This window comes from Streptomyces sp. NPDC049879, from assembly GCF_044461265.1.
In the GTDB taxonomy this organism is placed as follows: Bacteria; Actinomycetota; Actinomycetes; order Streptomycetales; family Streptomycetaceae; genus Streptomyces.
In genome coordinates this window covers 728013-836245 of sequence record NZ_JBITKT010000002.1, presented here as the reverse complement: position 1 = coordinate 836245, position 108233 = coordinate 728013, and the positions used below count along the sequence as shown (strand labels likewise).

Here is a 108233-nt window from a genome sequence, read left to right as displayed (position 1 = left end):
GACGACGAGGAACACGACGTCGCCCGGCAGCGGTTCGACGTCCAGCGCGAGCTGGACGAGGCCGACCGCGAAGCAGGCGAGCAGCATGGCCTCGGGCCACCGGCGGCGCAGCGTGCCGAGCACGGCGAGCGCGACCGCCACGGCGACGGCGAGCGCCGAGCAGCGCCACACGTCCTCCCTGGCGGAGGCCGGGAGCAGGAGTGTGGCCACCAGCAGACCGAACGCCCAGCTGCCGTCCACCGCAGTGGGGTGACGGCGCAGGAAGTCGTAGAGCCGGTTCACGTCACCCAGAGTAGGCATGGCGTGCGGCTCGGGAATCAACCGGACGGCCGATACATGCGGTCGTCAACTACTCCTTGGGGTGGAGGGAGCGCGGCGGATGCGGGAGACGGGATGGCGTGCGGCCGCCGAGCGGGCGCTGTACGGGCCGGGCGGCTTCTTCCTGCGGGAGGCGCCGGTGGCGCATTTCCGGACGTCGGCGCATGTCTCGCCGCTGTTCGCGCAGGCGGTGGCACGGCTGCTGACCAGGGTGGACGAGGCGCTGGGGCGCCCGGCGGAGCTGGCGTTCACCGACCTGGGCGCGGGGCGCGGCGAGCTGGTGCGCGGCGTGCTGCGCGCGCTCCCCGAGGGGGTGTGCGCGCGGGTGCGCGCGTACGCGGTGGAGCGCGCCGCGCGCCCCTCGGGTCTCGACGGGCGGATCACCTGGTGCGCGGAGCCGCCGGAGGGGGCGGTGGGGCTGCTGTTCGCGAACGAGTGGCTGGACAACGTGCCGGTGGACGTCGCCGAGGCGGACGACGACGGCGTCGCGCGGCGCGTCCTCGTCACCCCCGGAGGCCGGGAACGGCTGGGCGATCCGGTGGACGGGGCGGACGCGGCGTGGCTGCGCCGCTGGTGGCCGCTCGCGCCCGGCGGGCGGGCGGAGATCGGCAGGCCGCGCGACGCGGCGTGGGCCGGGGCCGTGGCGTCGCTGGCGCGCGGCCTGGCCGTGGCCGTGGACTACGGGCACACGCGGGAGACGCGGCCCCCGCTCGGCACGCTCACCGGCTACCGCGCGGGACGGCAGGTGCCGCCCGTACCCGACGGGTCCTGCGACCTGACGGCGCACGTCGCGTTCGACGCCTGTGCCGCGCCAGGGGACGTGCTGCTGCCGCAGCGGGACGCGCTGCGTGCCCTGGGCGTGGACGGCGGCAGGCCGCCGCTGGCGCTGGCGTCGGCGGACCCGGCGGCGTACGTACGGGCCCTCGCGGCGGCGGGCGAGGCGGCGGAGCTGACGGACGCGGCGGGGCTCGGCGGCTTCACCTGGCTCGCGCGGCCGGTGGGCATCGCGTCCCCACTGTGAGCGGTCCCCCGTCGTCCGTTACTTGTCGATGTCCCCGACGACGAAGAAGAACGACCCCAGGATCGCCACCATGTCCGCCACCAGCGTGCCGGGCAGCAGCGCGCCGAGCGCCTGGATGTTGTTGAACGACGCCGAGCGCAGCTTCAGCCGGTAGGGCGTCCGCTCGCCGCGCGAGACGAGGTAGTACCCGTTGAGCCCGAGCGGGTTCTCCGTCCACGCGTACGTCGCGCCCTCGGGGGCCTTCAGCACCTTCGGCAGCCGCTGGTTGACGGGCCCAGGCGGCAGCTCGGCGAGGCGGTCGAGGCAGGCGTCGGCGAGGTCGAGCGCGTTGCGCGTCTGGTCGAGCAGCACCTCGAAGCGCGCCAGGCAGTCGCCCGCCGTCCGCGTCGCGACGCGCAGCACGCCGCCCAGCTCGCCGTACGCGAGGTACGGCTCGTCGCGCCGCAGGTCGAAGTCCACGCCGCTGGCCCGCGCGATCGGCCCGGAGACGCCGTACGCGTGGACCGCCGCCGCGTCGAGCACGCCGACGCCGCGCGTCCTGGCGCGGAACACCTCGTTCCCCAGCACCAGGCCGTCCAGCCTCGGCATCCCGGCGCGCACCCCGGCGACGGCCTGCCTGGCGCGGTCGGTCCAGCCGGCCGGGAGGTCCTCCTTGAGGCCGCCGACGCGGTTGAACATGTAGTGCATCCGGCCGCCCGAGACCTCCTCCATGACGTGCTGGAGCGTCTCGCGCTCGGTGAAGGCGTAGAAGATCGGGGTCAGGCCGCCCAGTTCGAGCGGGTAGGAGCCGAGGAACATCAGGTGGTTCAGCACCCGGTTCAGCTCGGCGAGCAGCGTGCGCAGCCACACGGCGCGCTCCGGGACCTCCATGCCGAGCATGCGCTCGACGGCCAGGACGACGCCCAGCTCGTTGGAGAACGCCGACAGCCAGTCGTGCCGGTTCGCCAGCACGATGATCTGCCGGTAGTCCCGCGCCTCGAACAGTTTCTCCGCGCCCCGGTGCATGTACCCGACGACGGGCTCGGCCCGCGCGATCCGCTCGCCGTCGAGCACGAGCCGCAGGCGCAGGACGCCATGGGTGGACGGGTGCTGCGGCCCGATGTTCAGCACCATGTCCGTGCTGCCGTCGAACCCCGCGCTCGCCCCGCCGACCCCGACCACGGTCTCCGTCATGCGCGCCAGTCTGTCACCCCGGCCGCCGCGCGGCCCACCGCTCGCGGCGCGGGGACTCTAAGCTCGACGGCATGGACTGGGTGGCGGCGGAGGCGGGACAGCCCCCGCGGGGGGCGGCGTCGGGCGAGACCTGGCGGCCGGTGATGCCGGGGCTGCTGACGATGCGGCGGCTGCTCCTCGTCTGCTGGCTCGCGCCGCCCGCGCTGCTCGCCGCGCTGCTGCCGCCGCTGCTGGGCGGCCCGGTGTGGGCGCTGACGGCGCTGCCGCCGGTCGCCGCCGCCGTGTGGGGCTGGTGGGCGCTGGGGCGGAACTGGCGCTCGTGGTGCTACCAGGAGCGCGACGACGACCTGCTCATCCAGCGCGGCGTGCTGTGGCGGCAGCTGACGGTCGTGCCGTACGGGCGGATGCAGCTCGTCGAGGTGACGTCGGGGCCGCTGGAGCGGCGCTTCGGGCTGGCGCGGCTCCAGCTGCACACGGCGGCCGCCGCGACGGACGCGACCGTTCCGGGCCTGGCCCCGGCGGAGGCGGAACGGCTGCGCGACCGGCTCACGGAGCTGGGCGAGGCCCGTTCGGCGGGGCTGTGAGCGGCGAGGCCGTGCGCGGCGCGGCGGCCGTGCCGGGGGGTGAGATCCCCGCCGGACAGGGGCGCCGCCTGCACCCGCTGACCCCCTGGCGCCGCGCATGGGCGCCGCTCGCCGGGCTCTTCGCCGTGATGGCGCAGAACGTGGAGGAGCTGCGCCGCTGGACGTCGTCCGTCGCGGTGGGGTGGCTGCTGCTGTCGCTGGCGCTGCTGCTCGCGTGCGCGGGGCTCTACGGCTTCCTGTCGTGGCGCGTGACGCGCTTCCTCGTCACCGACACGGAACTGCGCATCCGCACCGGCCTGCTGTTCCGCCGTTCCGCCCATCTGCGGCTGGACCGCATCCAGTCGATCGACGTGAGCCGCCCGCTGCTGGCCCGGCTGCTGGGGGTGGCGAAACTACGCATGGAGGTCGTCGGCTCCAAGTCGGCCGACGAACTGGCGTTCCTGGGCGAGGCCGAGGCCCGCGACCTGCGCGCCGAACTGCTCGCGCGCGCTGCGGGCATCGCACCCGAGGCCGCGCCCAGCGCGGGCGAGGCCCCGGCGCTGACGCTGCACGAGGTGGACCCGAAGATGCTCGCGTGGTCGCTCGTACTGCGCGGCGGGACGTGGGCGTTCCTGCTGACGGGCGCGGGCGTGCTGCCGCTGTTGTGGGTGACGACGAACAGCGTCCTCGCTTCCCTGCTCGTCCTGCTGCCGCTGGTCACGGTGTACTGGCGGGCGAGCGTCGGCAGCTACCTGACGCTGTACGGCTGGACCGTCAGCGAATCACCCGACGGCCTGCGCCTCGACCACGGCCTCCTCCAGCGGGACCACGCGACCGTTCCCCCGGGGCGGGTGCAGTGCGTACGGCTCGTGGAGCCGCTGCTGTGGCGGCGGCGCGGCTGGGTCCGGGTCGAGCTGGACGTCGCGGGCACGGGGACGGGCAACCGCAAGGGCCTCCTCCTGCCCGTCGCCCCGCGCGCCGAGGCCGCCGCGCTGCTCGGCCGCGTGCTGCCGCAGGTGGACGTGGGGGCGGCGCTCGACGCGGTGCGCCCGGCGCCCGACCGCGCGCGCTGGGCGGTGCCGGTGTGGCGGACGGGGTACGGGTACGCGGCGACGCCGACGCTGTTCGTCGCCCGGCGCGGGCGGCTGCGGCGGACGCACGAGCTGGTGCCGCACGCGAAGGTGCAGAGCGTACGGCTCACGCAGGGGCCGCGCGCCCGCCTGCTGCGGCTGGCGAACGTCCACGTCGACCACGGGGCGAACGGCACGGCGACGGCGCGCCTGCTCGACGCGCGTCACGCGGCGGCCGAGGTCGCCGCCCAGGCGGACCGCTCCCGCCTCGGCCGCCGCACGGCCACCCCCGACCGCTGGCTGACGGGCCCCTGACGCGGCGCACGGCGGCAGGACGCAGGACATTGGCGACGGGCCACGCGGGCCCGGGCCCGTCCGCCAAGGGGGCGTCGGGCCACTGGTGGCTCCCCGGGTGCGTGCGAGCCCGGAGCGCCGGATCGTCCGTGTACCGGGCGTACCGGGCGTACCGGGCGTACCGGGCCGATGCGGCAACACGGCGAGCATGCGTGCCCGGGGTCCGCCCAGCCGCCAGGCCAGAGAATCACCGCGCGCTGGACGCCCTCTGCTGGGCGCCGTGAACGGTCGCCAGGGCGAGGCACACGGCCCCCACAACGAGCCGCGCCCGCCCTCCGGCGCGGCACGTCACCTTCCAGCTGCTCGAACCACCCCGCAGGACAAGGCCGCTGCCCAACAGCCCGTCGCGGCGTCCGCCCATGCCGGGATCTCCGCCGCACCCCGGCGGACTGCTTCCTCCGCGCTGCGGGTGAGCTTCCCTCAGGCCCAGCCACCTCTGATGCACCGCCCGGTCCCACGAGCGCATCCTGCACCGGTCCGTCGGCCCCTGCGACCGCGACGGCGACAAGCCTGGGGGGGCGGCTGTCCCCACCCGGGCCCAGGGCCCCGCCGTCCACCGCCTCACCGCCGTGTCTCCGGTGTCCAGCAGCAGTCCACCAGCGCTTAGGCAACCACGGGACCAGCAGCGAAGGCAGCCGGGGCCGCCTCCGGGCCACTCGTCACATCCGGCACGCCCAAGCGGTTCCCCACCCCACGAGAACCGCCGCCGACCCGCGCGCGGGTCAGGAGAAGCGTGTCGGGCCCAGGCCGTCGTCCGGGGGCGTGTCGTCCGCGTCGTCCGGGGTGCCGTCCCCGTCCTCGTCGCCGTCGTCGCCCTCGATCAGCACCGGCGACCCGTGGTGGCTCCACAGCCGCCAGCCGCCGTCCTGGCCGCGCCGGAAGACGTTGGTCGCCACGACGAGGCCGCCGACCAGCGGCCCGGCCGAGCCGTCCGCCTCGGCGGGTCCGCCGCTGAGGATGTTCTCGGTGCAGGTGACGAGCGCGGTGTCGGCGATGACGGAGACCTGGACGTCCGTCAGGAAGAACTGGATGTACTCGGTGTTCGCCATGATCAGCGCGTACGACCGCAGCACCTCGCCGCGTCCGCTGATGACCGGCCAGCCGGGGTGGACGACGCTGATGCCCTCGTGGTCGAGCCAGCGGGCGCCGAGCGCGTCGAGGTCGGCGCTCTCCAGCGCCTCGTACAGCGCGGTGTTGGCGGCGGTGACCGCCTCGACGTCCGTGTCGGCGCCGCCGCTCATCCGGCGGCCCCGTCCCCGTCCCCCGCCGCCCGGACCGCGGCGACGACCCGTACGGCGTCCGCGCTGGCCCGCACCTCGTGGACCCGCACCGCCCACGCCCCCGCCGACGCGGCGAGCGCGCTGACGGCGGCGGTGGCGGCGTCGCGTTCCCGCGCCCGGGGCGGGGTGCCGCCGGGCCCGGCCAGGACGTGTCCGAGGAACCGTTTGCGCGACGCGGCGACCAGCAGCGGCCTGCCCAGTCCGGCGCGCAGCCGCGCGGTGGCGGCGACGAGCGCGAGGTCGTGCTCGGCCCTCTTGGCGAAGCCGAGGCCGGGGTCGGCGATCAGCCGGTCCTCGGCGATGCCGCCCGCGGCGGCGGCGTCGAGCGCGCGGCGCAGTTCGTCCAGCACCTCGCCGACGACGTCGCCGTACACCGCGCGGTCGTTCATGTCGGCGCTCTGGCCGCGCCAGTGCATGACGACGAACGGGACGCCCGTCTCGGCGACCGCCGGGATCATCGCGGGGTCGGCGCGGCCGCCGCTCACGTCGTTCACGAGCACGGCACCGGCGGCGACGGCGCGCCCCGCCACGGAGGCGCGCATCGTGTCCACGCTGACCCGTACCCCCTCGGCGGCCAGCGCCCCGACCACCGGCACCACGCGGCGCAGCTCCTCCGCCTCGTCCACCCGGCTGGCGCCCGGTCGGGTCGATTCCCCGCCGACGTCCACGAGGTCCGCGCCCTGCGCGACCAGGTCGAGCCCCCGCTTGACCGCGAGGTCCGTGTCGAACCAGCGCCCGCCGTCCGAGAACGAGTCGGGCGTGACGTTGACCACCCCCATCACCGCGCAGCGGTCCCACCCGGGGAGTCCTGCCACCTGGCCGTGCGAGATGCTCATGGCACCAGGGTAGGGGCAGGCACGGCGCTCCCGGCGCCGCCGGACGGGAACATCCGGGGGCGGTGCGGCGCTGAACCGGGCTGTCCGCACCTCGCAGGTAGATTCGATTACCCCCGCCCGCCGCACCGGGCAGGGCAGGGGGTCAGGACGACCGTGCACGACTGGTGAGAGGGAGTGAGCGCCGTGGACCGTATAGCCCTGCGCGGAGTGAGCGGCAGAGGATTCCACGGGGTGCACCCGAGGGAACGTCAGGAGGGACAGACGTTCGTCGTCGATGTCGTCCTCGGCCTCGACACCCGCCCTGCCGCCGACAGCGACGACCTCGCGCGCACGGTGGACTACGGGGTGGTGGCGGAGCAGATCCACGCGGTCGTCACCGGTGAACCGTGCGATCTGGTCGAGACGCTGGCCCAGCGCATCGCCGACCGGTGCCTCGCGCACGAGGCCGTACAGGAGGCGGAGGTCACGGTGCACAAACCCCAGGCGCCGATCACCGTCCCCTTCGACGACGTGACCATCACCATCAAGCGGAGCCGAACATGACACCCTCGCACGCGTCCTCCCCCGACCCGACCGTCCAGCCGGTGCCCGCTTCCGTCGTCCGCCAGGTGGACGCCGCCGACGCCACGCTGCACAATCCGCGCCGCGCCGTCCTCTCCCTCGGCAGCAATCTCGGCAACCGCCTCGAAACCCTCCAGGGCGCCGTGGACGCGCTGGAGGACACGCCGGGCGTCCGCGTCAAAGCGGTGTCGCCGGTCTACGAGACGGAGCCCTGGGGCGTCGATCCGGGCAGCCAGCCGACGTACTTCAACGCGGTGGTGCTCGTGAAGACCACGCTGCCCCCGGCGTCGCTGCTGGAGCGGGCGCACGCGATCGAGGAGGCGTACCGGCGCGTGCGCGACACCCGGTGGGGGCCGCGCACGCTGGACGTGGACATCCTCAGCTACCAGGGCGTGACGTCGGGCGACCCGGCGCTGACGCTTCCCCATCCCCGTGCGCACGAGCGGGCGTTCGTCCTCGTACCGTGGCACGATGTCGATCCGGACGCGGAGGTGCCGGGCCACGGCACGGTCGCGTCGCTGCTCGCGGAGATCGCCGAGCGGGGGGTGACGGCCAGGCCCGACCTGGCGCTCGTCCTGCCGGACTGACCCGCACCCGCGTCACTCCCACCCGCCCCCGACCACGACGGACTCCGACTGCTGTGAACCAACTGCGGATCAGGACGCTGGCCGTACTGTTCGCCGGTGCCTTCGCCCTGTGCTGGGCGGCCTCCGGGCTGTGGGAGTCGCTGGACAACACGCTCCCGGCCGTCCCGCTGCTCGCCCCGGTCATCCTGGCGCTGATCGCGGGCGTGCTGCTGGCCACGGCGCTGTCGCTGCGCGGCAGGCTGCGCGCCGAGCGGGAGGGCCGCCCGCGCGCCAGGCCGCTCGACCGCATGATGGTGGCGCGGGCCGTCGTCTTCGGGCAGGCGAGCGCGCTGGTGTCGGCGCTGGTCGGGGGCGCGTACGGCGGGCTCGGGCTGTACTTCGTGCTGTACCGGCTGGACGTGCCGAACCGCCGTGACCAGGCGCTGTACGCGGGTCTCGCGGTCGTCGCGGCGGTGGCCGTGATCGCGGCGGCGCTGCTGCTGGAACGGGTCTGCCGCCTGCCGGACGGCGACGAGGACGACGACCGCGGCGGCGGCCCGCTGCGCCACCCCGCCTGATCGCCCCGCCCGATCACTTGCCGACGACGCTCCACGCGTCGCCGCCGCCGTCCGCGAGGGCGGCCCACGGCGCGCTGTCGAGCCCGAAGACGTCGAGGAGGTACGCGGCGACCGCGTCCGCGACGAGGGCGACCCTGGCGGGGTCCTCGTCGGTGGTCTCGGCGACCGCCTCCCCGGCGACGCCGCCCAGCGTGTGCTCGCCCTCGGGGATGGTGAGCAGCCTCTTCGGGGACGGGCTGAGGTGGTAGGCGTCGGTGATCCAGTCGGGCCCGCGGGTGGAGAGCGGGGAGTCGTCCCTGCCGCCCGCGACGACCAGGGCGGGGGTGGTCATGGCCGAGAAGTCCGGCCGGCTGAACGGGAGGTGCTCGGCGGCGAACGGGGTGAGGCTGTCGCCGGTCCCCGCGGGGGCCACCAGCGCACCGGCCGTGACGGCGGGGTGGGAGAAGTCCTCGCCTGGTGCGCCGTCGGCGTCGAGCACGCGCGCGCCGAGGAGCGTCCCGGCGGTCTGGGCGCCCCAGGAGTGGCCGGCGACGGCGACGCGCGCGCGGTCGGCGCGGGTCTCCAGGCCGGCGTCGGCGAGGATGCCGCCGAGGTGGTCGAGGACCGCGTGGAGGTCGGCGATGCGGACGCGCCAGATGGTGGGGAAACGGGGGTCGTCCCAGCCGATGCCGTTGCGGCGTGAGTCGAGGTGGGTGGGCTGCACGACGACGAATCCGGCGGCGGCCCACCGGTCGGCGAGCGGCCCGTACCCGTCGAGGGACCACGCGTTGCCGTGGGAGAAGACGATGACGGGCAGGTCGTGGCCGGTCAGCGGGGCGGTGACCTTCACGAGCAGGTCGGTGCCGCGGCCCGGGGCGGGGACGGTGATCGGCTTGACCGCGGCGATCCGCCGGGCGGGGGTGGCTGAAGACATGGGGGACCTGTGCTTTCTGCGGGGGAGCGTTCTGCCACACTTTGACGGAACGCCGTTCCGCCAACTTAGCGGAACAATGTTCCGCGAGCAAAGGAGAACCCTGTGCCCGAACCGGTCGGAGCACGCCAGGCCCAGGCGCGGCGCACCCGCGGCGAGGTACTGGCCGCCGCGGCGGACGCCTTCGTGTGCCAGGGCGTCCAAGCCCCCGTACGCGACATCGCCGAACGCGCCGGGGTCGGCCTCGGCACGGTCTACCGGCACTTCCCGACGCGCGCCGACCTCGTCACCGCCGTCTACCGGCACCAGATCGACACGTGCGCCGCGCTCGCGCCGCGACTCCTGGAGGAGTCGCCCTCCCCGTTCACCGCGCTGACCCGCTGGGCGGACGCGTTCGCGGACTTCCTGGTGACCAAGCACGGCCTCGGCGCGGCGCTGGGGTCGGGCGACGCGGGTCTGGAGAACCTCCACGCCCTCATGCTCGACACCCTGGTCCCCGCCTGCGCGACCCTGCTCGACGCCTGCGCCGCGGCCGGGGAGACCGACCCCGGCCTCGCCGCCTACACGCTCATGCGCGCCATCGGGAACCTCTGCATCACCGGCCCCGACTACGACCAGGCGGACGCCAAGCGCATGGTCGCCACCCTCCTCACCGGCTGCCGCAGCACCGCGTAGCGACCGCGCGCACCGCCGGTCAGGGCCTGCGCGGATTCAACGGCGCGGCAGGCCGCCGTACGGGCAACGGGCGCGGGCCTCTCACTCCCGCCCGCCCCCGCCCCGGTAGCCGGGGTGCACTCCCGGGGTCAGGCCCTCGGCGGCGGCGAGCGCGCCGAGGAGCCGCCCCAGCGTCTCGCGCTGCTCCGGCGTGAGCGGTTCCAGCAGCGCGTCCTCGTGGGCGGCGGCGACCGTCCCCACCCTGCCCAGCAGCTCCTCGCCCCGCGCGGACAGGCGCAGTTCGTGGTGGCGCCGGTCGCGGGCGCTGCGGTGGCGTTCGACCAGGCCGAGGCCGTCGAGCCGGTCCACGAGGGCGACCACCCTGCTCGGGACGACGCCGAGCGTCTCCGCCAGGTCGCGCTGGCTCAGCCCGGCGCGGGTCCCGATGAGCCGCAGCAGGCCCACGTCGGCGGGCCGCACGCCCAACTCCCCGACCCGTTCGGCGAAACGCTCGGCGGCCCGCGCGCCGACCTGCGCGAGCAGGAACGCGGTTCCCCGCGGCACGGGCGGTCCGGCAGGGCGTTGCGGTGTCTCGGCCATGGGGTTACGGTAGCCCGACTGAATGATTCATAGCCATGAATCATTCTTCCTCAAGAATCAAACCGCCCACCGAGGGGACCCCATGCCCACACCACCCATCACCTCCCCACCCCCCTGGCCGCCGCTGCCCGGCCTCGCGGGGCGCACGGCGCTCGTCACCGGCGGTTCACGCGGCCCAGGCGCCGCCACCTGCCGCGCGCTCGCCGCCAGCGGGGCGCGCGTCGCGGTGACCGGCCGCGACCGCGCCGCCCTCGACGCGGTCGTCGCCGCGATCAGGGCCGAGGGCGGTGACGCCCACGCCTTCCCGGCCGACGTCACGGAACCCCTCGGCGATCTGCGCGCCGCCGTCGCCGAGAGGTACGGATCCGTGGACGTGCTCTGCCCGTTCGCCGGGGGCCAGGGGCGGCCCGAGCCGAGCGCGGCGCTCGGCCTCGACCGCTGGCGCGAGGTCCTGGAGACCGATCTGACCTCCGTCTTCGCCACGGTCACCGCGTTCCTGCCGGACATGGTGGAACGCGGCGCGGGCAGCGTCGTCCTGATGTCCTCGGCCGCCGCCCGGCAGCCCGGCGGGGCGAACGCCGCCTACGCCGCGGCCAAGGCGGGCGTCGTGATGCTCGGCAAGCACCTGGCCAGGGAACTCGGCCCCGCCGGGATCCGCGTCAACTGCCTCGCGCCCTCCGCCGTCGAGAACGAGCGGCTGCGCGCCGCGCTCGACGAGCGGCAACGGGCCGGGCTCGCGGCCGCGTTCCCCCTCGGCCGGCTCGGCCGGGACGAGGACGTGGCGCAGGCGGCCCTCTGGCTCGCCTCGGACGCCGCCTCCTGGGTGACCGGGGTGACGCTCGACCTCAGCGGCGGGCGGGTGATCGTATGAGCGCCCCCGCAGCGCCCCCGGCACCGGCCCGCACACCGCACGAGCCGCAGCACGGCCCGCACCCCGGCATCCTGGCGGTCGTCGCCACCGGGCTCTTCCTCGCCGGGCTGCTCGTGCCCCTCGCGCTGTCCGGCGGCTCGGCCTTCCCCTCGCCGTTCGGCGACACCGCGGCGAGCCTCGCGCACTTCCGGGAGCACGCGGCGCCGACCAGGACCGGCGGGGCGCTGCACTTCGCCGCCTCCGTACCGCTGGCGATCTACGCGGCGACGGTCTCCGCCCGGCTGCACCGCCTGGGCATACGCGCCCCGGGCGCCACGATCGCGCTCGCGGGCGGGCTGCTCGCGTCGGCCGCCCTGGCCGCCTCAGGCCTGCTGGCCTGGGTGCTCGGCCAGTCCGACGTTGTGGAGCACCCGGGCGTGGTCCCCGCCCTGCACCTCCTGGCGTTCGCCACCGGCGGGGCCGGGCACGTCGTCCCGCTCGGGCTGCTGGTCGCCGGGATCGCGGTGCCGGGGCTGCTGGCCGGGCTGCTGCCGCGCCGCCTCGCCTGGGCGGGCCTGGTGCTCGCCGCCCTCGCCGAGCTGTCCGTGTTCTCGCTCCTCGCGGAGGCGCTGTCGCCGCTGCTGCCGGTGGCGCGCTTCGGCGGCCTCGCCTGGCTGATCGCGGCGGGCTTCCTGCTGCCGCGCACACGCCCGCGCACGCGCCGGGCGTGAACGCCGTACGCGCTGGTCACGGCTGCGGCGGCGCGCCGAAGCAGGCGACGTGGTGCCAGACCTTCTTCAGCGCCTGCGGGTCGTGGCGGCCCGTCGCGGCGGCCCGGCCGATGATCCACGGGTCGAGGCGGCCGTCCACCGCGATCGCGCGGCCGAGCGCGACGTACTCGGGCCCCCGGAAGCCGGGGTGCGCCGCCAGTTCCTCCACCGTGAGCCGGAATCCGGCGTGCCACTCCACCGGGCACGGCAGCAGCCGCGCGTCCGCCTCCACGGGCGTTCCCCGGTAGGACGGGTCGAGGACGAGCGCGGCCACGTCGCGGTCGAAGCGGACGGGCCCGTGGACCTGCGCCTCCACGTGGCCGTCGAGCGCGTCGAGGCCGCCCGCCTCGGCGAGCGGGACCAGCGCGCAGCGGTCGGCGGTGCCGAAGTCGGTGGGCCCGGTGGAGCTGTCGGGGTAGCAGAACGTGGCGCGGGCCAGGACGTGCGGGCGCAGCACGAAGTAGGACGAGCCGAAGCGCGGCGCGCCGCCCGCCGGGTCGCGGCGGTGGTTGAGGGCGCCGTAGACGGGGCGTTCGTGGGCGGGCGCGGCGTCGTAGGCGCCACCGAAGATGCGGCTCTCCCACAGCCACCGGTCGCCGCCGGGGCGGGCGGTGAGGCCGCCGTTGCCGGTGCCGGTGACGAACTGGGAGAGGTAGCGGCCGTCGTCGGCCATCGAGCGCAGGAGGGAACGGCCGGGCGCCGCGTCCCGGTCGGGGTGGAAGCTGACCGTGAGCGGGGTCGCCGGGGCCAGCGGGCCGCCGGCCGAACGGGCCGCGACGTACCGCAGCGCCCGTTCGGCCGGTGTGTCCGTGCCCGTGCCTCCGTCAACCCGCCGCGGTGACGATGTCCAGCTCGACATCGGCGCGCTCGATGGCGTTGGCGTCCGCGTCGATGGAGCGGCGCAGGGCCTCGTGCAGGCTGGAGGGGGTCAGCACGCCGAGGAAGCGGTCGTTGTCCGCCGGGTCGAGGACGGCGATCCAGCCCGCGTCGTACTGGAGCATGGTGCTGAACGCCGTCTTCAGCGAGGCGCCGAGCGGCAGCCACGCCTCCATGCGGCGGGCGTGCGCGGAGACCGGCCCCTCGGCCGACGCGGCGCCGTCCTGGCCACCGGGTATCGGCACCCAGCCGTGCAGCGTGTCGTCGCCGTCGAGGACGACGGCCCAGCGCGCGCCGGACTCGCGCATCCCGGCGACGGCGGCGCTCATCGGGTCGGCGAGGTGGACGACGGGCGGCTGTTCGAGGTCGCCGCGCTCCACCGGGGTGACCGACAGCCGCTTCAGGCCGCGGTCGCTGCCGACGAACGACGCGACGTAGTCGGTGGCGGGCGCGCCGAGCACGGCGGCCGGGGAGTCGAACTGCTCGATGCGGCCCTGCCCGTAGACGGCCATCCGGTCGCCGAGCCGGACGGCCTCCTCGATGTCGTGCGTGACGAAGAGCACGGTCTTGCGCATCTCCGCCTGGAGGCGGAGGAATTCGTTCTGCAAACGTTCGCGGACGACCGGGTCGACGGCGCCGAAGGGCTCGTCCATCAGCAGGACGGGCGGGTCGGCGGCGAGGGCGCGGGCGACGCCGACGCGCTGGCGCTGGCCGCCGGAGAGCTGGTCGGGGTAGCGGTCGCCGTGCACGGCCGGGTCGAGACCGACCAGTTCGAGCAGTTCCGCGGCCCGGCGGCGTGCGGTGGCGCGGCGCTCGCCGAGGAGGACGGGGACGGTCGCCGTGTTGTCGAGGACGGTGCGGTGGGGGAAGAGGCCGACCTGCTGGATGACGTACCCGATCCGGCGGCGCAGCTTCACCGGGTCGTAGTCGGCGACGTCCTTGCCGTCGAACAGGACGCGGCCCGAGGTGGGCTCCTCCAGCCGGTTGACCATCCGCATCGTGGTGGTCTTCCCACAACCCGAGGGCCCGACGAGGGTCACGATCTCACCCTCGGCCACCTCCAGGTTCAGGTCATCGACGGCAACCGTGCCGTCCTGATAACGCTTGGTGACATTCTCGAACCGCAACATGTTCATCATTCTGTCAGGTTTAACGACTAGGGTCGTTGTACATGAGTGCGGTGAGCAGCGTGAGCTGCCTACAGGCGAACGAGTGGATCTGCGGCGAGTACGTCCGCGACCGCGCCGACGAGCTCACCGATGCCACGGTGGAACACCTCGTCATCACAGCGACCGCGATCGGCATCGCCATCGTCGTCGCCTTCCCGCTGGCGCTGCTCGCGCGGCGCTGGCGCCTCGCCGCGGGCGGCATCCTGGGGGTGACGACGATCCTCTACACCGTGCCGACCCTCGCCATGTACGCGCTGCTGCTGCCGGTGTTCGGCATCTCCATGTCGGTGGTGGTCTGCGGCCTTGTCCTCTACTCCCTCACGATTCTCGTCCGCAACACCCTGGAGGGTTTGCGCGCGGTCCCCGACGAGGCACGCGAGGCAGCCCGCGGCCTCGGCTACGGGCGGCTCCGGCTGCTGCTCACCGTCGAACTGCCCCTCGCCCTCCCCGCCCTGCTGGCGGGCGTCAGGATCGCGACCGTCTCGGCCGTCTCGCTGACGACGGTCGGCGCCATCGTCGGCTACGGCGGGCTCGGCAACCTCATCTACTCGGGCATGGACAGCTACTTCAAGGCCCAGGTCCTCACCGCGTCCGTCCTCTGCGTCGCCCTCGCCGTCGCGTCCGACCTGCTGCTGCTCCTCGCGCAGCGCCTGCTGACGCCCTGGGAACGCTCCGGCGGACGGCGACGGTGGCGGCGGCGCTCCGCCGTACGCCAGGACGCGGCGCTCGCGACCCCGGAGGCGGTGTGACATGGGAAGTGTCGAGGAAGCCTGGAACTGGCTCGCCGACGGCGCCAACTGGTCGGGATCGGCGGGCGTCTGGCACCGCCTGAACGAGCACCTCCAGCTCACCGGCCTGTGCCTGCTGATCTCCTGCGCCATCGCCCTGCCGCTCGCCCTGTGGCTCGGCCACAACGGCGGCCGCCGCGTCGGCGGCGCCGTCGCCATCAACATCTCGAACGCGGGACGCGCCGTCCCCACCTTCGCCGTCCTCGTCCTGCTCACCCTCAGCCCGCTCGGCCGCCAGGGCGAACTGCCGACGATCATCGCGCTCGTCCTGTTCGCCGTGCCGCCGCTGCTGACCAACGCGTACGTCGGCGTCTCCACGGCCGACCGCGACGTCGTGCAGGCCGCGCGCGGCATGGGCATGTCCCGGTGGCAGCTGCTCGGCCGCGTCGAGGTGCCCCTCGCGTTCCCGCTGATCATGACCGGCGTGCGCACCGCCGCCGTGCAGATCGTCGCCACCGCGACCCTGGCCGCGCTGCCGGGCGGCGGCGGCCTCGGCCGCCTGATCACGGCAGGTTTCGCCACCTACCGGACGGGTCAGGTGGTGGCGGGCGCCGCGCTCGTCGCCCTGCTGGCCCTCGCCATCGAGGGGCTGCTCGTGCTCGCACAGCGCCTGCTCGACCCGAACCCCCGCCGTACCGCGCCCCGTCGCCGTACGCCAAGAACCACCCAGTCAGAACCTGTTGGACGGAGAATCTCGTGACCTCGACACCCAAGCGCCGTCACCGCACCGCGCTGCTCGCCGCCGGCGGCATCGCCGCGCTGTCCATGACGCTCAGCGCCTGCGGCGGCGGCGACAGCCTGGAGGAGGAGGGCAGCGGCGGCGGTGGCGGCAGCACCGAGCCCGGTGAGGGCGGTGAGGGCGGCGGCGGCTCGCTGACCATCGGCGGCGCCAACTTCACCGAGGCCACCATCATGGCCGAGCTGTACTCCCAGGTCCTGGCCGACGCCGGGTTCGACACGGACATCGCCACCGTCGAGGGCCGCGAGCTGTACGAGCCGGAGCTGGAGAGCGGCGGCATCGACATCGTGCCCGAGTACGCCGCGACGATGGCCGAGTTCCTCAACGCGCAGGTCAACGGCCCCGACGCCGAGCCCGTCGCCACCTCCGACGCGGACGAGACGGTCGCCGCCCTGCGCGAGCTGGCCGAGCCGCGCGGCCTGACCGTGCTGGACGCCGGCGACGCGGTGGACCAGAACGCGTTCGCCGTCAGCCAGGAGTTCGCCGAGGAGCACGACCTCCAGACGCTCACCGACCTGGGCGAGTCGGGCCTGCCCATCGTCCTCGCCGCGGGCGACGAGTGCCCGGAGCGCTACTTCTGCGAGCCGGGCCTCGAAGAGGTCTACGGCATCGACATCACGGAGATCGACCCGCGCGGCGTCGGCACCGTCCAGTCGAAGCAGGCCGTCGCGGACGGCGACGACCAGCTCGCGCTCGTCACCACGACCGACGCGACGCTGGAGCAGTTCGGCCTGGTCCTGCTGGAGGACGACAAGCAGCTGCAGCTCGCCGACAACCTGCTGCCCGTCCTCAACACGGAGAGCGCCAGCGACCCGGCCATCGCCGAGGCGCTGAACGAGCTGACCGCGACCCTCACGACCGAGGACCTCAGCCAGCTCAACCTGCAGGTCGACGGCGAGCGCCGCCAGGCCGAGGACGTCGCCCGCGAGTACCTGGAGGAGAAGGGCCTCATCGGCTCCTGACCGGCCGCCGGAACCCCGGAGGGACCGCCCCGCACGGCTGTTGATAACCAGCAGGGCACAACCCTCCGGGGCCACTCCCCCGGGCTTGCGCGACCACGGTAAGTTCGCCCCATGGCCCGTGGACGTCACCGCACATCGGCACTGCACCGTGTGCTGATCCCGGCCGCGCTCGGCAGCGTCGCGCTGCTGTGCGCGGCCGTCGCATGGCTGGTCGGCGGCGAACCCGCCGACCGCGATGCCCTCGTCCTCCGCGTCCTCGTCGCGGCGGCAGCCTTCGCCGCCGTCGCCGGCGCCGCGCTGCTGCGCCGCTGGGACGCCGAGGCGAGCCGCCAGGTCGCCCGCGAACGGGCCGACAAGGCCGGTCTCAGCTGGCGCGCCGAGGAGCGCGAGTCCCAGCTGGAGGAGGCGCGGGAGCTGGTCGCCGCGCTGGAGGACAAGGTCCGCGACAAACGCGCCGAGCTGGGACGCCTGCGCTCCGAGCACGCCGACCTGCTGCGCCGTTACGCGACCGCCGAGAGCGAACGCGCCCGCGCCCTGGAGGGCCGCCGCCGCCTCGCGCTCGAAGCGGCGGAACCCCCGCGCGCCCTGACCGCCGGACCCGCCGACCACCGTACGCACACCGGGGCCCCGACCCCGCTGACGTACCGGCTGGCCCACGACGCGCTCACCCGCCTCGCCCGCCCGGCGCCCGCCCCCGAACCGGCCGCCCCGGAGCCGGACCCGGCCGCACGCCGCCAACTCCCCCCGTCACCCCGCAAGCCCGCGTCGATCCAGCGCACGGGCGGCGGCTTCGACTTCTTCGGCACCGGAACCGGAACCGGCACGCGCTGACGCCCGCCTCACCCACCGAACGGGCGTGGCACACCGCCCGTTCGGCAGGCGTCGGCGATGGCCCGCGTGTCCCAGTAGAACGGGTAGACCTCGGCGATCCGCCCGTCCTCGACCCGGATCGTCTGGAGGATCGGGAAGCCGAGTTCGCGGCCGGTGGCCCGCGCGCGGGCGCGGATCTGCGTGAGCACCACCACCGTTTCCCCGGTGGCGAGGAACTCCTGCTCCACCATCTCGAACGACTCCCACGCCTCCGCCATCGCGAGGAAGAACCGCGCCATGCCGTCGTGCCCGCGCCAGGTGCCGCCGTAGGGCAGGGCGTCCGCCTGGTGCAGCACGACGTCGGGTGCGAAGAAGGGCGCGAGCAGGTCGAACGAGGCCCGGCCGGGGCCCCCCGCCGCCAGATACTCCGCCTCGGCCGCGTACATACCGGTGAGGACCGTCACTGAGTCCGTAGCTGATGACATCGCCATACCGCCAGCCTGGCCGCCGCACGGAACTCCCGCTGGCGGCGATCGGACACCGCTGTCCGGGGCGCTACTCCCGGGCGTCCCGGTCGAGTGCGTCGAGCAGGTCGACGGCGGCGGTCATGTAGCCGCTGATCCAGCGGTCGTGGATGCGCTTGATGGGCAGGGGCGCGAGCGACAGGTGGCGCTCGCGCCCCAGCCGCCGGCCGGTGACGAGCCCGGCCTGCTCCAGCACGCGGAGGTGCTGGAGCACGGTGGTGCGGTCGAGTTCGGGCAGCAGGGCGCACAGTTCCCCGGTGGTGCGGGTGGCGGCCTTGAGCGCGTCGAGCATGCGCCGCCGCACCGGCGAGGCGAGGGCCTTGAACACGCGGTCGTCGTCCGCGTCCTCGTCAGTCGAGCCAGTCATGTTGTAACTTTACAACATGACATCGAACGCACCCCTCACCGAACTGTCCTTCACCGTCTCGGGACGCGTCGCACGGCCCGTCGAGCAGGTCTACGAAGCCGTCGCCGACCCGGACCAGCTGTCCCGCTACTTCACCACCGGCGGCGCCAAGGGCCGCCTCGAACCGGGCGGGGAGGTGACATGGGACTTCGCCGACTTCCCCGGCGCGTTCCCCGTCACCGTGACCGAGGCGGACCCGCCGCGACGGCTGGCCATCGAGTGGGACGGCAGCGCGACCACCGGCGAGAAGGGCACCACGCGCACGGTCTTCGAGTTCGAGCCGATCGACGCGGGCCGGCGCACGCTGGTGACGATCACCGAGACCTCATGGCAGCCCACCCCCGACGGCGCCAAGGCGGCCTTCGGCAACTGCGAGGGCTGGACGGGCATGCTCACCGCACTCAAGGCATGGCTCGAACACGGCATCAACCTCCGCGACGGCTTCTACCGCTGACCCCACGACCCCGGGGCCGCCCCAGTCAGCCACGGGCGGCCCCAGCGGGGCCCGGCTGCCCGGAGCCGGGACAGCGCGGCTGACGACTCTCATTGCGGCAGGGAGTACAGCACGTTCGTGGCAAAGGCGCGATTGTCCGGTGCGGGATCACAGTCGGCTATGCGCTGGACGCCCGGACGGAACTGTCTCCATCCCAGGTGCCCCGCGGCTGATGTGGCCGCGCACCGCACTTCGACCGAATCGCCGTCCAGGCCCTGGACGACAGCCCCGAACACCGCATCGTCGTACGAGCGTGGTGCTGTCACCCCGAGGAGTTCCAGGGCGCGTTCGCGTTCGCTGCCCGAGATGACGGGCTGTGCCAGTGTGGCGAGGAAGTCCGTGTAGGCGGCTGTGTCGAAGGCCGCCATGAAACGGGCCACGGTGCGGTCCACGTCGTCCCCGCGTATGCGCACGTACAGCGCCTCGATCACCAGGTCATCGACGAACCGGACCGTTCCTGTCCCGTCGACGCTCCAGTCGAACACGTAGGCATCCGCCTCCGTGACGAGGTCGGAGGGCACGGGGACACTCGAAGCCGTTTCCGGGTGCCATCCCTCACGCGCCGCGTGATCCCGCAGATCCTCGAAGCGGCACGAGGTGACAGCAAGTCTCACCTCGCGCATCACGGCACCGCGCAGACCGTGGACGTGGCAATCGCTGTGACGTCTGTCAATCGTCTGCCCTCTCGAAAGCGGCTCCGCCGGTACGGAGACAGCACCGGGACGCCATCATCGCGGATGGCGGCGGGTCGCCCGGCAGATGCCGTGATCCAGGGCGAAGCCGTAGGGCGCGAGACCCTCGGGAGGGTTTCGGGCGAGAACGACGGGACGCCCCACGGGGAGTACGTCGCCGGGCTCGGGGCGTAGTGGCTTCCCGGAGCCATGACTCGCCCGGCCACCGAGGGGTCAGCCGGACAGTCCCTCCGCCGGCCCGCGTTCCTCGCACGCGCCTGCCACGAACATGGGCTGGACGGGCATGCTCGCAGCACTCAAGGCATGGCTCGAACACGGCATCAACCTCGGCGACGGCTTCTACCGCTGACCCGACGGCCCTCGAAGACAACGCCCTTGGACCATCCCGGCCACACTCGGGGGTGTCCCCAAGGGCGGTACTCCCCCTCTCGCGTGGAGTCCACGAGGGAGCAGCCGTTCCCTGTGGTGTGGGGAGGGCGATGCCCGGCGTTCGCGCTCTCAGGCGGGCGGTAGGGAGAGTCGGGGCATCTTGGGGTGCTGGAGGTGTTGGCCGTCTTGGGTCACGGTGAGTGTGAAGTCCGCCGCCCCTGGGGCCCCGGCGGCGTCGTAGGCGTCGAGTACGTCTTCGATGCGGCTCCACAGGTGAACGGGCCCGCTCTCCCCGACGCGCCAGGCCGCGCCGTCCGGCGTGAGGCTCGCCGCCGAGCCGGTCATGACGTCGATGAGGTGGACGGTCTCCCCGATCGTCGTCAACTGTGCGGACGGTACGGCCGATTGCGCGAGGAAGCGGAGGAGGAACGCCTCCTCCGTCGGGTCGTTGATCCGGGCCGGGCTGTGCCGCGCGTCCCTGCGGGCCGGGGGGACGGCTGCCGCCCAGTGGGCGGGGTTGCCGAAGGCGGGCGCGGCGTGGACGCGGGCCGGCATGAACGAGACCGTTCCCGGGAGCAGCGGCCCCGCCGCACTGCCGTCCTCGGCGACGGTGAGCAGCACCCGCGCGTAGCCGTACAGCCAACCGCCCAGTGTCAGCAGGATCTTGCCCCCCGGCCGGGTCTGGGCGACGAGCGCGGGCGGCACGGTGCGGAAGGAGCATGCGGCGACCACCCGGTCGAAAGGCGCTTCCGGCCAGTACCCGTAGAGCCCGTCCGCCACGGCGAGCGTGGGGGAGTAACCGCAGGCGAAGAGGGCGTCGGCCGCCTGGGCGAGGCGGTGGTCGTCCACGTCGATGCTGGTCAGGTCGGTGGAACCGAAGCGTTCGCAGGCGAGCGCGGTGGAGTAGCCGGTGCCGGTGCCGATCTCCAGGACCGTGTGCCCGTCTTCGATGTCGGCGTCTCCCCACATGCGCAGCACGAGCGAGGGGAGCGTGGCCGAGGAGGTCGGTACGCCACCGTGCCGCGTCGCGGGCGCCGCCCAGTCGGGCTCCTCGCCGTCGAACTGCGTGAGGAGCGTGGTGTCCTCGTACGCGGCTGTCAGCCAGTGCGTGCGGTCGAGCGCGGCGGTGACCGGCTCCCAGACGGGCAGACCATCACTGTCGGCCTGCCCGGACGGAAGGTAGAACCCAGGCGTGAACCGCTCCCGGGGCACCACACGCACCGCATCCCCCCACCCCGCATCAGGCAGCACACCGGCTGCGCCAAGCGAGACCGCCAGGGCCGCACGCAGCTCCCCGGCCTCCACCTCGTCAACGGGGTGACGGCTCACCGCTCGTCTCCTCTTCCAGCGCCCGATGGACGCATCGATGCGGGCCTCGAACTCGAACACGGCATCAACCTCCCCGACGGCTTCTACCGTTGACCCAACGCCCCTGGGGCCACTCGCCCCGAGCCCGACGTCGCGCGCTTCGGCGACTGCGGCAGCTGTCCCGCCGCATCGCCGACTTGAACTGCGCACTCATCTCCCCTCCGCACACGCGGGGGGACCCCAAGGACGGTGCCCCTGCCCCAGCGGTGGGTGTTTCCTCCCCGCGCACGCGGGGGTGGTCCCGGCAAGGGACACTTCTTATTGGCCCGGCGCAGTTCCTCCCCGTACATGCGGGGATGCTTCTAGCCGCTGCACCCTGTCCTCATGCCGCTCCGTCTTCCCCCCGCCCACGCGGGGGTGTTCCGCAGATCGTCGTTGCGAAGGATGCGGTGTGTCGCTGCTCCCGTGGTTGAGGTGGTGGAGCAGGAGGAGGGCGGCTGCGGTGTTGGCGGCGGGGATGTGGCCTTGGGTGATGAGGTCGGGGATGGCCTTGAGGGGAAGCCAGGCGCGGCGGGTGGACTCGAAGTCGTCCTGGGGATGGCCGAGGTGCTCGGCGCCTCGGGCCCAGTAGATGTGGTGGCGGGCATCGCTGAGGCCGTTGGAGGGCTCGACAGTGAGGAGGTGGTGGAGCGGGCCGGTGGGGCGCCAGCCGGTCTCTTCGAGCATTTCGCGGGCGGCGGCGTCCTCGATGCTCTCGCCGTCCTCGACCACGCCCGCGGGGATCTCCCAGCCCCAGGTGTCGGTGATGAACCGGTGCCGCCACAACAGCAGGACCTCACCGGCCTCGTTGACGGCGGTGGCCAGGGCGACAGGCCGCTGCCGGATCACATAGTGGTCGAGATGCCGCCCGTCCGGCAGCTCCACATCGGCAAGATTCACCCGCAGCCACGGATTCTCGTACACGGTGTGCTCGCCGAGGTTCTTCCAGATCATCGTTCGCCCTTCCGCTTCGCTCTCACTGATCCCAGCACACCACTGCCTAGTCGATCGGGACCCGCAGCGTGTCGTCGATCAGTGCCACGGCGTCAGCACTCGCCTTGGCGCGGTGTTGAGCGAGTACCGTCCGCACGGAGACCAGTCTGTCGCGCAGTCTGTGCGACTCCATCCCCTTCGCCATCTGGACCATTTCCATTGCCGTGGCAGCCGCCCGCTCGGTGTCACCGCCCACCGCTTCGGCACGGGCCAGGGTCGCGAGTCGGTGTACTCGACCACGAGCGTGCGCCTGCGTATCCACGGCTTCCTGGGCGTAAGTTTGCGCGCTTTTGGTGTCCCCCATGCTCAAGAACGCCTCGGCGAAATGTGCCTCTACAAGCCCGGCCTGGACGTATCCGGTCTCCGCTGGTTCCTCGTCTCTGCGAATTCGCCACAAGGCCTTTTCTGCGTCACGCATGCCACGGTGAGCGGAGTTACGGTCTCCTATGCGGGCGAAAGCCTTGGCCTGCATGGCGTGGAGATCCGCTGCCAACGCTGGCGAGATGTGCGTCCCGGCCGTGCGGAGCGCGGCTTCGGCGAATGCGACAGCCTGACGGTAATCTCGCATGTAAACAGCCTGGTTGACCAAGAGCACCATCACGTACCCGCCGAAGCGGCGGTCACCTGACGCTTTGGCCAGCCTGAGCGCCTGATAGAAGTAGCGCTGGGCGAGTCCTTGTTGATCGGCGTCATACGAGCAGATCCCCGCTACCGCGACCAAGCCCCCGATGGCGCGATGAAGCTCCCGGCCAGTCGCGTCCGAGTAGGAACCGCGAACCAGCGGGGTGGCCTCCGTGTTGAGGAAACTGACGATCCTGCCACGCGTTGCCACGCCGCCGACCCGCCGATACATCTGCTCGTAGTGTGACCTCACTGTCCGTACGACGGCAACGTCATCAAGGCTTACCGACAGGGAGCCGCGACGCGAGACGTCGATGTCCTCGGGCGGGTTCTCCCACTCCCAGACCGGCGCCACGGCTTCCATTCCGTCCATGACGCGGATGCTCCTCACACGACGCTGTTCGTCCGAACGCCACATCGCAGTCGCGCGATCCAAGAACCCGTTCAATGACCCCGCTGGCATCCGTGCCCCTACGAGCCCCATTCCCGCGTCATCGAGTGTGACTGGACGTCCCAGCTTGGCGGAGAGAACGGCGCAGATGAGCCCAGGCACTCGGCCACGTGGGCGTTGGCCACGCAACCACCGGATGACGGCCGTGTTGTCGTAGCGCAGGTTGAGCCCCTGCTTCCTGCCTTCTTCATTGATGCGAACCGCGAGCCCCATATGGGACATACCCGCTTCTTCAAGAAGCGCATCGAGCAGGATGTTCGGTTCCACGCGTCCTCCCTGTGGACTGAGCATCCAACTCTAGTGACTGGACATTCACACAGTGTGTGAAACCACTACTCAAGGACGTAGGCGGCACATACTTCCGCAGCCCAGTAACCAGGCGAAAGGCTGCTTCTCCTCAGCTACATGGGTCTCAGGAGAGTGTGCGTGTTGTCTGCCAACTTGTTGTCCCAACCATGGTTGCCGCCCCCCGGCCAGGTGCGTATTCGCCCTCTGGGGGAGGCATTCGATGCGGTGCGGGTGCCGTCCTTTCAGGGGCTGTATGCCGTTCACCGTCTGCGTCTCTCCGAGCTGGGTGGGCCGGTGATCGAGGATCCGGCGCATGGGGTCATGTACTGGCTCGTCCCGCCGGGGGCGGCGAACGACCGTGAGTGGCCGCCGGGGGTCATCGCGCTCGGGCGGGGGTACTGCCTCGCTGTCCCGGCCGCCGATCGGATCGGGGGCCCGTGGATCGGGGACGGCGAGGTCCGGTGGCTTGTGGTCCAGCCCACCGGGGACTGCCTGACCGACCCGGAGGTGCTGTACCTCGCGCTGGGTCGGGTGTTCGGGGGTCGTTGTGGATGAGATGCCGCGTCCCCGCCCGAGGTTCCTGACGGTGGCGCCGGTGCGGGAGGAGAACCCCCACATCACCGTCATCACCGGCCTGGAAGGGCCTGTCCTCCCCCGCCCGGAACCCGAGGCCGAGGGCGACGAGCCTGAGGGTGGTGAGGAGCAGTGAGTCTGCTGCCGCGTTGTATGTACTGCGAGGCCACCACGGGTGAGCTGGTGGCGGTTGCTCTGGTCGCGTCGGGTTCGGGGCCGGGGTGGACGTATCAGGCGTGTCGCACGTGCCGGGTCTCGGAGAGGCTGGTGCCGCTGGTTGCGCACCCGTCCGACTCGTGGGGTGGGATGCACTACTGGCCCGACGTCGTTCCCCACGAACTGGTGGTGCGGCTGGCCGGGTTGGGGAGTGCGTCCGAGCTGCGGCCGGTCGTGGACCGGCTGTTCCCGGCCGTGGCTGCGGTGTTCCGGCGGGAGGTGGCCCAGTCGGCCGTCGAGGATGCCGTCGCCGACCTGTGGGCCGCCGTACCGGTGGAGGAGTCGTGACGGCGTTCGTCTCGCGGCTCTTCACCGGCGGTGAGACCGGCGAGGCCCGGGAGTGGGCCCGCGATGTCCTGGCCGGCTGGGGGTGGGGCGACGCTGCGCCCGTCGTGGGCACCCTGGTCACCGTCGCCCAGGGGCGGCGGCCCTGGTGGCTCAGCCTCCGCGACCACGGCGAGGCCGTCCACGCGCAGGTCCTGCGGGCGCGAGCGGCCCGGATACCGGAGCTGCCGCAACGGATCGCCGGTGCCGACGGCCTCGCCTGGACCTATGGCGCCGCCCGCACCCCGGACGGCCTCTGCCTCTGGGTGAGCGTCAGCGTCAGCGCGCCAGGATGAGGCTCATCGCCTCCGCCCGCGTCGCCGGGTCGCGCAGCTGACCGCGCACCGCCGACGTCGTCGTCTTCGCGCCCGGCTTCCGCACCCCGCGCATCGTCATGCACATGTGCTCGCACTCCACGACCACGATCACGCCGCGCGGCTCCAGGATGCGCATCAGCGAGTCCGCGATCTGCGTCGTCAGCCGCTCCTGCACCTGCGGGCGGCGCGCGAAGACGTCCACCAGGCGCGCAAGCTTCGACAGCCCGGTGATCTTGCCGTTGGCGGACGGGATGTACCCGATGTGCGCCTGCCCGACGAACGGCACCAGGTGGTGCTCGCACGACGACATCACCTCGATGTCCTTCACGAGCACCATCTCGTCGTGCCCCAGGTCGAACGTCGTCGTCAGCACGTCCTCGGGCCGCTGCCACAGCCCGGCGAATATCTCCCGGTACGCCCGCGCCACCCGCGCCGGGGTGTCGCGCAGCCCCTCGCGGTCCGGGTCCTCACCCACCGCGAGCAGCAGCTCACGTACGGCGTTCTCGGCACGCTTCTCGTCGAACTCGCCGACGGGACCCCCCGGGGGCCCCGGGGTCGAGACGGTCACCGGGTCGGTCATGACGTTCCTCGTTCCTTGTGTGCCTCGTGCGGCGCGGTGGCCGGCGGGAGGGAGCCGGACATGGCCGCGCCCCCCACGGTAGAACGTGGGGGGCACGGGAGACATTCCGTACAGGCGTACCCGAACGGGTGCCGGTCAGTCCTCGCGGCGGTCGTCACCGGCCGACGCCGGGGCCGTGCCCTTGTCCAGGGTGCCGTTCGCGAGGTTGATCTCCTTCGTGGGGAAGGTGACCGGCGGACGGGTGGACGGGGTGCGGCGGGCGGAGCCGGTCCACGCGGGGCGCGGGGGACGCCGGACGATCGGCGCGAAGACCTCCGCCAGCTCCTCCTTGTTCAGCGTCTCCTTCTCCAGCAGGGCGAGCACGAGGTTGTCGAGCACATCCCGGTTCTCGACCAGGATCTCCCACGCCTCGTTGTGCGCGCCCTCGATGAGCTTCTTGACCTCCTCGTCCACCAGCCCGGCGACCTCCTCGGAGTAGTCGCGCTGGTGGGCCATCTCCTTGCCGAGGAACGGCTCGGAGTTGTCCTGGCCGAACTTGATCGCGCCGAGCCGCTCGGTCATGCCGTACTGGGTGACCATCGCGCGGGCCGTGGACGTGGCCTTCTCGATGTCGTCGCCCGCGCCCGTCGTCGGGTCGTGGAACACCAGCTCCTCGGCGGCGCGGCCGCCCATCATGTACGCGAGCCGGTCGAGCATCTCGTTGCGCGTCGTGGAGTACTTGTCCTCCTCCGGCAGCACCATCGTGTAGCCGAGGGCACGGCCGCGCGAGAGGATCGTCACCTTGTGCACCGGGTCGCTGTTCGGAGACGCCGCCGCGACCAGGGCGTGTCCGCCCTCGTGGTACGCGGTGATCATCTTCTCCTTCTGGCTCATGATCCGGGTGCGCTTCTGCGGACCGGCCACGACGCGGTCGATCGCCTCGTCCAGGAACGAGTTGTCGATCAGCTTGGCGTCACCGCGCGCGGCGAGGAGCGCCGCCTCGTTCAGCACGTTGTTCAGGTCCGCGCCGGTGAAGCCGGGCGTGCGCCGGGCGACCGCCGCGAGGTCCACGTCGGGGGCGACGGGCTTGCCCTTCTGGTGGACCTTGAGGATCTCCAGACGGCCCTGCATGTCGGGCCGGTCCACCGCGATCTGCCGGTCGAAGCGGCCGGGACGCAGCAGCGCCGGGTCGAGGATGTCGGGCCGGTTGGTGGCGGCGATCAGGATGACGCCGCCCTTCACGTCGAAGCCGTCCATCTCCACCAGGAGCTGGTTCAGCGTCTGCTCGCGCTCGTCGTGCCCGCCGCCCATGCCGGCGCCGCGGTGGCGGCCGACCGCGTCGATCTCGTCCACGAAGACGATGGCCGGGGCGTTCGCCTTGGCCTGCTCGAACAGGTCGCGGACACGGGAGGCGCCGACACCGACGAACATCTCGACGAAGTCCGAGCCGGAGATGGAGTAGAACGGCACCCCGGCCTCCCCCGCGACGGCGCGGGCGAGCAGGGTCTTGCCGGTGCCGGGCGGGCCGTACAGCAGCACGCCCTTCGGGATCTTGGCGCCGACCGCCTGGAACTTCGCGGGCTCCTGCAGGAACTCCTTGATCTCCTGGAGCTCCTCCACGGCCTCGTCCGAGCCGGCGACGTCGGCGAACGTGGTCTTCGGCGTGTCCTTGGTGATCAGCTTGGCCTTGGACTTCCCGAAGTTCATGACCCGGGAGCCGCCGCCCTGCATCTGGTTCATCAGGAACAGGAAGACGATGATGATCAGCAGGAAGGGCAGGATCGACAGCAGCATCCCGACGAACGGGTTCTGCGACTTCGGCGAGACGGTGTACCCGTCCGGGATCTGGTCGTCCTGGAACTTCTGCTGGAGGGAGTGGGCGACGTCCTCGCCCTGGCCGTCGATGTAATTGGCCTGGACCCGGCTGCTGCCCTCGATCTCCTGACCGTCCTTGAGCTCGACCCTGACGGTCTGCTCGTCACCCGTCGTCAGCTCGGCCGACCGGACGTGGTTCTGGCTGATGGCGGCGAGGACCTTGCCGGTGTCCACCTTCTTGTAGCCCTCGGAAGAGCTGAACACCTGCATCAGCAGAATCACGGCGAGGACGGCCAGCACAATCCACATCACTGGCCCGCGGAAATAGCGCTTCACGTCTATCCATACGGGGCGGCGGGGCCCCGTCCCTCCTGCCACATCTAGGCACAGCCCCCGGCAGGGATCTGCTGTGCGCGGGTGTCCTTGTCATCTCCAACGGTAGGGGATCGGCCGCAGTTCCCGGCTATCCGCTGTAGACATGCTGCGCGAGCGTACCGACAAAGGGGAGGTTCCGGTACTTCTCGGCGTAATCGAGTCCGTACCCGACGACGAACTCGTTCGGGATGTCGAATCCGACCCATTCCACTTCGAGATCGACCTTCGCCGCGTCCGGTTTGCGCAGGAGCGTGCAGATGCGCAGCGACGCCGGTTCCCGCGAGCCCAGGTTGGACAGCAGCCAGGACAGCGTGAGCCCCGAGTCGATGATGTCCTCGACGATCAGGACGTGCCGCCCCTTGATGTCGGTGTCCAGGTCCTTGAGGATCCGCACCACGCCGGACGACTGGGTGCCCGCGCCGTACGAGGACACCGCCATCCAGTCCATGGTGACCGGGGTGGACAGGGCGCGGGCGAGGTCGGCCATGACCATCACCGCGCCCTTGAGGACCCCCACGAGAAGGAGGTCCTTGCCCGCGTACTCCTCGTCGATCACGGTGGCCAGCTCACGGAGCCTGGCGTCGATCTCTTCCTTGGTGATGAGCACCGACTCCAGGTCGGCTCCCAGGTCCGTCTCGTGCACCCGTGACACTGCTCTCTACTGGGCTTGCTGCTGGCTTGGCGCGGGCCGGGACACTCCCTGGTGGTCGGCTAGTGGTCGGCCTGCTGGAGGACCAGTCTGCCACCCTGCCTGCTCGCCTCGACGCGGCCCGGCAGATTGAGGGGCCGCTGCCCCCGCCAGGCCGTGATGAGGCGGTCGGTCTCCTCGATGTGCCGGGCGAACAGCGACCCGGCCGGTGCGCCCGCCGCGATCGCCGCGCGCCGCAGGACGCGGCGGCGTACGGCGGGCGGCAGTTCGTGCAGCGCGGCGACGTCCAGGGTGCCGTCGGGGCGGGTCGCGGCGGCCTCCGCCTGGCGGGCCCAGGCGTCGAGGGCGTCCGCGTCGTCGCGGGAGAGCTGGGCGGTGCGGGCCAGCGCCTCGACGACGCCGCGGCCGAGCGCCTTCTCCAGCACGGGCAGCGCCTCGTGGCGCACCCGGGAGCGGGTGAAGGAGGGATCGGTGTTGTGGGGGTCGTCCCAGACGGGGATGGCCTGGACGAGGCACGCCTTGCGCGTGGTCTGGCGGTCGATGGCCAGGAACGGGCGGCGGTAGCGCCCGGCGGCGGCCCGGTCGCCCGACAGGCCGCCGGAGACGGCCGCCATGCCGGACAGGGAGCGGGTGCCGGAGCCGCGGGCGAGGCCGAGGAGGACGGTCTCGGCCTGGTCGTCGCGGGTGTGGCCGAGGAGGACGGCGGCGGCGCCGTACCGGTCGGCGGCGGCGTCGAGCGCGGCGTACCTGGCGGTGCGGGCGGCGGCCTCCGGGCCCCCGTCGCGGCCGACGTCCACGGCGGCGGTCTCCACCGGTTCGAGGCCGAGGGCGGCGAGGCGCTCGGCGACCTCGCGGGCCCGTTCGTCCGAGCCGTCCTGGAGGCCGTGGTCGACGGTGACGCCACCGGCGCGTACGCCGCAGCGGGGGGCCTCGAAGGCGAGCGCGGAGGCGAGGGCCATGGAGTCGGCGCCGCCCGAGCAGGCGACGAGGACGAGCGGCGCGGAGGGGGCGACCGAGGTGGTCGCGGGGAGGCCGGGGCGGTGCGCGCGGTGGCCGGCCCGGCGGGCGGGGCGGCCGGCGGGGGTCTGGGGTGCGGCGGAGGCGGGGGCGGCGGCGTGGGCTAGCGCCCGGTCGGCCGGGCGGGCCTGGTCGACGATCTCGTGCAGAACGCGGCGGACCGCCAGGCGTATCGCAGCGACCGCGGGGTGGGGACCCATATCCGAATCACTTCTTTCTCCGGGAGCGATGTCACGCTGGGTGCGTAAATGGTGACAGAGAAGGCCTGTTACCTGAGCATCGCACGCCAGGCATGCGGTGAAGGTCCCTCGTACGAGTGATTTTGGGGGTGTTTCGCCACCTTGTGGAGGGCCTACGCGTTGCCGGGATGCGTCCGCTCGACCCAGCGTTCGGGGTGGCTGATCTCCTCGGTGGTGGGCAGCGTGTTGGGCGAGGTCCAGACGCGGTTGAAGCCGTCCATGCCGACGCGCTCCACGGCCGTGCGGACGAAGCGCTCGCCGTCGCGGTACTGCCGCAGCTTCGCGTCCATGCCGAGGGCGCGGCGCAGCAGGCGGTCGACGCGGCCCGCGCCCGTCCTGCGGCGCTGCGTGAACTTCTCGCGGATCTCGGCGACCGACGGCACGACCTCGGGGCCCACGCCGTCCATCACGTAGTCGGCGTGGCCTTCGAGCAGCGACATGACGGCGGTGACGCGGTCGAGGATCGCGCGCTGCGTGGGGGTCTGGACGAGGTCGATCACGCCGTTGCCGCCTCCGTCGCCGTTCTCGCCGTCGCGGGGGCGGCCGGACAGGGACTGGGCAGCCTGCCGGACGCGTTCGACCAGGGTGGCCGGGTCCATGTCGGCCTCGGCGACGAAGGACCTGATCTCGCCTTCGAGGTGGTCGCGCAGCCAGGGGACGGCGGTGAACTGCGTCCGGTGCGTCTCCTCGTGGAGGCAGACCCAGAGCCTGAAGTCGTGCGGGTGGACGTCGAGTTCACGCTCGACCTGGACGATGTTGGGCGCGACGAGCAGCAGCCGCCCGGGAGGCGCGCCGGTGTCGCCCCCGTCCCCGGCGGGCAGGTCGGGGCTCGGCGGCGCGAACGTCTCGTACTGGCCGAGGACGCGGGAGGACAGGAACGCGAGCAGCATCCCGACCTCGACGCCGGTGACCTTGCTGCCCACGGCCGTCAGGGCGCCGCCGCCCGGGACGGACGCGCGGCGCTCGCGCATGCGGTCCGTCAGCGGCGTGAGGACGGCGCGGAAGCCCGCGACGTTCGCCCGCGCCCAGCCGGGGCGGTCCACGACCAGGACGGGGGTGTCGGCGCCGCCCGAGTCGAGACCGGTGAAGGCGCGTACGTGCCGCTCGGACGCGGCGGCGTGCCGCCGCAGCTCGGCGACGACGGCGCGGGCCTCGGCCCGGCTCACCTCGGGGCCGGGCCGTGCGACGCGGGCCGCCGTGGCGACGGCGAGATTCCAGTCGACCAGGTCGTTACCGCCGGGACTCGTCATGACGTCAACGGTACGGCGCCCGCGGGGAAAGCGGATAGCCGCGCGGTGACGCGCTCAGGCGCAGCCGCAGGCCGCCAGCGCACCGGCCGCGCGGTCGAGCGCCGCCTCGGCCGCGTCGGCGTCGGTGGTGTCGGCGGCGAGGAAGGCGAAGGCGAGGACTCGGCCGTCCGGTGTGCCCGCCGTGCCCGCGAGGGTGTTCACGCCGGTCAGCGTGCCGGTCTTGGCACGGACGAGGCCCGAGCCGCCGTCGCCGCCGTCCCCGTCGTAACGGCCGGCGAGGGTGCCGGTGAAGCCGGCGACGGGCAGGCCGGTCAGGGCGCTGCGCAGCTCGGGCCTGCCCGGGTCGGCGGCGGTGGCGAGCGCCTGGGTGAGCAGCTCGGCGGTGAGGCGCCCGTCGCGGTCGAGGCCGCTGCCGTCCACGACGCGCACCCCGTCGTGGGCGAGGCCGAGGTCGTCGAGCTGGGCGGCCATGGCGCGGCCGAGCCCTTCGGAGTCGGCGCGTTCGCCGGTGGCGAGGGCGGTGTGCCGGGCGAGGGCCTCGGCCAGGTCGTTGTCGCTGTCGGTCAGCATGCGCTCGACCAGCGAGGACAGCGGCGCGGAACGGGCGACGGCGAGCCGTTCGGCGTCGTCCGGCGCCTTGCGGTCGGCGGGGTCGCCGGAGACGCGGACGCCCGCGGCGGCGAGGGCCTCGGTGAACGCGTCGGCGGCGTCGGCCGCCGGGTCGTCGGCGCGGGGCGCGGGGCCGTGCGTGCTGCCGTCCAGGCGCCCCTCGTTGACCTGGAGCGGCGTGATGGCGGCGATGTTGTCGTTCACGCCGATGGGGTGCCGCTCGCCGCCGCCGGGGTAGAGCGAGGTGTCGTACGCGACGCGCACCCGGTCCGCGCCGCGGTCGGCGAGCGCGGCGGCGGTCCGTTCGGCCAGGGCGGTGAGGTCGTCGGCGGAGAGCGTCGGGTCGCCGCCGCCGACGAGGACGACGCGTTCGCCGTCCTCGTCCCAGACGGCGGTGGTGGCGAGGCGGTGGTCGGGGCCGAGGGCGTTCAGGGCGGTCACGGCGGTGATGATCTTGACCGTGGAGGCGGGGGCCCTGCCGGTGCCCGCGTGGTCCGCGTAGAGGGTCTCGCCGGTGGCGAGGTCCACGACGGCGGCGGTCGTGCCGTCGCCGAGCGCGGCGTCGGACAGGGCCGGTTCGAGCAGGCGGCGTACGGCGTCGGGCGCGTACTCGGGCGCGGAGCCGTCGAGCGGGTCGAGGACGGTCACCGCGCCTGGCACGGTGACGCCGCCGCTGTCCGGGGCGCCCGGTCCGGCCTCGGCGGCCTGGGCGCGCTCCGCCGCGCGGCGTCCCGAGTCCCAGGGGCCGGTGAGCGCCACCGCGACGGCGGCGAGGACGAGACCGGCGGTGGCCGAGCCGATGACGAGGCGCCAGGTGGCGCGGTGGCGGCGCAGGCTCTCCAGCACTTCCGCTGCTCTTCGCACGGTACGGACCAGCCCCTTTCGCGAGCAGACACTGCCGTGAGGGACACTTAACCACCACTCGCGCGCATTGATCGCTTAAGGAGAGCCTCCGTGGAGTTCGACGTCACCATCGAGATCCCGAAGGGTTCGCGGAACAAGTACGAGGTCGACCACGAGACCGGCCGGGTGCGGCTCGACCGCCACCTGTTCACGTCGATGGCCTACCCCGCGGACTACGGATTCGTCGAGGGCACGCTGGGCGAGGACGGCGACCCGCTGGACGCGCTGGTGCTGCTGGACGCCCCCACGTTCCCCGGCTGTCTGATCGAGTGCCGGGCGATCGGCATGTTCAAGATGACCGACGAGGCGGGCGGCGACGACAAGCTGCTGTGCGTCCCGGCGGGCGACCCGCGTTTCGAGCAGCTGCGGGACATCGAGGACGTCAGCGCGTTCGTCCGCGGCGAGATCAAGCACTTCTTCGAGCGCTACAAGGACCTGGAGCCCAACAAGCACGTCACCGGCGCGGACTGGGTGGGCCGCGCGGAGGCCGAGGCCGAGATCGAGAAGTCGGTCAAGCGGGCGCAGGAGTCGGGCGCCGCGCACTGACCTGGCGGCCGTCCCCGCTGGTGGGCGCGCGCCGGGCGGGCGCGCGCCCCGTGTGAGAGCCTGGGCCGCAGAGCCCTGACCGGCTCCTGGACGAGGTGCGCCGTACCCAGCCATGACAAGACGGCGCGTGGGAGTCCGTGATGGCGTGGATCGTGCTGGTGATCTCCGGTCTGATGGAGGCCGTCTGGGCGACGGCGCTGGGGAGGTCGGCGGGTTTCAGCCGACCGGGACCGACCGTCGTCTTCGTGATCGGCCTGGTGCTGAGCATGGCCGGTCTTGCGTACGCGCTGCGGAGCCTGCCCGTGGGGACCGGCTACGCCGTGTGGGTGGGCATCGGGGCGGTCTGCACGACCGCGTACGCGATGCTGAGCGGCGACGAGACGGTGACGGCGCTGAAGGTGCTGCTGCTGGCGGGCATCGTGGGCTGCGTGGTCGGCCTGAAGCTGGCGCACTGACCGTCGCGGGGACGGACGTGGCGCGCGGAAGGCCGTGCGCGCACCGACAGGCGGGCGCGTTCGCCCTGGCGGGACCCCGGGTCGTACCGCACCCGTCGTGCGTCGCGACTCCGCCAGGGGGCGTGCCCGGGCTGACCGCCCCGGGATGGGTCCTGCTGACCGGCTTCCTCTCCCCCGCGCCGAGGACATGCCGTCGTGCGTGGGGACGTTGCCGAGGGATGTACCGGCCGGGCGCCACCGGGCGCCGTGCGACCGTGCAGCGCCGTGGCGGGGAGACGACCGGCCGCCCGGAGGCGGAACGGGCGGCGGGGCCCGTGCGGCTCCCGCCCGGCCGGAAGCGCCGTACAACCCCGGCGTTGCCGAGCGGTGCTGACGAGCGGACGGGTCCGAGCGCCGGGCGTCCGGAGGCGGGGCGGCCCCACCGTCCCGGGGCGAGCGCGGCACGGCTTTCCACAGCCGCCGGAGGGGCGCCCGTGGAGGGCGCGGTGCCGACGAGCGGACGGGCCGCCTCGGGCGGTGCGGCTGCCCGGAGTGCCGGGCGTCCGGAGACGGGGTGGGCCACCGTCCTGGGGCGAGAGGCCGGACGCCGCCGCGCGTGAGCCACGGAGGCCGTTCGCCCCCGTGCGTGTGCCCGGGGGGAGGCGTCAGAAGCCGCGGGTGCGCTTCGCGCCGCGGCGGCCGGTGGGGGTCGGGGCGCCGCCGGGGGTGCGCATGAACAGGCGGGCCATCTCGCCGCCCAGGTTCACGCCGATGGCGATCGCCAGGGCCAGCGTCACGGCCGTCAGCAGGTTGTGGACGCCGCCGGTGACGTCGCCCTGCGCGAACGCCAGCAGCCCCAGGTACACCGCGCTGCCCGGCAGCAGCGGGCCGATCGCCGCCGTGACGTACGGCAGCGACGACGTGAAGCGGTAGCGCGACGCCAGCTGCCCGAACAGGCCGACCATGCCCGCCCCGACCGCCGTCGCCGCGAACGGCGAGAGGTGGCCCGTGTCGTGCATCGCGCCGTAGACCAGCCAGGCGACGCCGCCGTTCAGCGTGGCCGGGAGGAGGGTGCTCGGCGCCTGCTGGAGCAGCACGCAGAACGTGAGCGACAGCAGCAGCGCCGCCGCGAGCTGGATGCCGGGCCTGGTGGCGCGGTCGAGGACGTCCGGGTCGAGGCTGACGCCCGACACCTCGCCCAGGTACAGCACCGCGAGGACGCCGCAGACGATGCCGACGCTGAGGTAGATCACCTCCAGCAGGCGCGCCGAGGCCGTCAGGTAGTAGCCGGTCAGGCCGTCCTGCACGCCCGCGACGAGGGCGCGTCCCGGGATCAGCGCGAACAGGCCGCCGGTGATCATCGCCGCCGCCTGCCGTTCACCCGCGCCCGCGTCGTGCCCGGCCGCCCAGCAGATGCCGACGACGGCGGGCGCCATCGCCGCCGCCACGAACTGGTAGAACTCCGGCAGCCCGCGCCCCGCCGCCAGCCAGGCCAGCCGGTCGCCGACCATCGCGCCGAGCGCGGCCAGCGCGAACACCGCCCAGCCGCCGCCGACGAGGGTGCTGGCCGCCCCGGCGAGCAGGCCGCTCGCGACGGTGAGCTGCCACTTGGTGAACGGGTGCCGGTTGCGCCGCATGGTCGCCAGCCGCCCGTACGCCTCCTCCAGCGTGACCTCGCCCGACGAGATGTCGTCCACGAGCCGGAAGACGGCGGCGAGCCGCGTGTAGTCCGTGCCGCGCCGCCTGACGGTGCGGTCGAGGGAGACCGGCGCGTCCACCAGCGACGGCTGGTGCGAGACCGACAGCAGGGTGAACGTGACGGTCACCTCGCAGCGGTCGAGCCCGTACGCGTGGGTGACGGCGAACATGGCCGTCTCCACGTCCTCCGCGCCCTCTCCCCCGGCCAGCAGCAGCTCGCCGATGCGCAGCGTCAGGTCGAGGACGCGCGGCACGGCCGGGGGCGCCTCGTCCTCGCCGCGCGGCACGTACTCGGGCGCGGGCCGTTCGGTGAGGGGCAGCCGGACCATGCTGCGCATCCGGTCCTGCCAGGGCGCGCCGCGTGTGAGGTGGACGACCGCCGGTATGCCCTCGGCCGGGGTGAACTCGCTGTGCGGCTGCGGGCGCGGCGGGACGGTCACCCCCTCGGGGACGGCGAAGCCGGACGAGGTGGGGTGGTCGGCCTCGGCGGGCGGGGCCGGTTCGAGTCCTTCGGGGACGGCGAATCCCGAGGTGGTCTCCGGGTCCCACGACTCCTCGCCGCCCGGCCGCGCGCTGTCCCCGGCCACTACGCTCCGCTCCCTGCTGCCTCACGAGTCCCCGTCGTCTCTACCCGGGCAGCATAGGGTCATTCCGGGCGCACGGCCTGATCAGGGCCGGTCAGGGCGGTGGCAGGTCCGGTCATGAGTGGTCACGTAGCTCGGCGAGGCGGGCCAGGTCGTCGCGCACCTCCTCCCGTTCCTCAGGGGTGAGGGGCACGGCGGCGGCGCGGGTGAGCGCGGCGTCGGCCCCGGCGTCGTCGCCGAGGCGGACGGCGGTGTCGGCGCGCAGGACGAGCAGGCGCAGGAGCTGTACGGGCGTGGGCGCGTCGCCGGTGCGGGCGAGCGCGCGGTCCAGGACGCGGGCGGCGGCGGCCTGGTCGTCCTTGCTGTGGGCGAACAGCGCGGCCTGGTGGAGGGCGCGGGCGTACGGTTCGCGGGGCGCGGGGCGGTGGCTGGGGTCGTCGCTGGTCGGCTGGACGATGCGCAGGCAGTTGCCCGCCGGGTCGGTGACGAGGAACTGCCGTGCGCCGTAGCTGGTGTCGCGCAGCGGGCCGACGCGGGGCAGGCCGGTGGTGGGGACGCGGCCGAGCGCCGCCTTCAGCCCGGCGCGGAAGGCGGCGTGCAGGGCGTCGACGTCGTCGGTGCCGATGAGGCAGGTGCTGTGGGCGGTGGCGGGGTCGTAGCCCTTCATGCCGTAGAAGTGCAGGGCGACGCCGCCGCGTTCGACGACGGCGTACGGGTTGGGGCTGCGCTGCTCGTAGGTGGTGGTGAAGCCGAGGGCGGTGTAGAAGTCGACAACCGGCGCGATGGCGTGGCAGGGCAGCATGGGGGTCGTGGTCTCGGGCATGTGCGGGTTCCCTCCCGGGGTCAGCGTTCGGACAGCGCGGCCCAGCGGCGCAGCGCGAGGGGGATGAACGCGGCGAGGATCGCCAGGGGCCAGGCGGCGGCCAGCAGGAGCGCGTGGTCGGCGGCCCAGCTGTCGGAGGACCAGGTGGGGTTGCCGAACAGGTCGCGCACGGCGGTGGCGGTCGCGGACATCGGGTTCCACTCGGCGACGGCGCCGAGCCAGCCGGGCATGGTCGCGGGCGACGTGAAGGCGCTGGAGAGGAACGCGACGGGCCACACGAGGATCTGCACGGTCTGCACCATCTCGGGGCGGCCCGCGACCAGGCCGAGCCATATCCCGGTCCACAGCATCGCGAAGCGCAGCAGCAGGAGCAGGCCGACGGCGGCGAGCGCGGACGCGGCGCCGTCGTGCCAGCGCCAGCCGACGAGGAGCCCGGCGGCCAGCATGACCAGCAGGGAGACCGTGGAGCTGACCATGTCGAGGACGCTGCGGGCGACGAGGAAGGACGCGGAGACGATGGGCAGGGAGCGGAAGCGGTCGAGCAGGCCGCGCTGGATGTCCCGGGTCAGCGCGACGACCGTGCCCTCCAGGCCGAACGCCATGGTGAGCGCGAGGACGCCGGGGACGACGAACTCCTCGTAGCCGCCGCCCCCCTCGACGGCCATGCCGCCGCCGAGGAAGTAGACGAACATCACGAGCATCAGGACGGGGAAGGCCAGCTCGGCGACGAGCGCGCCCGGTCGGCGCGCCCAGTGGGCGAAGCCGCGGCGGGTCATGGTGAGGGTGTCGGGCAGCACGGTCATGCGGCGTCCCTTTCCTGGGTGGTGAGGTGGAGGAAGACCTCGTCGAGCGTGGGGCGGCGCAGGGCGATGTCGTCGGCGGCGATCCCGGCGGCCTCCAGGGCGCGCAGGGTGTCGGCGAGGGCGGCGATCCGGTCGGTGACGGGGGCGCTGACGAGCCGCCGGTCCCGGTCGGTGACCGGCTCGGCCGCGCGTACGGCGGCGCCGACGACGGCCGCGGCGGCCGTGAGCCGCGCGGCGTCCCGTACGACGACGTCGATGCGGTCGGCGCCGGTGCGGGACTTCAGCGCGTCGGGCGTGCCCTCGGCGACGCGGCGGCCGCCGTCGACGACGGAGACGCGGCCGGCGAGCTGGTCGGCCTCCTCCAGGTACTGGGTGGTGAGGAGGACGGTGGTGCCCTCGTCGGTGGCGGACCGCACGGCGTCCCACACCTCGGCGCGCCCGCGCGGGTCGAGCCCGGTGGTCGGCTCGTCGAGGAAGAGCACGTCGGGGCGGGTGAGGAGGCCGGCGGCCAGGTCGAGACGGCGGCGCATGCCGCCGCTGTAGCGGCCGACGGGGGTGCGGCCGGTGTCGGCGAGGCCGAAGCGTTCGAGCAGTTCGGCGGCGCGGTGGGCGGCGGCGCGGGCGCCGAGGTGGTGGAGGCGGCCGAAGAGGTCGAGGTTCTGGCGGCCGTCGAGGTCCTCGTCGAGCGCGGCGTGCTGGCCGACGAGGCCGATGCGGCGGCGGACGGCGGCCGGGTCGCGCGCCACGTCGTGCCCGGCGACGACGGCGGTGCCGCCGTCGGGGCGCAGCAGGGTCGTCAGGACGCGGACGGCGGTGGTCTTGCCCGCGCCGTTGGGCCCCAGGACGCCGTGGACGGTGCCGCGCGCCACGGTCAGGTCGAGGCCGTCGAGCGCCTGCCGGGTGCCGAAGGCCTTGCGCAGGCCGGTGACGGTGATCGCGTCCGTCGGGCCGGTCGTGCCGGTCATGCCCCACCTCATCTCGTGGTCCCCCTTCTCGTGCTGTTCAAATTTGACTAGCAGCGGAGCGGAACCGTACGGGACGCCAGCGCGCTAGTCAAGTTTGAACAGCGAGCCGCGGGTGAGAGACTTGCCCCCGGCACGCACGTCAGCGGAAGGGAGGCGGCAGCGCATGTCGGTCATCCGGCTCCTCGTCCTCGGCGCCGTCCGCCAGCACGGCAGGACCCACGGCTACCAGGTGCGCAACGACCTGGAGTTCTGGGGCGCGCACGAGTGGTCGAACGCCAAGCCCGGGTCGATCTACCACGCCCTCAAGCAGATGGCGAAGGAAGGCCTGCTCCGCGCGCACGACACCGCCCCGAGCCCGGCCGGCGGCCCGCCCCGCACCGAGTACGAGCTGACGCCCGAGGGCGACGCCGCGTACCTCGGCCTGCTGCGCGCCGCGCTGCGCGCGCACGACGAGCGGATCGACGTGCTCACCGGCGCCGTCGGCTTCATCGTGGACCTGCCGCGCGCCGAGGCCGTCGCCCTGCTGCGCGAGCGCGTCGCGGCGCTGGAGGGCTGGAGCGCCGAGGTGCACGCGCACTGGACGCCGCAGAGCACACCGGCCGAGTGGGGGCACATCGGCGAGATCATGCGGCTGTGGCTGCACAACGCCGAGAGCGACGCGGCGTGGACCCGGGGCCTGATCGAACGGCTGGAGGGCGGCGCCTACGTGATGGCGGGCGAGGGGGAGCGGACGGTGGAGGTGCTGCCCGAGGGCATGGCCAATCCTTTTGGTTCAGCACAGCCGTTTGGTTGAGCACAGCCCTTCGGTCAAGCACAGCCGTTCGGCCAGGGAGCACGGCCCGGCGCGCCTGCCGGGCGGGACGCGCCCGGCAGGCACCGGGCGTCAGAGCCGTCCGCGCAGCCACTCCAGGTGCTCGCGGGTGGCGTTCTCGCTCAGCGCGGAGTTGCGCAGGCGGCCGAGCACGCCCTGGTAGGCGGCGACCTCCTCCTGCTTGTCGAGGTAGAGCGCGCCGGTGAGCTGCTCCAGGTAGACGAGGTCGGAGAGTTCGGCCTCCGCGAAGCGCAGCAGCGTGAACGCGCCGGACTCCGCGACGTGGCCGCCCTGCGCGAACGCCACCACCTGCAGCGTGACGTTGGGGTACTCGGAGAACTCGATGAGCGTCCGCAGCTGTTCGTCCATCACCTTGTGCCCGCCGTACGGGCGGCGCAGGGCCGCCTCGTCGAGCACGCAGTGCAGGTGCGGGGCGTTCTCCGAGACGAGCAGCTTCTGCCGGGCGAGCCGCAGCGCGATGCGCCGGTCCACCTCGCCGACGGGCAGCCGCCCCTTGTGGCCGCTGACCATGACGGCGTGCGCGTACGCCTCGGTCTGGAGCAGTCCGTGGACGAACTGCAGCTCGTAGGTCGCGATGTGCTCGGCCGCCGCTTCGAGGCCGATGTAGGTCTGGAACCAGCTGGGGAGCACGTCGCTGTAGCTGTGCCACCAGCCCGCCTGGCCGGACGACCGCGCCAGGCCGAGGAGCGGCTCGCGGTCGGCGTCGTCGGTGACGCCGTACAGCGTCAGCAGGTCGGCGACGTCGCGCGGCTTCACGCTGACGCGGCCCAGCTCCATCCTGCTGATCTTGGACTCGGACGCCCGGATCGAGTAGCCCGCCTCCTCGCGGGACACACCGCACGCCTCGCGCAGCCGCCGCAGCTGCGAGCCGAGCAGGATACGGCGGACCATGGAGCCGCCGGTCGCCTCCGGGACACCGGCCGCACCCGTGACCCCGGTGATGTTGGTATCCCCCACTATCCCCTGAGTACTCATGTGCTCACTGCCCTCCACTTCGCACCGTGCGAAGTCTGCCATCTCCACGTGTCATTCGGTGCCCGCGCGATTACGGTCCATCAAAAATTTTCGTGCACGTGCATCTGCCCTTGCATTTGCCGTGAGCGTTGGGAAGCATGAGACCTGCGCGCTGCGACCCGGTGCGTCAGCACGGCCCTGCCCGCGAACGCCCGTCGCGTCCTGGGCAGTTCACGGGGGACCGCCGCGTCCGGGCACGTTCACGGGGAACCTCCGTCTTCAGCGATGCCGCCGCTATGCCAGGAGTGCCGCGCCATGGGGACCAACGGAACGTCCGCCGCGCAGACGTTAGGGGACCCGCTGCCGCCCGTCGATCCGCTGACCCTGTCCGGCACGGCGTCGCTCGGCCTCACCGCGCGGCCCGAATCGGTGCGCCGCGCGCGGGACTTCACGCGGGACACGCTGCGGGCGTGGGCGCTGTCCGATCAGGTGGACGCGGTCGGGCTCGTCGTCTCCGAGCTGGTCACCAACGCGCTGCGGCACGGCCTGCGCGCGCTGCCGCCCGTACCGCGCGCCGTGCCCGCGCCGCTGCCGGGCGCCCGCGTGCGGACGGTCGAGCTTGAACTGATGCGCTGCGCACGCCGGTTGGTCTGCGCGGTCCAGGACCCGAGCGGGAACGCACCGCGCGTCGGCGAGCTGGACGGCGCCATGGAGTCGGGGCGCGGGCTGCACCTCGTGGAGTGTTTCAGCGACGGCTGGGGCTGGCGCCCGCTGTCGGGCGGGCGGCAGGGCAAGGTCGTCTGGGCGGTCTTCGGCACCGCCTGACCGGGACCGGCGCGCCGGCCGGGGGCCGTCTCAGGCGATGAGGTGGTCGAACTCGCCGTCCTTCACGCCGCGCAGCAGCGCCTCGACCTCGGCCGGCGTGTAGACGAGCGCGGGCCCGTCGGGGAAGCGCGAGTTGCGCAGGGCGACGTCGCCGCTGGGCAGCCGGGCGAACTCGGCGCAGGTTCCCTGCGAGTTGCTGTGACTGCTCTTCAGCCACTCCACGCCCCTGAGTTCGTGTGCGGCTATGCCGTTGTACGCGTCGGCCACCGGTGTCTCCAGGGTCGTGCGAGTGGTGCGATCGTGCGCCGCACGGATGTGCCGCGCACCCAACTAGCCTGGATCATAACGTTGTTCACGTGCATCTGCACGTGCTTATGCACGTGCACGCGGTGTCACGGGACGGCGCGCCGACACGGCCCCCCGTTCTGGAGACGCGCGCCGGGGCATTTCGGTTCCACCCCGCCGCGGCTCCCCGCCCCGGGCGGATGCCCCCGTTCCGCCTCCGCACGCCCCCTCAGACGCGGTCGAGCAGGTCGTCGAACGCCGACGCGAGCCGCCGCCACGCCGGGCGCCCCGCCGCGTACTCCTTGTCCGTCAGCACGCACGCGCCCAGCCGCTCGCGCAGCGCCACCACGTCGAGCCCCGGGCCCGTGAAGACCAGGTGCTGGCCGCGGTCGCCCAGCTCGTCGTCCCAGTCCAGCGCCGCCGCGACCCGGCGGCCGGGCGGGACCAGGTCCCACGCCGCGTCCGGCAGCGCCGCCAGCCACGGGCCGGCCGCCTGGACGCTCAGCGAGCCGCCCGCCGCGTCCCAGGACAGCAGCGTGTCCGGGCGGTCCGCCAGCCAGAAGCGGCCCCTGCTCCGGGGCGCCGCGCACGTCAGCTCCTCCAGCGCCGCGTACAGCCGCTCCGGGTGGAACGGGCGGCGGTGGCGCCAGACGGTCGTCACCACGCCGTCCTGCGTCGCCTCCTGCGGCAGCAGCGCCGTCGCGGGGTGCTGGCGCGCCGCCGCGGCGGCGGTGTCGAAGTCGCCGCCGAGCACGGTCGCCGCGAAGTGCGCGCCGGTCACGTCCGCCGCGACCGCCGTCGGGTGCAGCTGGGCGAGCAGCGCGCGGTCCGTCGCCCCAGGACGCCCGCCGGGGCCGGGCGCGAGGGCGAGCGTCGGCGCGTACTCCAGCTGGCGCGCCCAGGTGTCGGCGACGGTGCGCCGGTCGGCGGACGCCGCCGCGAGGCCGGTCTCGGCCAGCTCGTCGCCGCAGGCCAGGTACGCCATGACCTGCGCCGGGTCCACGGCCGTGACGACCGCCGCGAGCCGCAGCCCGGCCGACCCGTGCGCGGCGATGACCTCGGCCATCGACCGCGGCTCGACCGAGTCCCACAGCTCGACGACGGCGAGCCGCGTCGTACGGTCCGCGGCCAGGCCCGCCAGCTCGGGCACGAGGTCGGCGCGCAGGGCGCAGCAGGCGCAGTCGTTGACCAGCGCCGTCTCGGCGCCGCCGATGACGCCGCCCGCGTGCCTGGCGGTGCGGACGACGCGGCCGTCGGCGGCGGCGCCGGTCAGGTCGTGGTGCAGGGCCACGCTGCCCGGCACCTGGCGCAGCAGCGCCCGCACGGCGTCCCGGCGGGCGTCCGCGTGGAGCCCGCCGACCAGGACGACGGGCAGCATCAGCTTTCCCCGCGCTTGCCGTACCGGCGCTCGAAGCGCTCGACGCGCCCGGCCGTGTCGAGGACGCGGGCGGTGCCCGTGTAGAACGGGTGGCTGGCCGACGAGGTCTCGACGTCGATCACCGGGTAGGTGTTGCCGTCCTCCCACTCGATGGTCCGGTCGCTGGTCGCGGTGGAGCGGGTGAGGAACGCGTACCCGGCGGCGCGGTCGCGGAAGACGACGGGACGGTAGGCGGGGTGGATTCCGGACTTCATGCTCGTGCTCCTCGGGCTCGTCTGGCTCGTCTGGCTCGTCGGCGGGGGGTCAGCGCTCTTCGCGGAAGACGACGTGGCGGCGGGCGACCGGGTCGTGTTTCCGCAGCTCAAGGCGGTCGGGGTCGTGTCTTCTGGTCGTGCGGGCCGCGTACGAGTACCCGGTCCCGGCGGTGCTTCCCCTCCGGACGACCGGTCGCGTGCCGTGTCGGTTCATGCGGGCCAGTATACGGAGACGGGAATCATTTTCATCTGGCGATCGGAGGGAGGGCCGGAGCCTCACGCCGGTTCTGTCCCGTTATGTGGTGCACTGGGGGGCCGTGAACGGCAGGAGGGACGTCCCGTGCGCACACAGATCCGTATGACAGCGGTGCTCGTCCTGCTCGCGCTGCCCGCCTGCGGCGGGGGCGGGGGCGGCGGCGGGCGGACGTCCCCGTTCACCGGCGAGCGCGGCGGCGACCCGGGGCCCGTCCTCGCCGTCAAGATCGACAACGCGCCCGGTGCCCGCCCGCAGACCGGCCTCGGCAGCGCCGACCTCGTCTGGGCGGAGGAGGTCGAGGGCGGGATGAGCCGCCTCGTGGGCGTCTGGTCGGGCACGCTGCCCGACCGCGTCGGCCCGGTGCGCAGCGCCCGGGAGTCGGACCTCGAACTGCTCGCGCAGCTCGGCGAACCGGTCTTCGCCTACTCGGGCGCCCACGAGGCGGTGGCCACGCGCATCCGGCGCGCGGGCGTCATCGCCGCGCCCCCCGGCGCCGCGCCCGGCGCGTACGAGCGGGACGGGCGCCGCGCGTCGCCGCACAACCTCTACCTGCGGCCCGACCGGCTGCTGGCGGCCGTCGGGGACACGGCGGACGCCGCCGACACCGGGCTCGGCTTCGGGGACGCCCCTGAGCGCGGCGGCGAGCGGACGCGTACGTACGAGGTGGCGTACCCGCAAGCGCGCTTCACGTTCCGCTGGTCGGCCGACGAGGGGCGGTGGCGCGTCGCCCTCGACGGCGACGCCGTGGACGCGCGGCCGGCGACCGTCGTCGTGCAGCGCGTGACCGTGCGCGAGTCGGCGCTGCGCGACGGGAACGGCAACCCGACGCCCTACACCGAGACCGTCGGCTCGGGCGACGCCGTGGTGCTGCGGGACGGCAGGGCGTACGAGGGGCGGTGGGCGCGGCCGGAGAAGGGCGCGGGCACGGAGTTCACGACCCCCGGCGGCGAGCCCCTGCGCTTCGCGCGCGGCCCGGTGTGGATCGTGCTCGACGCCGCCGACGGCGCGGACTGAGCCCCGTCACCGCCCCGGCCACCACCAGCGCCTCCGCCGCCGCCCCGCCTTCCGCTCCTCGCCGGTCCACCCGCGCAGGATGTCCACCGCGAGCCGCGTCTCGGCGGCGTCCGGCCCGAGGACCCGTTCCCGGTCGGCGACGATGGCGCGCATCAGGGCCAGCGCGTCGGCGAGGCGCCCCGCGTCCCGGTACGAGATGGCGAGGTTGTGCCGGGCGATGAAGGTCTCGGCGTGGTCGGGGCCGAGGACCCGCGTGCGGTCGGCCACCACCCGCTCCTCCATGACGATCGCCTCGGCCGCGCGGCCCGCCGCCCAGTGGGTGTGCGCGAGGCTGCTGCGGGCGCCCAGCGTGTCGGGGTGGTCGGGGCCGAGGACGCGCTCGTGGTCGGCCGCCACGTCGGCGAGCACGCGGACGGACTCGTCGAACCACCCGGCCCTGCGGTAGGCGATCCCCAGGCTGCCGCGGCTGGCGAGGGTGTCGCGGTGGTCGGGGCCGAGGATCCGCGCGCGGTCGGCCACCACCTGCTCGGCGAGGGCCACGGCCTCCGGCAGACGGCCCGCGTCGCGGTAGGAGATCGCCAGGTTGTGGCGCGTGGTGACGGTGTGGGGGTGGTCGGGGCCGATGATCCGCGCGCGGTCGGCCGCGACCCGTTCCTCCAGGGCGATCGCCTCGTCGAAGCGGCCCGCGGCCCAGTAGGTGAACGCCAGGGTGCCGCGCATCCCGAGGGTGTCCGGGTGGTCGGGGCCGAGGACGCGCTCGCCCGCCGCCGCCACCTCCTCGTGCAGCCGGACCGCCTCGTCGTGCCGCCCGGCGCGGCGGTACGTGACGGCCAGGCTGCTGCGGACGTCCAGCGTCTCGGGGTGGTCGTCGCCGAGGACGCGGGCGGAGTCGGCGACGACCTGCTCCATCAGGCGCAGGGCCTCCTCCTGGCGGCCCGCGTCGCGGTAGGAGATCGCCAGGTTGCTGCGGATGGTCAGGGTGTTGGGGTCGTCGGGGCCGAGGAGGCGCTCGCGGTCGGCGGCCACCTGCTCCTCGATGGCGATGGCCTCGTCCAGCAGGCCCATGTCCCAGTAGGTGTACCCGAGGCTGACGCGGCTGCCGAGCGTGTCGGGGTGGTCGGGGCCGAGGACGCGCTCCCGGCCGGCCACGACCTCCGTGTGCAGCCGGATGGCGTCCTCGTGGCGCCCGGCCCTGCGGTAGCAGATGGCGAGCACCGAGCGTGACGTGAAGACCTGCGGGGAGTCGGGGCCGAAGAGACGTTCGCGGTCGGCCGTCACCTGCTCCGCCAGGGCGATGGCCTCCGCCTGGCGGCCCGCGTCGCGGGAGGAGATCGCCAGGTTGCTGCGGATCGTGAGCGTGTCGGGGTGGTCGGGGCCGAGGAGGCGTACGGCGGTGGCGGCGAGCGGCGTCCAGTACCTGACGGCGGCGGCGTGGAGCCCGGCGTCGTGCAGGCTGTTGCCCGACTGGAAGAGCACGAGGTGGCCGCCGCCCGCCTCGCTCCACAGCGTCTCGCCCGCGTGCTGGTGGAGGACGTCCGTGTTGGAGCGCAGCACGGCGGAGAGCGCCGGGTCGAGGTGGTGTTCGCGGGGCCAGATCGCGCACAGGGCCTCGGCGAGTGCCTCCGCCGTGTCGGCGAGGACGTCGGGCGGGGTCGTCTCGCGGACGGCGCGGGCGGTGAGGGCGTGGATGCGGATGGCGCGGGGGCCGTCGGTGGGCTGGTCGGTGAGCATCCCGTAGCGGTGCAGGACCCGTACGGCGGCCAGCGCCTCGGCGGGGGTGACGGGGGCGCCGCCGCGGTACGCGGTGAGGTGGCGGGTGACCGGCTCGCTCCCCCAGACGCCGCGCGGGTGCCCGGCGGGGTCGAGGTGGGCGGCGAGCCGCAGGACGGGGACGGCGAGCCCGGCCGGTTCCTCGCGGTCCGCCGCGTCCAGGGACAGGAGCAGGCCGGAGGCGACCTGCCGGTGGTAGCCGTCGCCGCCCGGGGCCATGAGGCCGTCGATCCTGCGGCGGCTGTCGGCGAGCAGCGCGCGGTACTGACGGCTGGTCGTGCCCTGGTTGACCATGTAGGCGGCGGCGTGCGCCAGCGCGAGGGGGAGGCGGCCGAGGTCCTCGGCCAGGGCGGCGGCCGCGTCGTCGAGCAGGTGCGGCTCACCGGCCTGGGCGAGGCGGTCGCGCAGGTAGGCGACGGCCTCGTCGGGGGTGTAGGTGTCGATGTCGATCAGGGTGCGTCCGCCGCCGGAGAGGATCGCGTCGCGGCGGCGGGTCGTCGCGACGACGCGGCCGTTGCCGGTGGACGGGGTGGGCGGCCACCAGCCGGACATGCTCTCGGGGTCGGTGACGTCGTCCAGGACGACCAGCCACGACTGCCGTGTCCCGGCGAGCCAGTCGAGGAAGACGCGGGCGTCGGTCTCCGCGTCCTGGCCGTCCTCGCGGGGCAGGCCGAGGCGGTGGGTGGCCCGCGCGTACGCGTTGACGACCTGCGCCGTCTCGGAGGCGTCGATCCAGACGACGAGGTCGGTCCCGTTGCGCTGGGCCTCGTGCGCGTGCCGGGCGGCGAGCTGCGTCTTGCCGACACCGCCGCCGCCGGACAGCACCTGTGTGAGGACGACGGTCCCGCCGCCGGCGTGCGCCCGGCCGATCCGTTCGCGGACGCCCGTGCGGTCCTGGAACGCGGTGGCCGGGGGCGGCACGGTGCCGAGGCGCACGGGCCAGGCCAGCCGGGAGCCGGTGTCCTCCGGCGCGCCGTCGCCGACGTACTGGTTGCCGAGGACGTAGGTGAAGCGCTGGTCCCCGGCGGCCTGGTTGAGCTGGGCGTCGCCGCTGGCCCTGCCGTCCTGCCTCGTGTGGTCCCCCTGGCCGGGCGGGGGCGCCCCGCGGCCGGTCACGCGCCGGTCCCCGGCGTGCCGGGGTCCTGGTCGGCGCCCTGGTCGGCGCCCGACTGGTGGAGCCGGGCGTGGCCGCGTGCGGTGGCGCGCTGGTCGACGTCGGCGGCGGGGCCGGCGGTCTGGGTGAGCTTCGCGCGGCCCCTGGCGGTCGCGCGCTGGCGCACGCGCCGTCCGGTGGCGGGCGGGGGTGTCTCGCGCCCCGCCCACCAGGCGAGCGGTACGGCGACGGCCGCCGAGGCCGCGCCGCTCGCGGCCGTGGCGACGCCGAGCCTGTTGCCCGCGTCCTCGGGCAGGACGCCGAGCGGGTCGGCCCAGCAGACGGCGAGGCCGAGGCAGAAGACACCGACCGTGCCGCCGACCATCACGAGCCACCGCATCGCGCGCGACATCCGCACCAGCCCCCAACCACCCGTCCGGCAGCGCAACTTCGATGAAGGTCCACCGATATCAGGGACTCCGCCGCGCTGCCACCAGTTCCCGCGGATCCGCCCCGGATGCGGGCGTCCCGCGGTCAGCGCTGCCTGGCCGCCGGGCGGCCGTGGCGGCGGCCCAGGTGGAGGACGAACGCGCCCCAGGTGGCGGGGGCGAACGCCAGCGCGGGGCCGTACGGCAGCTTGCTGTCGCGCACCGGCACCGCCCCCGGGCAGCCGGCGCGGCGGAGTGCGGCGACCTCGACGCAGTTGCCCCCGTCCGCGTTGCTGTAGCTCGACCTGAGCCAGCCCGTCCGGCCGGCGCCGTGCGTCCCCCGCATGGGCAGCAGTCCCCCTCGCCGCTTCGCCCGGGCCGCGCCGTGGCATGGGCGGCCGAGCACATGCCTCGCCGCCGATCCTATGAGCAGACCATGTGCCGGACGAGGAGGATGGCGGGCGTGTCCTTGTCAATTCAACAGTCATCCAACGGGGGCGGGCGGGCGCGACGGCGACGGAGCGTCACGTTCTCGCGTTGGCTTTCCCCTTGGCCTGACGGGGAGTTGACGCCTGATGGCGGGCCGGCGGGCCGTCTCCTCCGGTCGGCGCAGCACAGCGGGCGTACCGCGACGCGGTCACACAGCATGACCGTATGACCCTCAGCCATGATCATCTGCGGCGCTGCTCGGTGGCCGCGGATCTCGGTGCCGCCCGTACCCGCATCTACCTGAAGAACTCCGGTCTGGTCGTCGACGAGCCCTCCATCGTCGCCGTCAACACGAAGACCGGCGCCCTGATCGCCGTCGGCACCCCCGCCGAGCGGATGGCGGGCCGCACCCCGGCCACGATCCGCGTCGTCAAGCCGATCATCGGCGGCACCGTCGTGGACATCGACATGGCCCAGCGGATGCTGCGCGCCATGGTCGGCACCAAGCTGCGCCGCGCCTGGCGGCGCAACCCGCTGCTGCGAGCCGCCGTCTGCATCCCGCACGACGCCGACCCGCTGGCGCGCCGGGCCGCCCTGGAGACGCTGGTCGGGGTCGGGGCGCGGCGCGTGGAGCTGGTGGACAGCCTGATCACGGCCGGGATCGGCTGCGGCCTGCCGGTGGAGGAGCCCGAGGCGACGATGATCGTCCAGGTCGGGGCGGCGACGACCGAGATCGCGGTGCTGTCGCTCGGCTCGATCGTGGCGGCGGACAAGGTCCCGATGGGCGGCGAGACGGTCGACCGCGCGCTGCTCCAGCACCTGCGCAACGAGCACGAGCTGATGCTGCCCTCGCTGGCCGTCCGCCCGCTGCACGAGGCGCTCGGCGACCCGGCGCAGGGCCTGGCGGAGGTGGCGGGGCGCGATGTCGCGACCGGCCTCGCGCGGACCGTGCGCGTCGATCCGCGCAGCCTGCGGGCCGCCGTGATGCCGCCGCTGACGGCGCTGCTCGACACGATCAGGGCCGTACTGCACCGCTGCCCGCCCGACCTGGTGGCCGACCTGGCCGAACGCGGCGTCATGCTCACGGGCGGCGCGGCGGGCCTCCCCGGGCTCGACGCGATCATCCGCGACAACACCGGCATGCCCGTCCAGGTCGCGGACGAGCCGGGGCTGTGCGCGGTCCAGGGGCTCGGGGCGCTGCTGGAGGGGCGGGTGCGGCCCCGGCTGGTGCCGCTGCCCGAGCCCACGCAGGGGTCGCGCCGCCGCGGCCGGCACTCCGGGCGCGTACCGGCGGCGTCGCGGACGTCGGGCGCGGCGGCGGCCGAGGCGGGCGCGGACGAGCAGGCGGACCGGGAGCAGCACGAGGCCTCGGCGACGGTCTGACGCACCGGCCCGACGCACACTGCCGCCGCCGCCCGTCCCCCCGTGGGACGGGCGGCGGCGCTGTGTGCGCCCGGCGTCCCGGGCACGACGCAGGTCCAGGCCGGACGCGCGCGGAACGCGCGTCCGCTGCCCCACCTGCCCGTACGAGCCCCGGAGAGCGGCGCACACGCGGTGCCCCAAGCGCACGCGCCCACCCCGGCGCACTCGACGCGCCGCACCAGCGGGTCCCCAGCCGGAACGATGCGCCTCGCCGCAGTGACAAAGGGGAAAGGACCGCCGTTCCCCGGAAGCGCTCCCCCAGGCAGCCCCGCACACCCGGGAGGTACCCAGGGGAAAGCGGTGCCCCCGACGGGGTGAGCGGCAAGTGCGTCCTCCGGATTTCCCCGCCCCGGATCGCAGGGGCGGGAACGGTGCGTTCCCGCCCCTGCGCGCGTTGCCCCCATGCCCCGCTTCCCCAGAACGCCGCACACGCCCGGACATACCCGGCCGTGTGCGCTGCTCGGTTCTGCCCATCGGGCAAGCCGTGGCCGGGCGCCTCCGGCACGAACTCGCCGGACCGCGCGGCCGGGACCCGCCGGGAGACCGGCGGGTCCTGGCCGTCCCGCGCCAGGGGCCCGGGTCAGTGCACGGGTGCCGGGCTGGGGGCCGGGGCCGTGGCCGGTGTCCTTGCCGGGCGGCGGGCCACCGCCGCGACCAGGACGGCCGCGACCAGGGCCGCGAGCCCCGCCGTCAGGTACACGCGCTCCAGCGCCGACGCGTACGCCTCCTGCACCAGCCCAGGATCGCTCCCGAACGGCGCGCCGCCGCTGATCGCGTTCGCCGCCGACGGCGAAAGACCCGCGCCGGTGAGGACGTCGCGGACACGCCCGCTGAAGATCGTGCCGAGCACCGCGACGCCGAGCGCGAAGCCCAGCTGGCGGAACGTGTTCACCGCGCCGCTCGCCATACCCGCGCGCTCCGGGGGCGCCGCGGCCAGCGCCGCCGCGACCAGCACCGGGATCGCCACGCCCACGCCCAGGCCCGTGACGATCAGTCCCGGCAGCAGGACCTTCCAGTCCGAGCCCGCGTCGATCGCCGTCTGCGTCAGCAGGCCCACGCCGATCAGCGCGAGTCCGCTGCTCACCGCCACCCAGGCGGGCAGCCTGTGCAGGAAACGCCCGCCCGCGCCCGCGAAGACGAACGACGTCAGCGCCATCGGCGCGACCGCGAGGCCCGCCTCTATCGGGCTGAGCCCCTGCACCGACTGGAGCCACAGCATCGTGTACGTGTAGTGCGCGAACGCCGCGCCCGTCAGCACCACGGCCGCGCCCATCAGCGCGGCGAACGACGGCCTGCGCAGCAGCCGCAGGTCGAGCAGCGGCTCGCCCGTGCGGCGTTCCACCAGCAGGAACAGGACCAGCGCGACGGCGGACACGGCGAACGCGGTGACGGCCCCGCCGTCGCCCCAGCCGTCCTCGCCGCCCACAATCAGGCCGTACGTCAGGGCGGCGGCGGAGAGGGTGAACGTGACGGTGCCCGGCCAGTCGATACGGGACGCGGAGCCGCGGGACTCGGTGACCGTGCGCAGGGTGATCAGCAGGGCGACCGCGCAGACCGGCAGGTTGACGTAGAAGATCCAGCGCCAGTCCAGGTAGTCGGTGAGGACGCCGCCGAGCAGGACGCCCAGCGCGCTGGCGGCGCCGCTGACCGCCCCCCAGATGCCGAACGCGAACGCCCGGTCCCGGCCCGCGTAGGCGGCGGCGAGCAGCGGGGTGTTGGTGGCCAGCATCGCCGCGGCGGCGGCGCCCTGGACGGCGCGGGCCGCGATCAGCACGCCGACGTTCGGCGCGAGGCCGCTGATGAGCGAGGCGAGGGCGAAGGCGGCGAGCCCCAGCACGTACACGCGGCGGCGGCCCAGCAGGTCGCCGGCCGTGCCCGCGACCATCACCAGGGCGGCGAGGGCGAGGGCGTACAGGTCCATGACCCACTGGAGGTCGGAGAATCCCGCGTCGAGGTCGCGAGCCATGGAGGGCAGGGCGGTGACGACGATGGTGACGTCTATCAGGAGCATGAAGTTGCCCAGGCAGATCGCGGCCAGGGGCCACCACTTGCCGGGGCGTGCGCCGGGCTGTGCTTCCGGCGCTGTTGGTGCGGACGGTGCAGACATGCCGCCAAGAGTGCGGGGCGGTGTCCCCCGCGTCCCAGCCAGGCGGGGGGAAACGGCGCAGTCCGACACGTCGTAGGCTCGGCGTGGTGGAATACGACGACATCGACCGCCAGGTGGTGCACGCCCTCCAGCTGGACGGGCGGGCGCCGTTCTCCCGTATCGCCCGGGTCCTGGGGGTGTCGGACCAGACGGTGGCGCGCCGGTACACGCGGCTGCGTACGGCGGGGCTGCTGCGCGTCGTGGGCCTGTGGCGGGTGGGCGCGCGCGGTGACAGCGGCTGGATCGTGCGGCTGCGGTGCGCGCCGGGAGCGGCGGACGACCTGGGGCGGGTGCTGGCGCGGCGACCGGACACGATGTGGGTGCACGCGCTGTCCGGGGGCACCGAGATCAACTTCGCGGCGCTCATACCGGCGGAGGGTCCGGAAGGGTCGCGGGCGCCGACGCTGCTGGAGCAGCTGCCCAGGACGCGGCAGGTGACGGACGTGACAGTGCTCAGCACGCTGCACACGTTCTTCGGCGGCCCGATGAGCCTGGTCAACAAGTCGGGGGCACTGAACGCCGCGCAGGCCGCCGAGCTGAGTGGGACGCCCACAGGGCGGCGGCGGGGCGCGGGGCCCGTACGGGCGGATGACGGGGATCTGCGGTTGGTCGCCGCCCTCGGGGAAGACGGGCGCGCGCCGCTCGCGGACCTGGCGTCGGTCACCGGGTGGTCGCAGAGCACGGTGCGGCGCCGTCTGGGGGAGCTGATGGCGGGGGGATCGGTGTACACGGACGTGGAGTACGACCACCGCATGTTCGGCATCAGGTCGCACGTGCTGATGATGCTGTCCGTGCCGCCCGCGCGCCTGGAGGAGACCGGCCGGGCACTGGCGGCGCACCCGGAGGTGGCGTACGCGGCGGCGACGACGGGGCCGACGAACCTGTTCGCGTCCGTGCTGTGCCCGGACATGGCCGCGCTGTACCGGTACCTGACGACACGGGTGGCCGCGCTGTCGGGGGTGGAGCGCGTGGAGACGCTGCCGCTGGTGCGGACGTTCAAGGGCATCACGCCCAACGGCGGGGGCCCCGCGACCCGTGCCTGAGGGGCCTGTTGCCGCAGGGCCGCGCCGTACGGTCCGCGCGGCGCGTGGTGTCATGGAGGTGGGCAGGAGATCGGTGAGCCCGGGATCCGGCCCAGTCCACCGCAAGAGCGTGAGAGAAGGCGTGAGAGTTTCATGGCCACGCACTACGACGTCGTCGTCCTGGGCGCCGGCCCCGGCGGCTACACCGCGGCCGTCCGTGCCACCCAGCTGGGGCTGCGGACCGCTGTCATCGAGGAGAAGTACTGGGGCGGTGTGTGCCTGAACGTCGGGTGCATCCCTTCCAAGGCGCTGCTGCGCAACGCCGAGCTGGCCCACATCGTGCAGCACGAGGCCAAGACGTTCGGCATGCGCGTCGAGGGGACGGTCAGCTTCGACTACGGCGAGGCGTACAAGCGCAGCCGCAAGGTCGCGGAGGGCCGGGTCGCGGGCGTCCACTACCTGATGAAGAAGAACAGCATCACGGAGTACGACGGGCGGGGCACGTTCACCGACCCGAACACGCTGCAGGTCGCGCTGAGCGGCGGCGGCAGCGAGACCGTGACGTTCGACCACTGCATCATCGCGGCGGGTGCGACGACGCGGCTGCTGCCGGGCACGTCCCTGAGCGACCGCGTGGTGACGTACGAGGAGCAGATCCTCACCGAGGACCTGCCGGGCAGCATCATCATCGCGGGCGCGGGCGCGATCGGCGTCGAGTTCGCGTACGTGCTGCACAACTACGGCGTGAAGGTCACGATCGTCGAGTTCCTCGACCGGATGGTGCCGCTGGAGGACGCCGAGGTCTCGAAGGAGCTGGCGCGCCAGTACCGCAAGCTCGGCATCGAGGTGCTGACCTCGACGCGGGTGGACGGCATCGACGACGCGGACCCGAACGCGCCGGTGCGCGTCACGGTCACCAACGCCAAGGGCGAGCAGCAGGTCCTGGAGGCCGACAAGGTGCTCCAGGCGATCGGTTTCGCCCCGCGCGTGACCGGTTACGGGCTGGAAGCGACCGGTGTGGAGCTGACCGAGCGCGGCGCGATCGCGGTGGACGACTGGATGCGCACGAACGTGCCGCACATCTTCGCCATCGGCGACGTCACGGCGAAGCTGATGCTGGCGCACGCGGCCGAGTCGATGGGCATCGTCGCGGCCGAGACGATCGCGGGCGCGGAGACCATGCCGCTCAACTACCCGATGATCCCGCGCGCCACCTACTGCCAGCCGCAGATCGCCAGCTTCGGCTTCACCGAGGAGCAGGCGCGCGAGCGCGGCTACAACGTGAAGACCGTCAAGTTCCCCTTCACCGCGAACGGCAAGGCGCACGGCCTCGGCCAGGCGACCGGCTTCGTGAAGGTGATCAGCGACGACACGTACGGCGAGCTGCTCGGCGCGCACCTGATCGGCCCCGAGGTCACCGAGCTGCTGCCGGAGCTGACGCTGGCGCAGCAGTGGGACCTGACGGTGCACGAGATCGCGCGCAACGTCCACGCGCACCCGACGCTGGGCGAGGCCGTGAAGGAGGCCGTTCACGGCCTCTCGGGCCACATGATCAACATGTGACCACCGCCTGACACACTTCGGACGGCCCGCCACCGACCAGCGTCGGAGCGGGCCGTTCCGGTTGTCACCGGCCGCTGCCGGTCGCCCGGGGCCGCCGTCGCACGGCCCGGAGACGGCCCCGGCCTCCCGCATTCCGTCCGCGAGTTCTTCGGCACGGGGGAGGCAGGCGACGGTGAAGCGTCCGCTGCGGACGGCCCGCTTCCGCTTCGAGTCGGGGGCGGGTCGTTCCGGTGCGGCTTCCGCCGTGGGGGGTGCGGGGGTTAGGGTCGTCGGCGGCCGGTGACTTCGCCTGGCCCGATCCGATCTCGTACTCGACATCTCTGCCGGCGCTGGAGCCGCCGCCGACGAGGGCCGCGTGAGCCGTCCCGTCCGCGTCACCTGGACGACTCCTGGCGGCCGGGGCACCGCCCGTGACGGGCGGGGCGCCCCCGGGCCGTCCCACCGCGCAGTGGAAGGTTCCACCGTGACCACGCGTCACAGGTTCCGCAGTTCCCCACGCGTCCCCCGGGCGGGGACCGTCTCCTACCGTTCGGCCCTGCGGACGCCAGGGGCCATGGCCTTCTTCCTGGCGGCCGCGCCCGGCCGGGTCGGGGTGGCCATGTCCGGCCTCGGCATCGTCTGGCTGGTGCACGGGGAGACCGGGTCGTTCGGCGCCGCCGGGCTCGTCACCGGCGCGTTCGCCGTGGCGGAGACCGTGGTGGGCCCGCAGACGGCCCGCCTCCTCGACCGGTACGGCCAGCCGCGGGTCCTCGTGCCCCTGCTGTGCGCGCACGCCGGGGCGCTCGCCGCGCTGGTCGCGCTCGTCCTGGCGGGCGCGCCGGGGGCGGCGCTGGTGGCGGCGGGGCTCGCCGCCGGGGCGACCGTCCCGCAGTTCGGGGCGCTCAGCGCGGCCCGCTGGTCGGCCCTGCTGCACGGCAGGCCGGAGCTGACCCCGGCGTTCGCGCTGGAGACGCTGGCCAACGAGGTCGCGTTCCTCGTCGGCCCGGCGCTCGCCGTGCTCGCGGCGACGCGGGTCCACCCGGCGGCGGGCACGGCGGCGGCGGGGGCGCTCGTCGTCGGCGCGGGGCTGGTCCTCGCGGCGCTGCGGCGTACGGCCCCGGTGCCCGCCGCGCGCCCCGCGGGTGACCGTACGGCTGGCGCCGCCCATGGCGCGGGGGGCCTGTGGACCCGGGACTTCGCCGTCCTGCTGGCGGTCAACCTGGCCCTCGGCGTCTTCTTCGGCTCGACACAGGTCTCGGTGAGCGCCTTCGCCGACGCCCACGGCGCCGCGTCGGCCGCCGGGCTCCTGTACGGCGTGATGAGCGCGGCGAGCCTGCTGGCCGGTCTGGCGTACGGGCGGTGGCAGCGGGACGCCGTGCCCGCCGCGCGGCTGCCGCTGATCCTCACCCTCCTGGCCTGCACGTCGCTGCTGCCGCTGCTGGCCGGGAGCCCGTGGCAGCTCTGTCTGGCGCTGCTGCTGCCCGGCGCGTGCGTCGCGCCGTGCGTGATCGTCTCCTCGACGCTGGTGGCGAGGACCGTGGACCGGTCGGTGCTGACCCAGGCCTTCACCTGGACGAACTCCGCGAGCGCGGCGGGGATCGCCGTCGCCGCGGCGGCGGTCGGGCGGCTCGTCGACGGGGCGGGGGGCGCGCGGGGCGGCTTCGCCGTGCCGCTCGTCGTGGTGGCCGTGACGGCCGGACTGGCCTGGGCGGGCCGTCGCGCGGCGGAGCCGAAGCGGCTGCCGGTGGAGGCTCGGCTGTGAATTGTCAGACCCCCTCGATACGGTCGGGGGCATGGAAGCGATCGGAACGTTCACAGTGACCGCCTTCGTCCCGGCGGAGCCGCCGGAGCCGGTGGGCGAGGCTGTCGCCACCGGGGTGCCGGTGGGGCTGGCGACGATGGAGAAGCTGTTCGAGGGCGAGGTCGCGGGCCGTTCGACCACCCTGTTCACGTCCGCCTTCGACGAGGCGGCGGGGAACGGGACGTACCTCGCCATGGAGTCCTTCGACGGCACGCTGCACGACCGGCGGGGCACCTTCTGCTTCGTCCACTCGAAGTCGATGGCGGACGGCGCGGGCCGGACGGACTTCTTCACCGTCGTGCCCGGCAGCGGCACCGGGGAGCTGGCCGGGATGTCCGGCGGGGGCTCGCTCGACGTCGACGCGGACGGGACGCACCGCGTCCGGTTCGACTACGAGCTGGCCTGAGCGCCGCGGCTGACGGCCGCGCGGACGATCCGCGGTGTACGGGGCGCCGGCGGGCACGGCCGCCCGACGCCGGTGAGTCCGCGCCGGGCACGCTCCGCGCGACATGGACGTGACGCTGCCGTGAGGTGTGCACGTGGGTCGGCACCACCGGCCGACCCACGTGCACATCGCCCGCCCGGCGTCACTTGCCGCTGTAGACGGGGAACGCGCTGTGTTCCCCGTAGTCCACATCGCGCAGATCCCGCAGGGCCTCCATGTCGTCGCCGGAGATCTCGAAGTCCACCTCTGCGTTGGCGCGCATGTGCTCGGGGTTCGCCGTCTTGGGCAGCGGCACCATCCCCAGCTGGAGGGTGTAGCGGATGCACAGCTGCGCGACGGACACGCCGTACTTCTCCGCCATCGACCTGACCTCGGCGTTCCGCAGGATCGCTCCGTGTGCGATCGGGGAGTACGCCTCGACGAGGATCTGCTTGTCCGCGCAGTAGTCCAGGAGTGCCGAGGGGGTGTTGCCGGCGTGGACCAGCAGCTGGTTCACCTGCGGCACGACGGTCGCGCCCTGGAGGATGTTGTCCAGGTCCCGCTGCCGGAAGTTGGAGACGCCGATGGAGCGGATCCTGCCGGCCTGATGCGCCTCTTCGAGCGCGCGCCATGCCGCGCGGTTGCCCTCGGCGTAGTCGCCGCCGCGGAAGTCGTCCCAGGGCTGCGGGCTGTGGATGAGCATCAGGTCGATGTGGCCGATCCCGAGTTGCTCCAGTGACCCGTCGATCGCCTCGGCCGCCTTGTCGTAGTCCTTGATCTCCGCGGCGAGTTTGGTCGAGACGAACAGGTCGTCGCGAGGCACGCCGGCGGTGCGTACGCCCTCGCCGACGCCGCGCTCGTTGCCGTACGCCTGGGCGGTGTCGATGTTGCGGTAGCCGATCCCCACGGCTGCACGGACCGCGTCGGCCACCTGGTCGTCGTCGATGAACCAGGTGCCGAGTCCCAGCTTGGGGATCTCGACGCCGTTGGACAGCGTGAAGGTCTCGTCCAGCGTGGTCATGCGTGCGCTCCGTTCCTCGGCGGTTCGCCCTATGCCTCGTCGGTGACTGCTGCACTCGGCGTTCTCCTCCGGCCGGCCCAGCGGCAGGGGGCGACGAGCGTGCCGGAGGACGTCGTCGAGCAGCAGGGCCGAGCACTCCGCGACCGGCCGCCGACCGGCGTCCTCAGGCGCCGGCTGGTCCGCTCGGTCACGGCCGCGGTGCCTTGTCCCGCCCGTTCGGAGCGGGGTGTTCCGGCGCGTCGGCTGCGTCGGTGGCGTCGGCCGTGTCGGCCGTGTCGGCTGTGTCTGCCTCGATCTCGTCGTGCAGCCGCTCGCAGATGCGGCTCAGCAGCCGTGAGACGTGCATCTGGGAGATGCCGAGCCGGTCGGCGATCTCGCTCTGCGTGCGCTCCTCGAAGAAGCGCAGGTAGAGGATCCGCCGGTCGCGCTCGGACAGGCCGCTGAGGCGCGGGCGGACCATCTCCCGGTAGAGGACCTGCTCGTAGCCCGGGTCGGCGTCGCCGAGGGTGTCGCCCAGCGCGTAGCCCTCGCCGTCGCGCGTGATGTCCGCGTCGAGCGACAGCGGGCTGAAGCCGCCGAGCGCGGCGAGCCCGTCCCGCACCTCGTCCTCGGTGAGGTCGCAGTGCTCGGCCAGTTCGCGGACGGCCGGGGCGTGGTCGTCCACGCGGCAGTCCAGCTCCTGGCGGGCGGCCCGCACCTGGTTGCGCAGTTCCTGGGTGCGGCGGGGCACGTGCACGCCCCACAGGTGGTCGCGGAAGTGGCGCTTGACCTCGCCGACGATCGTCGGGACGGCGTAGCTCTCGAACGCCTTGCCGCGGTGGGGGTCGTACCGGTCGACGGCCTTGACCAGGCCGAGGGCCGCGACCTGCTCCAGGTCCTCCAGGCTCTCGCCGCGGTCCCTGAACCGGCGGGCGAGGCGGTCGGCCATCGGCATCCAGGCGCACACCACTTCCTGGCGGAGCCTGCTGCGCTCCGCGCCGTCCGGAAGAGTGGCGAGCCGTTCGAAGCGGCCGGTGGTGTCGGGGGCGTCATCGTGCGGGTGGCGCCTGGGGCGTGTCGGCGTGACTGCCGTTGTTCCCATGACTTCTCTCCGCTGTGGACTGCTGGGGGTGGGTGTGCTGTCGGTGTGCAGCCGCCGCGAGGGCCGGTCACCGCGGGAGGCCGGTGGGGAGGAGCACCCGGTCAGCGGGCGTCCGGCCTCCGGTGGCCCCGGCGAGCGCGGGGGATTGTCGCCTTTGACACACCTTGTCCTGTCACCCCCTCCGCGTGCCCGCCGCGCCCGGGGTGAAACTCCGATGGAGGTGTCCAAGTTGCCCGGTTTTGGGGGTGGCGGCACACTCGGTGAAGAACCGTCGCCACTGCGAAGCGGCCCGGGTGCGGCCCGGGTGGTGCCGCATTCCGCCGGAGGTCCGCGCATGGACGTGCTGGTACTGATCGGGCGGATCGTCTTCGCCCTCCTCTTCCTCCTCTCCGCGTTCAACCACCTGACGCGCAGCGGGCCCCTGGCCGCCTACGCGGCGGGCAAGGGCCTCCCCTCGCCGCGGCTCGCCGTCCTCGGCTCGGGCGTGCTGCTGCTCGTCGGCTCGCTGAGCCTGCTGCTGGGGGTCTGGCCCGACCTGGGCGCCCTGCTGCTGGTGGTCTTCCTGGTGCCGACCGCGCTGGTGATGCACAACTTCTGGACGGTCTCCGACCCGGGTGCGCGGGCGAACGACATGCTGCACTTTCAGAAAGACATGGCGCTGGCGGGCGCGGCGCTGGCGATGGCGGGGCTGTTCGCCGTCGCGGGCGACGACGTGGGGCTGACCTGGACCAAGCCGCTCTTCGGCTGAGCCGCACGGGACGCGCGTTCGTCCGTCGTTCTTTCATCCGAACGGGTGACGGCGGGCGGGGAACCACGGTCGGCGGCCCCCCGTTGCCTGGACGAGGGCGGCTCCGCCGGGTGGGAGAGGCGGAGGTCGCCAGCGGGTAGAGGGGGAGACGAGGAGGCCGGGAGACCGGCGCGGACGGCGGGAAGAAGGGGGGTGAGCGCGGTGAACGTGCTCGACGTGGTGCTGATCCTGGGTGCGGTGCTCGCCGGGGTGTCGGGGTACCAGCGGGGCTTCGTCGCGGGGGTGATCTCGCTGGCGGGGTTCGTCGGCGGCGCGGTGATCGGCGTGTGGCTGCTGCCGTTCGCGATCGAGCCGCTGACGCCCGGGTCGGTCGGGGCGACGACGGTGGCACTGCTCGTCGTCCTCATACCCGCGGCCATCGGCCAGGCCGTCACCTGGCCGCTGGCCCTGCGGCTGCGGCAGGGCGTGCGCCGGGCGCCGACGCGGTGGCTCGACGGGGTCGGCGGCGCGGTGTTCAACGCGGTGGCGCTGCTGCTCGTCGCCTGGATCGCCGCCAGCGCGCTGCTGCCCACGCCCTCGGCCGGGCTGAACCGCGAGGTGCAGGGCTCACGCGTCCTCGGCGCCGTGCAGGACCGCATGCCGGACCGGGCGCCGACCTGGTTCAGCCGCGCGACCGGCGCGCTGACGGACGCCGGGTTCCCCCAGGTCTTCGACCCGTTCGCCAACGCGCCGACCGCCCAGGTGCCCGAGCCGTCGGGCGACAACGTGACGGACGCCGCCGTCGCCGCCGCGCGCGACTCGACCGTGAAGATCACCGCCGCGTCCGGGCTCGGCTCGGGCCAGGAGGGCAGCGGCTTCGTCTTCGCGGACGGCCGGGTGATGACCAACGCGCACGTGGTCGACGGCGCGGACGCCGTCGTCGTCCAGGTCGGCGGGGTCGGGGAGCGGCTGGACGCGAGCGTGGTCCTGGCGGACGACGACGTGGACGTCGCGGTGCTCGACGTGCCGGGGCTCGGCGCGCCGACCGTGGCGCTGGCCGGGGACGCCGACCGGGGCGACCCCGCCGTGGTCGCCGGCTACCCGCAGAACGGCGGGCTCGACCTGCGGGCCGCGACCGTCGCCGGGCGGACCAGCGCCCGTGGCCAGGACATCCACGGCGACAGCATGGTCACCCGGGACATCTACACGATCCGCTCCCTCGTCCGGCCCGGGAACTCGGGCGGCCCCCTCCTCACCACCGAGGGCGAGGTGTACGGGATGGTGTTCGCCCGTTCGGTGACGGACAGCGACACCGGCTATGTCCTCACGGCGGACCAGATACGCGGCTACATGTGAGTCGATGCGAGCCGTCCGGTTCGTCCCGGTGGGGGCGGGGTACCCGGTCAGGCCGTACGGCCACCGTCGTGTGGCGCGCGCGCACGACGTGCCATGGGAGAGGAGCCCCGGGATGAAACTGCCAGCGGCACGCGGGGAGCTGTCGGCCACGCTGATCGGGGCACTCGGCCAGGACCCGGAGCGCGACACGGTGGTGCTGCCCGGGGACGCGGGCGACGCCGACCCGTTCGGCGACGACGTCCAGCTGGCGCTGTTCGTCGCCTACGAGCTGCACTACCGGGGCTTCGACGGCGTCGCCGACGCCTGGGAGTGGCACCCCGAGGTGCTGCGGCTGCGCGGCGCGCTGGAGCGGTGCTTCCTCGCGGGCCTGCGCGCGGAGGTCCCCGGCCACACGGACCTGCGGGCCACGCTGGACGACCTGCTGGTCGAGCCCGTCGAGAGCAGCGGCGTCAGCGGCTTCCTGAAGGACGAGGGCGAGCTGTGGCACCTGCGGGAGTACGCGGCGCTGCGGTCGCTCTACCACCTGAAGGAGGGCGACCCGCACGCGTACGGCATTCCGCACCTGACCGGGCGCGCGAAGGCCGGTCTCGTGGCCGTCGAGTACGACGAGTACGGCGCCGGGCGCGCCGACCGGATGCACCAGCGGCTCTGGGCCGGCCTGATGGCCGACCTCGGGCTCGACCCGGCGTACGGGCACTACGTGGAGGAGGGCACGGCCGAACTGCTGGCGACGGTCAACCTCATGTCGCTGTTCGGGCTGCACCGCGCGCTGCGCGGCGCCCTCGTGGGCCACTACGCGACGGTCGAGATCACCTCGTCGCCCGCGTCGCGCCGCATGACGCAGGCCATGGAGCGGATGGGCGCCGGCCCGGCGGCGATCCACTTCTACGCCGAGCACGTGGAGGCGGACGCGGTGCACGAGCAGGTGATGCGCCACGAGGTGGTCGGCGGGCTGCTGGAGGACGAGCCGGAGCTGACGGACGACGTCGTGTTCGGCGTCGAGGCGACGGGGCTGCTGGAGGACCGGCTCGCGGCCTCCCTGGTCACCCCCTGGCGCGCGGGACGCACCGCGCTGCGCACGCCCTGACCCAGAGCCGGGTCACCGCTTGCGGCGGCGGGGTGCGAGGAGGCCGTGGTCGGCGAGGCTCGTGGCGGTGTCGGCGAGCGTGTCCCCGCTCGGGCGCGGCTCCCAGCCGAGGACCCGCCGCGCCTTGCCCGCGTCCAGCCTGCGGACCTTCCCCAGGTTGGCGGTCGTCTCCCGCAGCTCGGGCCTGACCAGCGCCAGGGCCCGGACAAGCCAGTCGGGCAGGACCCGCGTCGGCACCCGGTCGGCGGCGGGACCGAGCCGTTCCCGCAGGACGAGGGCGATGCCGTGCAGCGACTGGGCGTCGCCCGACGCGGCGAGGAAGCGCTCCCCCGCCGCCTCGGGGCGCGTCATGGCCCTGAGGTGGAGGTCGGCGGCGTCCCGGCTGTCCACGACGGCGAAGGCGATCCGCGGGGTCCCCGGCAGCGCGCCGTCCAGCAGCGACTTCACCAGGCCGACCGAGGCCGACAGCCAGGGGCCGAGGACGGGCCCGAAGATTCCCACCGGGTTGACGGCGCTCAGCGTCATCCCGCCGCCCTCGCGGTCCACGAAGTCCCAGGCGGCGCGCTCGGCCAGCGTCTTCGACTTGATGTACGCGCCGACGGGCGCCGACGTGTCGGTCCAGTCCTCCTCCGTGAAGCGCCGGCCGGTCGGCGGATGCCCGTACCCGACGGCGGCGAACGAGGAGGTGACCACCGTCCGCTCCACCCCGGCGTCGCGCGCCGCCCGCAGGACCCGCAGGGTGCCCTCGCGGGCCGGGACGATCACGTCGTCCTCGTGGTCGGGGCGCCCGGCCGGGAGGGGCGAGGCGACGTGCAGGACGTACGCGCAGCCCGCGGTGGCGGCGGCCCAGCCGTCGTCGCGGGTGAGGTCGGCGACGGCCACGGTCAGCGGCGCGTCCTCCGGCACACCGGCGGCGGTCACCGCGGCGCGCACCCGCCGTTCCTTCCCCGGGTCGCGGACCGTGGTGCGCACGCGGTACCCGGCCTGGAGTGCCTGGGCGACGCAGCGGGTGGCGAGGAAGCCGGTCCCGCCGGTGACGAGGACGGTCTCACCGCTCATGGGCGGATTCCCTTCTGTTGCCGTGTGCGGGGCGGGGCCGCGGGGCGCGGGGGCCGGGGAGGCCCGCGAGCAGGAGCAGCCGTTCGTACGAGGTGCTGCCGGGGTCGGCGTGGTAGGTGACGAGCGTCTGGCCGCCGGTCCCGGGCAGGGAGAACTTCTGGAAGCGCAGGTCGAGGTCGCCGACGAGCGGGTGCCGCATGAGGCTGACGCCCCGGGTCGCGCGGCGGACGTCCTTGCGCGCCCAGAGGGTCCTGAAGCGCTCGCTGTGCAGGCTGAGTTCGCCGATGAGGGCGACGAGCGCCGGGTCGTGGTGCGACTCGGGCCCGGTGAGCGACCGCAGGTAGGCGACGGCCTTGGCGGTGACGGCGTCCCAGTCGCGGTAGAAGCGGCGCATCCCCGGCTCGGTGAAGACGGCCTTCAGGGAGTTCCCGCCGGGCTTGAAGCAGGGGTTCAGGGCGACCGCCGCCGGGTTGGCGGCGAGGGTCTCCATGGACGGGCCCTGGACGAGCGCGGGGGTGGTGGTCCACTGGTCGATCAGCGCGGCGGTCCCGGGGGCCGCCCCGCCCTGGCCCTCCGGCCGGTGGCGCGGGCCGGGGCGCGGTGCGGCGAGGCGGCGCAGGTGGCGTTCCTCGTCCTCGGTGAGCAGCAGCGCGCGGGCGAGGCTGTCGACGACCTGCGCGGACGGGCGACGGTCGCGGCCCCGTTCGAGGCGCAGGTAGTACTCGGTGCTGATCCCGGCGAGGTGGGCGACCTCCTCGCGGCGCAGGCCGGGCACGCGGCGCCGCTCCCCCGGCGTCAGGCCCACGTCGGCGGGGCGCAGGCGCTCGCGGAGGGTGCGGAGCCAGTCGCCGAGTTCGCTGCCGGGGCGGGGGCCGGGACGGGAGCCGTGGTGCATGCCGTCCACACAACCACGGGCCGCCGCGCCCGTCCTGTCCCCGCCGCTACCCCTCTCCCCGCGTGGCACCGCCGCGGCTGCGGCGGCGGTGGCTCGTGTCGCAGAAGGGGAACATCCTGCTGCGGCGGCAGGCGCACAGCGCCACCACGGGCCGGTCCGAGCGGACCACCGAGCCGTCCTCGGCGACGTACTCGACCGGCCCTTCCACCAGGACGGGACCGCCGGGTTCGAGGGAGACGCGGCGCGCGGGGCGCGGCGGCACGGCGGGCTCGGGCGACGGCGGCTCAGGCGACGCGTTCGGCGCGGACAACGGCCAGCTCCTCCCGGTCCTCGCCCGGCAGCAGCAGGCCCTGCGCGCGCAGCCACGCCGCGCGTTCCCGCATGACCGGGCCGAACGGCACGCGCCGCCGCTCCGTGATCTCGGCCCGCAGGCCCGACGACTCCAGCACCCCGGCCGTACGCTCCGGGTCGGACAGCCCCGAGTGCACGATCAGCACCACGCCGCCGGGACGCAGCAGCGGCGGCACGGAGTGGCAGATCCGGTCGAGGATCGCGCGCCCGTCCCGGCCCGCGTCCCAGGCGCGCGCCGGGCCGCTCCGCGGCAGCCGGGGGTGCGGCGAGGGGACGTACGGCGGGTTGGCGAGCACGAGGTCGAACGTGCGGCCGGTCACCGGCGCGAACAGGTCGCCCCGGTGCACGCGTACGCGCCGGCGCGCCAGCAGCGCGTTGAGCCGGGCGGTGAGGACCGCGCGGCGCGAGGCGTCGACGGCGGTGACCCGCGCCGAGCCGAGGCGCGCGGCGGCCAGCGCGAGGGCGCCCGACCCCGTGCCCACGTCGAGGACGTGCGCGCCGGTCGCCAGGGGCTCCCTGACCAGCGCTTCGAGCAGCAGGGACGTGTCGTCCTGCGGGCGGTAGACCCCGGGGGGTTTGACGAAGAGCACGTCGCGCCGGGTACCCGGGGCCGGAGGTCCGAAGCATGCCGCCGCCCCTCACCGGGCGGGGCGCGGACGGCCATCTCCCGTTCACCGCGCCGGATGTAATGTCACGCCATGACGACGAGATTCACTCTTTCGGACGGTATCGAGCTGGCGTGGGAAGCGGTCGGCGAGGGCCCGCTGATCCTCCAGGCGCACGGCATGCTGATGAGCCGCGCCGTCGACGACGCGATGGATCTCTTCAGCTGGGACCCCGTGCGGCGGCTGCCGGGACACCGCTTCGTCCGCTACGACGCGCGCGGCCACGGCGCGTCCGCCGGGCGGCCCGAGGCGTCCGACTACACCTACCAGACCGTCGCGCAGGACCTGCTGGAGCTGGCGGGCCACCTCAGCCCGGGGCGGCAGTTCACCGCCGTCGGCGCCTCGCTCGGCTGCGCCGCCGTGCTGACGGCCGCCGTGAAAGCGCCGGGGCGGTTCGACCGGCTGGTGCTGCTCGTCCCGCCGACCGCCTGGGGCACGCGCCCGGCGCGCGCGGACGTGTACCGGACGGCGGCGCAGCTCGTGGACGAGCGGGGGGCGGCGGCGTTCGACACGGCGTTCGCGGCGGCGCCCGTACCGGCGTCGCTCGCCGGGGCGCCCGGCTACCCGCCCGCGGCGCTCGGCGTCCAGCCGGACGTGCTGCCCGCCCTGCTGCGCGGCGCCGCGCGCTCCGACCTGCCGCCGCACGAGGCGCTGGCCGCCGTGGGGGTGCCGACGCTGGTCCTGGCCTGGACCGACGACCCGGTGCACCCGGTGTCCACCGCCGAGCAGCTCGCCGAGCTGCTGCCCGACGCGCGGCTGCACATATCGGCGGACGCCGGTGACATCCGCACGTGGGGCGAGCGGATCGCCGCGTTCGCCGCCGGGTCCGAGGCCGGGGGCTGAACGGGGGCGCGGCGGCGGTGGACACCGGGTGACGGCGCGGAGAACGTTCGGCCGGGCCCCTCGTCACGCCGGACGGGCGCCCCGATACTCACGGATGGCCGCACCCGTCCATGCCGTCCCTGGAGGCACCGTGGCGTACGTCCCCCCGACCCTCACTTCCCCGCTGTCCCGCCTGTCCCGCCGCCGGGCGCTCGGCGCCGTGGCGGCCACCGCCGCCGCGGGCGCGCTCGCCGCCGGTACGGCGCAGCCGGCCGCCGCGCACGGCCGCCCCCGGCCCCCGGCGCCGCTCCCGCAGGCCCACGCCCACAACGACTACGAGCACCCGCGGCCCCTCCTCGACGCACTCGACCACGGCTTCGGCAGCGTCGAGGCGGACATCTGGCTGGTGGACGGGCAGCTCCTCGTCGCCCACGACGCCGTGGACCTCGACCCGGCGCGCACCCTCGAAGCGCTCTACCTCGACCCGCTGCTCGCCCGCGTCCGCGCCAACCGGGGCGCGGTGCACCGGGGCTTCGGCCAGGACTTCCAGCTGCTGGTCGACATCAAGACGCCGGGCGACGCGACGTACCGCGAGCTGTCGCGGCGGCTGCGCCCGTACCGGTCGGTGTTCAGCTCGGCGACGCCCGGCCGGGTGCACACGCGCGCCGTCACCGCCGTGATCTCCGGTGACCGGGCGGCGCGGGCGCCGATGGAGGCGGAACGGGTGCGGTACGCGTTCTACGACGGGCGGCCCGAGGACCTGGGCAGCGGCGCGCCCGCGTCGTTCGTCCCGCTGATCAGCGCGAACTGGACGAGCCTGTTCACCTGGCTCGGCACCGGCCCGTTCCCGGCCGCCCAGCGCGACGTGCTCCACCGGTACGTGGGCGCCGCGCACGCGGCCGGGCAGCGCGTCCGCTTCTGGGCGACGCCCGACGTGCCGGGCCCGGCGCGCGACGCGGTGTGGTCCGAGCTGCTCGCGGCCGGGGTGGACCACCTCAACACGGACGACCTGCCCGGCCTCGCCGCGTTCCTCCGCGCGCGGGGCGGCGGCGCCTGAGCCAGGCCGGGGGCGGCGGGCGGGGCGGTGCCACTCGTCCGCCGCGCGCTACCGTTCGGTCGCATGATCGTATGGCTGAACGGCACGCACGGCGCGGGCAAGACGACGACCAGTGCGCTCGTGCAGCGGCTGATCCCCGATGCACGGGTGTTCGACGCCGAGAAGGTCGGCGAGACGCTGATGGACATCACGCCGGGGCTGCCCGCGACGGACAACTTCCAGCACTGGCCGCCGTGGCGGCCGCTCGTGGTCGAGACCGCCCGGCGCGTCCTCGACTACACCGGCGGCACCCTGGTGGTGCCCATGACGGTCCTGGTCGAGGAGTACTGGCGTGAGATCAGCGCGGGGCTCGCCCAGCACGCCATCCCCGTCCGGCACTTCGTCCTGCACGCCGACCAGGACACCCTGCGCGGGCGCATCGCGGGCGACACCGTGATCGGCCCCGACTCCCCGTTCCGCCTCCAGTACCTCGCGCCCTACGCCGAGGCCGCCCGCACGTGGCTGCACGCGGCGGCCGAGGTCGTCGACACCACGCACCTCACACCCGCCGAGGCCGCCCAGCGGATCGCGGAGGCCGTCAAGGGCTGACGGGCGGCCGGTCGGGCAGGTCAGTCGGGGCGGTCAGTCGAGGCAGAACTCGTTGCCCTCGGGGTCGGTCATCACGAGGTGGCCGGTGCCGAGCGGCGGGTCGGGCTCGTGGCGCTCCACGCGGGTGGCGCCGCGGGCCACGAGCCGTTCGGCCTCCGCCTCCAGGGCCGCCATGCGCTCGTCGCCGGTCAGGCCGGGGGCGGCCCGTACGTCGAGGTGCACGCGGTTCTTGGCCCGCTTGCCCTCGGGGACCCGCTGGAAGAACAGGCGGGGGCCGTTGCCGTCGGGGTCGGAGAGGGCGGAGGCGTCGTTGCGGCGTTCGGGGGGCACGCCCATCGCCTCCAGCGCCGCGTCCCACGTCGGGAAGTTCCCGGGCGGGGACTGGAGGCGGTAGCCGAGCGCGTCGGCCCAGAAGTCCGCGAGGGCGGCCGGGTCGGCGCAGTCGAAGGTGATCTGGATGTCGCGTGCCATGTCGCTCGTTCTCCTGTCGCGGTGCGGGTCATCCCACGGTGGACGCGGGGGCCGGGCGCCGCCAGTCGGTGCGCGGCTGCCGGGTCCCGCCGGTCATGGGCACAGCCTGCCGTGGATAGCGGACAGCTCCGGTCCGTGATCCGGTGGGAGGATGGGCGGCGTGACGACCGTGGAGACGACGACCGAACGCGTGCTGCGGCTGCTGGGGCTGCTCCAGCGCAGGACCGCGTGGACCGCCGCCGAGATCGCCGCCGAGCTGGGCGTCACCGACCGCTCGGTGCGCCGCGACGTCGAACGGCTCCGCGCGCTCGGCTATCCCGTGCACGCCACGGCGGGTGTCGGTGGCGGCTACCGCCTCGGCGCGGGCACCCGGCTGCCGCCCCTGCTGCTGGACGACGGGGAGGCCGTCGCCACGGCGGTGTCCCTGCGGCTGGCGGCCGGGGGCACCGTCACGGGTGCGGGCGAGGCCGCGCTGCGGGCGCTGGCGAAGCTCGACCAGGTGCTGCCGCCCAGGCTGCGCGCGGAGGTGCGGGCGGTGCACGACGCGACGGAGACGCTGGTCGGGCCCGGGCTGGAGATCGACGGGGAACTGCTGGTCACGCTGGCGCGTGCATGCCGCGACACCGTACGGGTGCGGTTCGGGTACGCGGGGCGGGACGGGGCGGAGCAGGAGCGCACGGTGGAGCCGGTGCGGATGGTCACCACGGGCAGGCGCTGGTATCTGATGGCGTACGACGTGGACCGGGACGCGTGGCGCACGTTCCGGCTGGACAGGATGCGCGACGTAGCGGCGACGACATGGCGTTTCACGCCGCGGGAACACCCGGACCCGGTGGCGTACGTGGGGCGGGCGGTCGCGGAGGCGCCGTACCGGTACGTGGCGCGGGTACGGGTGCGGGCCGACGCGCGGCGGGTGCGGGACCTGGTGCCGCCGCAGGTGGGGCGCGTGGAGGAGGAGGGCGACGCGTCGTGCGTGCTCGTCGTGGGGACCGGCGATCTGGACTGGCTGGCCGCACGGGTGGCGGGCCTGGGTTTCGCGGCGGAGGTGCTGGAGCCGCCGGAGCTGCGGGAGGCCGCCGCGCGGCTGGCGCGGCGGGTGGCGGCGATGGCGGGGGAAGCCGAGGAGTCCGGGGAGGCCGTGGATCAGGGGTGACGGCCCATGCCCACGCCCGTCGCGGAGACCGTCTCCCTGGCGGGCGGCCGCGCGGGGGTGCGGACGGGCAGTTCGTCGATCCAGGTGTAACGGGTGCCGCCGCCGCGGGTGGCGCGCAGTTCGTACAGGCCGGGCGCGTGGCGTCCGTCGGGCTCGGCTCTCGCGGCCAGCATCAGCGGCGCGCGGTCGGTGATGACCAGGTCGATCGTCCGGCCGTCGCGGGGACCGCCCTCGAAACGGACGCGGATCACAGGAGGCGTCGCCATGGCCGCCAACCTACCGGCGGCCCCGTGCGCCGGCGGGCGCCCCGGGCCCGCCGGCCGCCCCGCGCGGCGGGCCACCCGGGACGCCGATCACCCGTACGAGTTACGGCGCGGCGCGCAGCACGCACTGCTGCCTGCCGATGCCCTCGATCTCCGTCTCCATGACGTCACCCGCCGCCAGGTAGGGGAAGCGCCCGGAGAGCGCGACACCCTCGGGCGTACCGGTGTTCACGATGTCGCCCGGCTCCAGCACGAGGTACTGCGACAGCTCGTGCACCAGCTGCGCGACGCCGAAGATCATGTCCGCGGTGGACGAGTCCTGCCGCGCCTCGCCGTTCACCCACGAGCGCAGCCGCAGCGCCTGCGGGTCGGGCACCTCGTCGGCCGTCACGAGGACGGGCCCGAGCGGGTTGAACGTCTCGCAGCACTTGCCCTTCGACCACTGCCCGCCGGACTCCTCCAGCTGGAACGCGCGCTCCGACACGTCGTTGCTGATCGTGTAGCCCGCGATGTGCGCCCGCGCGTCGGCGGGCGACTCCAGGTAGCGGGCGCGGCGGCCGATGACGACGGCCAGTTCCACCTCCCAGTCGGTCTTGCGGGAGCCGCGCGGTATGAGGACGTCGTCGTAGGGGCCGACGACGGTGTTGGGCGACTTGTGGAAGAGGATCGGGCGCTCGGGCGGCTCGGCGCCGGACTCGCGGGCGTGCGCCACGTAGTTCTGCCCGATGCACAGGACGGCGGACGGGCGGGTGACGGGCGGGCCGACGCGCAGCCCGGCGATGTCGGTCCCGGGCAGCGCCGACGCGGGGTCGGCGGGCAGGAGGGCCGGGTCCTCGGCGAGGGCGGCCAGGAAGCGGCCGTCGATGTCGGCGGTGACGGGCCGCAGGTCGTACCAGGGGCCGATGGCCGAGGCGGCGATGACCGGCCGCTCGTCACCGGGTTCGCCGACGCGCATGAGGCGCATGCTGTGACTCCCCGCTCAGGTGATCGTCCGCGATCACCTGTCGATTGCTTGCCGACCGGTGGGCGGCGTTCCGCGCTCCGCCGCCGGTCGGATGGTCATGTCGTACGGCAGCACTCTTTCCCACCCGCGGGGACCGGCTCAAGTGTCCGCCCGCGCGGCCGGGCGCACATCCGTACGATCGGTGGGTGACCGACGAGTGAACGGAGGGCGCTGTGACGAGAGTTGAACTGCCGTCAGGTGAACGAGGAGGCCGCCGTCCCGCGTCCGGGCGCGGCGCCCTCGCGCTGGCCGTGGCGCTGGGGGCGTGCCTGGCGCCGCTCCTCACCGCCGCCCCCGCGTCCGCCGCCGCCCCGGCGGCGCACGACGACTTCAACGGCGACGGCTACCCGGACGTCGTCGTCTCCCACCCGCTGGCCACGGTGAACGGGCAGGCGGGCGCGGGCGCCGTCGTCGTGCTCTACGGCTCGGCGAACGGGCTGTCCGCCGCGCGTTCCACCGTCGTCTCGCAGGCGAGCGCGGGGATCCCGGGCGCGGCGGAGACGGCCGACCGCTTCGGCGCGGCGACGGCGAGCGCCGACCTGGACCGCGACGGGTACGCCGACCTCGTCGTCGGCTCGCCCACCGAGGCGGTCGGCGGCGTCGCCGAACGGGGCGGCGTCACCGTCGTGTGGGGCGGGCGCGGCGGGCTGAGCGGGGGCACGGTGCTGGCGGAGAGCACCGTCCCGGCCGGGAGCTGCGCGTTCGGCGAGACCCTCGGCACCGGCGACGTGAACGGCGACGGCGCGCCGGACGTCACCGTCGGCTCGCGCTGCTCGACGCACCACTTCCGCGGCCCGTTCACCCGCGCGGGGAGCGCGGCGGCGCACGCCGTGGACAGCGCGCTCGGCGCGACCGGCGCGGGCGTGGCCGTCGTCAGCGGCGACCTCGACGGCGACGGCGCCGACGAACGCGTGCTGCTGCCGGGGCCCACCGCCGCCGACCCCGGGGGTCCCGTCCTCGTGGACGACTGGCGGGGCGGCGCGGCCGTCCGGACGACCCTCGCCGCCGCCGACGGCGTCACCGGCGTCATCGGCGACGTGAACGGCGACGGCTATGGCGACCTCGTCCTCGGCGACCCGGCCGACCCGCTCGACGGCAAGACCACCGGGCAGATCGGCGGCGAGGTCACCGTCTGGTACGGCGCGCGCGGCGGCATCGACCCGGCGCGCGCCCCGGCGCGGCTGCGGCAGGGCTCCGGCGGCATCCCGGGCTCGGGCGAGCTGGGCGACGCGTTCGGCACGTCGCTCGGCGTGGGTGACACCGACGGTGACGGGCGGGACGACGTGGTGGTGGGCGTGCCCGGCGAGGACATCGGCGCGGCCGAGGAGGCGGGCGGCGTGGTGCTGCTGCGCGGGTCGGCGTCCGGGCTGACGGGCGCCGGGGCGCGCGCCGTGCACCAGAACACGGCGGGTGTCAGCGGCGCCGCCGAGTACTGGGACCTCTTCGGGCAGCGCGTCCGCCTCGCCGACCACGACGGGGACGGCCGCGCGGACCTGACCGTCGGCGTGCCGGGCGAGAACGCGGAGGGCTGCTCCTGGCACGCCGCGGGCAGCGCGTCCGGCATCACGGTGACCGGGGCGTTCGGCGTGTGCGCGGGCGCGCTGACCGGCTTCACGGCGGACGGGCCGGGGCTCGGCGAGGTCATCGCGCCCTGACGCGCGCCCTCACTCCCCCTTGCGCATCAGTGCGACCAGGGACGAGAAGCTGTCGTCCGCGTGCCCGGCCGCCATGCCGCGCCGGAAGAGGTCGGCGACCGCCCGCGGCAGGGCCGTGTCCACGCCCGCGTCGGCGTGGGTGTGGAGGACGTGCTCGACGCTGGCCGTGCCCATGGCGAGGCGGTCCACGTCGCCCTGGTGCTCCCCCTTGTCGATGCGCGCGGCGTAGAAGGGGAGGAAGCCGGAGAGGGACGCGGCCGTGTCGGTGGCGTGGTCCAGGATGTCGGCGGCGGTGAGGCCGTTGGCCTGCGCGAGGGCGACGGCCTGCCAGTAGCCGAGCATGACGGTCCAGAACATGGTCATGCCGAGCTGGTAGTACAGCGCGGCGAGGCCGGGGTCCTCGCCGCGGTGGTCGGCCACGCCGGTGACGACCTCGAGGAGCGGCCGGTGCCGGTCGAACGCGGCGCGCGGGCCGCTGTAGAAGGTGGACGATTCGGGCTGCCCTATCCCGGACGGCGGCACGGTGACGCCGCCGGTCAGCCGCGCGGCGCCCTGTTCGGCCGCCCAGCGCGCGGTGGCGCGGGCCTCCTCGGGGGTGGCGGAGGTGAGGTCGACCAGGACGCGCCCGGCGAGGGCGTCGGCGGCGGGCGCGAGGACGTCCCGTACGGCCGCCTGGTCGGTGAGGCTGAGGATCACCACCTCGTTCGCCGCCAGGGCCTCCGCGACGCCGGGGGCGAGGCGAGCGCCCCGTGCGACCAGGTCGTCGGCGCGGGAGGGGGTGCGGTTCCAGACGGTGACGGGGTGGCCGCGGTCGAGGAAGGCCGCGGCCATGGCGCGGCCCATGGGCCCGAGGCCGATGACGGTGACGGGTGCGGGGGCGGGGGTGCTCATGGAGTGGTCGCCTCTCTCTAAAACGAGCGTTCTATCCAGCGCTGGGGCGACCGTAGCACGGCTCTGGAACGAACGCTCTAACCAGAGGCGTAGGCTGCCCCCATGGAGACGACGACCACCACCCGCGAGCGCATCGTCGTGGCCGCCGCCCGCCTCCTCCAGCGGCAGGGCTACGTCGGCACGGGCATCAAGCAGATCGCCGGGGAGGCACGGGCCACCCTCGGCTCCGTGTACCACTTCTTCCCGGGCGGCAAGGAGGCCGTCGCCGTCGCCGCCATCCGCCACGGCGCCGCCGACTTCGCCGCCCTGCTGCGCGCCGGACTCGACGGCCACGACGACCCGGCGGACGCGGTGGCGGCCTGCGCCCGGCGGCTCGCGGCCGAGCTGCGCGCGTCCGGCTGGACGGACGGCTGCCCGGTGACCGCCGCCGCCCTGGAGACGCTCGGCACCGACTCGGAGATCCAGCGCGCGTGCGCCGACGCCCTGCGCGGCTGGGAGGACCTGGTCGCGGACAGGCTGCTGCGCTCCGGCTTCGCGGCGGACGACGCGCGGGACCTCGCGACCACCGTCGTCGGCACCCTGGAGGGCGCCGAGGTCACGGCCCAGGTCCGCCGCAGCGAGGAACCGCTGCTCACGGCGGGCCGCCACCTGGCCCGTCTGCTGCGCGCGTACGCGGCGTAGGCCCGTCGCCCGGCTCCCGCACGCGCCGGTAGCGGCCCGGCGCGACGCCGTACGCGCGCTTGAACGCCTTGGCGAAGGCGAACTCCGAGACGTAGCCGACCCGTTCGGCCACCCGCTGGACAGGTCGGTCGTCGGCGCGCAGCAGGCCCGCCGCCGTCGTCATGCGCCACCAGGTGAGGTAGGCCAGCGGCGGGCTCCCGACGAGCGCCGTGAAGCGGCGGGCGAACGGCGAGCGCGACAGGCCCGCGGCGGCGGCCAGGGACCGCACGGTCCAGGCGCGGCCCGGGTCCTGGTGCATGGCGCGGAGGGCGGCGCCGACGGCCGGGTCGTGCAGCGCGGCGGCCCAGCCCCCGGGACCCGGGTGTTCGAGGCGCAGTTCGTCGTGCCAGGCGCGCAGCGCGTACAGCAGCAGCGCGTCCAGGAGCGCGGGGACGACGGCGCCGCTGCCCTCGCGGGGGCGGTTCAGCTCGGCGCCCAGGAGGTCGATGACGGCGCGCAGTTCGGGGTGGGCCCCCACGCGGGAGGAGAGGTGCACGGTCTCGGGGAGTTCGGCGAGCAGCGGGTGCCGCCGGTCCTGGTCGAGCAGGTAGGCGCCGCACAGGAGGACGGTGGCGCCGGGAGCGCCGTCGGGGGGCGGGGCCGGTGGGAGGGAACCGGGGTTGCCGGCCTCGCGCAGCGGCGTCGCGGGGTCGTCGGCGAGTCCGTGGCCGGTGCCGTGCGGGAGCAGCGCGATGTCGCCGACGCGCAGCAGGACGGGTTCGCCGCGCTGCGGGAGCACCCAGCAGGAGCCCTGGAGGACGACGTGGAATCCGGCGCCCGCGAAGGGGGCGAAGCGGACGCCCCAGGGCGCGTTCCAGCGGGTGCGGGAGGAGTGGGGCCGTCCGGTGCGCATGGCGGTGACGGCGTCGCTCAGCACGTCCATGCGCCGACTGTAGTCCCGCGTTCGGCCCTGGTGCGGGACGGACGGGCATGATGCGGGGACGGTGAGGCATTCAGCGTCCTCGTGTGCCGCTCATAGCGTGGCGGGCATGGAGAAGATTGCTGTGTACGGAGCGAGCGGTTTCACGGGGAGCCTGGTGGTCGCGGAACTGGCGCGCCGGGGTGTCCCGGTCGTCCTGGTGGGCCGCGACGAGCAGCGGCTGCGCGGGGCCGCCGAAGGGGTGCCGGGCGCCGAGGTGCGGCGTGCCGGCGTGGAGGACCAGGCGGCGCTTGCGGCGGCGTTCGACGACTGCGCCGCGGTGGTCAACTGCGTGGCGCCGTTCGAGCTGTTCGGCGAACCGGTGGTGCGGGCCGCCGTCGCCGCACGCGCCCACTACGTCGACACGAACGGCGAACAGTCCTATCTCAAGCGGGTCTTCGACACCTTCGGCGAACCGGCGCGCCGGGCGGGCGTCACCGTCGTCCCCGCCCTCGCCGACGACGGCGGGCCCGGCGACCTGATCGCCCACCTCACCGCCGAGGCACTCGGGCCCGGCGCCTGCCTGGCGGAGCTGACGGTCGCGGACCTGCGGGAACCGGGCGCCGTCTCGCGCGGCACCGCGAGGACGGCGCTGGCCAACCGGGGCCTGTGGGGCGGCGGGCACGGGCTCGTGTGGGCGGACGGCGCCTGGCGCGACGGCGCGGGACACGCGGGCGCCGACCGCGCGACGGTGCCGGTGCCGGTGCCCGAGATGGCGGACGGGCGGGGGACGGGCGACCTGGCGGTGGCGCCGTTCGCGCTGCCAGGCGTCGTCACCGTCCCGCGGCACGTCACGGCGGACCGGATCGACGCCGTGATGCGCGCGGAGGTGGTCCCGCTGTTCGGGGCGGTCACCGAGGAGGCGGTCGCCGCCCTGCCCGAGGGCCCTGACCCAGCGGCGCGGCGCGCGTCGCGCTGGCTGATGGCCGCGTACGCCGTCGGCCGGGACGGGCGGCGCGCGCAGGGCTCGGTGACGGGCCCGGACGGCTACGGCCTGACGGCGGTGATCGCCGTCGAGGGGGCGCTGCGCCTGGTGGCGGGCGCGGCGGCGGCCGGGGTGCTCGCGCCGTCGCAGGCCTTCGACCCGGCGGACTTCCTGGCGGCGCTGGAGCCGCACGGCGTGCGGTGGAGCGTGCGCGCCGGCGACGCCCGCTGAGCGCACGCCCCGGCCGTCACGCCGCCGTGGTCGTCTCCAGGTCGATGACCATGAAGTTCGCGCCCTGCGAGTCGGCGACGGCGGCGTAGCGCCCGTACGGGCTGTCCATCGGCCCGTCGATCAGCCGCCCGCCGAGGCCGCGCGCCGTCGCCACCGCCGCGTCGCAGTCGCCGACCGCGAAGAAGACCTCGACGTGCGGCGCGATGTCCCCCGGCGCGTCCGGCGGGAAGCGGTAGCGGCCCAGGCAGGGGCCGCCGTCGAGCTGCCAGAGCGCGTAGTCCACGGCGGGCGGGCCCTCGACGGCGACCGTCTCGTAGGGGAAGACGGACGAGAAGAACGCGTCCGCCGCCGCCCCGTCCCGCGTGTACACCTCGGCCCACGCGTACGTGCCGGGCTCGCCGCGCGCGCCGAAGCCCCGGTGCGTGCCGGGCTCCCAGACGCCGAAGACGACGCCCCCGGGGTCGCGGCCGACGCACATGCTGCCGAAGTCCCCGATCAGCATGGGCTCGACGAGGACGTCGCCGCCCGCCGCGCGGACGCGGTCGGCGGTGGCGGGGACGTCCTCGGAGGCGAGGTAGAGGTTCCAGGCGGGGGGCGCGACCGCGCCCTGCCCCGGCAGCTGCGGCGCCAGCGCCGCCGCGGCGGCGCCGCCCGCCCACGCCTGCGCGTAGCCGCCGTACTCGTCGGCGGCGCGGTCGAAGGTCCAGCCGAAGAGCTGGCCGTAGAAGCGTTTCCCCTCCTCCACGTCCGGCAGCGTCACATCGGCCCAGCAGGGCAGCCCCTCGCGGATGTCGGCCATGCGGAACGCCTCCTCGTGTGCGCCCCCCTCCTCGCCTCCACGCTAGCCACGCGCGCCGGATCACGCAGCGCGGGCGGTGTCACGGGGGGGTGTCACGGGGGGTGTCACGGGGGGTGTCACCTGGTGCGTCCACCGAGGAAGCAGCCGTGCGAGCAGACCCACAGGACGAACGCGTGCCCCCACCGGTCGCGCACGCGCCCCGCCCGCCGCCCGGACGCGCCGAGCCGCCGTCCGCAGCGTGCGCAGGAGATGCCCATCTGCTGGGTCGGGGATAACCGGGTCATGTCCGGGACGTCGCGCGTCCCGGCGCCTGCGCCTTCTGGATACACGGAGACTGCCCCCTCCGGCCGGCCGGGGCCGCCGCGCCGGGAAGCACGGCGACTGAGGAGACAGATACCCCGTCACACCCCCGTTCCACCGCGCCCCCGCCGCAAGCCCACGACACCGACGGCGCACACGCAGCACACCACGGCGCTCACCGCGCCCGCCGGTCCGAGGGACGCGCTCAGGGCGGGTCCGGCGAGTCCGCCGCCGATCGCCGCCAGGGCGTCGGCGGCCAGGAAGAGCGCGAGGACGCGGGCGAGCATGGCGGGCGGGGCCGTGCGCTGCACGTGGGTGTCGACCGCGATCAGCAGCACGCTGCCCGGTATGCCGATCAGGAAAGTCGCCGCGACGCCCTGGGGGAGGTTGTGGGCAGCGGCGAGGGCGACGTACGCCGGGCACAGGCCCAGCCGTGCCACCGCGATCGCCCGCGCGGTGCCGAGGCGGGCGATCAGGGGGCGGCTGAGGGCCGCGCCCAGGAGGAAACCGGCGCCGAGTCCGGAGAGGAGGTGGCCGAGCGCGTGCCCGGGGGCGCCCAGACGGGTGACGGTGAAGGGGACGAGGAGGGCGGTGAGGGCGGCGTTGGCGGTGAGGAACGCGGTGGTGAGGGCGAGCGGTCCGCGCAGCGCCGGGTTGCGGGCCACCTCGCGCAGTCCCGCGCGGAGTCCGCCGGACGGGCCGGGCGCGGGCGGCGTACGGGCGGCGCGGGGCAGGCGTACGGCGGCGAGCGCGGCCGCCGACAGCGCGTATCCGCCGAGGGCGAGGGCGGCGACGGCGGGGAGTCCTGGCCCGGCGAGGAGGAGTGCGCCGAACGGGGGAGCCGCCAGCCGGAGGAGGCCCGCGGTGCCGGCGAGCAGGGAGTTCGCGGCGGCGAGGGCGTCGGCGTCGCGGCCGGTGACGGCGGGGACGAGGGCGCGGCCCGCCGGGCGCAGCACCGTCGCGGCGAGGCTCTCCCCCAGGACGGCCGCGTAGAGCAGCCACAGGCGTTCCGGCCCGTCGGCCAGGAACAGCAGGGCGACGGACGCCATGGCCGCCAGGTCGGCGGCGGCCATGGCGCGGGCCAGGTCGGCGCGGTCGAGGAGGGAGCCGATCCAGGGCCCGGCGACGAGGGCGGGGAGGGATTCGACGACGAGGGCGAGGCCGGTCGCGGTCGCCGAGCCGGTCAGCTCGTACGCCTGGAAGGGGACGGCGACCACGAGGAGCCAGGCCCCGGCGCCGGAGGCCGTGTTGGCGGTCCAGAGGAGGCGGAAGGCAGGATGGCGCAGCGGGGAGTGCTTCACCCGGGCGAGAGTATTCCTACAGAAAACTTCGCCGCAAGAGTGTTTTAGCAGAATAATCATCGACGTCATGGAGCTGATCACCCTGGACGGGAACGGGGCGCGCCTCGGGCGTGTGCTGCGGGCGCGGCGGAAGGAGATGGGGCGGACCATCGCGGCCGTCGCCGTGGACGCCGGTCTCTCCGTGCCGTACATCGCCAACCTGGAGAACGGGCGCGGGAACCCCACCCTCGCCGCGCTCGACCGGCTGGCCACGGCGCTCGACACACGGCTGACGGTCGAACTGGCCCCCGCGGCGGCGGACACGGCGGAGCCAGGACCGGCGGACGACGACGCGGCCGCCGCGCTCGCCCGTTCGGCGCGGGCCCGCGAGGTCGCCGCGCTGCTGGCGGCGGACGGCCGTACGTCCGCGGCGGAGGTGACGGACGGGCTGGCGGCGGCGCTGCGCGGGCTGAGCGCCCTCACCGGCGCGGACGCCACCGCGCGCGACCTCGACCGGCTCCTCGACCTGCTGCTCCTCGCCCGCCGCCCGGCGCCCTGACGGCCGGGAGGTGTACCCAGCGCCACCTCCGCCGGGTGTCCGGCCCACCGCGCGTCCGGGCCGTGGGGCCAATGTGCCGCGCCGCGCCCGTGCCTAGGTTCGTGGGTGAGGCGCCACGGGGGTGCCGGAGGAGGGTGGACCCGATGTTCCGACACAGGAGCGTCCCCGGCGCCGACCCGGCGCGCGAGGCGCTGCGGCTGGTCAAGGTGACGAAGACGTACGGCGCGGACGACAACGCGGTGACGGCCCTGGACGACGTGACGCTGAGCCTGCCCGCCGGGAGCTTCACCGCCGTGATGGGCCCCTCCGGCTCCGGCAAGTCCACGCTGCTGCAGTGCGCGGCCGGGCTCGACCGGCCGGACCGGGGGATCGTCGCCGTGGACGGCACGGAGGTGACGGCCGGGGGCGAGGCGGCGCTGACGAGGTTCCGGCGGGCGCGCATCGGGTTCGTCTTCCAGCAGTACAACCTGCTGCCGACGCTGACGGTGCTGGAGAACGCCGTGCTGCCGTTCAAGCTCGCCGGGCGCCGCCCCGACCGCGCCGGGGCGCGCGAGATCCTGGCGCGCGTCGGCCTCGGCGACCGGCTCGGGCACTACCCGGAGGAGCTGTCGGGCGGTCAGCGGCAGCGCGCCGCCATCGCGCGGGCCCTGGTGACGCGGCCCAGCGTCGTCTTCGCGGACGAGCCGACGGGCGCGCTCGACCTGCGCAGCGCCCGCGAGGTGCTGGGGCTGCTGCGGGACGCGGTGCGGACGCACGGGCGGACGGTGGTGATGGTGACGCACGACCCGGTGGCGGCGGCGTACGCGGACTCCGTGGTGTTCCTGGCGGACGGGCGCCTGGCGGGGCGGATGGACGCGCCGCGGGCGGACGCGGTGGCGGAGCGCCTCGCGCACCTGGGCGACTCCGTGGCTGTGGGGGTCTGAGCGATGTTCACGCTGGCCATGCGTTCGGTGCGCAAGCGCCCGGGTCGTTTCGCGGGGACGCTGCTGTCGGCGTTCCTCGGTGCGGTGATCACGATGGCGTTCAACTCGATGCACGACACGGCGGGCGCGCCGGGTGTGGACGACACCAGCGCGGAGACGCTGGGCCTGGCGGGTGGGGTGGTCGGCGGGTACAGCACGCTGCTGGTCTTCTTCGCCGTGGCGTCCACGCTGACGGTGAACGTGCGGCAGCGCGCCGAGGAGATAGCGCTGCTGCGCAGTACGGGAGCCACACCGGCGCAGATCAAGCGCATGGTGACGGGTGAGGCGGTCGTCATCGGGCTGGTCGCGGCGCTGCTGGCGATCGGTCCGGCGATGCTGGCGGGGAATCTGCTGCTGGACATGTTCAAGGACACGGGCCAGGTGGCGGCCGGGGTGGACTATGCGTTCGGCCCCATAGGGCTCGGCGCGGGATTCGGCATCACACTGCTGGCGTCGGCGGGGGCGGCGTTCCTCGCGGTGCGCAGGGCGACCCGGGCGGCGGCGGGCGGGCGTGCGCCACGCACCCGGCTGCGTACGGTCGGCGGGGTCCTGGCGCTGGTGTCGGGTGCCGGGGGTGTGGCGAGCACGTTCGCCATGGACGCGGACGAGCCGTCGCTGATGGCGGGCCCGGCGTACGGGGCGATCTTCCTGGCGATCGGCTTCGCGGTCTTCTCGACGGGTCTGCTGCGCGCACTGCTGGCCCTGCTGGAACGGCCCCTGGGCGTGCTGGCCGGGGGGAGCGGCTACCTGGCGGTGCGGTCGCTGCGGCGCCGCGCGGAGCACCAGGCGGGGATGCTGATGCCGCTGATCCTCTTCACGGGCATCGGCACCGCGACGCTGTGCATCCAGGCGGCCGAGTCGGCGGCGATCGACGCGTCCGGGCTGGTGAAGTCGGTCGAGGACAAGAACCTGGAGACGCTCAACACGGTCGTCGTCGGCATCATCGTGGTCTTCTGCTGCGTGATGCTGGTCAACAGCCTGTACGCCGCGACCTCCTACCGCGTGCGGGAGTTCGGCGGGCAGCGGCTCGCCGGGGCGACGCCGCGGCAGGTGCTGGGCGCGGTCGGCGTCGAGGCGGGGCTGCTGACGGTGACGGGGGTCCTCTTCGGGACCGTCGCGGGGCTCGCCGGGCTGGTGCCGTTCGTGCTGGTGCGCCGGGGTGCGGAGATGCCGGCGGACGCGCCGCTGATCTGGGCGGGGATCGTGGCGGTCGGCGCGGCGGCGACCGTGCTGACGACGCTGGCGACGGCGCGGCGTTCCCTGCGCGTCCCGGCCGTGGCGGCGGTCGCCTGACCTGGCCGCGCGGCGCCCCGCCCTCTCCGATAAGTACGATGCCCGTCGAAGTTTGACAGGCATCGTACTTTCGGCTGTGATGGCCCCATGACCAGAACGGTGCGTTTCCACGCCTACGGCGGACCCGAAGTCCTGCGGATCGACGACATCGAACTCCCCGCCCCCGGTCCAGGCGAGGCACGGATCAGGGTGGACGCGATCGGGCTCAACAGGGCCGAGTCCCTCTTCCGCCAGGGACGGTACGGACGGCCCGTCCGCGCCTTCCCCGCCGGGCTCGGCTACGAGGCGGCGGGCGCCGTCGAGGAGACGGGTCCCGGCGTCACCGGATTCGCGCCGGGCGACCCCGTCAGCGTCCTGCCCGCGTTCAGCATGACCGACTACGGCGTCTACGGTGAGGCCGCCGTCGTGCCCGCGGCGGCCCTCGCGCACCGCCCGGCCGGGGTGGACGCGGTGACGGGCGCCGCCGTGTGGATGACGCACCTGACCGCGTTCGGCGGCCTGTTGGAGGACGGCACGCTGCGACCGGGCGAGACGCTCGTCGTCACCGCCGCGTCCAGCGGGGTGGGGATCGCGGCCGTACAGCTCGCCCGCCGCGTCGGCGCCGTGCCGGTCGCCACCACGCGGACGGACGCCAAACGCGAACGGCTCCTCGCGGCGGGCGCGGCCGAGGTCGTGGTGACGGGCGGCCTGGACGCGGCGGGTGTGGCGAACGCGCTGCGCGCCGCGACGGGCGGGCGGGGCGCCGACGTGGTGTTCGACGCGGTCGGCGGCGCCCAGGCGGCCGGACCGCTCGGGGCGCTGGTGCCGTACGGCCGGTACGTGCTCTACGGCGCGCTCGGCGGCCCGACCCTCGAACTGCCCGCGCTCGACCTGCTCCGCTCGGGCGTGACGGTGCGGCCGTACAGCATCTCGCTGGGGACGACGACCACGGGCGACACGCTGCGCCGGGCGAGCGCGTTCGTCACCTCGGGCCTGCTGTCCGGCGCGTTCACGCCCGTGGTGGACCGGGTCTTCGACCTCTCCGAGGTGGCGGAGGCCCACCGCCACCTGGAGTCCGGCACCCAGGTCGGCAAGATCGTCCTCGCCGTCCCGCACCGACACCCCCGGCTCCGGGCGCCCAGGGGCTCCCGGTGAGACCATCGGAACGCCCGGTGGCCGCGGCGTGACCCGCCGCCACGGGCGTGACCGATGTGGCCCGACGAGAGGACTCCGCCATGACCGACGAGCCGGGACGCGTCTTCAGGGACGCCTGGATCGCCGGGGTCAGGGAGCGTTTCCCGGGGGAGCCCGAGGCGGGGTGCGTGGCGCCGTGGGAGGAGACGCCGGAGTGGGAGCGGCACGCGGCGACCGCCGTGGCCGCGCAGGTCCGCGACTTCGTGGAGATCAGCGGAGGGAACGCGGTGAGGCTCACGCGGGAGCAGAAGGGCCGGTTCGTGGCGACCTGCTGGATCGCGCAGGTCCACAAGCACGTCGCGTCGCCCGAGCCGTCGCATGTCGCCGACTGGGCGGAACTGCCCGCGTGGCGGCGGGAGACCGACGCCGACATCTTCGAGGCGCTGCAGGGGTAGTCGTCACCACGCGTACCGGAACCGGTGGAGTCACGTGGAGGGAAGCGCTGTGGCCCGTTCGTACACGCCGCTCGGTGAGGACGAGTTGGCCGAGGCCCTGGCCGGACTGCCCGGCTGGGGCGTCGAGTCGGGGCAGCTGACGGCGCGGTGGACCGTGCCGCGCGCCGGACTGCCCGCCGTCTACCGGGAGATCAACGAGGCCGAGGACGCGGCCGACCACCACGCCACCGTGACCGTGCTCCACACGACGCTCACCGTCGCGACGAACACGCACGCGGCCGGGGGCGCGATCACCGCGCACGACATCGCCCTCGCCCGCGCCGTCAGCGGCATCGCCGGCTCCCACGGGGCGACGGCGGCCTGATCCCCGGCCCGCCGTCCGGGCCCGTTGTCCGGGCCCGTTGTCCGGGCCCGTTGTCAGTGGCGGGAGCTATCGTCACTCTCTGTGATGGGAAACGGGCGGTGGGGCGGCGGCAGCGGCGGTCAGGGGGCCAGGCCGCTGTCCCAGACATGGGCGGCGATGCCGACGCGGTTGCGGGTCCCCAGCTTGCGCTGGATGTGGGCGACATGGGTCTTCACCGTGCCGGGCGAGACGAAGAGCGCGGCGGCGATCTCGGCGTTGGTCATACCCGACGCGACGAGGCGGGCGACGGCGGTCTCGCGTTCCGTGAGCGGCTCCTGCGGCGGGGCGGGGCCCGGCGGGCGCGGCTCGGCGGGGGGCCGCAGGTGGCGCAGGAGACGTACCGTCACGGACGGGCTGATCAGCGCCTCGCCCGACACGGCCGCCCGGACGGCCTCGGCCAGCAGGGCGGGACCCGAGCGTTTCAGCAGGAAGCCGCAGGCGCCGTTGCGCAGCGCCGTGTACACGTACGCGTCGAGGTCGTACGTCGTCACGACGATCACGCGCGTCGTGGGGGCGAGCAGGCGGGTCACCTCCAGACCGTCCGGGCCCGGCATGCGGATGTCGGCGAGGACGACGTCCGGCTTCAGCGCCGCCGCGCGTTCGAGCGTCCGGCGGCCGTCGGCGGCCTCGCCGACGACCTCCATGTCCGGCTGCGCGCCGAGCACGAGCCGGAAGCCGGTGCGGACGGCTTCCTGGTCGTCGGCGAGGAGGATGCGGATCACCACGCGGAGGACGGTAGCGCGCGGCGGGCCGCGGGAGATCTCCCGTTCGGCGGATGTGTCCGCGCGCGGCGGTGACGAGGGTGGGGCGGGATTGGAGGTCGCCACCATGACGACATCACCGACCCGTTCCCCTCTGGCGTACGCCGCGTGCGCCGCGCTGCTGCTGTACGGGCTCGCGCAGACCTGGTGGGCGCTGGGCGGGGCCGGTTTCCCGTTCGGCGCGGACGACGCGAACCCGGAGTACTCGGCGTTCGAGCATGTCGGGCGCGCCCGGCTCGCGCCCTGGCTGGCGGCCGGTTTCCTGTCCGCGAGCGCCGTCGCCGCACTGCTGGCGAGGCCAGGACGGGGACTGCCGCGCGGAGCGGCGCGCGTGCTGTACGGGGCGGCGGGGGTGTACGTCGCGGCCGTGATGTGCCTGCTCGCCGACTTCCGGATACTCGGCCACCTGGCGTACGCCCTGATGCTCCGCTTCGGCGCCGTCGACTGGTCCGTGGTGAACCAGCTGTTCGCCGTCACCGCCGCCGGTCTGCTCGCGGCCGCCGCCGTGGCGCACCACCGGCGCAGGACGGGGGCGTGCGGCCGGTGCGGGCGGCGGGACGGCGGCGGGGGGTGGGCCGCGCCTGAGGCGGCGGCCCGCTGGGGACGGCGCGCGGCGTACACGGCGGTCGTCGTGCCCCTGTTCTACGCGTCGACGCGCTGGGCCTGGTTCTTCGGGTGGCCGCTCGGCATATCCGACGAGCTGTGGGAGGAGGGCCAGGAGGACCATCTGTGGGTCTACGGGGCGGCGCTGGCGACGCTGGGCGCGCTGGGTTCCCTGCTGACGCTGGGGCTGGTGCAGCGGTGGGGCGAGACGTTCCCGCGCTGGATGGTGGGGCTGCGGGGCAGGCGGGTGCCGCTCACGCTCGCGGTCGTCCCCGCGTCGGTGGTGTCCGTGCTGGTGACGATCGCGGGGGTGATGTACATACGGCTGCACCTGACGGGCGCGTTCGACCACCCGCGGCGGGACTGGGGCGCCAGTGTGCCCGAGACGGTGTGGCCGGTGTGGGGCGTGGCGCTCGCGCTCGCCACGCTCGCGTACTACCTGCGGCGGCGCGGGGCGTGCGGGCGCTGCGGCCGGAAGTGACCGTGCTCAGGCATACGGGAGGCGGGCGGTGACCCGCCAGCCGCCGGACGGGTCACGGCCGGAGTCGAAGGTGCCGCCGAGGGCGCGGGTCCGTTCGGCGAGGGCGACCAGGCCCGTACCGCCGCGCCTGGCCCGTACGGTCCGCTCGCCCGGCTGCTGCGCGGGGGTGTTGGTCACCGTGACGACGAGTGCCGCGGGTGCCCGCCCGGGCGCGTCCGCCGCCAGGGAGACGGCGACGCGCGGGGAGGCGGGCGCGTGGCGGCGGACGTTCGTCAGCGCCTCGACCACGATCCGGTGGGCCGTGGCGGCGATCTCCCGGGGCATGCCGTCCTGGTGGGCGCGGGACAGGGCGGTGTGGTGCACCACTTCCGCCGGGGTGGTGGCGCGGAAGCTCTCGACGGCGTCGGCGATGTCGTCGAGGCCGTGCGCCGGGCCGGTGGCGTCGAGCAGGTGGACGGTGCGGTCGGTGGTCGCGAGGGCCTGGAGGCCGAGGCTCTCGATGGTGCCGAGCAGCGGGAGCGTCTCGGCGGGCCGTTCGGCGCCGACGAGCCGGGCCGCCTGGGCGAGGGCGACGATGCCGGAGAGGTCGTGGGCGACGAAGTCGTGCAGATCGCGCGCCAGCCGGAGCCGTTCCTCCTGGCGGGTGTGCTCGACGGCGCGGTGCCTGCGTTCCTCCACGATCCGCAGGTAGCGGCCCGCGCCGGACGCGAGGACGGCGCCGAGCGCGAAGAACGAGCACTGCTCGGCGACTTCGGCGGGGGACGCCGGTATCCGGACGCGCAGCGTCACGCAGGCCGCGAGAGCGCACAGCAGCAGGCACAGCGCGACGGCCGGGCGTGCGGGGGCGTGCCTGGCCGTGAGGAAGGCGAGCCCGAGCACGGCCGCCGCCTCCGCCAGCATCGCCGCTCCGGCGTACCCGCCGGTGGAAGGGCCGAACGGGAGGGTGACCGCCGAGACGACCAGCACCGCCACCACCGCCGGCACGGCCCGGTGCCGCGCCCCGGGCAGCGCGGCGACCGGCACCGCGAGCACGGCGGCGACCGCCGGGACGACGGCCGGAACGGCGGTGAGCACAGGGTCCATGCGAGGACCCTAGTGACGAGGCTGGTCCGGGCGCATCGGACGCTCGCGCCCGCGCGGGGGCCCGGTGCCGTTCACCCGTGCCGCTTGCGCTCCTGGGTGTAGGTCCACCAGGGGCGGGGCTCGCCGCCGCCCGCCTGGTCGACCACGGACAGGAACGTGTCCAGGAGGCACGGATCGTGCCTGCGGCCGTCCAGGGCGCACAGCCGCTCGTACATCTCGTACGGGTCGCGCCCCCGCAGATCGGCGGGCGCGGTCACGCCCACCCGGGCCAGGCGACGGACCACGGCCGGGCCCACGTTGGCCATGCGCAGCAGTTCCTCGGTGCCGTCCGCCATACCGCGTCGTCCTCTCGTCGTGCCGGGGGGTCCGCCGGTCCCCGGGCGTGCCACCGCCTGCCATGTTCGGGCTTCCCCGGCCACCGGTCTTGAACGATCCGGACGCGTTCGCCGGACGGGCGCGCGGCGCGCCGCCGGTCAGGGCAGGTCGCTGTCGCCGCCGAGGTTGCCGACGATGCGGCGCAGCGTGTCGATCATGGCGGCGTACGCGGCGTCCGGTATGCCGTCGCGCAGCGCCGCGTGGGCACGGCCCACACGTTCCCTGGCGCGGGACAGGCCCGCCTCGCCGTCCGGCGTGAGGGCGAGGAGGCCGTCCCGTTCCGTGAGCCAGCGGCGGGCCACCAGGTCGTCGAGCATGGCCGGGAAGTCGGAGTCCTGCTGGTCGAAGGGGGCGAGCCGTTCGGTGAGGGCGGCGCGGGTCCAGGTGCCGGGGGCGCCGGAGACGTGGTTGAGCGTCCACCAGTGCGGCTGGGTGAGGTCCTCGGCGGCGAGTTCGGCGCGGATCGCGGCGAGGACGAGGCGCGACGCCTCGGTGGCCCAGTACCCGACGGGCTGGGCGGCGAGTTCGGCTTCGGTGTACTGCGTGACGGGCATGGCAGGATCTTCCCTTCGCGGTGCGCGAGGACATCGGCAAGGACAGGAGTCACGCTCGTGGTTCAAGCACGCTTGAGGTCAAGTCCCGTCGCCTGTGGGCCGGTGCGGCGGTGAGCGCGGCGGACGCCGAACGGGAGCGGCTGCGCGTGACGTTCGACGGGGTCGCGGAGCTGTACGACCGGGCGCGGCCCGTCTATCCGGAGCGGCTCTTCGCCGACCTGGCGGAGGTGGCGGGGCTCGGGCGCGGCGCCAGGGTGCTGGAGATCGGCTGCGGTACGGGCCGGGCGACGGTCCCGCTGGCGCGGCGGGGGTGCGCGGTGACGGCCGTCGAACTGGGCGCGGACATGGCGGCCGTGGCGCGGCGGAACCTGGCGCCGTGGCCGGAGGCGCGGGTGGCGGTGGCGGCGTTCGAGGACTGGCCGCTGCCGGCCGAGCCGTTCGACGCGGTGGTGTCGGCGACGGCGTTCGCGTGGGTCGATCCGGCGGTGCGGGTGGTGAAGTCGGCCGCGGCGCTGCGGCCGGGCGGGGTGCTGGCGACGGTGGCGACGCACCATGTGAAGGGCGGCACCGAGGAGTTCTTCCGCGCGTCGCAGGAGTTCTACGAGCGCTTCATCCCGGCGACGCCCCGCGGGCTGCGTCTGGAACCGGCCGACGCCATCCCCCGGGACCGCGCGGAGATCGACGCGTCGGGGCTGTTCGGGGAGGTGGAGTTCCGCCGCTACCCGTGCGACGTCACGTACACGACGGCGGAGTACCTGGACGTGCTGTCCACGTACTCGAACCACATCGCCCTCGCCCCGGAGGTGCGGGCGGAGCTGCTGGCGTGCCTCGCCGGGCTGATCGACGACCGGCACGGGGGACGGATCACGAAGCGGTACCTCTTCGAGCTGCGGACCGCCCGCCGGGCGGGCTGAGCGCCGGTCCGGCGGCTGGATTCACTCGCACGAGCGATACCGCTCCGACTACGCTGCGTCTACGGTGAACCCGTGAATGAATACGTTGAGTCACTTCAGGGGTCGTCCGGACAGGTCCGCGGCATGCCGTCGGGCCCGCCCCCGGGTGGTGGGGGCGGGCCCGGTCGGCCGGCCGGCTCAGGCGGCGCCGCGGCGCGGCAGGGACAGGCGCGCGGGGATGGAGGTCGCGGCCAGGGCCAGGACGGTCACCGCGCCCGCGATCAGCAGGTACGGGCCGAAGGCCATCGCGGGTGCGGCCTCACCGGTCATCCCGGTGCTGAAGGACGTCAGCACCGCCAGCGCGATCCCGGTGCCGAGCAGGACCGCCGTGACCGCCACCGTCAGCGACTCCAGCCCGAGCATGCGCAGGATCTGCCGCCGCGTCGTGCCGATCCGGCGCAGCAGGGCGAACTCCTTGCGGCGGTCGGCCGTGGCCATCGCCAGGGTGTTGACGGCGGCGATGGTGGTGAAGGCCAGGACGAGTCCCATGCCGAGGAACGCGACCGCCGCGCTCGTCTCGCGCTGCTCGGCCATGACGTCGGCGACGTGGCCGCCGTCCCGCACCGCGAGGCCGGGGAAGCCGGCCAGGGCGTCGCCGAGCTGGGCGTCGGTCAGGTCGGTGGCGACCAGCACGGCGTCCGCCAGCGGGTTGTCGATGTGGGCGGCCAGCAGCTCGTGCGGGAGCGTCAGTTCGCCGAAGCCGAGTCCCCGGTCGTAGACGCCGGTGACGGTGGTGGTGACGGGCGTGCCGTCGCCCAGGACCAGGTCAAGGGAGTCCCCCGGGTGGAGGCCCCGGCTCTCGGCGACGACGTCGCTGACGGCCACCCCGTCGTCGGCCAGCCCGTCGAGCGAGCCCTCGGTCATGCCCAGGTCGAGCGTCTCCTCGTACCCGGAGCCCGCGGTGACGCCCTGTGCCGTGTACTTGTCGAGGCCCGGCGTGCGGACCGTCGTGTGCACGATCTCGGTGACGGCGGTGACGCCGTCCGTCCCGCGCAGCGCCTCCGCGGCGGCGTGCGGGACGCCAGGCCCGGCCGCGACGACCACGCGGTCGGCGACGACCCCGTCCCTGGCCTGCCGTTCGGCCGCGCCGCCGATCGTCGTCTGCGTGAACACGACGGTGCACGCCATGGCGACCAGCAGCGTCAGCGGCGTGATGACGGCGGCGAGGCGCCGCGCCCCGGCCGCCGCGTTGTGCGCGGCCAGGTGTCCCGGGACGGCCGACAGGCGCAGCGGGGCGCCGATGACGGTGAACGCGACGCGCGACAGCGCCGGTCCGAGCAGGGCGACCGCGACGGACAGCAGGAGCACCGTCAGATACGTGACCGGGGTGGAGGCGGGCTCGGTGTGCAGCGCGGACAGGACGGCCAGCAGCACGATGCCGCCGACCAGGGTCAGCAGGCCCGCGATCAGGCGTACGACCGGGGTGCGGCGGGGTTCCACGGCGGCCTCGGTCAGCGCCTCGGCCGGGCGGATGCGGGCCGTGCGGCGGGCGGAGATGCGGGCGGCGAGCCAGGCGGCCAGCAGCGTCGCGGCGACCGCGGCGGCCATCGGGAAGAAGCTGCGGACCTGGCTCAGCGTGCTGGGGACGGTGCCGAGGCTGACGAGGCGGCGGTAGAGCCACCCGGCCAGCGGCAGACCGGCGACGGCGCCGAGCGGCCCGGCCACCAGGCCGACCAGCAGGGCCTCCCGGCCGATCAGCCGCCGCGTCTGGCGGGGCGTGGCGGCGATGGCGCGCAGCAGGGCGAGTTCGCGGTGCCGGGCGCGGGCGGTGAGCCCGAAGGTGCCGACGACGACCAGCACGGCGACCAGCAGGCCCGTGCCTCCGATCGCGCCGCCCATGCTGACCAGCTGGATGCGTGCCTGCGCCGCGTCGGGGAACTCCGCGGGCCCCCGGTCGCCGCCGGTGTGGACGCGCGCGGTGGTCCCGTCCAGTGCGTCGCGGACCTGCGCCGCCAGCTCGTCGGTGCCGGTGCCGGGCTCGGGGAAGACGCCCAGCATCGCGTCCTGCCCCTCGTGCCCGGCGAGGCGGCGCGCCTCGGTGTCGGTGAAGAAGACGGCGGCCTGCTCGGCGATCTCCCCGTCCGCGATGCCCGCGACGGTGTAGGTCGCGGGGACGTCGGTGGACTGGACGGTGACCTCGTCGCCGACGCCGAGCCCGGCGCGTTCCGCCAGTCCGCGGTCGAGGACGATCTCGGTGTCGGCCTCGGGCGCGTGGCCCTCGCCGACGGTGAAGGGGGTGAGGGCCGCCGAGGACCAGGCGTGGCCGTGGACGTCCGGGCCCTCCCAGGGGAGGCCGGACGCGTCGAGCGGTTCGGCGGGGAAGGTGAGTTCCGGCACGACGGAGGCGACGCCGGGGACGGCGGCGATCCGGTCCGCCGTGTCCGCGGGCAGCCACACGTGCTCGTTGACGGGCTTCGCCTTGTGCTTGGTCTTGTCGCCCTTCTGCGTGGTGTGGTGGACGTTCTGGTCGGCCGTCACCACGAGGGGCGTGGCGGCGTAGCGCTCGGTGCCGATGTCGCCGCGCAGACCGGTCTCCAGGAGGGAGCCGCACGCGGTGATCAGGGCGGCCGCGCAGAAGAGCGCGAGGAACGCGCCGGCGAATCCGGCCTTGCGGGCGCGCAGGGTGGCGAGTGCGTAGCGGAGCATCAGGCCCACGCCCCCAGGTGCGTCATACGGTCGGCGACGCGGTCGGCGGTCGGGGCCGTCATCTCGTCCACCAGGGTGCCGTCCGCCAGGAACAGCACGGTGTCCGCGTGCGCGGCGGCGACCGGGTCGTGCGTGACCATGACGACGGTCTGGCCCGAGGCGTCCACGCTGGCGCGCAGCAGGTTCAGGATCTCCTTGGCCGTCACGGTGTCGAGGGCGCCGGTGGGCTCGTCGCCGAAGACGACGTCGGGGGACGTGATCAGCGCGCGGGCGATGGCGACGCGCTGCTGCTGGCCGCCGGAGAGTTCGGCCGGGCGGGCGTCGGCCTTCCCGGCGAGGCCGACACGCTCCAGGATCGCCGCGATGGCGTGCCGGTCGGGGCGGCGTCCCGCCAGCCGCAGCGGCAGGGCGACGTTGTGCCGGACGGTGAGGGCGGGCACGAGGTTGAACGACTGGAAGACGAAGCCGACGCGCTCGCGCCGCAGGCGCGTCAGGCGGGTCTCGTTCATCCCGCTGAGGTCGGTGCCGCCGATGGAGGCGGTCCCCGACGTCACCCGGTCGAGACCGGCGGCGCAGTGGAGGAAGGTGCTCTTGCCGGAACCGGAGGGCCCCATCACGGCGGTGAAGGAGCCGCTGGGTATCGCGACGGACACGCCGTCCAGGGCCCGGACGGCGGAGGCGCCGCGGCCGTAGACCTTGGTGACGGAGTCGAGCCGGACGGCGCTGGTCCCGACGGCGGTTGCGGTGGTCATGCGGGGTTCTCTCCCTGCGGTGTCTGAACGGGGGACTGCGGTGTCTGAGCGGGGGATCGGGGGGTGTCGGCGGGCGGGTCGGCCGCGTCCGGCGGGGCTTCGGGGGCCGGGAAGGCGAAGAAGCGGGTGAGGACCGTGCGGGCGTCCGGCGGCGTCTCGCCGTCGGGCCGCTTGTAGCGGTTCAGGAGGGCGATGTACTCCTCGAACAGCTCGCGCATCTCGTCCGGCGTGAGGCGGACGGTGCCGCGCGAGTAGGGCAGGGCGTCCTCCCACTCGCCCGTGGCGCCCTCGCGCTGCACCTGGTCTAAGAGCCGCAGGTCGGAGGCGAAGGCGAGGCGGTTCATCTCGTCCACGACCGCGCGGGTGCCCGCGTCCCTGCGGCTGGGCGGCGGGAGCCGCAGGTCCTGCGCCACCGCCCGCCACCAGCGGCGGCGCCCGCCCGCGGGATCGCCCGGCGGCGGGTCGGCCGGTTCCACGAAACCGTGGCGCGCCAGCTCGCGCAGGTGGTAGCTGGTCGCCCCCGTGTTGAGGCCGAGGGCGCGGGCGAGCGTGCTGGAGTTGGCGGGCCCGTGCATCGTCAGGTGCTCCAGCATCTGGAGGCGGCGGGGCTGGGCCAGTGCCTTGAGGGCGGCGAGCGAGGGTTCGAAGGGCATGTGCACATTCTGCTGTGCACAGAGATCTGTGCACAGCAGTGCCACACACCCGGCCCATGGTGGTGCTAGCACCACCCCCGCACGGCCCAGCCGTCGGGCGCGACGCGCGCCCGGACGCCGGGAGAGATCCGGCACCCCTGTGACCTGGGCGCACTTCTTCCCCGGCAGCCGACAGTGTTGGATGGCCTCATGCACGACATACCGGAACGCGCCCCGAGCCCCGCCCCCCACTCCGCGCACGGCTCCGGAGCCGCGAAGCCCTCCGCACGGCCCACGGCGGCGCTCGCGATGAGCCGCTTCGGCGCCGAACGTCTGCTGACCGACACGACCCTCGCCGCCCTGCGGTCCGTGACCGACCTGCGCTACCCGCCGCTGCTCGAAGACTTCGGCACCCCCGAGGCACGCGCCGTCCTGGCCGACGCCGAGATCCTGGTGACGGGCTGGGGCTGCCCGCCCCTCGACGAGGAGGCGCTCGCCCACGCGCCCAGGCTGCGCGCGATCGTCCACGCGGCGGGCACGATCCGCCACCACGTCACCGAGGCGTGCTGGGAACGCGGCATCCGCGTCTCGTCCGCCGCCGCCGCCAACGCCCTGCCGGTCGCCGAGTACACCCTCGCGATGATCCTGCTGGCCAACAAGCACCTGCTGGAGATCTCCGCCGAGTACAAGCGCACCCGCGCCCGGCGCGCCTGGGACGAGGAGACACCGGGCCTCGGCAACTACGGCCGCACCGTCGGCATCCTCGGCGCGTCCCTGATCGGCCGCCGCGTCCTGGAACTGCTGCGCCCCTTCGAGCTGACGCCGCTGCTGCACGACCCGTACGTCTCCGACGACGAGGCGCGGGCGCTCGGCGCACGGCCGGTCGGCCTGGAGGAGCTGTTCCGGGAGAGCGACGTGGTGAGCCTCCACGTGCCGCTGCTGCCCGCGACGACGGGCATGGTCAACCGCGCGCTGCTGTCCTCGATGCGCCCCGGCGCCACCCTGATCAACACCGCGCGCGGCGCCGTGCTCGACCAGGACGCGCTGGCGGAGCTGGCCGCCGCGGGGCGCATCAACGCGATCCTCGACGTGACGGAGCCCGAAGTCCTCTCCCCCGACCACCCGCTGTGGGACTGCGAGAACGTGCTGATCAGCCCGCACTTCGCCGGGTCGGTCGGCAACGAGATCCACCGGCTCGGCCGCCTCGCCGCCGAGGAGGCGGCGCGGTACGCGGCGGGCGAGGACTTCGCCCACCCCGTCCTGCGCGAGCGCCTGGGCGTCACCGCCTGACGCACCGGCGGACGGGCAGGCAGAGCGCAGGCAAAGGGCGAAGCGGACGCGGGCGGGTCCGGGGGAGACCGCCCCCCGCACCCGCCCGCGCCCACGCGTCACACCGGCGTCGCGACCCGCTCCGCCCCGGCGGGCGCCTCCGCCGGCACCTCCGCCGGAGCCGCCGCCCCCCTGGCCCGGCGCGGCAGCAGGAACCCGAGGGCGAACGCCACCACGACCAGCCCCGTCGCGAGCAGCGTCACCTCGCGCTGCGCCGCCACGAACTCGTCGGCCACCGCCCGCATCCTGCCGTCCGCACCGGCACCGGCACCGGCACCCGCGCCGAGCCCCGAGAAGAACACCGTGCCGAGCACCGCGACCCCCAGGCTCGCCCCGGCCTGCTGGAACGACTCCAGCAGCCCCGACGCCGACCCGACCTCGTGGTCCCGCACATCCCCCAGCACCACGTCGAACAGCGGCACGAAGATCTGCCCCATCCCGAAGCCGTAGACCAGCAGCGGCAGCGCCAGGTCCCACCGGTCCACGCCGCTCCCGGCCTCCCCGAGCACCACCCACACGGCCAGCTGCCCGGCCACCATCAGCGCGAGCCCCAGGTGCAGGATCCGCCGCCCGAGCCGCCCCCTCAGCGCCGCCGCGAACCACGAGCCGAAGAACGCGCCCACCGCCAGCGGCGCCATCGCCGTGCTCGCCCGCAGCGGCCCGTACCCGAGCCCGAGCTGGAGGAAAAGCCCCAGCGTCAGCGAGAAGCCGACCACCGCCCCGAAGAACACGACGGTGAACCCGACCCCGGACGTGTACGACCGCAGCCGCAGCACGCTCAGCTCGACCAGCGGCGTACGCCCCGCCCTCGCGCGCCTCAGCTGCCGCACCACGAACCCGGCCAGCGCCACCACCGCGCCCGCCGCCACCGCCCACAGCCACCCCGGCCAGCCCAGCTCACGCCCCTGCACCAGCGGGAAGACCGCGAGGAACATCCCGGCCCCCGCGAGCAGCGCCCCGAGACCGTCGAGCCGCAGCCCCGGCCGCCCCGCGCCGCGCGGCAGCGCCCGCGACCCGGCGAGCAGCGAGAACGCGCCGATCGGCAGGTTGATCAGGAACACCATCCGCCACCCCGTGCCCAGCACGTCGGCGTCCACCAGCACGCCCGCGACGACCGGCCCGAGGATCGTGGCGAGCCCGATGACGGGCCCGAGCGCGCCGAACGCCTTCCCGAGCTCCCGCGGCGGGAACAGGTCCCTGATCAGGCCGAACGACTGCGGGATCAGCACCGCGCCCGCCAGCCCCTGCACGACCCGCGCGGCGATCAGCGACTCGGGCGACCAGGCCAGCGCGCACAGGACCGACGCCGCCAGGAAGCCGCCGATCCCCAGCAGCATGACCCGCCGCCGCCCGTACATGTCGCCGAGCCGCCCGCCGGTCAGCAGCCCCACGGCGAGCGCCAGCGTGTACGCGGCGGCCGTCCACTGGAGGTCGGCCGCCGAGCCGCCCAGGTCGGTCTGGATGGCGGGGCCCGCGACGGTGACGACCGTGCTGTCGAGCAGGTTCATGATCATCGCGGCGAGCACCGCGAACAGGCCGAGCCAGCGGCGGTCCTTGGTCCCCTCGGGGGACGGCTTCGTGTTCATGTGGACCACTCTCCCGACCATTCAGGAAAGTTCCGTTCCGCTATTGCGTCCGACAATGAACGCATGCTGGAAACCTCCGCACGCCTGCTGCGCCTGCTGTCCCTCCTCCAGACCCCCCGCGACTGGACGGGCGACGACCTCGCCACCCGCCTCGACGTCACGCCCCGCACCATCCGCAACGACGTCGAGCGCCTCCGCCGCCTCGGCTACCCCGTCCACGCCACCCGCGGCCCGGCCGGGGGCTACCGCCTCGGCGCCGGTTCGTCCCTGCCGCCGCTGCTGCTGGACGACGAGGAGGCCGTCGCCGTCACGGTCGGCCTGCGGACGGCGGCGGGCGGCTCCCTCGCCGGGGTGGAGGAGTCGTCCCTGTCCGCCCTCGCCAAGCTGGAGCAGGTCCTCCCCCCGCGGCTGCGCCGCCGCGTCGCCGCGCTCGGCGAGTACACCGTCACCTCGGCCGCCCTGCCCGGACCGCGCGTCGCCCCCGACCTGCTGACGCTGCTGGCGGGCGTCTGCCGCGACCGCGAGCGGCTGCGCTTCGACTACCGGACGCACGGCGACGACGCCAGCCGCCGCGACGTCGAGCCGTACCGCCTGGTCAACAGGGGCCGCCGCTGGTACCTGATCGCCTGGGACACGGACCGGGAGGACTGGCGCACGTTCCGCGTGGACCGGATGACGCCCCGCGTGCCGACCGGCCCGCGCTTCACCCCGCGCCCGCTGCCCGAGGAGGACCTCGCGGCGTACGTCGGCCGGGGCGTGCGGGAGGCGCGCGAGCCGTTCACCGCGCGCGTGACGGTGTACGCGCCGGCCGAGACCGTCGTCCGGCGGCTCGGGTCCTGGGGGCGCCCCGAGACGGTGGAGCCGCTGGACGGGGAGTCGTGCCGCGTGACGTTCGGCGCGGACTCGCCGGGGTCCATGGCGCGCTGGCTCGCCGTCCTGGACGCCGACTTCGACGCCTCCGGCAGCCCCGAACTGGCGGCGGCCGTCCGCGAGCAGGCCGCCAGGTACACCCGCGCGGCGAATCCCGGCGGCGCCTGACGCACGCCGCGCCTACGCTGACCCGTATGCATCTTTTCGTCGCGGGCGCCGGCGGCGCCGTCGGCCGCTCCCTCGTCCCGCGGCTCCTCGCGGCCGGGCACCGGGTCACCGGCACGTCGCGCAGCGAGGCCGGGGCCGCGCGGCTGCGGGCCGGTGGCGCCGAGGCGGTCCAGGTGGACGTCCTGGACGCCGACGCCCTGCGGGACGCGGTCGTCGCGGCGGCGCCCGACGCCGTGCTGCACATGCTCACCGACCTGTCCGGCGCGGACGGCGCCGCCAACAGCAGGCTCCGCCACGAGGGCACCCGCCACCTCGTGGACGCCGCGCGCGCGGCGGGCGTCGGCCGCATCGTCGCGCAGTCGATCGCCTGGGCCTACGCGCCCGGCGCCGACCCGGCCGACGAGTCCGTCCCGCTCGACCTCGGCGCCCCCGAGCCGCGCGGCGCGACCGTCGCCGCCGTGGACGCGCTGGAGCGGATGTCGGCCGAACTGCCCGAGGCCGTCGTGCTGCGCTTCGGCCTGCTCTACGGGCCCGGCACCTGGTACGCCCCGGACGGCGCGGCCGCGGCGGCGCTGCGGGGCGAGCCGGGGCCGCCGTTCCTCGGCAGCGTGGCGCCGGACGCGGCGGTCAGCTCCTTCGTGCACGTGGACGACGCGGCGTCCGCCGCCGTCGCCGCGCTGGACTGGCCCTCCGGCCCGGTCAACGTCGTGGACGACGAGCCGGCCCCGGCCCGCCTGTGGGTGCCGGTCCTCGCCGCCGCCGTGGGCGCGCCGCCGCCGGAGCCCGTGGCGTCGGACGAACGCCCCGGCTGGGCCCGCGGCGCCCGCGCCGACCTCGCCCGCTCCCGGGGCTGGCACCCCAGCCGTCCCACATGGCGGACAGGATTCCCCGCGATGTGAAACGTTAGCTGGCCCTTACACGCACTCGTTCCGTATCCTGTGCCCATGCAGAACCGCGCAGACGTCCCCGCCCTGGCGGCACGCGCCACCGGGGCGCCGGCCTCGCCCATACGTGCACTGCTCGCCCTGACCGCCCGCCCGGAGGTCATCTCCTTCGCCGGCGGACTGCCCGCGCCCGAGCTGTTCGACGCCGAGGGCCTGCGCGCCGCGTACGACCGCGTGTTGACCGAGACGCCGCAGCGCGCCCTCCAGTACTCCACCACCGAGGGCGACCCCGCCCTGCGCCGCGCCGTCGCCGACCGCCTCACCGGTCGCGGCCTGCCCACGGAAGCGGACGACCTGCTGATCACGGCCGGTTCGCAGCAGGCGCTGACGCTGCTGGCCACGACGCTGCTCGAACCGGGCGACACCGTGCTGGTCGAGGACCCGACCTACCTCGCGGCCCTCCAGTGCTTCGCCCTCGCCGGGGCCCGCACCGTCCCCGTGCCCACCGACGGCCAGGGCATCGACCCGGCGGCGCTCGCCGAACTGATCGACCGCGAACGCCCCAAGCTGCTCTACACCATCCCCAACTTCCAGAACCCGACCGGCAACACCCTCTCCGCCGCCCGCCGCCAGGCCATCGCGCGCACCGCCGAACGCCACGGCGTGTGGATCGTGGAGGACGACCCGTACGGCGAACTGCGCTTCGAGGGCGAGCCGGAGCCGTGGATCTCGTCCTTCCCCGAGGCGGCGGACCGCACGGTCCTGCTGGGCAGCTTCTCCAAGATCATGGCGCCGGGCCTGCGGCTCGGCTGGCTGCGCGCCCCGGCCGCGCTGCGGCACCACTGCGCGGTGGCGAAGCAGGCGGCCGACCTGCACACCTCGACCATCGACCAGGCGGCGGCGGCCCGTTACCTGCTGGACAACGACCTGGACGCCCACCTGGCGCGCGTCCGCGCGGACTACCGCCTGCGCCGCGACGCCCTCCTCACCGGCCTGCCGGACGCACTCCCCCACGGCAGCACGTGGAACCGCCCGCAGGGCGGCATGTTCGTCTGGGCCCACCTCCCCGCGGGCACCGACGCAACGGCCGTGCTGCCCAAGGCACTCGACCACGACGTGGCCTTCGTCCCCGGCGCCCCCTTCTACGCGGACACCCCCGACCCCGCGACAATCCGCATGAGCTTCACGGCCCACACCCCCACCGAGATCACAGAGGGCCTCCGCCGCCTGGCCAAGGCGTTCTCCTGATCACTCGGCGCAGGGCATCTGCTGGAGCATGGCACGCATGTAGGGCTCGATCAGCCTCGCCAGAACCGCACGGGATTCGGCGTCGTCCTCGGGATGATCGGCGCGCAGGGCGATCATGAACCATTCGATGACGGACGCATCCTCGTTCCCGATGGTGCACGGCGCCTTGGCCATGGCGAACCCGGGCCAGACCACAACGTCGAAATCTCCCGCGATCTCCTCCGCGTCGTCCATCGAGTAATCCAGATCACGGGAGCTGAGATACGAGTCGAATCTGTCCAGTGCGGCGGTCCGGGTCTCGAAGACGTCCTCACCGTCGAGGTCGTATCCGCAGTTCTGCCCGACGAGAAGCTGCATGTCCTCGCTATAGCGGCCCGTCACCTGCAATTCCGTGCCGGGTGGGAACAGCGGCTCGTACAGTTCCTGCGGGACATCGATTCCGCAGAGATCCTGTGGCAGAGCGTACTCCCGCTCCTCGGGCTCCCCACCGCAGGCAGCGAGCAGCACCATGGAGACGACGGTGCAGACCAGGCGCACCGGACGGCGCCGAGCAGGGTCAGGACTACTTCTCCACATTCTCGGGCTCCCAGTTCTCCTCGTTCTGGAAGTGGTCGTCGACCACTGGAATGACCACATCCCGGAACGCGTCCAACCGGGGATCGGTCACATCGTCGGCACGGGGATCGACGCCCAGCGACAACGCGAGTGCGGAGAGGACCGCATCATGCGTCGCCGTGTAACCCGCGTGGTAACCATCCGCGGCATCCGCGGCAGCCTCCGCGCTGGTGTCACGCCGGAGATTTTCGAAGATGGCGTCCGACAATTCCCCGGCTCCCCATTCGATCAGCGGGCCGGCGACAGGGTATCTCTCGGCGGCTCGGCCGACGACCTCGTCAAGGAGAAAGCCAGACCATGTCTCGACCGTCTCCAGTCTGCTGTTGAACGCCTCGTCGCCCTCGACCGCACGGGAGTAGACCCCCTCCGCGTGCGCGTCGGCGAGGAACCCCGCGACCTGCGCACCGGGAATGACGGCGGCTCGCAGGAGTTCCGCCCTGTCGAAGCCTTCCACCCCTGGGCCGTTGATCGCGTAGTCGACCGAGAAGGCGGTGAACGTCTGCTGCGCGCCGAGCAGGACGGCGTACTCGTCCGGCGTTCTGGCGAGTTCGCTCAGATAACCGCCCAGGGCGTATTCGGAGAAGTCCGCCTGCGCCACACCTGGCGGCCCGGGTGTCATGCCGTGGGTGATGGCCTCCTGCACCTCCGCCATGTACGCGGCTGTCATGCGGGACAGTTCGGGGCGCATCGTGGCGAAGTCGCCGCCGTCGGCGATGCGTGCGGGGTTCTCGGAGAACTCGCGGACCACCGCCTCCATCACGCGGGCGCCCTCGTCGGTGCGGTTCAGGCCGTCCGTGGTGGGTGGTGCGCCATGGGGGATGCCCGTCGTCGCGGCCTCCAGCGCGGCGGCGAAGCCGGGGCCCGCCGCGTCCGGCAGGGCCGCGGGGCCGCTCGGCGTCGCCATCTCGTAGTGCGACCACGGGCGTTCGTTCAGCAGGTACTCCAGGCGGTCGTCGCCGCCCGCCGGATCCAGGTACGCGGAGGCGACGGCCGGGTCGTGGCTCATGATGCCGAGCAGCCCGTCCAGCGGGTCGAGGGCGAAGCGGCCGAGGTCGTCCGCGTCCAGGCCGTCGACGCCGCCCAGGTCGTCGCCTCTGAGCCGCCAGATGTTCGGCTCGCCGCCCCGCGCCGGGTCCTCGGCCGTCCGTACGCCGTCCGCGAGGTCGTGCAGGAAGCGCTCGCCCCACTCGCCCGGCGGTTCGGTGTCCATCAGGCTGACCAGCAGCTGGTAGCCGCGTACGTCCTGGTCGGTCAGTCCCGGGACCGCGTGCTCCGCGACGCCCGCCTCGTGGAGGTCCGCCAGGAAGCGCGTGTAGAAGCGGCCTTCCTCGCCGCGCGACCACTGACCGTACGCCGCCGAGCCGGGTTCCAGCAGGGGAACGCGCGTGGCCGTCGCGAGCGCGGTGGCGATGCCCTCGCGCAGGCCGGTGTGCCGGTCGGACGGGTCAGCGGTAACGCGCGCCGCCAGATCGACCAGTCCGTCCGCGCCGAGTCCGGCCAGCAGTGTGCGGCTGAACTCGGCGTCGTCGGCGTTCAGTTCGAGCAGCCGACGCAGTTCGTCCCACTCGGCTCCCGTCAGCTCCTCGCCCTCCGCCACCCGACGCGCCAGTTCCTCCGCACGGGCGCCGAGCACCTCGTCCACGTCGCTCCGCGCCGAGCCGTTGAAGATGCCCGCGTGCCGGCCGTCGCGCCCCTCCGCGACGCGGGCGAGGGCGAGCCGCAGATTCGTGTCGGCCTCGGTCAGGTCGGCGACCGCCCGGTCGACGCGCCGCTGCCACTCGGCGCGGGCGTCGTCGACGTCCGGGTTGCCGGTGCGGTCCAGCGCGTCCAGGACGACTCCCCGCGCGTCCACCACGAGACCGGCGTCCGCCGCGTCGGCGGCCACACCGGTGAGGACGGTGCGCAGCCGCAGCAGCTCCGACCTGCCGTCCCGCAGGAGCGCGGACAGCGCACGGGCCTCCGCCTCCGCCGCCTCCAGCTCGCCCGCTGTGTCGGAGAACCGCACGTGGGCGCTGTCGGCGGACAGACCGGTCCACAGGCGGCCGTGCCGCGTCAGGGCGCCGACCTCGCGCGCGTACTCCTCGGCGACACCGGAGTACCCGTCCGCCGCCGTCTCCAGGGCCTCGGCGGCGGACTCGAGGGCCGCCGCGAAGCCGTCGTCGAGGACGTCCGCGTACGTCACCACGGGTGGACCTCGCCGCGCAGCGCGGCCAGCCGGTACGCGATCTCGGCCTCCGTGCCCAGGAAGCCGGACGCCGCCGCCCGCAGCACCACGGCCTCCGCCTCCAACTGGTCTCGCAGGTAGCCCGCCTTGCGTGACCAGACCTCCGCCAGGTCGCGCAGCCCCGTCGCCGACTCCCAGCCGGACAGCCTGGCCGCCGCCCCCTCCAACTCCCCGACCGGCGCGTCGCCGACACGCGACGCGTCCGGCACGAGGTCCTGTTCGAGCCGGTCGGCCGCCTCCCGCTTGGCGCCGGAGTCCGCCGCCAGTTCCGGCCCCGGCACCGTACCGCCACCCGGCTCCAGGCCGTTCAGCCGCGTACGCGCCACCTCGTCCCGCGCCGCCGCCTGGTAGGCCGCCCACTCGGCGTCGAACGGATCGGTGTCCTGAGCCCCCTCCGTACCCACATCCCCTCCCCCATCTCCTCGCCCCCTACGATAAGCGGTCGCACCGACACAGCAGGTAGCAGCCCGTCAGCCCTTGACCGCGCCGTCCGTCAGGCCGGAGAGGACCGTGCGGCGGAACGCGAGGACCAGGACGGCGATCGGCACCGTGGCCGCCATCGCCGCCGCGAAGACGACCCCGTACGGCACCTGGTACCGGTCGCCGTACACCGCGATGCCCACCGGGATGGTGCGGAAGTCGTTCTCGCTGTTGAGAGTCAGCGCCATCAGGAACTCCGTCCACGTCGCCGCGAACGTGAAGACGCCCGCCGTGAACAGCGCGGGCCCCGCCTGCGGCAGGATCACGGACAGCAGCGTCCGCACCGGCCCCGCCCCGTCGATCGTCGCCGCCTCCTCCAGCTCGCCGGGGAGGTCGAGCAGCGAGTTGCGCAGCATCCAGATGGCGAACGGCAGGTGGAAGGCGACGTACGGGATGATCAGCCCTGGATAGCTGTTGAGCAGGCCGAGCCGCCGCTCCACCAGGTAGAGCGGCGTCACGACCGCGATCACCGGGAAGACCGAGATCATCAGCAGCCCCACCATCACGGGCCCGCGCCCGCGCATCGGCAGGCGCGCCAGCGCGTAGCCCGCGAAGAGCGCCAGGCCGAGCACGACGGCGGTGGCGCTGACGCACACGGCGACGCTGTTGAGGAGGTAGCGGTCCATGTCGGCCGCGTCCATCGCCGTGCGGTAGTTGTCGAGCGTCGGGTCGTCCGGCAGCAGCGTGGGCGGTGAAGCGCCCGCCTCCGCCGGGGACTTGAACGACGTCACCGCCATCCACACCAGCGGCGCCGCCGTCACCGCGACGAGCACGAGCGCACCGATCGTCACCGGGTTCACGTAACGGCGCACGCCCCGCCGCGCCCTGCCGCGCCTCATGCCGCGCCTCCCTCGTCCACCTGCGTCCTGAAGGCGCGCAGGAACAGCAGGCAGCAGAGCAGCACGAGCAGCCCCGTCGCCGACGCGATCGCCGCGCCCATCCCGATGTCCAGGTCCTGGAACAGCGACTTGTAGCCGAGCATGGCGAGCGACTGCGTCGCCGTCCCCGGCCCGCCCTGGGTGAGGACGAACGGCAGGTCGAAGATGCCGAACGCCTGGAGCACGCGGAAGAGCACCGCGACCGCCAGCACGGGCCGCAGCGCCGGGACGACGATGTGCCGGAACGCCGTCCACGCCCCCGCGCCGTCCATTTCGGCGGCCTCGTACCGCTCCTGGGGGATGCGGACGAGCCCGGCCAGGACGATGACGGCGACGAACGGCGTCGTCTTCCAGATGTCGGCGACCGCCATCGCCGTGATGGCGGGCGCGGGGGTGCCGAGGATGACCGGCGGTTCGCCGAGGAGGCCGTCGAGGAGCCATGTCACCGCGCCGTAGGTGGCGTTGTAGAGGTAGCCCCACAACTGCGCGGAGACGACGGTGATCATGGACCACGGGATGAGCAGCAGCGCCAGCAGCCAGCCGCGCCCGAACTCCAGCCGGTCCAGGAGGACGGCGACGGCCGTGCCGAGGACGAGTTCGACGGCGACGGTCGCCAGCGTGTACCCGACGGTGAACAGCAGCGCGTCGAACCAGGCCGGACTGGTCAGCATCGTCGTGTAGTTGGCGAGCGTCCACTGCTCGACGCGCATCCCGTCGTACGTCAGGCGCACGCGCGAGAAGCTGACGACGATCGAGTAGACCACCGGGAAGACCGTCACCCCGGCGACCACCAGCAGCGCTGGCGCGGTGAAGAGCCAGCCGGTACGCGCCCCGCGCCGCCGCACGCCCCCGCTCACAGCGACTCCCCGCGCAGCGCCGCCGCCATGTCGGCACGAGCCCCCGCGAGCGCGTCCGCCGCCGAAGCCCCGCCGCTGAGCACGGTGTTGGCCCGCGTGTACAGCGCCTTGCTCACCTGCGGGTAGCGCGGCGACTGCGTCGGCCTGGCGACGAGCCGCACCTCCCCGGCCAGCGCCAGCGTCGGCGTACGGGAGCCCCGCGCCTCGTCGCTCGCCCGCGCGGCGCTCAGCGCGGGCAGGTACGCCGTGTCCCTGACGATGATCATCTGTGCCTCCTCCCCGGCGCAGAACCGGGCGAACGCGACGGCGGCGCCCGGCTGCGCCGCGTGCGGGTTGACGAAGTTGCACCAGCCGCCGAGGCAGCCGTGGCCGCCGGGCCCGCCGCCGTCGAAACCGGGGCGCGGCATGACGCCGACCCGCCCCGCGACGGGCGAGCCCGCGCCCTCGACCACCCCCCAGACGTACGCCCAGTTGCGCAGGAAGACGGCGCGCCCGCCGGTGAACGCGTCGGTGGAGTCCTGCTCCTTGAACGTCGCCACCGCCGCCGGGACCACCCCGTCGGCGAGCGCGTCCTGGAGGAAGCCGAACGCCCGCTCGCCGGCCGCGCCGCCGAGCGTCACCCGGCCGCCGGTGGGGTCGAGGACGGTGCCGCCCGCGTCGGCGACGAGTTCGGCGACGTTGGCGGTCAGGCCCTCGTAGACGGCGCCCTGGAGGACGAGGCCCATGTCGGCGTCGCCCGCGCGCCGCACGGCGGTCGCCGCGCGGGCGACCTCCTCCCAGGTGCGGGGGACGGCGAGGCCGTGCTTGTCCAGGAGGTCGGCGCGGTAGTAGAGGTATGACTGGTCGATGTAGAAGGGGAACGCGTACGGCTCGTCCTCGAAGGACAGCGCGCGCACGAGTGCGTCGGGGAAGCCCTCCCAGAACGCGCCCGGCAGCAGCGAACCGAGCGGCAGGGCCAGCGCGTTGTACGCGAACTGCGCGGGCCACGCCACGTCGCCCATGTACAGGTCGGGGGACGGCGCGCCGCTCGCGACGGCGGTGGACAGCGTGGTCCTGGTGATGTCCGTGTTGGCGGGCGCCTCGACGAGGTTGACGCGGATGTTGGGGTGCCGCCGGCTGAACGCGCGGACGAGCGTCTCGCGCACGTCCCCGCCGTCCGCCGTGGCCATGCGGAACGACCACCAGTCGAGCGTGACGTCGCCGGTGGGCACCTCGGCGGCGGCGTCGAGGTCGGGGGCGCCGCCCGCGCCCGCGCCGCATCCGGTGGCCAGCCCGGCGGCGAGCCCGGTGCCCGCGGCGAGGAGGCGTCTGCGGCTCAACGACGTGGTGCGCGGCATGGGCCCGCCCCTTCCCGGCGTCCGGCTGGGTTAACGACCGCACAGGTGTCTACCCAGGGCGGGGGAGGTGACACCGGGGTGCGCGGGCGGTCGTACGCAATCGGGGCGGCGCGTGGCCTGCAGCGTCAACTGCCCACAGGACAGGGGGAACTGGCCGTGTCACGCGCCCGCCGCCGGACCGTAACGCCCGCGAAACGGCGCGGCGCCGCGCGGACGCCGCACCGGCGACCGGCCGCGCGTTCGCCGGAGTGAAGCCTTCACACCTGCTCGAAGTGCCACATCTGCGACGCCAGCCCGTTGCAGCGCCACTGCCGGACGTCGGTCCCCCAGTCGGTGCCGCCGTTCTCGATGTCCATGCAGTAGCCGCTGAGGACGGACTGCAACTGGTAGTAGCCCGCGCCCAGATCGCTGACGCGCCACATCTGCGCGGTCGTGTCGTTGCACGGCCACATGCGGATGTCGGCGCCCTCGACGCGTGAACTGGCCTCCAGGTCGACGCACTGGCCGAGCGCGTGCAGCGTGTAGATGCCCTGGCCGCGGAATTCGAGGGCGAACGTCTGGGACGGCTCCTGATGGCAGCCCCACGTCTGGACGTTGGTCCCGGGTGTCGTCCCCGAGCCGTGGACGTCGAGGCACAGCGTGGTGGGGGCGCTCAGCCTGTAGACGGCCCCGTCGTCCAGGCCGGGGACGGCGCCCGACGTGTCGGCGCGCGGCTCCTCCGGCTCGGGCTCCTCCTCGGGCTCGGGCTCCTCGGCCGGCTCCGGCTCGGGTTCGGGCTCCGGCGCGGGCGCCTCGACGGGCGGCGGCGCCGGGTTCACGGGCTCCGGCTCCGGTTCCGGCTCGGGTTCGGGCTCCTCGGTCGGCTCCGGCGCGGGCTCGGGTTCGGGCTCCGGCGCCCTCGGCCGCTCGACGGCGGGCGGCGCCGCGACGGTCCGCGCCACCTCGTCGTCGCCGTCCCCGCCGAGCACGCGCACGCCGAGCCCGGCGGTCAGCGCGAGCACGGCGAGCACCCCGGCGCCACCGATCAGCGACGTGAACACCCGCCGCCCCGGCAGCAGTCCGCGCCGCCCCACGGCGGGCCGGCGCGCGTACACATCCTTGAAGCGGCCGGACTCCGGCGAACTCCCCGGCTCCGTCGGGCGTTTCCTCACCATGGGTCACTCCTCGTCAGGCGCGGAGAGGGCGGACGACCCCGGCAGGCGGGGACATGCCAAGCATCAACCCGCACACGGTCCCGGACCACCCCTCCCCACCGCCCCGAAAGTACCCCAGCACACCACCCCCCACCCCACCGGGTCACCGCACGGCGGTGGGGGCCTTCGGGAGGGTGGGAGCCGCCGTTTTCGGGGAGTTCCGGGGGTTCGAAGTGACGTGGTGGCGGACGGAGTTGCATATGCACGTGCAGGGCGGGAAGACGGTGTCAGCCGGGAAAGGGGGGGCTCACCCGATCGGGTGATGTTCTGCGGTAGGGTCATGCCGCCCGCGCATATGCGGGCTGCTTGTGCCGCAGGTGTTGATGCCGGAATTCCGCCCTCAATACTTCATTTCCCGACGGTTGTCGCACGAACAGGCGGGTGAGTCCGGTCATTTGTCGTCCATTCGCGGTCCCCTGCGTACCTACCCGGAATGGTCCGGGGCCGTGGCGGGAAGCAGTCGGGCCGATGCCGTCTTTTGCACGGAACCGATGAACTCCCTGACGCCGGGGGAAGGCTGCGAGTAGCTTTTAGGCTGTACGTACATCCGGGCTGCGAGGATTCAGATGCCGCGGCCCACGCAAAAGGCCCCGGGGGCTGGCAACCAAGCCCGGGGCCTTCGATCGAACCCATGGGAGAGTGAGTATGTCCGACCGGCGCAGCCGATGGCGCTTTCTCCCGCCCTCGGCGTGCAACGTCATTCTGCCAAAGTTCGCCCGCCACGAAACCGTTTCGGCACCGCACGCACCCGCCCCTCGTCCCGGGAACGCGACCGGTGCCCGCGCGACCGCCTGAGACGCGGCCCGGCGCCCGGCGCACCCCCTTCACCGGCGGCGTTCCCCCACACCCGCCCGGCCCGTCCCTCCGTTCCCTGCCGCCCGCGGTGATTCTCCCCCCACACAGGAGCGATCATGGTCTTCCGACGACGCCCAGGCGGCACGTTCACCGAGGCCGTACCGGCGCGCACCCGCCTGGACTACCTGGCCTTCCGCGAGTTGCACCACGGCGCGTACCTCCGCTTCGCACAGGCGCGCACCGGTGACGACCACGCCGCGACGTCCCTGGTCGACGCCGCGTTCACCGACCTGGCCGCCATATGGCCCGACGTCCTGCGGAGCGCCCGGCCCGCCGCGATCGCCTGGTCTGTCCTCGGCCGGCACATCGCCGCGCTCGGCGCACCCGCGGCACCCACAGCACCCGCCGCCCCGGACGTCCCGCCCGCCGCGCACCCCGGGCCCGACCGGTCCGACGCGTTGCTGCTGCACGGGCAACTCGGCCTGTCCGTCAAGGAGACGGCCGAGGTGATGGGCATCGACGAGCCCTCGCTGCGCCTGCTGCTCCGCCCCTGAGCGCCCGCGCTCCCTCCCGTGCCCCCCTCCGCTCCCCCTTCCCCGGCGGCGGCGGCGCGCGCCCTGCCGTACAGTGCCGTTCCGAGGGGGTGGCCGTACACGACAGCGGGTCCGTGCCGGGCCCGTCGCGGGGGATACGAGCCAAGGGGAGACACCCATCTCGCACATCGACGTCAACGCGCCGAGCGTCGCCAGGATGTCCGACTACCTGCTCGGCGGCATCGAGAACTACGCGTCGGACCGCGCCGCGTGCGCCCGGCTGCTCGACCTCGCGCCCAGCACGGCGGCCGTCGTCCGCGACAGCCGCGGCTTCCTGCACCGCGCCGTCCGCGTCCTGGCCGGGGACCACGGCGTCGAGCAGTTCCTCGACTTCGGCTTCGGGCTCCCCGCCAGGGAGAACGTCCACCAGATCGCCCGCCGTTCCCGCCCCGCGTCGCGCGTCGTCTACATCGACACCGACCCGCTGGCGCTCACCCACGGCCGGACCATCCTGGAGGACGACGAGGGCACCGCCGTCGTCGACCTCGACATGCGCGACACCGACGCGCTCCTCGGCCACCCCGAGGTGGAGCGGCTGATCCGCCCGGACCGGCCGACCGCCGCGCTGTTCGCCGCCGTCCTCCACTGCCTGCCGGACGACAGCGACCCCGGCGGCCTGGTCGCGCGCGTCGCGCGGCGGCTCGCGCCCGGCAGCTTCGTCGTCATCTCCCATCTGGTCAGCGACGACGAGGAGTTCCGCGCGCGGACGACCCGCCTCATGGCCGAGGTGACCGGCGGGAGCTGGGGCCGCGTCCGCTCGTCGGCCGAGGTCGGCGCGTACTTCGCGGGAACGGCGCCGCTCCCGCCGGGACTCGGCGACGTCCGCGGCTGGCGGCCGGACGGCGACACCGCGCCCGCCAGGCCAGGCGGCGAGTGGATCAGCTGGGGCGGCGTCGCCCGCGTCTGACCCAGGCACCCGCCACACCGGCTCAGGAGTCGGCGCGTGCGCGCTCCCGGTAGCCCGCGATCGCCTCGTCCAGCAGCTCCCGGCTCCGCCGCCGGTCGGCCGCCACCTGGTTGATCTTGTCGAGCACCACGCGGTACTGCTCGACCTCCGACGCCCGCGTCACGTAGTGGGCGCTGTCGATGTGCTCGACGTAGACCAGCTGGGACGGGCCGCCGTCCCCGAAGTGCAGCCGCGTGATCGGGTAACTCGGCACGCGGCACGCGCCCTTCTCGAACTCCACGACCCGCACGTGCACGTTCTCCAGGCGGGCGACCTCCCGGAGGTGTTCGAGCTGCGCGCACATCACCGCAGCGCCCCCGACCGGCCGCCGCAGGATGCCCTCGTCCAGCAGCGCGACGACCCGGGGGCGCTGCGGGCTGTGGATCAGCTGCTGCCGGGTCATGCGGAGCGTCACGCGGCGCTCTATGTCGTCGTCGTGCGCGTTCGGCAGCGCGGCCCTGATGACCGACCTGGCGTAGGCGGGCGTCTGGAGCAGGCCTGGCACGACGTGGTTCTCGTACGTGTAGATGCCGACCGCCGCGCCTTCGAGGCCTATCAGGCGGCGCAGGTACTCGGGTGTGACGTCGCTGAACTGCTTCCACCAGGGGCTCTCCTGCGCCTGCCGCAGCAGCGCGCGGATCTCCCTGGCCCGTTCGTCCGAGACGCGGAAGAAGCGGATGAGTTCCTCGATGTCCCGTTCCTTGGGCGGCGAGACGCCGCGCTCCAGGCGGCTGACCTTGGCGACCGAGCCGCGGATCGGCTCGGCCACGTCCTTCAGCGCCAGGCCCTGCTCCTTGCGTAAGAGCCGCAGGTACTCGCCCAGCACGCGCGCCGCGACCTCCGGCCTGCCCTGCTGCCTGGACACGGGGACCGCCGGGGCCATGGGTGTCCGGCGGCCGGACCCGGTGGCGGACATGGGACCCCTTCAGGGAACGCGGGACTGCGCGGGACGGGTGGGGGGAGGTGCCAGTATCCCCGACCGGGGTCCGCCGCGAGGGAAGTTCTCCGCACCCGCCGGAACGGAACGCCCGGGCGCGAACGCCGGAACGGACGGCACGGCCGCCGCCGTCAGGCGGTCAG

The 108233-nt window shown here is 74.4% G+C and carries 115 protein-coding genes, 1 pseudogene and 1 riboswitch (2 of these 117 cut by a window edge); of the genes and pseudogenes, 52 read left to right on the top strand and 64 right to left on the bottom strand.

The features are described 5' to 3' along the window. On the bottom strand, positions 1-282 hold the 5' portion of the coding sequence (locus tag ACIBPC_RS10940; protein WP_398842911.1) for a sensor histidine kinase. Its footprint begins 999 nt before the window's first position; the window shows 282 of its 1281 coding nt (coding positions 1-282); it begins with the start codon at positions 280-282; the stop codon falls past the left edge of the window. Between the two features lie 97 nt (positions 283-379). On the opposite strand from ACIBPC_RS10940, the gene ACIBPC_RS10935 reads away from it, so the two are divergent. Next, on the top strand, positions 380-1339 hold the full coding sequence (locus ACIBPC_RS10935; protein ID WP_398842907.1) for an SAM-dependent methyltransferase: 960 nt from the start codon (positions 380-382) through the stop codon (positions 1337-1339). Between the two features lie 18 nt (positions 1340-1357). Here ACIBPC_RS10935 and ACIBPC_RS10930 read toward each other — a convergent pair whose 3' ends face one another. Further along, positions 1358-2512, bottom strand: a complete 1155-nt coding sequence (locus tag ACIBPC_RS10930) for an NADH-quinone oxidoreductase subunit D (RefSeq protein ID WP_398842904.1) — start codon at positions 2510-2512, stop codon at positions 1358-1360. A gap of 71 nt (positions 2513-2583) precedes the next feature. Between ACIBPC_RS10930 and ACIBPC_RS10925 the strand changes: the two genes are divergently transcribed. Together ACIBPC_RS10925 and ACIBPC_RS10920 are read left to right on the top strand one after the other, a co-directional pair. Further along, complete coding sequence (locus ACIBPC_RS10925; protein WP_398842901.1) at positions 2584-3096, top strand: PH domain-containing protein; 513 nt, start codon at positions 2584-2586, stop codon at positions 3094-3096. Beyond that, the gene (locus ACIBPC_RS10920) at positions 3093-4460 is read left to right on the top strand and encodes a PH domain-containing protein (RefSeq protein WP_362960785.1); all 1368 of its coding nucleotides are present in this window, start codon (positions 3093-3095) and stop codon (positions 4458-4460) included. Before ACIBPC_RS10925 ends, ACIBPC_RS10920 begins: the two co-directional genes overlap by 4 nt. A 761-nt stretch (positions 4461-5221) precedes the next feature. Here ACIBPC_RS10920 and ACIBPC_RS10915 read toward each other — a convergent pair. Together ACIBPC_RS10915 and folP are read right to left on the bottom strand one after the other, a co-directional pair. Continuing rightward, on the bottom strand, positions 5222-5740 hold the full coding sequence (locus tag ACIBPC_RS10915; RefSeq protein ID WP_398842897.1) for a nuclear transport factor 2 family protein: 519 nt from the start codon (positions 5738-5740) through the stop codon (positions 5222-5224). Then, the gene (gene folP / locus ACIBPC_RS10910) at positions 5737-6615 is read right to left on the bottom strand and encodes a dihydropteroate synthase (protein ID WP_398842895.1); all 879 of its coding nucleotides are present in this window, start codon (positions 6613-6615) and stop codon (positions 5737-5739) included. The genes ACIBPC_RS10915 and folP overlap by 4 nt, the downstream gene beginning before the upstream one ends. Before the next feature lie 183 nt (positions 6616-6798). On the opposite strand from folP, the gene folB reads away from it, so the two are divergent. The 3 genes from folB to ACIBPC_RS10895 are packed head-to-tail and all read left to right on the top strand — an operon-like array spanning position 6799 to position 8320. After that, on the top strand, positions 6799-7158 hold the full coding sequence (folB, locus tag ACIBPC_RS10905) for a dihydroneopterin aldolase (RefSeq protein WP_362960793.1): 360 nt from the start codon (positions 6799-6801) through the stop codon (positions 7156-7158). Further along, positions 7155-7763, top strand: coding sequence for a 2-amino-4-hydroxy-6-hydroxymethyldihydropteridine diphosphokinase (gene folK / locus ACIBPC_RS10900; protein WP_362960795.1), 609 nt, complete (start codon positions 7155-7157; stop codon positions 7761-7763). The genes folB and folK overlap by 4 nt, the downstream gene beginning before the upstream one ends. 53 nt (positions 7764-7816) lie before the next feature. Beyond that, positions 7817-8320: a DUF3180 domain-containing protein gene (locus ACIBPC_RS10895; protein WP_362960798.1), complete on the top strand. Its 504-nt coding sequence runs from the start codon at positions 7817-7819 to the stop codon at positions 8318-8320. A 13-nt stretch (positions 8321-8333) separates the two neighbouring features. Here ACIBPC_RS10895 and ACIBPC_RS10890 read toward each other — a convergent pair whose 3' ends face one another. Beyond that, complete coding sequence (locus ACIBPC_RS10890; RefSeq protein WP_398842891.1) at positions 8334-9233, bottom strand: alpha/beta hydrolase family protein; 900 nt, start codon at positions 9231-9233, stop codon at positions 8334-8336. A 102-nt stretch (positions 9234-9335) separates the two neighbouring features. Here ACIBPC_RS10890 and ACIBPC_RS10885 point away from each other — a divergent pair, with 102 nt between their 5' ends. Next, complete coding sequence (locus tag ACIBPC_RS10885; RefSeq protein WP_398842888.1) at positions 9336-9905, top strand: TetR/AcrR family transcriptional regulator; 570 nt, start codon at positions 9336-9338, stop codon at positions 9903-9905. 81 nt (positions 9906-9986) lie between these two features. Here the strand turns inward: ACIBPC_RS10885 and ACIBPC_RS10880 are convergent, their stop codons facing one another. After that, on the bottom strand, positions 9987-10484 hold the full coding sequence (locus tag ACIBPC_RS10880; protein ID WP_398842886.1) for a MarR family winged helix-turn-helix transcriptional regulator: 498 nt from the start codon (positions 10482-10484) through the stop codon (positions 9987-9989). A gap of 82 nt (positions 10485-10566) precedes the next feature. Between ACIBPC_RS10880 and ACIBPC_RS10875 the strand changes: the two genes are divergently transcribed. Then, positions 10567-11355 carry an SDR family NAD(P)-dependent oxidoreductase gene (locus ACIBPC_RS10875; protein WP_398842884.1) on the top strand — a complete coding sequence of 263 codons (789 nt, stop codon included), beginning with the start codon at positions 10567-10569 and terminating at the stop codon, positions 11353-11355. Continuing rightward, on the top strand, positions 11352-12065 hold the full coding sequence (locus tag ACIBPC_RS10870) for a hypothetical protein (RefSeq protein ID WP_398842881.1): 714 nt from the start codon (positions 11352-11354) through the stop codon (positions 12063-12065). The genes ACIBPC_RS10875 and ACIBPC_RS10870 overlap by 4 nt, the downstream gene beginning before the upstream one ends. A gap of 16 nt (positions 12066-12081) precedes the next feature. Here the strand turns inward: ACIBPC_RS10870 and ACIBPC_RS10865 are convergent, their stop codons facing one another. Continuing rightward, the gene (locus ACIBPC_RS10865; protein WP_398842878.1) at positions 12082-12963 is read right to left on the bottom strand and encodes a DUF3626 domain-containing protein; all 882 of its coding nucleotides are present in this window, start codon (positions 12961-12963) and stop codon (positions 12082-12084) included. After that, positions 12929-14110 carry an ABC transporter ATP-binding protein gene (locus ACIBPC_RS10860; protein ID WP_398842876.1) on the bottom strand — a complete coding sequence of 394 codons (1182 nt, stop codon included), beginning with the start codon at positions 14108-14110 and terminating at the stop codon, positions 12929-12931. Before ACIBPC_RS10860 ends, ACIBPC_RS10865 begins: the two co-directional genes overlap by 35 nt. Before the next feature lie 41 nt (positions 14111-14151). Here ACIBPC_RS10860 and ACIBPC_RS10855 point away from each other — a divergent pair, with 41 nt between their 5' ends. The 4 genes from ACIBPC_RS10855 (at position 14152) to ACIBPC_RS10840 (ending at position 17469) form a co-directional block, all read left to right on the top strand. After that, complete coding sequence (locus ACIBPC_RS10855) at positions 14152-14898, top strand: ABC transporter permease (protein ID WP_398842874.1); 747 nt, start codon at positions 14152-14154, stop codon at positions 14896-14898. A 1-nt stretch (position 14899) separates the two neighbouring features. Beyond that, a complete protein-coding gene (locus tag ACIBPC_RS10850; RefSeq protein ID WP_398842872.1) occupies positions 14900-15637 on the top strand; it encodes an ABC transporter permease in 738 nt (245 codons plus the stop codon). 65 nt (positions 15638-15702) lie between these two features. After that, a complete protein-coding gene (locus tag ACIBPC_RS10845; protein ID WP_398843045.1) occupies positions 15703-16638 on the top strand; it encodes an ABC transporter substrate-binding protein in 936 nt (311 codons plus the stop codon). 111 nt (positions 16639-16749) lie between these two features. Then, on the top strand, positions 16750-17469 hold the full coding sequence (locus ACIBPC_RS10840; RefSeq protein WP_398842870.1) for a hypothetical protein: 720 nt from the start codon (positions 16750-16752) through the stop codon (positions 17467-17469). A gap of 8 nt (positions 17470-17477) precedes the next feature. Here the strand turns inward: ACIBPC_RS10840 and ACIBPC_RS10835 are convergent, their stop codons facing one another. Both ACIBPC_RS10835 and ACIBPC_RS10830 read right to left on the bottom strand, forming a co-directional pair. Further along, positions 17478-17939, bottom strand: coding sequence for a nuclear transport factor 2 family protein (locus ACIBPC_RS10835; RefSeq protein ID WP_398842868.1), 462 nt, complete (start codon positions 17937-17939; stop codon positions 17478-17480). Between the two features lie 64 nt (positions 17940-18003). After that, positions 18004-18339 (bottom strand): ArsR/SmtB family transcription factor, encoded by a 336-nt coding sequence (locus ACIBPC_RS10830; RefSeq protein WP_398842864.1) that lies wholly within the window; start codon positions 18337-18339, stop codon positions 18004-18006. Between the two features lie 16 nt (positions 18340-18355). Here ACIBPC_RS10830 and ACIBPC_RS10825 point away from each other — a divergent pair, with 16 nt between their 5' ends. After that, positions 18356-18832 (top strand): SRPBCC family protein, encoded by a 477-nt coding sequence (locus ACIBPC_RS10825; protein WP_398842862.1) that lies wholly within the window; start codon positions 18356-18358, stop codon positions 18830-18832. A gap of 89 nt (positions 18833-18921) precedes the next feature. Here the strand turns inward: ACIBPC_RS10825 and ACIBPC_RS10820 are convergent, their stop codons facing one another. From ACIBPC_RS10820 to ACIBPC_RS10805, 4 genes and pseudogenes are all read right to left on the bottom strand, one after another. Continuing rightward, positions 18922-19392: a hypothetical protein gene (locus ACIBPC_RS10820; protein ID WP_398842860.1), complete on the bottom strand. Its 471-nt coding sequence runs from the start codon at positions 19390-19392 to the stop codon at positions 18922-18924. 669 nt (positions 19393-20061) lie between these two features. Then, positions 20062-21261 (bottom strand): ATP-grasp peptide maturase system methyltransferase, encoded by a 1200-nt coding sequence (gene tgmC, locus ACIBPC_RS10815; RefSeq protein WP_398842858.1) that lies wholly within the window; start codon positions 21259-21261, stop codon positions 20062-20064. A gap of 441 nt (positions 21262-21702) precedes the next feature. After that, positions 21703-22233, bottom strand: a pseudogene (locus ACIBPC_RS10810) (NUDIX hydrolase); the annotation flags it as partial. 46 nt (positions 22234-22279) lie between these two features. Beyond that, positions 22280-23611, bottom strand: a complete 1332-nt coding sequence (locus ACIBPC_RS10805) for a transcriptional regulator (protein WP_398842856.1) — start codon at positions 23609-23611, stop codon at positions 22280-22282. A 315-nt stretch (positions 23612-23926) separates the two neighbouring features. Between ACIBPC_RS10805 and ACIBPC_RS10800 the strand changes: the two genes are divergently transcribed. The 4 genes from ACIBPC_RS10800 to ACIBPC_RS10785 all read left to right on the top strand — a co-directional run bounded on the left by ACIBPC_RS10800 (position 23927) and on the right by ACIBPC_RS10785 (position 25041). After that, positions 23927-24187, top strand: coding sequence for a hypothetical protein (locus ACIBPC_RS10800; protein WP_398842853.1), 261 nt, complete (start codon positions 23927-23929; stop codon positions 24185-24187). A gap of 1 nt (position 24188) precedes the next feature. Then, positions 24189-24341: a hypothetical protein gene (locus ACIBPC_RS10795; protein ID WP_398842851.1), complete on the top strand. Its 153-nt coding sequence runs from the start codon at positions 24189-24191 to the stop codon at positions 24339-24341. A 170-nt stretch (positions 24342-24511) separates the two neighbouring features. Then, complete coding sequence (locus ACIBPC_RS10790) at positions 24512-24709, top strand: hypothetical protein (RefSeq protein ID WP_398842849.1); 198 nt, start codon at positions 24512-24514, stop codon at positions 24707-24709. After that, positions 24706-25041 carry a hypothetical protein gene (locus tag ACIBPC_RS10785; protein WP_398842846.1) on the top strand — a complete coding sequence of 112 codons (336 nt, stop codon included), beginning with the start codon at positions 24706-24708 and terminating at the stop codon, positions 25039-25041. The genes ACIBPC_RS10790 and ACIBPC_RS10785 overlap by 4 nt, the downstream gene beginning before the upstream one ends. Here ACIBPC_RS10785 and folE read toward each other — a convergent pair. The 6 genes from folE to dacB form a co-directional block, all read right to left on the bottom strand. Continuing rightward, the gene (gene folE, locus ACIBPC_RS10780; RefSeq protein WP_362960865.1) at positions 25025-25642 is read right to left on the bottom strand and encodes a GTP cyclohydrolase I FolE; all 618 of its coding nucleotides are present in this window, start codon (positions 25640-25642) and stop codon (positions 25025-25027) included. The two genes, ACIBPC_RS10785 and folE, sit on opposite strands and share 17 nt — an antisense overlap. Before the next feature lie 135 nt (positions 25643-25777). Continuing rightward, positions 25778-27778, bottom strand: a complete 2001-nt coding sequence (gene ftsH / locus ACIBPC_RS10775) for an ATP-dependent zinc metalloprotease FtsH (protein ID WP_362961189.1) — start codon at positions 27776-27778, stop codon at positions 25778-25780. A gap of 121 nt (positions 27779-27899) precedes the next feature. After that, complete coding sequence (gene hpt, locus ACIBPC_RS10770; protein ID WP_362960867.1) at positions 27900-28454, bottom strand: hypoxanthine phosphoribosyltransferase; 555 nt, start codon at positions 28452-28454, stop codon at positions 27900-27902. Positions 28455-28522: 68 nt separating this feature from the next. Beyond that, positions 28523-29677 carry a tRNA lysidine(34) synthetase TilS gene (gene tilS / locus ACIBPC_RS10765; protein WP_362960869.1) on the bottom strand — a complete coding sequence of 385 codons (1155 nt, stop codon included), beginning with the start codon at positions 29675-29677 and terminating at the stop codon, positions 28523-28525. Positions 29678-29829: 152 nt separating this feature from the next. After that, positions 29830-30966, bottom strand: a complete 1137-nt coding sequence (locus tag ACIBPC_RS10760) for a zinc-dependent metalloprotease (protein ID WP_362960872.1) — start codon at positions 30964-30966, stop codon at positions 29830-29832. Between the two features lie 54 nt (positions 30967-31020). Continuing rightward, positions 31021-32439, bottom strand: coding sequence for a D-alanyl-D-alanine carboxypeptidase/D-alanyl-D-alanine-endopeptidase (gene dacB / locus ACIBPC_RS10755; protein WP_398842841.1), 1419 nt, complete (start codon positions 32437-32439; stop codon positions 31021-31023). Between the two features lie 90 nt (positions 32440-32529). Between dacB and ACIBPC_RS10750 the strand changes: the two genes are divergently transcribed. Then, positions 32530-33024 carry an inorganic diphosphatase gene (locus ACIBPC_RS10750; protein WP_362960878.1) on the top strand — a complete coding sequence of 165 codons (495 nt, stop codon included), beginning with the start codon at positions 32530-32532 and terminating at the stop codon, positions 33022-33024. A gap of 67 nt (positions 33025-33091) precedes the next feature. Beyond that, positions 33092-33154, top strand: a riboswitch (guanidine-III (ykkC-III) riboswitch). A gap of 10 nt (positions 33155-33164) precedes the next feature. After that, positions 33165-33479: a DMT family transporter gene (locus ACIBPC_RS10745; protein WP_398842838.1), complete on the top strand. Its 315-nt coding sequence runs from the start codon at positions 33165-33167 to the stop codon at positions 33477-33479. Positions 33480-34123: 644 nt separating this feature from the next. Here the strand turns inward: ACIBPC_RS10745 and ACIBPC_RS10740 are convergent. The 4 genes from ACIBPC_RS10740 to ACIBPC_RS10725 form a co-directional block, all read right to left on the bottom strand. Next, positions 34124-35743: a threonine/serine exporter ThrE family protein gene (locus ACIBPC_RS10740; RefSeq protein ID WP_398842835.1), complete on the bottom strand. Its 1620-nt coding sequence runs from the start codon at positions 35741-35743 to the stop codon at positions 34124-34126. Between the two features lie 112 nt (positions 35744-35855). Next, a complete protein-coding gene (locus tag ACIBPC_RS10735; protein ID WP_398842833.1) occupies positions 35856-36563 on the bottom strand; it encodes a bleomycin resistance protein in 708 nt (235 codons plus the stop codon). 20 nt (positions 36564-36583) lie between these two features. Further along, entirely contained in the window at positions 36584-37366 is a 783-nt protein-coding gene (locus ACIBPC_RS10730) for an ABC transporter permease (protein ID WP_398842830.1), read from the bottom strand. Continuing rightward, a complete protein-coding gene (locus tag ACIBPC_RS10725) occupies positions 37363-38331 on the bottom strand; it encodes an ATP-binding cassette domain-containing protein (RefSeq protein WP_398842827.1) in 969 nt (322 codons plus the stop codon). The genes ACIBPC_RS10730 and ACIBPC_RS10725 overlap by 4 nt, the downstream gene beginning before the upstream one ends. A 163-nt stretch (positions 38332-38494) precedes the next feature. Between ACIBPC_RS10725 and ACIBPC_RS10720 the strand changes: the two genes are divergently transcribed. Further along, positions 38495-39124: a PadR family transcriptional regulator gene (locus ACIBPC_RS10720; RefSeq protein WP_398842825.1), complete on the top strand. Its 630-nt coding sequence runs from the start codon at positions 38495-38497 to the stop codon at positions 39122-39124. Between the two features lie 90 nt (positions 39125-39214). Here the strand turns inward: ACIBPC_RS10720 and ACIBPC_RS10715 are convergent, their stop codons facing one another. After that, the gene (locus ACIBPC_RS10715) at positions 39215-40054 is read right to left on the bottom strand and encodes a helix-turn-helix transcriptional regulator (protein ID WP_362961192.1); all 840 of its coding nucleotides are present in this window, start codon (positions 40052-40054) and stop codon (positions 39215-39217) included. Positions 40055-40432: 378 nt separating this feature from the next. Between ACIBPC_RS10715 and ACIBPC_RS10710 the strand changes: the two genes are divergently transcribed. Beyond that, positions 40433-40942, top strand: a complete 510-nt coding sequence (locus tag ACIBPC_RS10710) for an ATP-binding protein (protein WP_398842821.1) — start codon at positions 40433-40435, stop codon at positions 40940-40942. Between the two features lie 30 nt (positions 40943-40972). On the opposite strand, the gene ACIBPC_RS10705 is transcribed toward ACIBPC_RS10710, so the two are convergent. The 4 genes from ACIBPC_RS10705 to rpmG form a co-directional block, all read right to left on the bottom strand. Then, positions 40973-41209 (bottom strand): DUF397 domain-containing protein, encoded by a 237-nt coding sequence (locus tag ACIBPC_RS10705; protein ID WP_362960900.1) that lies wholly within the window; start codon positions 41207-41209, stop codon positions 40973-40975. A gap of 247 nt (positions 41210-41456) precedes the next feature. Next, entirely contained in the window at positions 41457-42605 is a 1149-nt protein-coding gene (locus ACIBPC_RS10700; RefSeq protein WP_398842819.1) for a CobW family GTP-binding protein, read from the bottom strand. Then, complete coding sequence (locus tag ACIBPC_RS10695; RefSeq protein ID WP_398842817.1) at positions 42605-42859, bottom strand: type B 50S ribosomal protein L31; 255 nt, start codon at positions 42857-42859, stop codon at positions 42605-42607. The genes ACIBPC_RS10700 and ACIBPC_RS10695 overlap by 1 nt, the downstream gene beginning before the upstream one ends. Before the next feature lie 49 nt (positions 42860-42908). Continuing rightward, positions 42909-43073 (bottom strand): 50S ribosomal protein L33, encoded by a 165-nt coding sequence (gene rpmG / locus ACIBPC_RS10690; RefSeq protein WP_398842815.1) that lies wholly within the window; start codon positions 43071-43073, stop codon positions 42909-42911. A gap of 126 nt (positions 43074-43199) precedes the next feature. On the opposite strand from rpmG, the gene ACIBPC_RS10685 reads away from it, so the two are divergent. Next, the gene (locus tag ACIBPC_RS10685; protein ID WP_398842812.1) at positions 43200-44129 is read left to right on the top strand and encodes a DUF3048 domain-containing protein; all 930 of its coding nucleotides are present in this window, start codon (positions 43200-43202) and stop codon (positions 44127-44129) included. A 6-nt stretch (positions 44130-44135) separates the two neighbouring features. On the opposite strand, the gene ACIBPC_RS10680 is transcribed toward ACIBPC_RS10685, so the two are convergent. The 3 genes from ACIBPC_RS10680 to ACIBPC_RS10670 all read right to left on the bottom strand — a co-directional run bounded on the left by ACIBPC_RS10680 (position 44136) and on the right by ACIBPC_RS10670 (position 47766). Continuing rightward, on the bottom strand, positions 44136-47015 hold the full coding sequence (locus tag ACIBPC_RS10680; RefSeq protein WP_398842809.1) for a tetratricopeptide repeat protein: 2880 nt from the start codon (positions 47013-47015) through the stop codon (positions 44136-44138). Continuing rightward, on the bottom strand, positions 47012-47392 hold the full coding sequence (locus ACIBPC_RS10675) for a hypothetical protein (protein WP_398842807.1): 381 nt from the start codon (positions 47390-47392) through the stop codon (positions 47012-47014). Before ACIBPC_RS10675 ends, ACIBPC_RS10680 begins: the two co-directional genes overlap by 4 nt. A gap of 134 nt (positions 47393-47526) precedes the next feature. Then, the gene (locus ACIBPC_RS10670; RefSeq protein WP_362960918.1) at positions 47527-47766 is read right to left on the bottom strand and encodes a DUF397 domain-containing protein; all 240 of its coding nucleotides are present in this window, start codon (positions 47764-47766) and stop codon (positions 47527-47529) included. Positions 47767-48074: 308 nt separating this feature from the next. On the opposite strand from ACIBPC_RS10670, the gene ACIBPC_RS10665 reads away from it, so the two are divergent. Beyond that, entirely contained in the window at positions 48075-49232 is a 1158-nt protein-coding gene (locus tag ACIBPC_RS10665; protein ID WP_398842804.1) for a rod shape-determining protein, read from the top strand. 619 nt (positions 49233-49851) lie between these two features. On the opposite strand, the gene ACIBPC_RS10660 is transcribed toward ACIBPC_RS10665, so the two are convergent. Beyond that, entirely contained in the window at positions 49852-51378 is a 1527-nt protein-coding gene (locus ACIBPC_RS10660) for an MFS transporter (RefSeq protein ID WP_398842802.1), read from the bottom strand. A gap of 86 nt (positions 51379-51464) precedes the next feature. Between ACIBPC_RS10660 and ACIBPC_RS10655 the strand changes: the two genes are divergently transcribed. From ACIBPC_RS10655 to ACIBPC_RS10640, 4 genes are all read left to right on the top strand, one after another. After that, on the top strand, positions 51465-52460 hold the full coding sequence (locus ACIBPC_RS10655) for an Lrp/AsnC family transcriptional regulator (protein WP_398842800.1): 996 nt from the start codon (positions 51465-51467) through the stop codon (positions 52458-52460). Positions 52461-52592: 132 nt separating this feature from the next. After that, complete coding sequence (gene lpdA / locus ACIBPC_RS10650) at positions 52593-54002, top strand: dihydrolipoyl dehydrogenase (RefSeq protein ID WP_362960930.1); 1410 nt, start codon at positions 52593-52595, stop codon at positions 54000-54002. A 553-nt stretch (positions 54003-54555) separates the two neighbouring features. Then, on the top strand, positions 54556-55743 hold the full coding sequence (locus ACIBPC_RS10645) for an MFS transporter (RefSeq protein ID WP_398842798.1): 1188 nt from the start codon (positions 54556-54558) through the stop codon (positions 55741-55743). A gap of 31 nt (positions 55744-55774) precedes the next feature. Further along, positions 55775-56188 carry a DUF3224 domain-containing protein gene (locus ACIBPC_RS10640; RefSeq protein ID WP_362960936.1) on the top strand — a complete coding sequence of 138 codons (414 nt, stop codon included), beginning with the start codon at positions 55775-55777 and terminating at the stop codon, positions 56186-56188. Between the two features lie 181 nt (positions 56189-56369). On the opposite strand, the gene ACIBPC_RS10635 is transcribed toward ACIBPC_RS10640, so the two are convergent. Then, positions 56370-57227 carry an aldo/keto reductase gene (locus ACIBPC_RS10635; protein ID WP_398842794.1) on the bottom strand — a complete coding sequence of 286 codons (858 nt, stop codon included), beginning with the start codon at positions 57225-57227 and terminating at the stop codon, positions 56370-56372. A gap of 187 nt (positions 57228-57414) precedes the next feature. Then, positions 57415-58308, bottom strand: coding sequence for a SigB/SigF/SigG family RNA polymerase sigma factor (locus tag ACIBPC_RS10630; RefSeq protein ID WP_398842792.1), 894 nt, complete (start codon positions 58306-58308; stop codon positions 57415-57417). 334 nt (positions 58309-58642) lie between these two features. Here ACIBPC_RS10630 and ACIBPC_RS10625 point away from each other — a divergent pair, with 334 nt between their 5' ends. From ACIBPC_RS10625 to ACIBPC_RS10615, 3 genes are all read left to right on the top strand, one after another. Next, entirely contained in the window at positions 58643-59056 is a 414-nt protein-coding gene (locus tag ACIBPC_RS10625; protein ID WP_398842791.1) for a DoxX family membrane protein, read from the top strand. Between the two features lie 201 nt (positions 59057-59257). Continuing rightward, on the top strand, positions 59258-60391 hold the full coding sequence (locus tag ACIBPC_RS10620) for a MarP family serine protease (protein ID WP_398843043.1): 1134 nt from the start codon (positions 59258-59260) through the stop codon (positions 60389-60391). A 112-nt stretch (positions 60392-60503) separates the two neighbouring features. Beyond that, entirely contained in the window at positions 60504-61478 is a 975-nt protein-coding gene (locus ACIBPC_RS10615; RefSeq protein ID WP_362960948.1) for an iron-containing redox enzyme family protein, read from the top strand. Positions 61479-61490: 12 nt separating this feature from the next. Here the strand turns inward: ACIBPC_RS10615 and ACIBPC_RS10610 are convergent, their stop codons facing one another. Genes ACIBPC_RS10610 through ACIBPC_RS10595 form a run of 4 tightly spaced genes read right to left on the bottom strand, consistent with a single transcriptional unit; the run spans position 61491 to position 64373 of the window. Next, positions 61491-62537: an SDR family oxidoreductase gene (locus ACIBPC_RS10610; RefSeq protein ID WP_398842788.1), complete on the bottom strand. Its 1047-nt coding sequence runs from the start codon at positions 62535-62537 to the stop codon at positions 61491-61493. Further along, a complete protein-coding gene (locus ACIBPC_RS10605) occupies positions 62527-63432 on the bottom strand; it encodes a helix-turn-helix domain-containing protein (protein WP_398842785.1) in 906 nt (301 codons plus the stop codon). The genes ACIBPC_RS10610 and ACIBPC_RS10605 overlap by 11 nt, the downstream gene beginning before the upstream one ends. A 46-nt stretch (positions 63433-63478) precedes the next feature. Next, positions 63479-63742, bottom strand: a complete 264-nt coding sequence (locus tag ACIBPC_RS10600; protein WP_362960956.1) for a CDGSH iron-sulfur domain-containing protein — start codon at positions 63740-63742, stop codon at positions 63479-63481. Beyond that, a complete protein-coding gene (locus tag ACIBPC_RS10595; RefSeq protein WP_398842782.1) occupies positions 63717-64373 on the bottom strand; it encodes a HemK2/MTQ2 family protein methyltransferase in 657 nt (218 codons plus the stop codon). Before ACIBPC_RS10595 ends, ACIBPC_RS10600 begins: the two co-directional genes overlap by 26 nt. 108 nt (positions 64374-64481) lie before the next feature. Between ACIBPC_RS10595 and ACIBPC_RS10590 the strand changes: the two genes are divergently transcribed. From ACIBPC_RS10590 to ACIBPC_RS10580, 3 genes are all read left to right on the top strand, one after another. Further along, the gene (locus ACIBPC_RS10590; protein WP_398842779.1) at positions 64482-65291 is read left to right on the top strand and encodes an alpha/beta fold hydrolase; all 810 of its coding nucleotides are present in this window, start codon (positions 64482-64484) and stop codon (positions 65289-65291) included. Between the two features lie 163 nt (positions 65292-65454). Further along, positions 65455-66327 carry a phosphatidylinositol-specific phospholipase C/glycerophosphodiester phosphodiesterase family protein gene (locus ACIBPC_RS10585; protein WP_362961197.1) on the top strand — a complete coding sequence of 291 codons (873 nt, stop codon included), beginning with the start codon at positions 65455-65457 and terminating at the stop codon, positions 66325-66327. A gap of 63 nt (positions 66328-66390) precedes the next feature. Further along, positions 66391-66915, top strand: coding sequence for an AAA family ATPase (locus ACIBPC_RS10580; protein WP_398842777.1), 525 nt, complete (start codon positions 66391-66393; stop codon positions 66913-66915). A 33-nt stretch (positions 66916-66948) separates the two neighbouring features. Here ACIBPC_RS10580 and ACIBPC_RS10575 read toward each other — a convergent pair whose 3' ends face one another. Further along, complete coding sequence (locus tag ACIBPC_RS10575) at positions 66949-67386, bottom strand: VOC family protein (RefSeq protein WP_398842774.1); 438 nt, start codon at positions 67384-67386, stop codon at positions 66949-66951. A 151-nt stretch (positions 67387-67537) separates the two neighbouring features. Between ACIBPC_RS10575 and ACIBPC_RS10570 the strand changes: the two genes are divergently transcribed. Continuing rightward, positions 67538-68539 carry a helix-turn-helix transcriptional regulator gene (locus ACIBPC_RS10570; protein ID WP_398842772.1) on the top strand — a complete coding sequence of 334 codons (1002 nt, stop codon included), beginning with the start codon at positions 67538-67540 and terminating at the stop codon, positions 68537-68539. Here the strand turns inward: ACIBPC_RS10570 and ACIBPC_RS10565 are convergent. Beyond that, positions 68530-68805, bottom strand: coding sequence for a hypothetical protein (locus ACIBPC_RS10565; RefSeq protein ID WP_398842770.1), 276 nt, complete (start codon positions 68803-68805; stop codon positions 68530-68532). The two genes, ACIBPC_RS10570 and ACIBPC_RS10565, sit on opposite strands and share 10 nt — an antisense overlap. Before the next feature lie 100 nt (positions 68806-68905). After that, positions 68906-69766 carry a fumarylacetoacetate hydrolase family protein gene (locus ACIBPC_RS10560; RefSeq protein WP_398842767.1) on the bottom strand — a complete coding sequence of 287 codons (861 nt, stop codon included), beginning with the start codon at positions 69764-69766 and terminating at the stop codon, positions 68906-68908. A gap of 212 nt (positions 69767-69978) precedes the next feature. On the opposite strand from ACIBPC_RS10560, the gene ACIBPC_RS10555 reads away from it, so the two are divergent. Beyond that, complete coding sequence (locus ACIBPC_RS10555; RefSeq protein ID WP_398842765.1) at positions 69979-71460, top strand: FG-GAP repeat domain-containing protein; 1482 nt, start codon at positions 69979-69981, stop codon at positions 71458-71460. Between the two features lie 9 nt (positions 71461-71469). Here the strand turns inward: ACIBPC_RS10555 and ACIBPC_RS10550 are convergent, their stop codons facing one another. After that, the gene (locus tag ACIBPC_RS10550; RefSeq protein WP_398842762.1) at positions 71470-72351 is read right to left on the bottom strand and encodes an NAD(P)-dependent oxidoreductase; all 882 of its coding nucleotides are present in this window, start codon (positions 72349-72351) and stop codon (positions 71470-71472) included. Between the two features lie 102 nt (positions 72352-72453). Here ACIBPC_RS10550 and ACIBPC_RS10545 point away from each other — a divergent pair, with 102 nt between their 5' ends. Beyond that, entirely contained in the window at positions 72454-73032 is a 579-nt protein-coding gene (locus ACIBPC_RS10545) for a TetR/AcrR family transcriptional regulator (protein WP_362960984.1), read from the top strand. Here ACIBPC_RS10545 and ACIBPC_RS10540 read toward each other — a convergent pair. Then, positions 72983-73954 carry an AraC family transcriptional regulator gene (locus ACIBPC_RS10540; protein WP_398842760.1) on the bottom strand — a complete coding sequence of 324 codons (972 nt, stop codon included), beginning with the start codon at positions 73952-73954 and terminating at the stop codon, positions 72983-72985. The two genes, ACIBPC_RS10545 and ACIBPC_RS10540, sit on opposite strands and share 50 nt — an antisense overlap. Before the next feature lie 106 nt (positions 73955-74060). Here ACIBPC_RS10540 and ACIBPC_RS10535 point away from each other — a divergent pair, with 106 nt between their 5' ends. Further along, complete coding sequence (locus ACIBPC_RS10535; RefSeq protein ID WP_398842758.1) at positions 74061-75146, top strand: saccharopine dehydrogenase NADP-binding domain-containing protein; 1086 nt, start codon at positions 74061-74063, stop codon at positions 75144-75146. Between the two features lie 16 nt (positions 75147-75162). Here the strand turns inward: ACIBPC_RS10535 and ACIBPC_RS10530 are convergent, their stop codons facing one another. The 3 genes from ACIBPC_RS10530 to ACIBPC_RS10520 all read right to left on the bottom strand — a co-directional run bounded on the left by ACIBPC_RS10530 (position 75163) and on the right by ACIBPC_RS10520 (position 77546). Further along, on the bottom strand, positions 75163-75945 hold the full coding sequence (locus ACIBPC_RS10530; RefSeq protein ID WP_362960993.1) for a VOC family protein: 783 nt from the start codon (positions 75943-75945) through the stop codon (positions 75163-75165). Positions 75946-76061: 116 nt separating this feature from the next. Continuing rightward, positions 76062-76229 carry a hypothetical protein gene (locus ACIBPC_RS10525; RefSeq protein ID WP_362960996.1) on the bottom strand — a complete coding sequence of 56 codons (168 nt, stop codon included), beginning with the start codon at positions 76227-76229 and terminating at the stop codon, positions 76062-76064. 117 nt (positions 76230-76346) lie between these two features. Continuing rightward, positions 76347-77546 carry an MFS transporter gene (locus tag ACIBPC_RS10520; RefSeq protein WP_398842755.1) on the bottom strand — a complete coding sequence of 400 codons (1200 nt, stop codon included), beginning with the start codon at positions 77544-77546 and terminating at the stop codon, positions 76347-76349. Between the two features lie 67 nt (positions 77547-77613). Between ACIBPC_RS10520 and ACIBPC_RS10515 the strand changes: the two genes are divergently transcribed. The 6 genes from ACIBPC_RS10515 (at position 77614) to ACIBPC_RS10490 (ending at position 82271) form a co-directional block, all read left to right on the top strand. Continuing rightward, positions 77614-78084, top strand: coding sequence for a helix-turn-helix domain-containing protein (locus ACIBPC_RS10515; protein WP_398842753.1), 471 nt, complete (start codon positions 77614-77616; stop codon positions 78082-78084). 143 nt (positions 78085-78227) lie between these two features. Next, the gene (locus tag ACIBPC_RS10510; protein WP_398842751.1) at positions 78228-79007 is read left to right on the top strand and encodes an ABC transporter ATP-binding protein; all 780 of its coding nucleotides are present in this window, start codon (positions 78228-78230) and stop codon (positions 79005-79007) included. Between the two features lie 3 nt (positions 79008-79010). Continuing rightward, entirely contained in the window at positions 79011-80339 is a 1329-nt protein-coding gene (locus ACIBPC_RS10505) for an FtsX-like permease family protein (RefSeq protein ID WP_398842749.1), read from the top strand. 87 nt (positions 80340-80426) lie between these two features. After that, positions 80427-81473: a zinc-dependent alcohol dehydrogenase family protein gene (locus ACIBPC_RS10500; RefSeq protein WP_398842746.1), complete on the top strand. Its 1047-nt coding sequence runs from the start codon at positions 80427-80429 to the stop codon at positions 81471-81473. Positions 81474-81553: 80 nt separating this feature from the next. Next, positions 81554-81907 (top strand): hypothetical protein, encoded by a 354-nt coding sequence (locus ACIBPC_RS10495; protein WP_398842743.1) that lies wholly within the window; start codon positions 81554-81556, stop codon positions 81905-81907. Positions 81908-81956: 49 nt separating this feature from the next. Then, a complete protein-coding gene (locus ACIBPC_RS10490) occupies positions 81957-82271 on the top strand; it encodes a 4a-hydroxytetrahydrobiopterin dehydratase (RefSeq protein WP_398842741.1) in 315 nt (104 codons plus the stop codon). A 119-nt stretch (positions 82272-82390) separates the two neighbouring features. Here ACIBPC_RS10490 and ACIBPC_RS10485 read toward each other — a convergent pair whose 3' ends face one another. Further along, complete coding sequence (locus ACIBPC_RS10485; protein ID WP_398842738.1) at positions 82391-83035, bottom strand: response regulator; 645 nt, start codon at positions 83033-83035, stop codon at positions 82391-82393. Between the two features lie 103 nt (positions 83036-83138). On the opposite strand from ACIBPC_RS10485, the gene ACIBPC_RS10480 reads away from it, so the two are divergent. After that, positions 83139-84155 carry a hypothetical protein gene (locus tag ACIBPC_RS10480; protein ID WP_398842736.1) on the top strand — a complete coding sequence of 339 codons (1017 nt, stop codon included), beginning with the start codon at positions 83139-83141 and terminating at the stop codon, positions 84153-84155. 6 nt (positions 84156-84161) lie between these two features. On the opposite strand, the gene ACIBPC_RS10475 is transcribed toward ACIBPC_RS10480, so the two are convergent. The 3 genes from ACIBPC_RS10475 to ACIBPC_RS10465 form a co-directional block, all read right to left on the bottom strand. Next, positions 84162-85238, bottom strand: a complete 1077-nt coding sequence (locus tag ACIBPC_RS10475) for a sensor histidine kinase (protein WP_398842733.1) — start codon at positions 85236-85238, stop codon at positions 84162-84164. Positions 85239-85309: 71 nt separating this feature from the next. Beyond that, positions 85310-85573, bottom strand: coding sequence for a helix-hairpin-helix domain-containing protein (locus ACIBPC_RS10470; protein ID WP_398842729.1), 264 nt, complete (start codon positions 85571-85573; stop codon positions 85310-85312). Positions 85574-85711: 138 nt separating this feature from the next. Continuing rightward, entirely contained in the window at positions 85712-86167 is a 456-nt protein-coding gene (locus tag ACIBPC_RS10465; RefSeq protein ID WP_398842726.1) for a MarR family winged helix-turn-helix transcriptional regulator, read from the bottom strand. Positions 86168-86277: 110 nt separating this feature from the next. Here ACIBPC_RS10465 and ACIBPC_RS10460 point away from each other — a divergent pair, with 110 nt between their 5' ends. Next, a complete protein-coding gene (locus ACIBPC_RS10460) occupies positions 86278-87081 on the top strand; it encodes a class I SAM-dependent methyltransferase (protein WP_398842724.1) in 804 nt (267 codons plus the stop codon). Between the two features lie 177 nt (positions 87082-87258). Here ACIBPC_RS10460 and ACIBPC_RS10455 read toward each other — a convergent pair whose 3' ends face one another. From ACIBPC_RS10455 to ACIBPC_RS10445, 3 genes are read right to left on the bottom strand one after another with little or no spacing between them, the layout of a single operon-like run. After that, entirely contained in the window at positions 87259-89766 is a 2508-nt protein-coding gene (locus tag ACIBPC_RS10455; RefSeq protein ID WP_398842720.1) for an ABC transporter permease, read from the bottom strand. Next, positions 89766-90518 carry an ABC transporter ATP-binding protein gene (locus ACIBPC_RS10450; protein ID WP_362961036.1) on the bottom strand — a complete coding sequence of 251 codons (753 nt, stop codon included), beginning with the start codon at positions 90516-90518 and terminating at the stop codon, positions 89766-89768. The genes ACIBPC_RS10455 and ACIBPC_RS10450 overlap by 1 nt, the downstream gene beginning before the upstream one ends. Continuing rightward, positions 90515-91171 carry a helix-turn-helix domain-containing protein gene (locus ACIBPC_RS10445; protein ID WP_362961039.1) on the bottom strand — a complete coding sequence of 219 codons (657 nt, stop codon included), beginning with the start codon at positions 91169-91171 and terminating at the stop codon, positions 90515-90517. The genes ACIBPC_RS10450 and ACIBPC_RS10445 overlap by 4 nt, the downstream gene beginning before the upstream one ends. Before the next feature lie 288 nt (positions 91172-91459). Between ACIBPC_RS10445 and ACIBPC_RS10440 the strand changes: the two genes are divergently transcribed. Next, positions 91460-92440 (top strand): hydroxyacid dehydrogenase, encoded by a 981-nt coding sequence (locus tag ACIBPC_RS10440; protein ID WP_398843041.1) that lies wholly within the window; start codon positions 91460-91462, stop codon positions 92438-92440. 98 nt (positions 92441-92538) lie between these two features. Here ACIBPC_RS10440 and ACIBPC_RS10435 read toward each other — a convergent pair whose 3' ends face one another. Next, a complete protein-coding gene (locus tag ACIBPC_RS10435; protein ID WP_398842717.1) occupies positions 92539-94065 on the bottom strand; it encodes an MFS transporter in 1527 nt (508 codons plus the stop codon). A gap of 63 nt (positions 94066-94128) precedes the next feature. On the opposite strand from ACIBPC_RS10435, the gene ACIBPC_RS10430 reads away from it, so the two are divergent. The 3 genes from ACIBPC_RS10430 to ACIBPC_RS10420 are packed head-to-tail and all read left to right on the top strand — an operon-like array spanning position 94129 to position 97235. After that, complete coding sequence (locus ACIBPC_RS10430) at positions 94129-95103, top strand: helix-turn-helix transcriptional regulator (RefSeq protein ID WP_398842714.1); 975 nt, start codon at positions 94129-94131, stop codon at positions 95101-95103. 26 nt (positions 95104-95129) lie between these two features. After that, positions 95130-96002 carry an NAD-dependent epimerase/dehydratase family protein gene (locus ACIBPC_RS10425; protein ID WP_398842711.1) on the top strand — a complete coding sequence of 291 codons (873 nt, stop codon included), beginning with the start codon at positions 95130-95132 and terminating at the stop codon, positions 96000-96002. 45 nt (positions 96003-96047) lie between these two features. Then, a complete protein-coding gene (locus ACIBPC_RS10420) occupies positions 96048-97235 on the top strand; it encodes a PLP-dependent aminotransferase family protein (protein WP_398842708.1) in 1188 nt (395 codons plus the stop codon). Here the strand turns inward: ACIBPC_RS10420 and ACIBPC_RS10415 are convergent, their stop codons facing one another. From ACIBPC_RS10415 to ACIBPC_RS10385, 7 genes are all read right to left on the bottom strand, one after another. Next, positions 97236-97745, bottom strand: a complete 510-nt coding sequence (locus ACIBPC_RS10415; RefSeq protein ID WP_398842705.1) for a hypothetical protein — start codon at positions 97743-97745, stop codon at positions 97236-97238. Between the two features lie 52 nt (positions 97746-97797). Further along, a complete protein-coding gene (locus ACIBPC_RS10410) occupies positions 97798-100035 on the bottom strand; it encodes a hypothetical protein (RefSeq protein WP_398842702.1) in 2238 nt (745 codons plus the stop codon). Continuing rightward, positions 100029-100478, bottom strand: coding sequence for a hypothetical protein (locus ACIBPC_RS10405; protein ID WP_398842699.1), 450 nt, complete (start codon positions 100476-100478; stop codon positions 100029-100031). The genes ACIBPC_RS10410 and ACIBPC_RS10405 overlap by 7 nt, the downstream gene beginning before the upstream one ends. A 66-nt stretch (positions 100479-100544) precedes the next feature. Then, a complete protein-coding gene (locus ACIBPC_RS10400; RefSeq protein WP_398842697.1) occupies positions 100545-101393 on the bottom strand; it encodes a carbohydrate ABC transporter permease in 849 nt (282 codons plus the stop codon). Then, positions 101390-102289: a carbohydrate ABC transporter permease gene (locus tag ACIBPC_RS10395; protein ID WP_398842694.1), complete on the bottom strand. Its 900-nt coding sequence runs from the start codon at positions 102287-102289 to the stop codon at positions 101390-101392. The genes ACIBPC_RS10400 and ACIBPC_RS10395 overlap by 4 nt, the downstream gene beginning before the upstream one ends. Continuing rightward, positions 102286-103626 (bottom strand): extracellular solute-binding protein, encoded by a 1341-nt coding sequence (locus ACIBPC_RS10390; protein WP_398842692.1) that lies wholly within the window; start codon positions 103624-103626, stop codon positions 102286-102288. The genes ACIBPC_RS10395 and ACIBPC_RS10390 overlap by 4 nt, the downstream gene beginning before the upstream one ends. A 257-nt stretch (positions 103627-103883) precedes the next feature. Beyond that, on the bottom strand, positions 103884-104780 hold the full coding sequence (locus ACIBPC_RS10385; protein ID WP_398842689.1) for an RICIN domain-containing protein: 897 nt from the start codon (positions 104778-104780) through the stop codon (positions 103884-103886). A gap of 950 nt (positions 104781-105730) precedes the next feature. Between ACIBPC_RS10385 and ACIBPC_RS10380 the strand changes: the two genes are divergently transcribed. Continuing rightward, the gene (locus ACIBPC_RS10380) at positions 105731-106168 is read left to right on the top strand and encodes a hypothetical protein (protein ID WP_398842687.1); all 438 of its coding nucleotides are present in this window, start codon (positions 105731-105733) and stop codon (positions 106166-106168) included. Between the two features lie 157 nt (positions 106169-106325). Beyond that, on the top strand, positions 106326-107114 hold the full coding sequence (locus ACIBPC_RS10375) for an SAM-dependent methyltransferase (RefSeq protein ID WP_362961203.1): 789 nt from the start codon (positions 106326-106328) through the stop codon (positions 107112-107114). 22 nt (positions 107115-107136) lie between these two features. Here ACIBPC_RS10375 and ACIBPC_RS10370 read toward each other — a convergent pair whose 3' ends face one another. After that, complete coding sequence (locus ACIBPC_RS10370; RefSeq protein WP_398842684.1) at positions 107137-108069, bottom strand: helix-turn-helix domain-containing protein; 933 nt, start codon at positions 108067-108069, stop codon at positions 107137-107139. A 152-nt stretch (positions 108070-108221) separates the two neighbouring features. Next, on the bottom strand, positions 108222-108233 hold the 3' end of the coding sequence (locus ACIBPC_RS10365) for a DUF397 domain-containing protein (protein ID WP_362961075.1). Its footprint extends 222 nt past the window's final position; 12 of the gene's 234 nt are visible here — the last part of the coding sequence; the start codon falls outside the window, past its right edge; the stop codon is at positions 108222-108224.

Excerpts from the sequence above, each read along its gene's own strand:
- ACIBPC_RS10540 (WP_398842760.1), bottom strand. The coding sequence starts at position 73,954 with ATGGACGTGCTGAGCGACGCCGTCACCGCCATGCGCACCGGACGGCCC.
- ACIBPC_RS10425 (WP_398842711.1), top strand. The coding sequence starts at position 95,130 with ATGCATCTTTTCGTCGCGGGCGCCGGCGGCGCCGTCGGCCGCTCCCTC.
- ACIBPC_RS10390 (WP_398842692.1), bottom strand. The coding sequence starts at position 103,626 with ATGCCGCGCACCACGTCGTTGAGCCGCAGACGCCTCCTCGCCGCGGGC.
- ACIBPC_RS10455 (WP_398842720.1), bottom strand. The coding sequence starts at position 89,766 with ATGCTCCGCTACGCACTCGCCACCCTGCGCGCCCGCAAGGCCGGATTC.
- ACIBPC_RS10545 (WP_362960984.1), top strand. The coding sequence starts at position 72,454 with ATGGAGACGACGACCACCACCCGCGAGCGCATCGTCGTGGCCGCCGCC.
- ACIBPC_RS10630 (WP_398842792.1), bottom strand. The coding sequence starts at position 58,308 with ATGGGAACAACGGCAGTCACGCCGACACGCCCCAGGCGCCACCCGCAC.
- ACIBPC_RS10760 (WP_362960872.1), bottom strand. The coding sequence starts at position 30,966 with ATGACGAGTCCCGGCGGTAACGACCTGGTCGACTGGAATCTCGCCGTC.
- ACIBPC_RS10515 (WP_398842753.1), top strand. The coding sequence starts at position 77,614 with ATGGAGCTGATCACCCTGGACGGGAACGGGGCGCGCCTCGGGCGTGTG.
- ACIBPC_RS10380 (WP_398842687.1), top strand. The coding sequence starts at position 105,731 with ATGGTCTTCCGACGACGCCCAGGCGGCACGTTCACCGAGGCCGTACCG.
- ACIBPC_RS10615 (WP_362960948.1), top strand. The coding sequence starts at position 60,504 with ATGAAACTGCCAGCGGCACGCGGGGAGCTGTCGGCCACGCTGATCGGG.
- ACIBPC_RS10535 (WP_398842758.1), top strand. The coding sequence starts at position 74,061 with ATGGAGAAGATTGCTGTGTACGGAGCGAGCGGTTTCACGGGGAGCCTG.
- ACIBPC_RS10510 (WP_398842751.1), top strand. The coding sequence starts at position 78,228 with ATGTTCCGACACAGGAGCGTCCCCGGCGCCGACCCGGCGCGCGAGGCG.
- ACIBPC_RS10640 (WP_362960936.1), top strand. The coding sequence starts at position 55,775 with ATGGAAGCGATCGGAACGTTCACAGTGACCGCCTTCGTCCCGGCGGAG.
- ACIBPC_RS10925 (WP_398842901.1), top strand. The coding sequence starts at position 2,584 with ATGGACTGGGTGGCGGCGGAGGCGGGACAGCCCCCGCGGGGGGCGGCG.
- ACIBPC_RS10935 (WP_398842907.1), top strand. The coding sequence starts at position 380 with ATGCGGGAGACGGGATGGCGTGCGGCCGCCGAGCGGGCGCTGTACGGG.
- ACIBPC_RS10725 (WP_398842827.1), bottom strand. The coding sequence starts at position 38,331 with ATGACCGGCACGACCGGCCCGACGGACGCGATCACCGTCACCGGCCTG.
- ACIBPC_RS10500 (WP_398842746.1), top strand. The coding sequence starts at position 80,427 with ATGACCAGAACGGTGCGTTTCCACGCCTACGGCGGACCCGAAGTCCTG.
- ACIBPC_RS10735 (WP_398842833.1), bottom strand. The coding sequence starts at position 36,563 with ATGCCCGAGACCACGACCCCCATGCTGCCCTGCCACGCCATCGCGCCG.
- ACIBPC_RS10400 (WP_398842697.1), bottom strand. The coding sequence starts at position 101,393 with ATGAGGCGCGGCAGGGCGCGGCGGGGCGTGCGCCGTTACGTGAACCCG.
- ACIBPC_RS10720 (WP_398842825.1), top strand. The coding sequence starts at position 38,495 with ATGTCGGTCATCCGGCTCCTCGTCCTCGGCGCCGTCCGCCAGCACGGC.
- ACIBPC_RS10475 (WP_398842733.1), bottom strand. The coding sequence starts at position 85,238 with ATGGACCCTGTGCTCACCGCCGTTCCGGCCGTCGTCCCGGCGGTCGCC.
- ACIBPC_RS10570 (WP_398842772.1), top strand. The coding sequence starts at position 67,538 with ATGGGCGGCGTGACGACCGTGGAGACGACGACCGAACGCGTGCTGCGG.
- ACIBPC_RS10465 (WP_398842726.1), bottom strand. The coding sequence starts at position 86,167 with ATGCCCGTCACGCAGTACACCGAAGCCGAACTCGCCGCCCAGCCCGTC.
- ACIBPC_RS10590 (WP_398842779.1), top strand. The coding sequence starts at position 64,482 with ATGACGACGAGATTCACTCTTTCGGACGGTATCGAGCTGGCGTGGGAA.
- ACIBPC_RS10865 (WP_398842878.1), bottom strand. The coding sequence starts at position 12,963 with ATGTCGAGCTGGACATCGTCACCGCGGCGGGTTGACGGAGGCACGGGC.
- ACIBPC_RS10730 (WP_398842830.1), bottom strand. The coding sequence starts at position 37,366 with ATGACCGTGCTGCCCGACACCCTCACCATGACCCGCCGCGGCTTCGCC.
- ACIBPC_RS10525 (WP_362960996.1), bottom strand. The coding sequence starts at position 76,229 with ATGACCCGGTTATCCCCGACCCAGCAGATGGGCATCTCCTGCGCACGC.
- ACIBPC_RS10875 (WP_398842884.1), top strand. The coding sequence starts at position 10,567 with ATGCCCACACCACCCATCACCTCCCCACCCCCCTGGCCGCCGCTGCCC.
- ACIBPC_RS10665 (WP_398842804.1), top strand. The coding sequence starts at position 48,075 with ATGACCCTCAGCCATGATCATCTGCGGCGCTGCTCGGTGGCCGCGGAT.
- ACIBPC_RS10385 (WP_398842689.1), bottom strand. The coding sequence starts at position 104,780 with ATGGTGAGGAAACGCCCGACGGAGCCGGGGAGTTCGCCGGAGTCCGGC.
- ACIBPC_RS10505 (WP_398842749.1), top strand. The coding sequence starts at position 79,011 with ATGTTCACGCTGGCCATGCGTTCGGTGCGCAAGCGCCCGGGTCGTTTC.
- ACIBPC_RS10840 (WP_398842870.1), top strand. The coding sequence starts at position 16,750 with ATGGCCCGTGGACGTCACCGCACATCGGCACTGCACCGTGTGCTGATC.
- ACIBPC_RS10845 (WP_398843045.1), top strand. The coding sequence starts at position 15,703 with ATGACGCTCAGCGCCTGCGGCGGCGGCGACAGCCTGGAGGAGGAGGGC.
- ACIBPC_RS10915 (WP_398842897.1), bottom strand. The coding sequence starts at position 5,740 with ATGAGCGGCGGCGCCGACACGGACGTCGAGGCGGTCACCGCCGCCAAC.
- ACIBPC_RS10795 (WP_398842851.1), top strand. The coding sequence starts at position 24,189 with ATGCCGCGTCCCCGCCCGAGGTTCCTGACGGTGGCGCCGGTGCGGGAG.
- ACIBPC_RS10420 (WP_398842708.1), top strand. The coding sequence starts at position 96,048 with ATGCAGAACCGCGCAGACGTCCCCGCCCTGGCGGCACGCGCCACCGGG.
- ACIBPC_RS10790 (WP_398842849.1), top strand. The coding sequence starts at position 24,512 with ATGCACTACTGGCCCGACGTCGTTCCCCACGAACTGGTGGTGCGGCTG.
- ACIBPC_RS10370 (WP_398842684.1), bottom strand. The coding sequence starts at position 108,069 with ATGTCCGCCACCGGGTCCGGCCGCCGGACACCCATGGCCCCGGCGGTC.
- ACIBPC_RS10645 (WP_398842798.1), top strand. The coding sequence starts at position 54,556 with ATGGCCTTCTTCCTGGCGGCCGCGCCCGGCCGGGTCGGGGTGGCCATG.
- ACIBPC_RS10445 (WP_362961039.1), bottom strand. The coding sequence starts at position 91,171 with ATGCCCTTCGAACCCTCGCTCGCCGCCCTCAAGGCACTGGCCCAGCCC.
- lpdA (WP_362960930.1), top strand. The coding sequence starts at position 52,593 with ATGGCCACGCACTACGACGTCGTCGTCCTGGGCGCCGGCCCCGGCGGC.
- ACIBPC_RS10695 (WP_398842817.1), bottom strand. The coding sequence starts at position 42,859 with ATGAAGTCCGGAATCCACCCCGCCTACCGTCCCGTCGTCTTCCGCGAC.
- ACIBPC_RS10715 (WP_362961192.1), bottom strand. The coding sequence starts at position 40,054 with ATGGTCCGCCGTATCCTGCTCGGCTCGCAGCTGCGGCGGCTGCGCGAG.
- ACIBPC_RS10930 (WP_398842904.1), bottom strand. The coding sequence starts at position 2,512 with ATGACGGAGACCGTGGTCGGGGTCGGCGGGGCGAGCGCGGGGTTCGAC.
- ACIBPC_RS10670 (WP_362960918.1), bottom strand. The coding sequence starts at position 47,766 with ATGCGGGGGACGCACGGCGCCGGCCGGACGGGCTGGCTCAGGTCGAGC.
- folE (WP_362960865.1), bottom strand. The coding sequence starts at position 25,642 with ATGACCGACCCGGTGACCGTCTCGACCCCGGGGCCCCCGGGGGGTCCC.
- ACIBPC_RS10415 (WP_398842705.1), bottom strand. The coding sequence starts at position 97,745 with ATGGTGCTGCTCGCTGCCTGCGGTGGGGAGCCCGAGGAGCGGGAGTAC.
- ACIBPC_RS10430 (WP_398842714.1), top strand. The coding sequence starts at position 94,129 with ATGCTGGAAACCTCCGCACGCCTGCTGCGCCTGCTGTCCCTCCTCCAG.
- ACIBPC_RS10440 (WP_398843041.1), top strand. The coding sequence starts at position 91,460 with ATGAGCCGCTTCGGCGCCGAACGTCTGCTGACCGACACGACCCTCGCC.
- folP (WP_398842895.1), bottom strand. The coding sequence starts at position 6,615 with ATGAGCATCTCGCACGGCCAGGTGGCAGGACTCCCCGGGTGGGACCGC.
- ACIBPC_RS10560 (WP_398842767.1), bottom strand. The coding sequence starts at position 69,766 with ATGCGCCTCATGCGCGTCGGCGAACCCGGTGACGAGCGGCCGGTCATC.
- ACIBPC_RS10530 (WP_362960993.1), bottom strand. The coding sequence starts at position 75,945 with ATGGCCGACATCCGCGAGGGGCTGCCCTGCTGGGCCGATGTGACGCTG.
- ACIBPC_RS10830 (WP_398842864.1), bottom strand. The coding sequence starts at position 18,339 with ATGACTGGCTCGACTGACGAGGACGCGGACGACGACCGCGTGTTCAAG.
- ACIBPC_RS10565 (WP_398842770.1), bottom strand. The coding sequence starts at position 68,805 with ATGGCGACGCCTCCTGTGATCCGCGTCCGTTTCGAGGGCGGTCCCCGC.
- ACIBPC_RS10575 (WP_398842774.1), bottom strand. The coding sequence starts at position 67,386 with ATGGCACGCGACATCCAGATCACCTTCGACTGCGCCGACCCGGCCGCC.
- ACIBPC_RS10825 (WP_398842862.1), top strand. The coding sequence starts at position 18,356 with ATGACATCGAACGCACCCCTCACCGAACTGTCCTTCACCGTCTCGGGA.
- ACIBPC_RS10625 (WP_398842791.1), top strand. The coding sequence starts at position 58,643 with ATGGACGTGCTGGTACTGATCGGGCGGATCGTCTTCGCCCTCCTCTTC.
- rpmG (WP_398842815.1), bottom strand. The coding sequence starts at position 43,073 with ATGAACCGACACGGCACGCGACCGGTCGTCCGGAGGGGAAGCACCGCC.
- tilS (WP_362960869.1), bottom strand. The coding sequence starts at position 29,677 with ATGGGTCCCCACCCCGCGGTCGCTGCGATACGCCTGGCGGTCCGCCGC.
- ACIBPC_RS10470 (WP_398842729.1), bottom strand. The coding sequence starts at position 85,573 with ATGGCGGACGGCACCGAGGAACTGCTGCGCATGGCCAACGTGGGCCCG.
- ACIBPC_RS10870 (WP_398842881.1), top strand. The coding sequence starts at position 11,352 with ATGAGCGCCCCCGCAGCGCCCCCGGCACCGGCCCGCACACCGCACGAG.
- ACIBPC_RS10745 (WP_398842838.1), top strand. The coding sequence starts at position 33,165 with ATGGCGTGGATCGTGCTGGTGATCTCCGGTCTGATGGAGGCCGTCTGG.
- ACIBPC_RS10495 (WP_398842743.1), top strand. The coding sequence starts at position 81,554 with ATGACCGACGAGCCGGGACGCGTCTTCAGGGACGCCTGGATCGCCGGG.
- ACIBPC_RS10450 (WP_362961036.1), bottom strand. The coding sequence starts at position 90,518 with ATGACCACCGCAACCGCCGTCGGGACCAGCGCCGTCCGGCTCGACTCC.
- ACIBPC_RS10850 (WP_398842872.1), top strand. The coding sequence starts at position 14,900 with ATGGGAAGTGTCGAGGAAGCCTGGAACTGGCTCGCCGACGGCGCCAAC.
- ACIBPC_RS10710 (WP_398842821.1), top strand. The coding sequence starts at position 40,433 with ATGGGGACCAACGGAACGTCCGCCGCGCAGACGTTAGGGGACCCGCTG.
- ACIBPC_RS10580 (WP_398842777.1), top strand. The coding sequence starts at position 66,391 with ATGATCGTATGGCTGAACGGCACGCACGGCGCGGGCAAGACGACGACC.
- ACIBPC_RS10635 (WP_398842794.1), bottom strand. The coding sequence starts at position 57,227 with ATGACCACGCTGGACGAGACCTTCACGCTGTCCAACGGCGTCGAGATC.
- ACIBPC_RS10890 (WP_398842891.1), bottom strand. The coding sequence starts at position 9,233 with ATGTCTTCAGCCACCCCCGCCCGGCGGATCGCCGCGGTCAAGCCGATC.
- ACIBPC_RS10835 (WP_398842868.1), bottom strand. The coding sequence starts at position 17,939 with ATGGCGATGTCATCAGCTACGGACTCAGTGACGGTCCTCACCGGTATG.
- ACIBPC_RS10855 (WP_398842874.1), top strand. The coding sequence starts at position 14,152 with ATGAGTGCGGTGAGCAGCGTGAGCTGCCTACAGGCGAACGAGTGGATC.
- ACIBPC_RS10660 (WP_398842802.1), bottom strand. The coding sequence starts at position 51,378 with ATGTCTGCACCGTCCGCACCAACAGCGCCGGAAGCACAGCCCGGCGCA.
- ACIBPC_RS10550 (WP_398842762.1), bottom strand. The coding sequence starts at position 72,351 with ATGAGCACCCCCGCCCCCGCACCCGTCACCGTCATCGGCCTCGGGCCC.
- ACIBPC_RS10880 (WP_398842886.1), bottom strand. The coding sequence starts at position 10,484 with ATGGCCGAGACACCGCAACGCCCTGCCGGACCGCCCGTGCCGCGGGGA.
- ACIBPC_RS10675 (WP_398842807.1), bottom strand. The coding sequence starts at position 47,392 with ATGCGGTGGCTCGTGATGGTCGGCGGCACGGTCGGTGTCTTCTGCCTC.
- ACIBPC_RS10605 (WP_398842785.1), bottom strand. The coding sequence starts at position 63,432 with ATGCACCACGGCTCCCGTCCCGGCCCCCGCCCCGGCAGCGAACTCGGC.
- ACIBPC_RS10860 (WP_398842876.1), bottom strand. The coding sequence starts at position 14,110 with ATGTTGCGGTTCGAGAATGTCACCAAGCGTTATCAGGACGGCACGGTT.
- ACIBPC_RS10480 (WP_398842736.1), top strand. The coding sequence starts at position 83,139 with ATGACGACATCACCGACCCGTTCCCCTCTGGCGTACGCCGCGTGCGCC.
- folK (WP_362960795.1), top strand. The coding sequence starts at position 7,155 with ATGACACCCTCGCACGCGTCCTCCCCCGACCCGACCGTCCAGCCGGTG.
- ACIBPC_RS10610 (WP_398842788.1), bottom strand. The coding sequence starts at position 62,537 with ATGAGCGGTGAGACCGTCCTCGTCACCGGCGGGACCGGCTTCCTCGCC.
- ACIBPC_RS10435 (WP_398842717.1), bottom strand. The coding sequence starts at position 94,065 with ATGAACACGAAGCCGTCCCCCGAGGGGACCAAGGACCGCCGCTGGCTC.
- ACIBPC_RS10700 (WP_398842819.1), bottom strand. The coding sequence starts at position 42,605 with ATGCTGCCCGTCGTCCTGGTCGGCGGGCTCCACGCGGACGCCCGCCGG.